Source organism: Paenibacillus naphthalenovorans, assembly GCF_900099895.1.
GTDB lineage: Bacteria > Bacillota > Bacilli > Paenibacillales > NBRC-103111 > Paenibacillus_G > Paenibacillus_G naphthalenovorans.
Window position 1 is genome coordinate 1 of record NZ_FNDY01000017.1, and the last position, 85,877, is coordinate 85,877.

General features: G+C 49.6%; 85 protein-coding genes, 3 tRNA genes, 1 rRNA gene and 1 riboswitch. Of the genes, 10 read left to right on the plus strand and 79 right to left on the minus strand.

Annotated features, from left to right (window positions below):
• Positions 1 to 126 precede the first annotated feature (126 nt).
• Positions 127 to 309 (plus strand): hypothetical protein, encoded by a 183-nt coding sequence (locus BLT35_RS27340; RefSeq protein ID WP_217634719.1) that lies wholly within the window; start codon positions 127 to 129, stop codon positions 307 to 309.
• On the opposite strand, the gene BLT35_RS27925 is transcribed toward BLT35_RS27340, so the two are convergent.
• The gene (locus BLT35_RS27925; RefSeq protein ID WP_083351316.1) at positions 269 to 721 is read right to left on the minus strand and encodes a helix-turn-helix domain-containing protein; all 453 of its coding nucleotides are present in this window, start codon (positions 719 to 721) and stop codon (positions 269 to 271) included. The genes BLT35_RS27340 and BLT35_RS27925 overlap by 41 nt on opposite strands.
• Between BLT35_RS27925 and BLT35_RS16110 the strand changes: the two genes are divergently transcribed.
• Positions 636 to 1,253, plus strand: a complete 618-nt coding sequence (locus BLT35_RS16110) for a LexA family protein (RefSeq protein WP_074728948.1) — start codon at positions 636 to 638, stop codon at positions 1,251 to 1,253. The genes BLT35_RS27925 and BLT35_RS16110 overlap by 86 nt on opposite strands.
• Positions 1,254 to 1,257: 4 nt before the next feature.
• Positions 1,258 to 2,754, plus strand: a complete 1,497-nt coding sequence (locus BLT35_RS16115) for a recombinase family protein (protein ID WP_074728950.1) — start codon at positions 1,258 to 1,260, stop codon at positions 2,752 to 2,754.
• A gap of 19 nt (positions 2,755 to 2,773) precedes the next feature.
• Here BLT35_RS16115 and BLT35_RS16120 read toward each other — a convergent pair whose 3' ends face one another.
• The 21 genes from BLT35_RS16120 to BLT35_RS16220 form a co-directional block, all read right to left on the minus strand.
• A complete protein-coding gene (locus tag BLT35_RS16120) occupies positions 2,774 to 4,012 on the minus strand; it encodes a DEAD/DEAH box helicase family protein (RefSeq protein ID WP_074728952.1) in 1,239 nt (412 codons plus the stop codon).
• A 26-nt stretch (positions 4,013 to 4,038) separates the two neighbouring features.
• The gene (locus BLT35_RS16125; RefSeq protein ID WP_054817677.1) at positions 4,039 to 4,437 is read right to left on the minus strand and encodes a hypothetical protein; all 399 of its coding nucleotides are present in this window, start codon (positions 4,435 to 4,437) and stop codon (positions 4,039 to 4,041) included.
• 92 nt (positions 4,438 to 4,529) lie between these two features.
• Entirely contained in the window at positions 4,530 to 5,252 is a 723-nt protein-coding gene (locus BLT35_RS16130) for a response regulator (protein ID WP_062410145.1), read from the minus strand.
• A gap of 4 nt (positions 5,253 to 5,256) precedes the next feature.
• Positions 5,257 to 6,411 (minus strand): sensor histidine kinase, encoded by a 1,155-nt coding sequence (locus BLT35_RS16135; protein ID WP_054817678.1) that lies wholly within the window; start codon positions 6,409 to 6,411, stop codon positions 5,257 to 5,259.
• Between the two features lie 88 nt (positions 6,412 to 6,499).
• Positions 6,500 to 9,127, minus strand: a complete 2,628-nt coding sequence (locus BLT35_RS16140; RefSeq protein ID WP_074728954.1) for a stalk domain-containing protein — start codon at positions 9,125 to 9,127, stop codon at positions 6,500 to 6,502.
• A 157-nt stretch (positions 9,128 to 9,284) separates the two neighbouring features.
• Positions 9,285 to 10,490 (minus strand): methionine adenosyltransferase, encoded by a 1,206-nt coding sequence (gene metK / locus BLT35_RS16145; protein ID WP_137670886.1) that lies wholly within the window; start codon positions 10,488 to 10,490, stop codon positions 9,285 to 9,287.
• Between the two features lie 184 nt (positions 10,491 to 10,674).
• Complete coding sequence (locus tag BLT35_RS16150) at positions 10,675 to 10,947, minus strand: alpha/beta-type small acid-soluble spore protein (protein ID WP_074728956.1); 273 nt, start codon at positions 10,945 to 10,947, stop codon at positions 10,675 to 10,677.
• Between the two features lie 88 nt (positions 10,948 to 11,035).
• Positions 11,036 to 11,629, minus strand: a complete 594-nt coding sequence (locus BLT35_RS16155) for a hypothetical protein (RefSeq protein WP_235594183.1) — start codon at positions 11,627 to 11,629, stop codon at positions 11,036 to 11,038.
• Between the two features lie 78 nt (positions 11,630 to 11,707).
• Positions 11,708 to 14,947: an S-layer homology domain-containing protein gene (locus tag BLT35_RS16160; RefSeq protein ID WP_074728958.1), complete on the minus strand. Its 3,240-nt coding sequence runs from the start codon at positions 14,945 to 14,947 to the stop codon at positions 11,708 to 11,710.
• Positions 14,948 to 15,397: 450 nt separating this feature from the next.
• The gene (locus BLT35_RS16165) at positions 15,398 to 19,159 is read right to left on the minus strand and encodes an S-layer homology domain-containing protein (RefSeq protein WP_235594370.1); all 3,762 of its coding nucleotides are present in this window, start codon (positions 19,157 to 19,159) and stop codon (positions 15,398 to 15,400) included.
• 248 nt (positions 19,160 to 19,407) lie between these two features.
• Entirely contained in the window at positions 19,408 to 20,526 is a 1,119-nt protein-coding gene (locus tag BLT35_RS16170) for a glycosyltransferase family 4 protein (RefSeq protein ID WP_062410152.1), read from the minus strand.
• A gap of 128 nt (positions 20,527 to 20,654) precedes the next feature.
• Positions 20,655 to 21,398 carry a WecB/TagA/CpsF family glycosyltransferase gene (locus tag BLT35_RS16175; protein ID WP_054817687.1) on the minus strand — a complete coding sequence of 248 codons (744 nt, stop codon included), beginning with the start codon at positions 21,396 to 21,398 and terminating at the stop codon, positions 20,655 to 20,657.
• On the minus strand, positions 21,395 to 22,519 hold the full coding sequence (csaB, locus tag BLT35_RS16180; RefSeq protein ID WP_062410153.1) for a polysaccharide pyruvyl transferase CsaB: 1,125 nt from the start codon (positions 22,517 to 22,519) through the stop codon (positions 21,395 to 21,397). The genes BLT35_RS16175 and csaB overlap by 4 nt, the downstream gene beginning before the upstream one ends.
• Positions 22,495 to 24,534, minus strand: a complete 2,040-nt coding sequence (locus BLT35_RS16185) for a DUF5693 family protein (RefSeq protein ID WP_254777583.1) — start codon at positions 24,532 to 24,534, stop codon at positions 22,495 to 22,497. The genes csaB and BLT35_RS16185 overlap by 25 nt, the downstream gene beginning before the upstream one ends.
• A gap of 33 nt (positions 24,535 to 24,567) precedes the next feature.
• A complete protein-coding gene (locus BLT35_RS16190) occupies positions 24,568 to 26,274 on the minus strand; it encodes a phospho-sugar mutase (protein WP_074728963.1) in 1,707 nt (568 codons plus the stop codon).
• A 54-nt stretch (positions 26,275 to 26,328) separates the two neighbouring features.
• Positions 26,329 to 26,760, minus strand: a complete 432-nt coding sequence (gene fabZ, locus BLT35_RS16195) for a 3-hydroxyacyl-ACP dehydratase FabZ (RefSeq protein WP_062410156.1) — start codon at positions 26,758 to 26,760, stop codon at positions 26,329 to 26,331.
• Between the two features lie 157 nt (positions 26,761 to 26,917).
• A complete protein-coding gene (locus BLT35_RS16200; protein ID WP_074729004.1) occupies positions 26,918 to 27,442 on the minus strand; it encodes a CDP-alcohol phosphatidyltransferase family protein in 525 nt (174 codons plus the stop codon).
• A gap of 129 nt (positions 27,443 to 27,571) precedes the next feature.
• Complete coding sequence (locus BLT35_RS27930) at positions 27,572 to 27,727, minus strand: DNA-directed RNA polymerase subunit beta (protein WP_367888801.1); 156 nt, start codon at positions 27,725 to 27,727, stop codon at positions 27,572 to 27,574.
• A 91-nt stretch (positions 27,728 to 27,818) separates the two neighbouring features.
• A complete protein-coding gene (locus BLT35_RS16210) occupies positions 27,819 to 28,694 on the minus strand; it encodes a flagellar hook-basal body protein (protein ID WP_074728965.1) in 876 nt (291 codons plus the stop codon).
• 10 nt (positions 28,695 to 28,704) lie between these two features.
• Positions 28,705 to 29,604 (minus strand): flagellar hook-basal body protein, encoded by a 900-nt coding sequence (locus tag BLT35_RS16215; protein WP_062410158.1) that lies wholly within the window; start codon positions 29,602 to 29,604, stop codon positions 28,705 to 28,707.
• Positions 29,605 to 29,632: 28 nt separating this feature from the next.
• Entirely contained in the window at positions 29,633 to 30,634 is a 1,002-nt protein-coding gene (locus BLT35_RS16220; protein ID WP_054817689.1) for a rod shape-determining protein, read from the minus strand.
• An 81-nt stretch (positions 30,635 to 30,715) separates the two neighbouring features.
• On the opposite strand from BLT35_RS16220, the gene BLT35_RS16225 reads away from it, so the two are divergent.
• On the plus strand, positions 30,716 to 30,919 hold the full coding sequence (locus tag BLT35_RS16225; RefSeq protein ID WP_074728967.1) for a hypothetical protein: 204 nt from the start codon (positions 30,716 to 30,718) through the stop codon (positions 30,917 to 30,919).
• A 21-nt stretch (positions 30,920 to 30,940) separates the two neighbouring features.
• Here BLT35_RS16225 and spoIIID read toward each other — a convergent pair whose 3' ends face one another.
• The 41 genes from spoIIID to BLT35_RS16430 form a co-directional block, all read right to left on the minus strand.
• Positions 30,941 to 31,228 (minus strand): sporulation transcriptional regulator SpoIIID, encoded by a 288-nt coding sequence (spoIIID, locus tag BLT35_RS16230; protein WP_036682840.1) that lies wholly within the window; start codon positions 31,226 to 31,228, stop codon positions 30,941 to 30,943.
• Between the two features lie 206 nt (positions 31,229 to 31,434).
• Positions 31,435 to 32,166, minus strand: coding sequence for a M23 family metallopeptidase (locus tag BLT35_RS16235; protein ID WP_054817691.1), 732 nt, complete (start codon positions 32,164 to 32,166; stop codon positions 31,435 to 31,437).
• A 15-nt stretch (positions 32,167 to 32,181) separates the two neighbouring features.
• The gene (spoIID, locus tag BLT35_RS16240) at positions 32,182 to 33,294 is read right to left on the minus strand and encodes a stage II sporulation protein D (RefSeq protein ID WP_074728969.1); all 1,113 of its coding nucleotides are present in this window, start codon (positions 33,292 to 33,294) and stop codon (positions 32,182 to 32,184) included.
• Positions 33,295 to 33,448: 154 nt separating this feature from the next.
• Complete coding sequence (gene murA, locus BLT35_RS16245; RefSeq protein WP_062411090.1) at positions 33,449 to 34,774, minus strand: UDP-N-acetylglucosamine 1-carboxyvinyltransferase; 1,326 nt, start codon at positions 34,772 to 34,774, stop codon at positions 33,449 to 33,451.
• Positions 34,775 to 34,920: 146 nt separating this feature from the next.
• Positions 34,921 to 35,172, minus strand: coding sequence for a DUF1146 family protein (locus BLT35_RS16250; RefSeq protein ID WP_054817692.1), 252 nt, complete (start codon positions 35,170 to 35,172; stop codon positions 34,921 to 34,923).
• A gap of 143 nt (positions 35,173 to 35,315) precedes the next feature.
• A complete protein-coding gene (locus BLT35_RS16255) occupies positions 35,316 to 37,829 on the minus strand; it encodes a S8 family serine peptidase (protein ID WP_254777584.1) in 2,514 nt (837 codons plus the stop codon).
• 195 nt (positions 37,830 to 38,024) lie between these two features.
• Positions 38,025 to 39,539: an NADH-quinone oxidoreductase subunit N gene (locus BLT35_RS16260; protein WP_062410161.1), complete on the minus strand. Its 1,515-nt coding sequence runs from the start codon at positions 39,537 to 39,539 to the stop codon at positions 38,025 to 38,027.
• A 4-nt stretch (positions 39,540 to 39,543) separates the two neighbouring features.
• On the minus strand, positions 39,544 to 41,172 hold the full coding sequence (locus BLT35_RS16265; RefSeq protein ID WP_074728972.1) for a complex I subunit 4 family protein: 1,629 nt from the start codon (positions 41,170 to 41,172) through the stop codon (positions 39,544 to 39,546).
• On the minus strand, positions 41,162 to 43,051 hold the full coding sequence (gene nuoL, locus BLT35_RS16270) for an NADH-quinone oxidoreductase subunit L (protein ID WP_074728974.1): 1,890 nt from the start codon (positions 43,049 to 43,051) through the stop codon (positions 41,162 to 41,164). Before nuoL ends, BLT35_RS16265 begins: the two co-directional genes overlap by 11 nt.
• A gap of 80 nt (positions 43,052 to 43,131) precedes the next feature.
• Complete coding sequence (gene nuoK / locus BLT35_RS16275; RefSeq protein WP_054817693.1) at positions 43,132 to 43,449, minus strand: NADH-quinone oxidoreductase subunit NuoK; 318 nt, start codon at positions 43,447 to 43,449, stop codon at positions 43,132 to 43,134.
• 4 nt (positions 43,450 to 43,453) lie between these two features.
• The gene (locus BLT35_RS16280; RefSeq protein ID WP_062410164.1) at positions 43,454 to 43,978 is read right to left on the minus strand and encodes an NADH-quinone oxidoreductase subunit J; all 525 of its coding nucleotides are present in this window, start codon (positions 43,976 to 43,978) and stop codon (positions 43,454 to 43,456) included.
• 1 nt (position 43,979) lies between these two features.
• Positions 43,980 to 44,423 (minus strand): NADH-quinone oxidoreductase subunit NuoI, encoded by a 444-nt coding sequence (nuoI, locus tag BLT35_RS16285; protein WP_074728976.1) that lies wholly within the window; start codon positions 44,421 to 44,423, stop codon positions 43,980 to 43,982.
• Positions 44,424 to 44,467: 44 nt separating this feature from the next.
• Positions 44,468 to 45,475: an NADH-quinone oxidoreductase subunit NuoH gene (gene nuoH, locus BLT35_RS16290; protein WP_074728978.1), complete on the minus strand. Its 1,008-nt coding sequence runs from the start codon at positions 45,473 to 45,475 to the stop codon at positions 44,468 to 44,470.
• Entirely contained in the window at positions 45,475 to 46,578 is a 1,104-nt protein-coding gene (locus BLT35_RS16295) for an NADH-quinone oxidoreductase subunit D (RefSeq protein WP_054817695.1), read from the minus strand. Before BLT35_RS16295 ends, nuoH begins: the two co-directional genes overlap by 1 nt.
• Before the next feature lie 6 nt (positions 46,579 to 46,584).
• A complete protein-coding gene (locus tag BLT35_RS16300; RefSeq protein WP_074728981.1) occupies positions 46,585 to 47,463 on the minus strand; it encodes an NADH-quinone oxidoreductase subunit C in 879 nt (292 codons plus the stop codon).
• Entirely contained in the window at positions 47,460 to 47,978 is a 519-nt protein-coding gene (locus tag BLT35_RS16305) for a NuoB/complex I 20 kDa subunit family protein (protein ID WP_062410168.1), read from the minus strand. Before BLT35_RS16305 ends, BLT35_RS16300 begins: the two co-directional genes overlap by 4 nt.
• Positions 47,963 to 48,328, minus strand: coding sequence for an NADH-quinone oxidoreductase subunit A (locus tag BLT35_RS16310; RefSeq protein WP_054817698.1), 366 nt, complete (start codon positions 48,326 to 48,328; stop codon positions 47,963 to 47,965). The genes BLT35_RS16305 and BLT35_RS16310 overlap by 16 nt, the downstream gene beginning before the upstream one ends.
• 281 nt (positions 48,329 to 48,609) lie before the next feature.
• Positions 48,610 to 49,017, minus strand: a complete 408-nt coding sequence (locus tag BLT35_RS16315) for a F0F1 ATP synthase subunit epsilon (protein WP_054817699.1) — start codon at positions 49,015 to 49,017, stop codon at positions 48,610 to 48,612.
• 101 nt (positions 49,018 to 49,118) lie between these two features.
• Entirely contained in the window at positions 49,119 to 50,525 is a 1,407-nt protein-coding gene (gene atpD, locus BLT35_RS16320; RefSeq protein ID WP_062410169.1) for a F0F1 ATP synthase subunit beta, read from the minus strand.
• 57 nt (positions 50,526 to 50,582) lie between these two features.
• The gene (gene atpG / locus BLT35_RS16325; protein WP_054817700.1) at positions 50,583 to 51,440 is read right to left on the minus strand and encodes an ATP synthase F1 subunit gamma; all 858 of its coding nucleotides are present in this window, start codon (positions 51,438 to 51,440) and stop codon (positions 50,583 to 50,585) included.
• A 118-nt stretch (positions 51,441 to 51,558) separates the two neighbouring features.
• A complete protein-coding gene (gene atpA, locus BLT35_RS16330) occupies positions 51,559 to 53,073 on the minus strand; it encodes a F0F1 ATP synthase subunit alpha (RefSeq protein ID WP_062410170.1) in 1,515 nt (504 codons plus the stop codon).
• Between the two features lie 16 nt (positions 53,074 to 53,089).
• On the minus strand, positions 53,090 to 53,641 hold the full coding sequence (locus tag BLT35_RS16335) for a F0F1 ATP synthase subunit delta (protein WP_054817701.1): 552 nt from the start codon (positions 53,639 to 53,641) through the stop codon (positions 53,090 to 53,092).
• Complete coding sequence (gene atpF, locus BLT35_RS16340) at positions 53,638 to 54,123, minus strand: F0F1 ATP synthase subunit B (protein ID WP_054817702.1); 486 nt, start codon at positions 54,121 to 54,123, stop codon at positions 53,638 to 53,640. Before atpF ends, BLT35_RS16335 begins: the two co-directional genes overlap by 4 nt.
• 113 nt (positions 54,124 to 54,236) lie before the next feature.
• Positions 54,237 to 54,458, minus strand: a complete 222-nt coding sequence (gene atpE, locus BLT35_RS16345) for a F0F1 ATP synthase subunit C (RefSeq protein WP_054817703.1) — start codon at positions 54,456 to 54,458, stop codon at positions 54,237 to 54,239.
• A 97-nt stretch (positions 54,459 to 54,555) separates the two neighbouring features.
• Positions 54,556 to 55,317, minus strand: a complete 762-nt coding sequence (gene atpB / locus BLT35_RS16350; RefSeq protein ID WP_054817704.1) for a F0F1 ATP synthase subunit A — start codon at positions 55,315 to 55,317, stop codon at positions 54,556 to 54,558.
• 39 nt (positions 55,318 to 55,356) lie between these two features.
• On the minus strand, positions 55,357 to 55,728 hold the full coding sequence (locus tag BLT35_RS16355) for an ATP synthase subunit I (protein WP_054817705.1): 372 nt from the start codon (positions 55,726 to 55,728) through the stop codon (positions 55,357 to 55,359).
• Positions 55,721 to 55,957 (minus strand): AtpZ/AtpI family protein, encoded by a 237-nt coding sequence (locus tag BLT35_RS16360; protein ID WP_054817706.1) that lies wholly within the window; start codon positions 55,955 to 55,957, stop codon positions 55,721 to 55,723. Before BLT35_RS16360 ends, BLT35_RS16355 begins: the two co-directional genes overlap by 8 nt.
• Before the next feature lie 173 nt (positions 55,958 to 56,130).
• Positions 56,131 to 57,273 carry a non-hydrolyzing UDP-N-acetylglucosamine 2-epimerase gene (wecB, locus tag BLT35_RS16365; protein ID WP_074728984.1) on the minus strand — a complete coding sequence of 381 codons (1,143 nt, stop codon included), beginning with the start codon at positions 57,271 to 57,273 and terminating at the stop codon, positions 56,131 to 56,133.
• A 38-nt stretch (positions 57,274 to 57,311) separates the two neighbouring features.
• The gene (gene upp, locus BLT35_RS16370; RefSeq protein WP_054817707.1) at positions 57,312 to 57,941 is read right to left on the minus strand and encodes a uracil phosphoribosyltransferase; all 630 of its coding nucleotides are present in this window, start codon (positions 57,939 to 57,941) and stop codon (positions 57,312 to 57,314) included.
• Positions 57,942 to 58,375: 434 nt separating this feature from the next.
• Positions 58,376 to 59,623 carry a serine hydroxymethyltransferase gene (gene glyA / locus BLT35_RS16375; RefSeq protein WP_062410172.1) on the minus strand — a complete coding sequence of 416 codons (1,248 nt, stop codon included), beginning with the start codon at positions 59,621 to 59,623 and terminating at the stop codon, positions 58,376 to 58,378.
• A 59-nt stretch (positions 59,624 to 59,682) separates the two neighbouring features.
• Entirely contained in the window at positions 59,683 to 60,264 is a 582-nt protein-coding gene (locus BLT35_RS16380; RefSeq protein ID WP_054817708.1) for a TIGR01440 family protein, read from the minus strand.
• A 17-nt stretch (positions 60,265 to 60,281) separates the two neighbouring features.
• On the minus strand, positions 60,282 to 60,740 hold the full coding sequence (gene rpiB / locus BLT35_RS16385) for a ribose 5-phosphate isomerase B (protein ID WP_054817709.1): 459 nt from the start codon (positions 60,738 to 60,740) through the stop codon (positions 60,282 to 60,284).
• A gap of 97 nt (positions 60,741 to 60,837) precedes the next feature.
• Positions 60,838 to 60,918, minus strand: a riboswitch (ZMP/ZTP riboswitch).
• Positions 60,919 to 61,004: 86 nt separating this feature from the next.
• Complete coding sequence (locus BLT35_RS16390; RefSeq protein ID WP_062411093.1) at positions 61,005 to 61,589, minus strand: low molecular weight protein arginine phosphatase; 585 nt, start codon at positions 61,587 to 61,589, stop codon at positions 61,005 to 61,007.
• Positions 61,590 to 61,677: 88 nt separating this feature from the next.
• Positions 61,678 to 62,241: a manganese efflux pump MntP gene (locus tag BLT35_RS16395; RefSeq protein ID WP_054817710.1), complete on the minus strand. Its 564-nt coding sequence runs from the start codon at positions 62,239 to 62,241 to the stop codon at positions 61,678 to 61,680.
• Between the two features lie 104 nt (positions 62,242 to 62,345).
• The gene (locus tag BLT35_RS16400) at positions 62,346 to 63,419 is read right to left on the minus strand and encodes an L-threonylcarbamoyladenylate synthase (protein WP_074728986.1); all 1,074 of its coding nucleotides are present in this window, start codon (positions 63,417 to 63,419) and stop codon (positions 62,346 to 62,348) included.
• A gap of 53 nt (positions 63,420 to 63,472) precedes the next feature.
• Positions 63,473 to 64,258: a stage II sporulation protein R gene (gene spoIIR / locus BLT35_RS16405; RefSeq protein ID WP_062410176.1), complete on the minus strand. Its 786-nt coding sequence runs from the start codon at positions 64,256 to 64,258 to the stop codon at positions 63,473 to 63,475.
• Positions 64,259 to 64,342: 84 nt separating this feature from the next.
• Entirely contained in the window at positions 64,343 to 65,227 is an 885-nt protein-coding gene (gene prmC, locus BLT35_RS16410; RefSeq protein ID WP_175472004.1) for a peptide chain release factor N(5)-glutamine methyltransferase, read from the minus strand.
• Between the two features lie 10 nt (positions 65,228 to 65,237).
• On the minus strand, positions 65,238 to 66,317 hold the full coding sequence (prfA, locus tag BLT35_RS16415; RefSeq protein WP_062410178.1) for a peptide chain release factor 1: 1,080 nt from the start codon (positions 66,315 to 66,317) through the stop codon (positions 65,238 to 65,240).
• A gap of 49 nt (positions 66,318 to 66,366) precedes the next feature.
• Positions 66,367 to 67,467, minus strand: a complete 1,101-nt coding sequence (gene ychF, locus BLT35_RS16420) for a redox-regulated ATPase YchF (RefSeq protein ID WP_062410179.1) — start codon at positions 67,465 to 67,467, stop codon at positions 66,367 to 66,369.
• A 159-nt stretch (positions 67,468 to 67,626) separates the two neighbouring features.
• The gene (locus tag BLT35_RS16425) at positions 67,627 to 68,343 is read right to left on the minus strand and encodes a peptidoglycan recognition protein family protein (RefSeq protein WP_062410180.1); all 717 of its coding nucleotides are present in this window, start codon (positions 68,341 to 68,343) and stop codon (positions 67,627 to 67,629) included.
• Positions 68,344 to 68,423: 80 nt separating this feature from the next.
• A complete protein-coding gene (locus tag BLT35_RS16430) occupies positions 68,424 to 69,128 on the minus strand; it encodes a flagellar brake protein (protein WP_054819858.1) in 705 nt (234 codons plus the stop codon).
• Positions 69,129 to 69,524: 396 nt separating this feature from the next.
• Here BLT35_RS16430 and tadA point away from each other — a divergent pair, with 396 nt between their 5' ends.
• Both tadA and BLT35_RS16440 read left to right on the plus strand, forming a co-directional pair.
• Positions 69,525 to 69,992, plus strand: coding sequence for a tRNA adenosine(34) deaminase TadA (tadA, locus tag BLT35_RS16435; RefSeq protein ID WP_283956646.1), 468 nt, complete (start codon positions 69,525 to 69,527; stop codon positions 69,990 to 69,992).
• Positions 69,993 to 70,155: 163 nt separating this feature from the next.
• A tRNA-Pro gene (locus tag BLT35_RS16440) sits at positions 70,156 to 70,229 on the plus strand.
• A 180-nt stretch (positions 70,230 to 70,409) separates the two neighbouring features.
• Here BLT35_RS16440 and BLT35_RS16445 read toward each other — a convergent pair.
• From BLT35_RS16445 to BLT35_RS16460, 4 genes are all read right to left on the minus strand, one after another.
• The gene (locus tag BLT35_RS16445; RefSeq protein ID WP_074728990.1) at positions 70,410 to 70,967 is read right to left on the minus strand and encodes a hypothetical protein; all 558 of its coding nucleotides are present in this window, start codon (positions 70,965 to 70,967) and stop codon (positions 70,410 to 70,412) included.
• 82 nt (positions 70,968 to 71,049) lie between these two features.
• A complete protein-coding gene (locus tag BLT35_RS16450; protein ID WP_074728992.1) occupies positions 71,050 to 72,216 on the minus strand; it encodes a hypothetical protein in 1,167 nt (388 codons plus the stop codon).
• Positions 72,203 to 72,721, minus strand: a complete 519-nt coding sequence (locus tag BLT35_RS16455; protein ID WP_074728994.1) for an anti-sigma factor family protein — start codon at positions 72,719 to 72,721, stop codon at positions 72,203 to 72,205. The genes BLT35_RS16450 and BLT35_RS16455 overlap by 14 nt, the downstream gene beginning before the upstream one ends.
• Positions 72,718 to 73,269, minus strand: coding sequence for an RNA polymerase sigma factor (locus BLT35_RS16460; protein WP_418007126.1), 552 nt, complete (start codon positions 73,267 to 73,269; stop codon positions 72,718 to 72,720). The genes BLT35_RS16455 and BLT35_RS16460 overlap by 4 nt, the downstream gene beginning before the upstream one ends.
• Before the next feature lie 121 nt (positions 73,270 to 73,390).
• Here BLT35_RS16460 and BLT35_RS16465 point away from each other — a divergent pair.
• Positions 73,391 to 73,466 (plus strand) — tRNA-Arg (locus BLT35_RS16465).
• Positions 73,467 to 73,570: 104 nt separating this feature from the next.
• Complete coding sequence (locus BLT35_RS27070) at positions 73,571 to 73,729, plus strand: hypothetical protein (RefSeq protein ID WP_160327400.1); 159 nt, start codon at positions 73,571 to 73,573, stop codon at positions 73,727 to 73,729.
• A 57-nt stretch (positions 73,730 to 73,786) separates the two neighbouring features.
• Here BLT35_RS27070 and map read toward each other — a convergent pair whose 3' ends face one another.
• Complete coding sequence (gene map, locus BLT35_RS16470; RefSeq protein ID WP_062410183.1) at positions 73,787 to 74,539, minus strand: type I methionyl aminopeptidase; 753 nt, start codon at positions 74,537 to 74,539, stop codon at positions 73,787 to 73,789.
• Positions 74,540 to 74,667: 128 nt separating this feature from the next.
• On the opposite strand from map, the gene helD reads away from it, so the two are divergent.
• The gene (gene helD, locus BLT35_RS16475) at positions 74,668 to 77,037 is read left to right on the plus strand and encodes an RNA polymerase recycling motor HelD (protein ID WP_062410184.1); all 2,370 of its coding nucleotides are present in this window, start codon (positions 74,668 to 74,670) and stop codon (positions 77,035 to 77,037) included.
• 71 nt (positions 77,038 to 77,108) lie between these two features.
• Positions 77,109 to 77,297: a hypothetical protein gene (locus BLT35_RS16480; protein WP_054819855.1), complete on the plus strand. Its 189-nt coding sequence runs from the start codon at positions 77,109 to 77,111 to the stop codon at positions 77,295 to 77,297.
• Positions 77,298 to 77,436: 139 nt separating this feature from the next.
• On the opposite strand, the gene BLT35_RS16485 is transcribed toward BLT35_RS16480, so the two are convergent.
• The 11 genes from BLT35_RS16485 to rrf form a co-directional block, all read right to left on the minus strand.
• Positions 77,437 to 78,174, minus strand: a complete 738-nt coding sequence (locus BLT35_RS16485; protein WP_074728998.1) for a stalk domain-containing protein — start codon at positions 78,172 to 78,174, stop codon at positions 77,437 to 77,439.
• Positions 78,175 to 78,639: 465 nt separating this feature from the next.
• Positions 78,640 to 78,783: a small acid-soluble spore protein P gene (locus BLT35_RS16490; RefSeq protein ID WP_054819852.1), complete on the minus strand. Its 144-nt coding sequence runs from the start codon at positions 78,781 to 78,783 to the stop codon at positions 78,640 to 78,642.
• Between the two features lie 25 nt (positions 78,784 to 78,808).
• Entirely contained in the window at positions 78,809 to 78,991 is a 183-nt protein-coding gene (locus BLT35_RS16495) for a hypothetical protein (RefSeq protein WP_054819851.1), read from the minus strand.
• An 18-nt stretch (positions 78,992 to 79,009) separates the two neighbouring features.
• Entirely contained in the window at positions 79,010 to 79,357 is a 348-nt protein-coding gene (locus BLT35_RS16500) for a hypothetical protein (protein ID WP_054819850.1), read from the minus strand.
• Between the two features lie 257 nt (positions 79,358 to 79,614).
• Positions 79,615 to 79,704 (minus strand) — tRNA-Ser (locus BLT35_RS16505).
• A gap of 47 nt (positions 79,705 to 79,751) precedes the next feature.
• The gene (gene serS, locus BLT35_RS16510; protein ID WP_054819849.1) at positions 79,752 to 81,035 is read right to left on the minus strand and encodes a serine--tRNA ligase; all 1,284 of its coding nucleotides are present in this window, start codon (positions 81,033 to 81,035) and stop codon (positions 79,752 to 79,754) included.
• Positions 81,036 to 81,046: 11 nt separating this feature from the next.
• Positions 81,047 to 81,619, minus strand: coding sequence for a pyridoxal 5'-phosphate synthase glutaminase subunit PdxT (gene pdxT / locus BLT35_RS16515; RefSeq protein WP_074729000.1), 573 nt, complete (start codon positions 81,617 to 81,619; stop codon positions 81,047 to 81,049).
• 35 nt (positions 81,620 to 81,654) lie between these two features.
• Complete coding sequence (pdxS, locus tag BLT35_RS16520) at positions 81,655 to 82,536, minus strand: pyridoxal 5'-phosphate synthase lyase subunit PdxS (protein ID WP_062410187.1); 882 nt, start codon at positions 82,534 to 82,536, stop codon at positions 81,655 to 81,657.
• Positions 82,537 to 82,656: 120 nt separating this feature from the next.
• Positions 82,657 to 83,952: a D-alanyl-D-alanine carboxypeptidase family protein gene (locus tag BLT35_RS16525; RefSeq protein WP_254777585.1), complete on the minus strand. Its 1,296-nt coding sequence runs from the start codon at positions 83,950 to 83,952 to the stop codon at positions 82,657 to 82,659.
• Positions 83,953 to 84,082: 130 nt separating this feature from the next.
• Positions 84,083 to 85,540 (minus strand): IMP dehydrogenase, encoded by a 1,458-nt coding sequence (gene guaB, locus BLT35_RS16530; protein WP_062410189.1) that lies wholly within the window; start codon positions 85,538 to 85,540, stop codon positions 84,083 to 84,085.
• Between the two features lie 173 nt (positions 85,541 to 85,713).
• A 5S ribosomal RNA gene (rrf, locus tag BLT35_RS16535) occupies positions 85,714 to 85,830 on the minus strand.
• Positions 85,831 to 85,877 lie beyond the last annotated feature (47 nt).

Consider the following 85,877-nt stretch of genomic DNA (forward strand, 5'->3'; position numbering starts at 1 on the left):
CTGTTCCATTCTCGTCAATATAACCCCTGACCCCATTGATAGTGATTAATTGCATTCCACTTCCTCCTTCCCCATTAATCAGATTCAGTTTTCAAAGAACCGGAAAGAATCATTAGGAACTGTTTTATGCTGATTGCTGTGCCTTTTGATTTAGCTTATCAATGTACTTCGGTAGTATTCTGGCGATTAGTCGATGGAGATTTTTCATTGCTTCAGGTGATGGTTGGTTCATGTTTTGATCTCCTCCTTTCTCCACCTAAAGGACATCTCAGGCAGTCGTTTGTTCCCGTTCGGGAACGTTTTGAGTAAAAAAATTTATTATCTCTACCTCCGGAATGCCCAGCGTATCGAGAATTATTCCGAATTCATTCACGCTAATTTTGATTCTCCCAGTTTCTTTTTTATGGTACGAAGAACGAGAAATATTCAGCGCGGAAGCCACTTTCTCTTGCGAAATTTGCCTCGACATCCTCTCATATCTCAATTTTTGAAGGTTGAACTTCATATGCATCACCTCCTGTCTGTGTAGCCTATAATATCTATTTCGTTCCCGTTTGTCAACAATAAAATGTATTCTCTGTATTTTGTTGCCTATAGGGAACGATTGTGTTACAATTGTTCCCGAGGTGAAAATAATGAGGTCATCAAAAGAGGTAATTAATATAATAAAGAATCTACGAGAGCGTAAGGGTTTATCTGTCGAGGAGTTGGCTCGACGCATAGGGATCGCAAAATCAACGCTCTCGCGGTACGAGAACGGACAGCGAGAATTTCCTATAAATGATTTAGGACAATATGCAAAAACATTAGATACAACTGTCGAATATTTACTGGGAATTGAAAAGAACAATCAAAATTCATTAATTCCACTCATCGGTACTATATGTGCTGGTAATGGACTTCTCGCCGAACAAAATATCGAAGATTATATTCACTATCCTTTCCAACAAAAACGCCAACCAGATTATGCGCTCCGCGTTAAAGGAGATTCCATGATTGGCGCAGGAATCGATGATGGAGATATCGTTTATATGCGGAATGCACAATGGGCTGAATATAATGGGCAGATTGTAGCTGCTATCATCAATGATGCTCAAGACGGCACGTTGAAACGCATAAAATGGTCAGAAGGTTCCCCCTATATACGATTAATTCCCGAAAATGAAGAATATGCTGAAATAGAAGTTTTACCTAGGGAAGTAATGATTTGTGGTATTTACATGGGGCATTTCAAACCAGAAAAGGAGATATAAAATTATGCGAGTTGCCGGTTACATCCGCGTGTCCACCGAAGAACAAGCAAAAGAAGGTTATTCTCTTGATGCACAACGGGACAAGCTAATCAACTTTTGCAAGTCCCAGGATTGGGATCTTGTTGAAATGCATATTGAAGAAGGTAAGTCGGCAAAGGATATGAATCGCCCTGAACTACAACGCATGTTATCAAATGCAAAGGACGGTCGCTATGAAGTTGTACTGGTTTATAGGCTGGACAGGCTTACCCGGTCCGTAATGGACTTATACGAACTTTTACAGACGTTTGAGGAGAACAACATTAAATTTAAGTCGGCAACAGAGATATACGACACGACAACGGCGATGGGCAAACTGTTTATTACCATCGTCGCCGCATTGGCGCAATGGGAGCGCGAGAACCTATCCGAACGTGTGCGGTTTGGTATGGAGGAATTGGTTCGCAGCGGTAAATGGCACGGAGGTCCTGTACCGTTTGGGTATTCATGGGACGGAATAACGATGCACGTTGTTGAAGATGAAGCGAGAATACTTAGAGAGTTGCGTAGATTATATATGAGCGGAGAAGGCTTCGGAAGTACAGCAAAAACATTAAATGCCCGTGGCCTTTTGCGGCGCAGTAACACTTGGTCTGCACAATCTGTCTGGTATGTTTTAGATAATCCGTTTTATGCCGGGAAACTCCGATACGGTGAAAAAAAGAAAAACGGCAAGTATGCATCACGGAAGAAGGAAGAGCGGGTTGAAGTGATTTGGGCAGATACCGGTTTTCCAACCATCTATACTTGGGAAGAATACCTGGAACATCGAGAGCGCATGAAGAGAAAGGAATTTTTCGGGTATTCCAAAAAACGTGAATATTGGTTCACGGGTGTTTTACGCTGCGCTCGGTGTGGAGCTACGTTGATAGGCAGGCCGTACAACAATAAAAAGAAGGACGGAACAAGATCGGAATCCATCGTTAACTATATTTGTTCCAATCGTTCATTGCGAAAAGGATGCAACCTACCACTTCTCAGGCAGTCCGTTGCCGAAAGCTTAATTAAGGAGCATATACGTAAAATAATTTTAAACCACGGCGAGATATCCGCCGCGGCGGAAGTGAGAAACGAAAATGAAATCCAAGATGAGCGCGAGCGACTGAACAAGGAGCTTAAGAGTATCGCAGAACGCCGTAAAAAGTGGCAATACATGTTTGCGGATGATTTGATTAGCGCCGAGGATTTGAGGGATCGAAGGAAAGAAGAGGACGAACGCGAACGGATCGTCAAGGATAGATTAGACGAGATTAGATCGCATGAGACTGGTGCCAGCCGAGAAACATTGAATAAACTTTTTGAGCTTCCCGAATTGTGGGACGTTTTGGACGACGTGGATCGACGTGAAATGATGCAAACGATATTTAAACGACTTGTTATTGAATGTAAGGTTGAGACAGGAGCCGGGGCAAAGAAAGGAAAGGAATTACCGTTTTATATTCAAAATGTGGAATACAATTGATTATTTATGCGCTATTTTTTTATTTACTTTTTGTCACATATGGTAATGCATCCAGTTCATCCACGATCACCAGCTCGAAGGCACGGTGAAACCGCATCAATTGGTGCGTCGTCGCCAACGTCAGCTCCCCCTGCTCCCACCGCTGCTCGCTCCCCCCGTAAAGCGTAACCACCTTGACCGACGGAAAAGCTTTCTCCAGCCGCGGCTTCAGCTCCAGTACCACGTCACGTCTTGGAGTTGCGACCACTACTTTTCCGCCGCATGCCAGCGTATATTGGATCATCGGAAAAATCATTTCCGTCTTCCCCGCTCCCGTAACCGCCCAAATTAAAAATTTTTTTGTCGGTCCTTCATTCTTATTTTTCCTTGAAAGGGGTTTATTTGCTTTCAAAAAATCCAACGCCAAGCCCGATGCTTCCTTCTGAACCTCGCTTAATCCCCAACGACTCAATATAGCCTGCCTATCCGGTTCCTGTGCCCACTCTTCCTTCTCTTGCGATTCATTCAAAGTCTCTGTGCGAATCAAAGGCGTACAGTATCGTACTCGCCCCATCGTCAAGCACGTTTCACAGTATGGGCAAGGGCCTTGGCAATACGGGCAATCCGTCCATACGATCGAAACCGGCACTTCTCCGTCGGCCCTTGGTCCGGGTCCCTTTCTCTTCGGATACCGCCGAGCCCCCTCGCTTCCGCATCGCCTGCACCGCCATTTTGATGAACTATCCAGCAAGAACTTCAGCACCCCGCCGGATTTTCGCTTCTCCACACCGGATTCGAGCACAATTCGTCCCTGAAGCCAAGCGCTCTGCAGCAAGTAACCGACTGCTTCTGCCCATTGCGGTTCGCCCTGGTTCTGCATCAATGCCTTGAACTCCTCCAAAAGCAAAAAACGTCCCTTCAGCAAAAACGACATCGTTGCGAGCACCCGCTCCATCTCGGTATTACCGTCAATAGAAGAACGCTCAAACATGGAAGGCTTCCATTCCCGCAGCCGCCACTCCCGCAGCTTTTTCCTTGCCATTCCGATCTCTCTGCCGCCGCTGCGCAATGTCTCCATCAGCTTTCCCTCTGCCGAACTCAGCGAAATATGATGTACCAGCTCCATAGCTTGTCCAAACGATAAGGCCGGCTCCAGCACACGAAGCTTGAATCGGCTGCCGTACAATCGGAACCAATGGTCTCGGTCGGCCCGAATATCCAAAGAAACGTGCCAAGAACAGCCTTTGGGAGAAAGCAAAACGTAGACCAAAGCCATCATGAATCGTCAATCCCCATTTCCATCCCTTATAAATACCTGTAAGCGTTTCCTAAATGATCATTGTGGTTAAGCCGGACAACAATCATCTGCTCATCCCGATGCTTCAGAACCCATTCATCCCAGTCCATTTCCGCTATCGTCCAGATGTTCAAATGATGCTCCAATCTTAACCGCTCGGCGATAGCCAATGTATCATCAGTCGATCCTTCATCAACAATGGTGACGGCGATGGTTCTGCCTTTGATCCAAGAGAAAAAGTGCAGCGAACGAAGATACCATTCCATCTGAAGCTGATTATTATATGTTCGCAGAACATAATGCGCAACCGGTTCAGTCCCCCGCCGTTTCCAGTGCCAATGCAGCAAATGGACGAGTAAGATCCCCCCAGCATAACAACCCATAATCCAAACCAAGCCTAACATCATAACGGCTTCCCTCCCTTAAGAGCATTATATGCTGCCCAAGAGAAGTTGGTTCCTTGCCCGAACCAAAGGCTATGATGAGCCTGGTGCGACGATTATAACGTAACCCAGCCGTTCTTTATGGCGACGATGACAGCCTGAGTACGATCGTCAACCTCCATTTTTTGCAAAATGCTGCTGACATGGTTTTTTACGGTCTTTTCACTGATGTAGAGGAACTCCCCAATCATCTTGTTGCTCTTGCCTTCAGCCATCAATCGCAGCACTTCGGCTTCCCTGCGCGTCAATGGGCTGTTATCCATATGTACATACTTCACATCGGCTTCTTTGGTTGAACCGGAAGCGGCAACCCCCTGCTCGTCCAGATATGTCATGCGGCGCAGTTGATTAATCAGCTTGCCGGTTACCTTCGGATGAATGTAAGCATGTCCCGCAACGACCGAACGAATGGCGTTAATTAACGATTCAGCCTCCATGTCCTTCAGCAAATAGCCGGATGCTCCTTTGCGCAGTGTTTCAAATACATAGCTCTCATCGTCATGAATGGATAAAATTATCACCTTGATGTCTGGAAAAATATCTTTAAGCTTCTCCGTGGCCATCACGCCGTTCTCGACCGGCATATTGATATCCATCAACACGATATCCGGATGGAGTGTGTTGCACAGTTCAAGCACCTGAATACCGTCACCGCATTCGCCGACGACCTCCAGATCGTTCTCCATGTTCAAAATGCGTTTTACGCCTTCGCGAAATAATTGATGGTCGTCCGCGAGAACGAGCTTTATGGGGCGTTTGCCGCTGGCCATAATGTCCATTTGGTTAATCCTCCTTGGAATCAGACTTGATCGGTATGACCATGGATATTTTCGTTCCCACTCCAACGGTAGAATGGATGTCCAATCTTCCTTCGAGCAGTTCCACGCGTTCCCGCATACCCATCAGTCCGTAATGACTTCCGTCTGTGATTTTCTTTTCGATATTATCTGTAATAAACCCGACCCCGTTATCGGTGATCGTGAGCTTGATCATTTGCTGCTGGAACGTCAGCTCCAGCGAGACGAATGAAGCTGCAGCGTGCTTATGCACATTGGAGAACGCTTCTTGAACCAAACGGTATACCGCAACCTCCATCCCTGAAGGCAGGCGGACTTCTTTGCCGATCAGTTCAAATTTCGTTCGGATTTTCGATTTTTCTTCATAATCTTGGACAAATTTCCTTAATGTCGGTACTAAACCAAGATCGTCGAGCGCCATGGGACGGAGATTGAAGATGATCTTACGGACCTCTTCGATCCCGCTCCTGACACTAACTTTTAAATCGTCTAATTCATTCTTAACGGCATTATAGGCCTGTTTGGCCAGCATTCGTTCGGTAATCTCCGTCCGAAGTACCATATTCGCCAAATTCTGTGCCAGACCGTCATGGATTTCCCGCGCAATACGCTTACGTTCCTCTTCCTGGGCCAAAATGATTTTAAGGCCCAGGAGCTGCCGATTTTTGGCAGACTCCAAGAGCCGCGTAACTTGATTCAAATCCCCGGTCAAATATTCCAGCACGACACCGAATTGGGAAACAAGCGCTTCCGCGCGTTCAAGCTGCTTATCCAAGTTCTTCAGACGTTTCTGCAGATCGTCCCTCCGCAGCTTCAAATGCAGCTCTTTTTCCCTATGGATGGCCAATTGCGCTTGAAGCTGTGTAGCCGCTTCATAGGCCATACGGATGTCTTCTTCATTGAAACGCTTGAAATCCCGGCTCACTTCAGTCAAACGCACACGAGAACGACGGTATTCCACTTCGAAGCGGTCTACCGTATCTATCGTTCTCGCGGTTTCTTCGAATACGATTTGCAGCTCTTTATTCAGCGCTTCGCGTTCTGCCCGGACGCTTTCACAGATCTCGTAAATTTGGTATTTGCTGTTCTCCATGACATCAATGGCATTCTTGATGACACGGTCAAAAACATCGACAGACATCCGGACAAAGCTCCTTCGCCATTTTTCTCAATAGCATTAGCAATATAGTACCATAATTTTGAAATATTGTGAGAGCTATTAGTACTAATTATTGCAGGGTCACTTGTCGGGTCTGCGGATCCCATGTCACTTTCCAGCCCAAATTCTCCGATAAGATGCGCAGCGGCACCATCGTCAAATTGTTCATGATGACCGGCGGCACTTCTGCCGTAACTCTTTGGCCATTCACGATCAGGTCTGGATTATCGATCCACAGATCAATCATTTTGCCGCCGCGAATGACGGTGACCTTGCGCTCCGTATCGTCCCACCGTACGGTTCCGCCAAGAGCGTCCGTCACAAAACGAATTGGGATCAAGGTATTGCCTTTTTCAATGACTGGGGCTTGCTCCAGCATCATTTTTTTCCCGTTAACGGTCACATCTTTTTTATTGATCGTCAGGCTAATCGAATTGAACGATGGTTTCGCCAAACCGCCTCTGTACGTAAACGTGATATCATCAATCCCGATGGCGCTTTTGGCAAGGCGCTCATCCTGACCGATCTCCTCATTGACGACATAAATGCTCTTCACCCGGATAGGGTAGCTTATTGGGTATTCCGACAGATCGGCAGTCACCTGCTTCCATCCCTTCCAGTTGATGCTGCGTGCCAAATCGACCAAATGAACCTTACCTGCATTATCCAGTATCTCCGCACGCAACCAGTTCAGGCTTTCGTCACCGTTGACTTTTACCTTCATATATTGAGGCTGCCCCTCGATCACAATACCGGTATTCATGGCTGCATAAGCCCATTTATTGCCTGTGCCTTGCGTAAAGTCGTAATTCAACTCCAGATACTTGTTTCCCGTTTCACTCAGCTTGATGGATACTCCAGCCTTAACCTCCTGAGGCTTCACTTCAGACGTCGTCATGACTGCAAAATTATCCAGATCATACCAAACTTTATCAACCCCTGCAGGGATGACAGTCATAGTGCTGTAGCCATCATACTTCGCTATGAGCTGGGCACCGGTGCTTCCGGCCAGGCTGTTCACTTTTAATGTTCCGTTGGCCAGCTCCCCTTGTATACCGAGCACTTCCCATTGGATCAGCTGCGGCGGGATTTCTCTGCTTTTTCCAGTTAAGGTTGTCGCAATAACCGGAGGCAGTTTAACGGACTCTCCCTCGGTTAGCGTCATGTTATCGGCCTTAATGCTCATGCTCTTCAATTGGTTTCTTCCTACGACTTCAATATTAGCCGTCGATTGCCCTTTGCCGTTTACGGCCGTCACTTTGGCCACTCCCGGTTTTGTTGCGGTGAATACATTTTCTTTGAATGTACCGCTATTGTCCGCGACACTCCATTGAGCCGGCAGTTTGGAGGTTTCTACAGGATTATAATAGATATCATAGGCCTTATAGCCTAACGCTGCCTGCTCGCCCACGAACATGAAGCTCGGGGCTTGAATGAAGATCTCTTTCACCTCACCTTGCGGAGCGGTAGAGTACACCCCTACGCCGTTGACAACGCGCCGCTGGGCGCCGGTTTCCGTTTTATTCACGAGGACAGGTTCAAATTCCCCTAGCGGGCGTGCAGCCATCTGTGTCGACCCGCCGCCGTCCAGATTTAGTCCTTTCCATACCCCCACCTTAATCATAAACTGCTGCAGCTCCTGCATGCTTAGCCCTTTGCTGTCGCCGTAATTATCGACGGTAATCAGATAGGCCGTTTTCATATCCTGCGAATACCCGATCGCCGTACGCGAACGATTGCAGCAAAGACTTGCGACTTCACGCGAGAAGGCCGCCGGCTTCCCCTCGTCCACCATAATCGTGTGGCCGCCAATCATCATTTTAAACGTACTCACATCATAATTTTTGTTCGGATCCTGTGCCAGCACTTGATAATCGGCTTTCAACGGATCTCCTTCTTTGAGGTGCGTAACGACAAAATCCGCCGCTTTGCCCGAGGCACGCAGAATATAACCATCCTCAGGAGCAATCATCCGGATAATGCCGTTAACGGCGATTTGTTTAATGATGCCATTCTGGACCAAGACCTCCGTCGGTACGGTTACTCCATCATTGGAGCGGTCTATCTGCCCCCATGCATTGGTATACATAAACATGCCGTCGATATGACTATGTTCCTTGCTCGGCTCGAACCAATAGTATGTTTTATTGATGCCCCCGAGCGGATAGGAAGCTCCGTCTTTGGCAATAATCGATCCTTTAAAAGTAAATAGGTCCACAATCGGCTTGTTGTTCTTGTCCAAGGCAAAAGAATAAAATCCCGGCAGGTAAGGCGGAGTAGCCATCAGCTGCCCATTGGAAATCTGAGGGCCCATGGGCACGCCTTCAGCCTGTGTATTATAAAAGTCACCATTGATCCCGGCGACCGCCTTCGTTTCCTTCGTCATTCCCAGTACCGTTTGTTTCTTCGTAAACTGATTTCCCGTACCCGTCATCACATCTAATTTCACGTTCGGATTCGTCAAATCAACTTCTATCACATTTCCATTGACTTGAACTTCTTTATTGTTCCGCATAGATTTCCATACATATTTCTTCAACACAGCACCAGACGTCAAAATTTCCTGGCTCAGCATCGTCACGGTCGGTTCATTCGCCGCATAAGCCGCATTCCCGCCTGTTCCCGGCCAAGACGACAGCAGCAGCGACGCTGCAAGGACAACACACGACAACTTTCGCCATTTCTTTTGCAAACTCACTCTTTTGTTCTCCTCTCTCGTTTCCACTCTCCTTTATCTTAGACTCTATTACTACCTAAAAAGTTACGATATTCTTCTTGAAAAATAGTGATAAAAAATCAAAAAGACGACCCGGGATACGGATCGTCTTGCTTAGACAGATCATGGGTTAAAACATTTAGTTCAGAGCATCCGCCTTAAGCAGCTCCGCTTTGTCCGTACGCTCCCACGGCAAATCCACATCCGTACGTCCAAAATGCCCGTAAGCTGCCGTTTGCTTGTAAATCGGGCGGCGCAGGTCAAGCATTTTAATGATGCCTGCCGGACGCAAGTCAAAGTTTTTGCGAACAATCTCTACCAGCTTCTGCTCGCTTACTTTGCCTGTACCGAATGTATCGACGGAAATCGATACCGGCTTGGCAACGCCAATAGCATAGGCCAGTTGAACTTCACACTTGTCTGCGAGGCCTGCGGCAACAATATTTTTCGCTACATAACGAGCGGCATATGCACCGGAACGGTCAACCTTAGTAGGATCCTTGCCGGAGAATGCACCGCCGCCGTGGCGTGCATAGCCGCCGTAGGTGTCAACGATGATTTTACGTCCTGTCAAACCGGCATCCCCTTGGGGCCCACCGATAACAAAACGGCCTGTCGGATTGATGAAATATTTGGTGTTTGCATCGATCAGATGATCCGGCACGATCGGTTTAATTACATGCTCTTTAATATCGGCCTGGATTTGCTCCAATGTCACATCTTCCCCGTGCTGCGTAGAAACAACAATGGTGTCTACACGAACTGGGGTAGGACCGTCATACTCAACAGTAACTTGTGTTTTTCCGTCAGGACGAAGGTAGGGAAGCTTGCCGTTCTTACGAACTTCTGTCAAACGGCGGGCAAGCTGATGCGAAAGCGAGATCGGCAGCGGCATCAATTCCGGCGTCTCGTTAACCGCAAACCCGAACATCATTCCTTGGTCACCTGCGCCAATGGCTTCAATCTCATCATCGGACATTAGTCCCTCACGTGCTTCAAGCGCTTTATTCACGCCCTGTGCGATGTCTGGAGACTGCTCGTTCAAGGAAACCAATACCGCGCAAGTTTGGGAGTCAAATCCGAATTTGGCGCGCGTATAACCGATATCTTTGATGGTTTGACGCGCAATCGCCTGGATATCGACATACTCCGAGCGGCTGCTGATTTCGCCAATGACAAGCACAAGACCTGTAGCAACCGAAACCTCACATGCTACGCGGGCATTCGGATCATTCGCCAAAAATGCATCCAATACGGAGTCTGAAATTTGATCACAAATTTTATCCGGATGACCTTCTGTAACAGACTCGGATGTAAATAAGCGGCGACCCACTGGATTAGACATAAGAATAACCTCCTAAGGCTAGTATTCATAAATACACGCATAAGTACACATACAAAAAATCAACCTTTTCCGCTTGGAAAAGGTTTCTTTGGCTGTTACCTTCTTTATAGTATGTTACTGGATTTGTCTAAGTGTGTCAATAAATTATGATAATTTCCAACAATAATTAACACAGGTGTCACGATTACAGGTTGAGCATCATTTCCTCGGCTTTTTTAATCAAACGTGCTGTAATCGTGCCTCCAACCGCACCGGCATCCCTCGATGCAATATGTCCCCAGTAATCTTCCTTTATGGAATGCGATGGAAGCGATCCTAATTCCGTAGCAAATTCCACGTTCATATTGGCCGCCTGCTTACCAACCGGGAGTCCAAGCTCCGCAGCGATCTCATATTTTAATACATCCAATGCCTTTCCGCTTTCCGGTACCACTTTTTTGTTGTTATTCTTAGCCACTACGAGTACCTCCTTTTTCGGAATGTAGTCATAGTGTTTCCTCTATGTAGACAAGCAAACGTATGAATGACTGGAGAAATGGGTAAAATTATGGAGTAACCTTGGAACCGTCGGCATTGGTTAACAAATAATTCCCGCGAACCATGACATAGATGTCTTGATTGGATTTCGGATCAGGCTTAATCCCGCGTCCCTCACGAGGAACAATGAGCAAATGGTTAAGTTCAACGCTTGTTCCTGCAGTAATATCTTTACCGGCCGTTACATCGGCAATTCCGTCTGCTGTAGAGCTAAAGGCAACAGCCTTTCCTGTTCGAACGATAATCTCGGCGCCTGCGCCGCCAAAAAGTAATTGGCCTTGCTCCAGCTTAATAACGGTAAGTCCAGAATTGGATACGGCAGGTTGGGTAGAATCACCTGTTCCGGAAGATGGAGCCGATCCGGTTTTGGCTAACTCCGAAGCGATGATCTGTCTGATTTTTTCTTCATTGAAGGTTTGTTTAGCGAGTTCATCAGCAATTTTATTTGCAATATTTTGGTCGAAATAGCTCTTCGTGATAACCGGGTCATCTACCGAACCGGGGACAGTACCGCCTTGGGGCGCATCGGCGTGGGCAAGGAGGATACCATTGATTCCAAAAATCAATACTGAGGCCGCAATCAGCTTTTTAATATTCAACACAAACCAACCCTCTCTCTTTTAAAGTAAAAAAGAAGACCCGAAGGTCTTCTTTCTTAAAGCTGGGTTCAATAATATTAATTATGAACCAGAACGATCAATTTGTACTTCAGTGGAAGCAGACTTACCGCTAGGTGCAGTCAATACCAAGTCAAATTGAGCAACGTTGCTACCAAATGTAACTGTACCATCTTCACTAATTTCTACCTTGTTGGCATTAGCATCAGTTATATTTGAATTTACAAGCGAAATGTTTTGAGCTGTAAAGATCACACCATAGATGTTTTTGTAATTGATCAAATTGAGACCATCAACTTTAACACCATAGTTATCGACAATTTCAAAGTCGCCCAAACCGCCTTTAGGGTTAGCAGTGAACTCATCAACCACTTTTACATTACCGCTGGCGCTAGCTGCAACTTTAACCTTTTTGTTGTTAGCCACTACACTTTCAATGCTAACAGGATCATTCTTAGTAGTTACAGTAGCAGATACAGTCTTAGACTCGCCTTTTAAGTTGGTATAGTTTACAGTAATTGTAGATGTACCTGTTTTGTAACCAAGCACATACCATTTACCTGCAGCGTTTTTACCAACTACAGCAGAGTTCGGATTGGAGGAAGTTACATTCTTAATGAAGTCATCAGGAATAGCAACTTTATCTCCAGCCGCATTCGTTACTGTAAGGTTAATGCGTTTTTTCAGCGGGCTCTTGGATGGGTCACCGACATTTGCTTTGTAAACATCATTAGTAACAGATTCAGCAAGCTTACTATCTTTGGTGTTGTAAATATCACCAAGAGAAACCAAGCTATAAGTCAGATCTTCATTGACTTTAGTACCTTGAATTTGTTTCGTTGTAGTTGTTAATACAACGTCTTTTCCATCTTCATTCTTAACAATTTGAATTTTCAGTGTTGCTTGTTTTCCTTCGGCACCTGGTTTAGCCCAAATTCTCAGACCCTCGTTAAGTTGTTTGAAGGAATTATTAGCCCACTCATCTTTGTTGCCGAAAGTAAAGGATTTAGTAGCATCAACCAATACATTTTCAGGTTTAGTTCCATCTTGATTGGATTGGCTGTCGTCATCCTTTGTTATATAGAAGAAGTTCTCACCTGCAGGTGCTTCAAGAGCTACATATACACTGTAATTTACAGTAGTCCCAACATTTTTGTTTTTATCTGTACCCAAGTTGTAATCCATTTGTTTTCCATACTGATCTTGGATCACGTATTTGAAGCTGCTATATGCATTTGGAATGATAGCTTTCGCAACTGGCGTAACTTCTCTGATTCTGTCAGGTGTACGAACATCAGAAATCGTGTAAGTTTTTGTAGCCGTGCTTTGTGCATTGGCTGTAGCAATATACGCCGTAACGGTAACCGAACCCTTCGAAGTACCATTGATGTTTTTCAGACGAATAGAGCCTTTGTGAGCACCAGTTTCCTCGATTTTTACATTGCCACTGTTTTCAACACCGGAAATATTGAATTTAATTCTCTCACGGTTGGTGTCATCAGTCAGGTCGTCTACGCTCAGTTGATTTCCTTGCTCATCATAAGCGATGATCGGGATATAAACATCATAGTCGCCAGCAGCAATTACATCATTGGAGTCGCCGATTTCTACTTTGGTTGCAACTTTAGCAGATTTAATGGAAACCTTGCCTGTTGCTGTAGCTGCCTGGCTAGTAACTGTGAACGTGTAATCGCCAGACTTATCGATGTTATCGTTCAAGGAAATCTTCAATCTCGGGACATTGCTGCCGTTATCTTCGATATCCTTGTCAACGATAGTGCCACCGCTCTTGTTTTGTCCAACATAATCATTCCAGATTACGTTAACTTCATTTTCCTTGAAGTCAGGGGAATCGTAAGCGATGTTGCTGCCATATTGATCATACAGGTTCAGATCAAATGTTGCATAATCACCTTTGCCAGTGATTGCTTTCGCTTCCTTATTGGAATATGTTGCTTCACCCAACTCTAATTTTTGAAGAATCGGTTGCGTACCCAGCTTAAAGTTTTTGGAAACTGTAATATGCTGATCGTTATTCACAACCGTTACAGGGATAACGGAAACCCCTTGTTGAGCATCACCATTAGACTTAGTATCCAAAGTCAAAGCAAGGATACCATCATCTTGACGGCTGATTTTCTTGTAAGTAGCAAGGGAAGTATATACAGTATAAGAGCCGCCGGAGAAGGAAGCATTCTCGCCGTATTGGTTTTTCGCAGCAAGCTTGATAACTACGCTGGAAGAATAAGCGATCGTATCGCTAGTTGTCAGGAAGTCGATGCTCTTCAGCTGCTCGTCTTCAGCAGTGAATTTGGCAACCGTTTTGTCAACTGCAGCTGCATCCAAGCCGCCCAATGTTACAGTGTACTCGCCAGCACGAACCTTGGAATCAGTCAAAGTCAGAACAGCAGATTGTTTGTCTTCAGCCCACTCAACAGTAACTGGAACGTCAGCAGACCCTCTAGAAAGCTTAAGTGTAGCCTTCTCAGTGTCAACATCTCTGTCCAATTTCACTTCAACTTTCTGAACGCCGATTGCTTTTGCGGAAGCAATAGATGCTTTTTCAGGTTTGTTGAGGTTTTTGAATTGTTCTTGAGCTGCATAAGATGCAAGCACCAACAGATCGCGAGTTGCAGCGGAAGTACCACCGAAAGTACCGTCAGGTCCGCTAGTCAGGATTTGTCTCTCGATTGCAAGCGCAACATATCCTTTAGCCCAGTCGGATACAGTATGGTCGCTTACGCCTGGAGTTGCTTTAGCTTGAGCGTCAAGGCCAAGACCGCGCAGCAAGAAAGCAGCAAGCTCTTGCTTTGTTACTTCGCCAGCAGGGTTATATTGACCAGGCGCATAGCCGTCAGTCAAACCTGCAGCTTTCAAAGCTTCGATGTAAGGAAGAGCGTAGCCGTTAGCCGGATCGTCTGCTTTCACATCGGAGAAACTGGAAGTTGTCAGGGAAGTGTCAACATCCAATTTGAAGATCAAAGCGGCGACTTTCGCAAATTGAGCGCGGTTCATTTTGTCGTTAAGACCAAATACGCCCTCGCTTACGCCATCAAAGATACCAGCAGAAATCAATGCATCAAATTTAGCTCTAGTAGCTTCATCCAGATCTTTCAGATCGCTGAAGCTGGAAGAATCTTTTGCAGCTTCTGCACCCAGCGCTACGGAAGAAAACATCGAGAATGCCATAGCCAGGGATAAAATAGCAGATAAACTTTTCTTCATAACCTTTTTTTCTCCTCCTCGAATATCTTTCGGTTGTTGAGAGTTCTGTGTAGATAAACTATAGCTCGATTCCCTCATTAGCCGATTCACCCCCTTCCCAGAGTTGAGCGAAATGATTTTTATTAGTTATGTCTGCAATGTATAAATTGCAGAAACTAGTAAACAATAATAGAGAGTCGCATGCCATTTAACATTATACACCGACACGCTACCAAGGTAAAGAGTTAATTTTGAGAAAATTATCCAAAGGGTTAACTCTTGGCTTGTTATTGTTTAGTTTCATTGTATTAAACGCACTGTTTTCGAAAAAGTTGCGCTTTCTGAAAAAACTTTTATAAGATTTTTCGCAGCTACACAGTATGTATTCTGAGTATATCAACTTATCTATCAACATGTTGTATCGTACGTTTAACAAGGATAGTATACAACTATATCATACACTTAGTCATTACGAATAATTTTCCATAATTGTCACTCAAAAGCCGCCAACTCATGTTTCTAGATCCATGCTGTTGGCGGCTTCATCACTTATTTAGGAAGCTTCTTCTGCTGTTTCAGCACGCGCTCCAATACAGCTGCCGCCTGCACCCGCGTAAAGTTTTGCCGCGGATCGAAACGGTAGGTTGCTTTCTTTTGTCCTGTAAGAAGCACGTTCTCAATTCCTTGGATCAAACCGGCCTTAGTGACGGCTTCCACCGATGGTGAGGCATAAAAATCAATTTCAGAGCCATCGGTAAATTGTTTTTGCAATGCTGCGATCGACTTTGCCGTATCGGAAGATAGTTTAAGTTCCGCTGCCCTTGCAATCATCACAGCCGCATCCTGACGCGTGATCGCACTTCCGGGGTTAAACAAGCCTCCGGCGTTTCCTCTAACGATTCCGGCTCTGGCTGCGGTCTCGATGTATTTATAATCATACAAAGGATTAGTACTGCCGGTAGCCGGAACATCTCTAAACGTTTGAGTACCGCTATAGTTCAAAGGCAGATCAAAAGCTTTGACCAGCACCGTTGCAAATTCCCCGCGAGTAATGGGCTCGTTAGGGACAAACAAAGCGGGTGATTTGTTATACATGTATCCTTTGGAGTACAGCGTATCTAAAGTATCTCTTCCCCACTCATGGCTGGTAATATCATTGAAGCTGTCGTACATGTACATGACCTGGAAATAGCCGAAGTGATCGATAGGCACCGTAATCGTGTTTTTCTTCGGATCGACGACACCGCCGATATTTTTCCACGCCAACGTGGTCATGCCCCGGTAATCTTCAAAGATATCTAATTGATACACCGTTACATACTTCCAGGAATCTTCGCGAATGCTGTTATCGTATTTCAGTGTCAACTCTCCGCGCTTGGTAGGCACAACCATATCCTTTAAATCGTTTACGGTTCTTTTTTGATAGAAGCGCACATTGCTGGAGCTGCCATCCACATTGTACGGATCTTGTCCGGTACCTGTCAACGCTTCCTTTAGCTTATCCGTATCCATATAATCGTTCTCTTTAATATAACCGGCATTGATCCAATACAGCTGGCTGATCGGTCTAAACTTCCGAGTCGGCTCCTCTAAGAAAAAGCTGGCGCTTGCATCGCTGAGATAGTCTTTGCTAACTCTTCCATCCTTCGTATTGGCTATCCCAAAGAAAATCTTGCGATCGCCCGTCAAATATTGCTGCTGCGCTGTAGGGTCATTGCGCATCAGCTTCGTATCTTTGGGGAACGTAAGCTCCAGATCGCCTTCAAACAGCTTATATTTGTTTTGAAGCGGCATCAGCATTTGGGCGCCCTCGATCGAGGTGTTAACGTTATTCACGACGAAGCTGCCTTTTGTCTGCTCCGTACCGCGAATTACGGTAAAATTGATTGTGTTGTTTCCGGACTTCAAATTTTGATAACGGTAATAAAAATAAGGCTTGTTATCGGCCGGATCAATCTTGCTCCGGACAACATCATTTTTACCGAATATAACGCTGTCCGCATTCTCGGCCTCTAATTTAATATCCACAAAATTCCCATTGACCTTTGCCTGCTGCTGGTTGCCGACTTGGATCAATTGAGGCAGAATGACCCGATACGGAACCGGTTCGCGGGATATCGTAATCGTTCGGATTTCGGTGATACCTGTATTATTCGAGATAAGGAATTCAAAAACCACATCCCCGTTAAACGGCAGCGAAACGGGATTGGTTGTGAACCCGCCAGTAGAGGTATTGATATTTAAATATTGGACCTGTCCGCTGGCGGGAGAAGCGGGATAGCCCCAGCCTGGACCGGAACGAGCATCAAAAGTCAGAACAGGGTTCCCCTGAGTATCCGTCTTGCGCACATTTAATCGGATCGTGTCCGCATTCGTGAACATTCCGGTAAAAGATACTTCGGATGCATTAGTAACATATTTGTCCGGAGTCTGCGCTTTAGTAAACTTCTCCAACGGAGTAGGCAATATATCCCCTGCAAAAGCAGGAGTAGGCAGTGTGAATTTGAAAATTTCATACTGTGCCGTTGTTACGACCGTTCCGTTCAGGCGCAAACTGAATTTGATCGTATTTCTTCCTTCAACAATTAAAGATTCACCTGCCGGCAAAGCCGGAGACCAGGTGCGAGCCGCCCCTAAATCAAGCATCATCGTAGAATCATTGTTAGGGAAATCACCGGCAGTCAAATTGGTCGTTCTGCCATTCACAGCTACCTCTATATTCGGGTATTCAGTAGATGGCAGATTCATAATGCGTGCTTGCAAACAAACGGCACCCGGCGTTCCCCCCACGGTACATGCCGGTGTGTCCAGCGCCACGTTCTTAATCATCATATTGTTATGGAAGTTGATTGGAATGACATAAGGCGTGCTGGTGATCGTGACAGGGAAATCCAACCGTCCGTTGCTATCTCCGTTTGGCACAACGGATAATGTTGTATTGCCATCCCGAATTCCGCTCAATTGAAATTTCCATTTTTCCTCAGTGCCGACCGTACCGACATGCGTTGCAGTGAAATTGGTAGGCGTACCAGCAACATTCGCTACCACCGTGCCTGTTGCGGGATTAACATTCGTCGTATAAACGAAGAATTCCGAAGGAAGCTCATTGATTTCATTTCCGCCGTTCTCATTCAGCGCTACTTCAATAGGCACTCCCAAAGCGTCATTACCTAGATTTTTAGTAACCTTGGTGACATAAGGGGCTGTCGGATCGTAATAATTGAAATGAAAAACTTGCTGCGGCACCTGACCGATCAAACCCGTACCGGTAAAGAATGTGATAATAATCGTTTGCTTCCGGTTTGTCGGCAGAGCAAGCGGAACGGATCCCAAATCAAATATTTTATAGTGTGATGTAGTCTGGAGAACAGGCAGCGCCGATGGTCCTGTAAAATCAACGCGAGTCGTGGGCCCGTTCACTACTTGAATATCAGCGTACACATATTTGGTCACCGTGGTTGATCCCGTTTCAAAATCAACCTTAAGCTTCCCTGTAAGAATGGCCGATGTTTGATCCAGTTGAGGCAATGGGTCGTTCACCAGCTTTTGAGGGGTCGACCCTGGAGCCGCGGATTGGATGGCTCCATCGTACAAAAACGGACCGCCGTCATTAAAAACAAATTTGCGTGTCAGCGTATACGAATTCGTACTGTTGCTCGCAACAATTTTAAAAATATTGTCCCCCGCCTGCATATTGAATTCACCATTGCGGCTTGGGATAAAGGTGAAGTCTCCATTGCTGCTGCGGTATGCGGTGATCGGATTGGATTGCCCTAACAAATACCCTTGTATAGTCGTCGCATTAGGCGATTTCCCCGTAATGGTATAGGCTGTTTGGGTAGGATCCTGCGGATACATAAGATTGTCGTCCAAAGGAACCTGGTTAAATCTTAAATCCGTAATGTTCGTCGTAGGCGTAAATGTAATATAAGCAGGTTGTGAAGCCAGCCGGGTCACATCTCCCGTGAAGAACGTAATTTTATTAGTACCTTCCGTTAATTGGACATTATTAAAAGTAATCTCATAAGCAGAGCTGCGATTCCCTTTGTTTGTTCTGTTTTCTACCGGTGCCCCGGGATTTGTGCTCAAATTCTCAATCTCATAATAAATGCCTGCAATCTCCGAATCGTCAATGTTGTCAACTTCGACGGTTATATCCACATATTCGCTGGTTACCGGCGTTGGGCTGCTTTCATTGATGCTGAAACCCTTAACCTTTAAGGTGGTTGCAGCAAAAGCTGTTGTCAGCGGAACCATCATCGAAACCAGCATAGCCATGATGACAAAGATACTGACGAATCGCTTCTTCATTTGTTTCAATGGTCTTTTCCTCCTTATGTATAAAAAATGCATTATCAACGGGAATGAATGCTATGTTCTCTTGGATTACCTCCTTTTTTTGCAAGATCATGCATGAGTATTAACCATTTCCCAAAAAGCTGCGTGTACATTTGTTATCGGCTGGGAAGAACAAAAATGTTATAGATTGGGTACAAAAAAACGGAAGTCACAAAAAATCCCAGACCTTAAAGGTCTGGGATTCGGTATTGGTATTATTGTTATTTTGACACTCTTGAACGGTCGCTCAACTGCATCGTTTTCATACGGATTTTGTTTAAAAATTTGAGTACAGGCTTCCTCGTCTTGCTGATAATGCCGATCGCCTCTGCCCCGAGAACCAGAATGCACAACAGCACGACCACGAGAATGACCGCTCCCCAAAGCGTTTGCTGCTCCGACATATAGGACAGCAGGACGGCTGAGGAGCCGAACAGCAATGCAATGCCATAAATAATCAATACCGTTGTACGATGGCTGAAACCAAGCTGCAGCAGGCAATGATGCAGATGGCTTTTGTCCGCGACCGAGATTGGCAGATTGTTAACCCAACGTCGCAAGATGGCGAAGAAGGTGTCGGACAGCGGCACCCCGAGAATCATAACCGGCACAAGCAGAGATACCACCGTCGCTTGCTTAAAACCAAGCACAGATAAAGTAGCCAAGCAAAAACCAAGGAACAATGCACCGGAATCGCCCATGAAAATTTTTGCCGGATGGAAGTTGTAGAACAGAAAGCCTGCAATGCTGCCCAGCAAAACCACACATAGCAAAACAACCGTTGTATTGCCCATCATTAAAGCGAGCACAAGTATGGTGGTGGTCGCAATGCCCGAAACCCCGGCAGATAGACCGTCAAGACCATCGATCAGATTGATGGCATTGGTAACGCCCACGATCCAGAAGATCGTCAACGGTACGGAGAGCCATGATAACGAAATCGTTCCGTCTCCGAACGGCACATTGACAAGTTCAATGGCCACTCCTGAATAAACAACGACGCAGGCGGCCAATATTTGACCCAGCAGCTTGATTTTGGGCGATAAATCATAGCGGTCATCGAACGCGCCGATCAGAACAACGATCGCCCCCCCGACCAGAAGCCCGAATACCACATCGTTCTTTAGCGAATCGATAGCCGGGGAAATAACAAAATAAGCTCCAATAAATGCAATAAATATGGCAAGTCCGCCCAACCTCGGCATAATGCGGTTATGTACCTTGCGGTGATTCGGCGCGTCAACGGCCCCGACCCAAAAAGCAAAGCGTTTCACTAGCGGCGTCATAAGCAAAGCGATAAGTAATGCAGTGACAAAGCCGATTCCGTATAACAAATTCATGTGTATGTTCACAGCCCCTTTTTCTATGAAAACCCCAAACACTCCAAATTATACTCTGATGGTTTTGGAAATACCAATACCAATTTTGTGCGGTTTTAGCGGTTTTCAGGTTGTTTTCACAGTTTCAGTCAAGGTTTCTGCACATTTTCTTTTTCACGGATGACTTTCAAAGCGAATTTCGGCAGCACAAGCATTCTTTTATACCGCCAAGGCTCCTGCAACAACCGATAGAACCATTCGAGCCTCAACTTTTGGAACAACACTGGCGCGCGCTTTAACTTCCCCGACAATACGTCAAAGCTGCCCCCGACTCCCATCATTACAGGTACACCCAGCTGATTCTTGTACTTTGCAATCCACGGCTCTTGTTTGTCCGCCGACCGACCGACCAGCAGAATATCAGGTGCTGCGGCACGAATAGCTTCAATAACACCAGCTTCCTCTTTTTCACCAAAAAAACCATCCCTGAAACCGACAAGCTTGATTCCCGGATACAGCTCCTGCAGCCGGGTCGCCGCTGCCTCAATGACATCGGGGGCTGCGCCGACAAGGTATACTTTCCAGCCCTGCCGTTCGCCTGCCTTCATTAATTCTTGAATCAGATCAAACCCCGTTACACGTTCCGCGACGGGATTGCCGACATAGCCGGAAGCCCACACGACACCTGCCCCATCGGGAACAACAAGCTCGGCTTCTTTCATCATTTGCATATAATCCGGATGTTCAAGGGCGGTCATGACCATAATCGGATTGGCCGTAATGACCTGATGCGGCTCACGCCGAGCAATCACTTGGCTTAAATAAGCAACCGTATCTTTCATGCTCATCTTCGAAATCGGTACACCAAAAATGGATACTTTGGGAAAACTCACTGCATCCCCCGTCCTTTAGCAAAAAATGACGCGATACGCTCAGCCGGACGCCCTGCTTCAATCTTCAACTGTTCGATCGCCTGCCTTTTGTCCCGCTTCCATGAAGCACCGTCTGCCAGCATTCCCAATGTCTCTTGAGCCAGATCTTCCGATCGGGGCTGTTTGGTAGTGCCGGCCGATTTCATGCCTAGCCGGTTCAAAAACTGATCAATTTTCGGATCATAAGAGAGCCCGACCATGGGGACGTATTGGCTTGCCGCATAGATTAAGGAGTGTAGGCGCATGCCTAGAAGCACCTGACAGGCTGCCACCTCCGCCAGCATATCCTGAGGATGAGTTACCTCCCGCGCTAATGAAAGCCGCTCTTTGTAGATTTCCCCCATCTGTTCCATCACATACAAAGATGCCTTCTCGTCCGACGGCAGATGGAACGGGAGAAATCGAATAACCGCATCCGATTTTTCCAGAACGACCTGAAGAGATTCAGCCACCGCCCTGAGTTCAGAACGGTCCTCGTTCCAAAAACGGACGGAAACCCCAATTACAGGTTTCGTTTCACCGCTCGGAGTTTGTGTCGGTTGTCCGCGCATAGGCAATCCCATTACCGGGTCCGGCACCACTTCCACCTCTGATGGTGATATCCCCATCTTCCCTAGCAAGGCTTTGGATTCCTCATCCCTTACCGTTATAAATGAACTGCGTTGAAAAGCAGACCGAATCCATCCGAAAAATAACCTGCGATGTACCGGACCGATGCCCTGGGAGTAAATAAATACAGGCTTTCCCATCCACTGCGCCAAACGGATGACAGCAATATAATAAGGGATCGTCTTTGGACTCGTTTCATCCTGCAGCAAGCTTCCGCCGCCGCTGATCAGTCCGTCGGCATTCCGTAAAGCCTGCCATACCTCCATGGGCTTCATTCTGTGGACGGCTTCCACTCCATAAGTCCGTGCCGTTTCCGCCGGGTTCACGGACAGAACGACAGGGACGAATGTTACGCCCTGTCGTTCTCCTTGTTCCTGTAGAGCCAGCAGAATAGATTGAAGAACTGCCTCGTCACCGCTATTGTTAAAACCGTAATAACCTGATATCGCTATGCGTTTAACCGAGGTACCCATCGCCGCCAACTCCTTACTACAATTTCCCATACTGCAATGAAACCAATTCCGATCAAGGTTCCGAAAGCAAGCCCGTAGACGACGCGAATGGATGAAATCATCAGCGGCGTATGCAGGTGAGCGAACGTATCGACCACGGAAGCTTGACCGATTACCCCGGCAAGAATCAATAGCAGCGCACTCCGGTATTTATAGCTAAGGTAAGCCCCAAGTATGAAAATCGGGTGTGAAATCAGGAATTCCTTTGTCCGCGGGCGAACCCCGAGCGTATTTTCCAAGAAGGATCGGAAATATCTCTCCAGCGAGGAGGCCTGTCCTTCATTCCCCGTCCGGGACAAATAATAGAAGCCTGCTGCCGCGATAATCGCGGCAGCAATAACCCACAGCACGCTGATATTGGAAGTAAGGATCTGACGCCCGCGAAGGACACGCTCTTTGTAAGTCATTCTCTCGCTAAACAACAGCCAATATAGGCCTGCCAAAGCGATTGGAGCCAAATGCAGCACGCTGACACCACGGAATTGCTGCAGCACCAGCATATAGGTGATTTGATTCAGCAAACTTACAATAAAGAGAATGCCGATGGCCGACACCAATGTGGTTCGGAGCAGCAGCAGCAGGGCGAATCCGATTCTGGACCCTTCCGCTCGGTCCCATTTTTCCCGGCAGGTACGAATGGCCATCATAATCGCCAGTGTCGGAGCGCAGGTACCCGCGCCCAGCGCCAAAGCTTGCGCGAACAGGCTGGTGTTGAGCACGAGCAATCCCGCAGAGCCCAACATACCGAGCAGAAACAACGCCAAGGCCAGCTCAGGCACGAAATAAGCGATCGTGAGCGCAATCAACGCAACAGCACCGGCCCATACCAGAACCTTTGCGATATTTTGCCAGCTGGAGTATACATACTGGAAGGCTTCCGCCTGTCCCATCGAGTAGCCTGAGGCTTGGATGCGCGGAATTGCGCCATCCGGACCATCCAAAGCGGCATAAATCGCATCAAGCGGATGCAGAATTTGCCCTTTATCGAGGTTTTTGACTGCTCGGGCATTCAGGAACACCATCCGAATGTTGCGGTCTTTCACCGCCAGAACAAAACGGTCCGATACGCCCTGTATACGTCCCTTCAGCTCCTCTTCAGACAAATTCTCCGTCAGCTTCTGGGCATCGGTCTCCGTAAAGGAATGGAGCCTTACCACATTATGATGGATTCGTTTGGCCAAGCCGGCAAAGCCCTTTTGCTCCGTCTTTTGCAGCTCGATAACCGCAAGGCCTATACGATGCTTGCGCATCAGCTCGCCCATTTTGTCCAGATTGGTCGTATCCTTCTCGCTAACGAATCCAGGCACGGTTTCCCCATCCACGATGAATCTCTTGACGCCGAGCTTTCTCAGCTGTGCAAGCAATGCGTCCATCTGGTTCGTATTAAACGGGCGGCGGTTCGACATGCGGACGACAATCGAGAAACCCTCATCCTTCAACATTTGAAGCGTGATAGGATCGGGATCCATCGTTTTGAGCATCGCCTCGTCCATCGCCATTTCAATGATCATGCCAGGCTGATGATTAAAGCTCCAAGATCTGGTTCTAACACCCAAATCATGGAATGTCTGCTCGATGAGCGGCTGAAGTTGAGGCTGCGAATCGGTCTCCGTGAACAAAACATACGTGAAGTTCTCGCCCGGGGAGAACGGAACTTGCATAAGCACAGACGCGTCGCGGGACGAAAACACCTCGATACGGCGGCTGAGCTTCAGCTCATTTAATGTCGCCTCGTATACAGCCATACTTCCCACGCCATGCTGCTTCAGCTTGACAAGCTGGTCACTCACGAATTTACGCGGATTCGTCTGCATATCCGAAATTTCGAGCAAATCGCGATAATCCATGACAAACTCGACCTTACGCCCGGACTGCTGCTCAGTTTGGTAACGTTCATACGCTATGGGAATGGAGGCCAGCACTCCGAGAATGACCAGCCACCACAATCCTTTGCGCGCTAATTGATTCCACTTCATGTACCTTGCCTTCAATGCTGTCAGCTCCCAATGTTAGTGATGGTCAACGCGGGACATGACAGTCTGAACAAGCTTGTCGATCGCATCCGATGCGGCCTGTGCAGAGCTGCCGCGAACAGCGAAGTAAACCTTGATCTTAGGCTCCGTGCCCGAAGGGCGCAAGCAGAACCACGAGTCGTCCTCCAAGGTGAATTTGAGTACATTCTCTACCGGAAGTCCATATAAACCCTGTAAGAAATCCTCCACCTTAGTCACTTGAAGCCCATTTAATTCAACAGGCGGCTGTCTCCGCCAATCTTCCATGATCCCCTGAATCTTCTCGACGCCGTCCTTGCCCTTGAGCGTACGCGATTCCAGCCTTTCCAAAAAATAACCATGCCGCTCGTACAATTCCTGAAGCACATCGTAGAGCGTCTTGCCTTTGCTCTTGTAATATGCCGCAGCTTCACAGATTAGCATAGATGCGACAACGGCGTCCTTATCGCGAGCGTAGGTGCCTGCCAAATAGCCGTAGCTCTCCTCATAGCCAAACAAAAACTCGGCCTCTCCGCTTTGTTCGAACTGCGTTATTTTTTCCCCGATATATTTAAAGCCGGTCAGCGTATTAAGCACCTTCGCTCCGTAATGCTCCGCAATGACTGCGCCCATCTCGCTTGTAACAATGGTTTTGACAACCACGCCATTGGCCGGCAGCTCACCCCGCTCCTGCAAACGGCCCAACAAGTAATCAATCATAATCGCACCCGATTGGTTACCGCTAAGAACGAAATATTCTCCATTCGCATCCTTCACCACTGCACCCATCCGATCGCAGTCCGGGTCTGTCCCGATCAGAATGTCAGCGTCAATCTTCTTTCCTTCGGCGATCGCCAGTGCGAAGGCCTCCCGTTCCTCCGGGTTCGGCGACTTCACAGTAGAAAAATTCGCGTCCGGCTTTTCTTGCTCCGCCACCACATGGACTTGTTCGAATCCTATCGCACCAAGTGCGGCGCGTACAGCCAAATTCCCGGCACCATGCAGCGGTGTATAGACGATACGGAAATCATCGCTCATCTCACGCACCAGCTCGGAATTAAGACTCACAGCGGTAACGGCACGAATGTATTCTTCATCCACCGCTTCCCCAATCCATTCCAGCAGCCCGGCTTTCTCCGCATCCGCCCGCGAGCTTCTCTTGACATTGGCAAACGACTCTACACTGCGAATTTCGGCTATGACCTGTTTCGCCTGATCCGGAACAAGCTGCCCTCCATCGCTTCCATACACTTTATATCCGTTATATTCAGGCGGATTATGACTGGCCGTAATGACTACCCCCGCATCGGCATTCAAATAACGTACGGCAAACGAGAGCTCCGGCGTAGTACGAAGTGACTCGAACAGGTAGGCCTTGATTCCGTTCCCGGCAAGCACCTTAGCCGTTTCAAGCGCGAATTCGGGAGATTGATTCCGTGAATCGTAGGCAATGACGACGGATGGCGTTTTTTTACCGGATTTCAGCAGAAACTGGGCCAGCCCTTGTGTGGCCCTTGCCACCGTATAAACGTTCATACGGTTGGTTCCGGCTCCGATTACCCCCCGCAGTCCGCCGGTACCGAATTCCAGGTCACGGTAAAACCGGTCTTCCACTTCTTTAGGGTCTCCCGAAATCGAACGAAGTTCTTCTTTCGTCGCTGCGTCGATAGCTTCATCATTTAACCAAAGTTCATATTGCTCTTGCACTCGCGTTTGAGAATTCATTATTCCGTCTCCTCCACCCTAATTTTTATGTATGAATGTGAAATATGATCGGTCTTATTCTCTATCCTTCAGAGCAAACATCAATTCTCCTTCAGCCACCACCTTATCCCCGACTTTGGCTGTTGCCTGTCCCTTGCCGATGCTTCCTTTCAAGCGGGTAATTTCCACTTCCAAGGTTAACGTATCGCCGGGAACCACCTGACCGCGGAACCGGAAATTATCAATTCCCGCAAAAAAGCCAAGCTTTCCGCGATTGGACTCCACCATTAGCATGGCGACGCAGCCAACCTGAGCCAAGGCCTCCACAATCAACACTCCCGGCATAACGGGATACCCTGGAAAATGTCCCTGAAAAAAGGGTTCGTTCATCGTTACGTTTTTGATACCCGTGGCTTTTACGCCGGCTTCCACTTCCAAAATTCGGTCCACCAGGAAGAACGGGTACCGGTGAGGAATGATTTCTTGAATTTGTACAGCATCTAACAAGGTTGTTGCTCCTTTCACATGGTATAAGTTCGATCTTATTAACTGAAACTAAGAATGTCCCTTCATGATCTGCAGTAATGAAGGTTGATATAAGGGAGCTTATGTACAGGATTGCCGCAGACGGCAGGCCTTGACATAAGCTCTTTTTTTAAAAAAGTTAATCGGCATTCAGACTTCGTTGATTCAGCACATAAAACTGTAGAATATAAATAACCGTTGTCACGAAAGAAACGATAATTACAAACCATAGGTAAGCATGGGCGTAGGGGAGCTGGAAAACGATAAATAAAATGGCTACGTAATATAACACAGTGGTCAGCTTGCCCAAAACATTGGCAGGGACCGTCTTTTTTCCCCGAAAATGGAAGAATGCCGAACCAATAATCATCCCCGCATCTCTTAAAAACATGGCCATCGCGGCCTGCCATGAAATCATTTGGGAAAACACCAATGACAAAAAGACGGTGATTAGCATCAATTTATCCGCAAGCGGGTCCAACATGCTGCCCAACGGCGTAACAAGCTTGCGCTTACGCGCAATATAACCATCCAGCACGTCGGTCAGTCCGGCAAGCAAAAGTACAAAAAAGGCTAACTTTATGTAACCAGCCCCAAACACAATCAAGTAAACCGGAATCAGTACAAACCGGCATAGCGTTAGGATATTGGGCAAGTTCCACAACAACTGGTTTTCCCCCTCCAGATCGTCAGGCCAGGCCGGCACTGTTCGTTATCCATTCTTTCTACATCCGTTCCCATCCTTACATTATACCGTTATGAGAATAAAAATAAAACTCCCTCTTAGGGGAGTTCAGGAATCAGAATATATAAGATCGAATATGTGACGCCAAGTATGGACGTCGAACATTTCATAGAAGCTCTGCTTGCCGACATATACATATCCAATCGTAAGGCCTATAAAAAGCGCTGCCGCGCATGCAAGAGGGAACCACGTCCACCTGATCATCCGACGGAACGCTTTATTCCGCTGTTTCGATCCTTCAGACGCCTCTTTTCGGGGTTTGCTCAAGTTACCAACCTCACTTTACACATTGCCGCTAGCCACGCAAACTGTTAGCCAAATTCATCATTTGATCGGATGAGCTGATTGCCCGGGAATTCAATTGAAACGCTCTCTGTATCGAGATCAGTTCCGTCATCTCATCGGATAAATTGACGTTGGATTGTTCCAGGAAGCCTTGGCGAACCGTAATCGGATCAACCTCATTATTCGCAGCGGTAACGGTTTGAAGAATCTCCTCTTGCTGAGCCGGCGTTATATTCCCCGGCAGACTGTAAAGATTATCTCCCAGCTGCTGCAATAGTTGGGGACGAACGGCACGCACCAATTTGATCTGTCCAACCTCGATCGGAGCTGCTCCTGGTTCCGTCTCGTTATAAGCCATGATCACTCCGTCAGGACTGATTTGGATTCGATGGTTGATCGGTATGCGTATCGGATTATCATCGGTTCCCATCACATAATGGCCGTCTTTCGTAGTCAAGAGCATGTTATCCGGGTCCAGCGGATCCGCCGAAGGAGACAACTGAAAGGATCCATTGCGGGTCCACCTTGTGGCTTGCACCGGATTATTATCGGCATCCAAAACAACGGTGGATATCTCGAACAATCCGCTGCCTTCAATAGCCATATCCAATGGACTATCCGTAGCCTGGAGTGAGCCCTGAGCAAGGTTCAGTTGTGCCGCAACCAGCTTGGCGCCCCAGCCTTGATTGTATCCAAGCGGTGTAAGCCGCCCTTCCCTTTGGAAGCCTTGCGGCTGCTGCTTTACGCTGGTAAGCACGTCTTGAAAGGAGGCTTCACGCCGTTTGTATCCGGTCGTATTCACGTTAGCGATATTGTTGGCTGCCAAATCAAGCTTCTGCTGCAGCGCGTGCATCGATACCGACGATGTAATCATGGAGTTGTTCATGTCCTACCTCCTAAACTCGTCCAACTTCGTTGACGGCCTTTTCCATGCTTTTATCGTAAAACTGAATCATCTTCTGATTCGCTTCATAGGCCCGCAGAGCAGCCATCATATCGACCATGGATTGGCCTGCATCGACATTGGAGCGCTCGATGTAGCCTTGACGCACTTCCACCTGATCATCTGCATTAATCGGACGAAAGGCCCCCTGATCCAATGCATTCAAACGGTATAAACCGTTCCCTTCGCGAATCAGCTGATTCGGGTCCTCCACCCGGGTAATCATCAGAGCCATCGGCTCGCCGTTTGCGCCAAGCAATGGCTGACCCTCCGCATTGATAAACTGTCCGGTCCGCGTAATGCGGAAATTCGTAATCGGAGCTCCCGTTCCCGGTTCTACCAGAACGATAGGTTGTCCATCACGCCCCAGCACTTGATGGCCGTCGCCATCGATCAATTGGCCATTCGCATCCAAAGAAAACTTGCCGTTCAAAGTATAGCGTTCCTCGCCTGCAGCATTCAAAATAGTAAAAAACGCCTGCGGCTGAATGACACGCTGGCCGTTCGCGTCCACATATTTGCCTGAGCTGTCAAAAACGGCGCCGGGCACCTGAATGTTCGAAACTAAAGCAAAGTCAAAAGGATTGTTCGTTTCTTGAAGGTCGCCTTGTGCGTGAAGAGACACATTCTCCTCCGCGAGAACGCCGGTATTTAGCCGCCCCAAGGAAACCGAACCGGGCTCGTCCTTGCCATTTCGCACCCGTGAGATCAAAATTTCAGGAAATGAACGGTTAATCCCGTTGCCTCCCTTGAAGCCCGGCGTATTGATATTGGCGATGTTATTAGTAACAATATCGTGTTTACGCTGCTGGGCAATCATGCCGGATGCGGCGGTGTACAAGCCTCTTAACATGGATCCTTTGCCTCCTGTATGATCTGAATTACTTAAATTTTCTTTTAGATACCTTATCCAGGTTGTCCAACATAATGCCGGTACCCTTAACCACGCAATGCATCGGATCTTCAGCAATCAAGACAGGCACTTTAAGCTCCTCGGCCAGTAGTTGATCGATTCCGTGCAGCATCGCGCCGCCGCCCGTCAGAATGACGCCGCGATCGATAATATCCGCCGAAAGTTCCGGAGGCGTTCGTTCCAGCACGCTCTTGGCCGCCGCTACAATGGAAGATACCGGCTCCCAAAGCGCTTCTTGAATTTCTTGCGAGTTGATCGTAATCGTCTGCGGCAATCCGCTCACCATATCTCTGCCGCGGATATCCATCGTTTCTTTCTGTCCGTCGGGATGTACCGTTCCAATACGGATCTTGATGTCCTCGCTTGTCCGTTCACCGATTAAAAGCTTATATTTGCTCTTGATATACTTCATAATGGAGGAGTCAAACTTGTCCCCGGCAATTTTAATGGAAGAGGAGGTGACGACGTCACCCATCGACAAAACAGCTACGTCTGTCGTCCCTCCGCCGATATCCACCACCATGTTTCCGCTCGGCTGAAATATATCCATACCGGCACCGATCGCCGCTGCCTTGGGTTCCTCTTCCAAGAACACTTCCCGCGCTCCGCTTCTTTCGGCTGCTTCCCGAATTGCCTTTTGCTCCACGGAGGTAATGTTGGTCGGAGCACAAATCAGGATGCGGGGATGACTGTACCATTTCCTGCCTCCAACTTTATTAATGAAATATTTGAGCATCATTTCAGTAATTTCAAAGTCGGCGATAACGCCTTCTCTAAGCGGGCGAATGGCAATGATATTGCCGGGTGTCCTTCCTACCATGCGGCGTGCTTCCTCACCCACGGCCAGCACCCGCTTCGTTTCGCTTTCGATGGCAACGACGGACGGCTCATCCAGGACTACGCCCCGCCCTTTCACATGAATCAGGACGTTCGCAGTCCCTAGATCTATGCCGATATCCTTGCTTAACATCCAATAATCCTCCCTAGCCAACCGTCCATCTCATTGAAGAAGCGGCACTCCTATAATATACGTTACTTAGGTAATTTCGCCATGAATTTGAAAATTCCTCTTTTTGTCCGTGATTTTTCGACAATAATCGCTTCATTTTTATCGGTTCGGGAGCGGGATCGTACCGTCAGTGCACAGGGGCATCCGGATTGGGCAAAAAGTCAGCTCATCCGCCGCTCCATGCCGCTCACGGTACGGCCGGGAAAGCGTCTGCATACGCCTATGGCTTTGGCTAAAGTGCTTTGAGGCTGTAAGCCGTACATCGCTTCATTTTACGGTGACCAGCTTCTCTTGCGCCTTCGGGCTGCGGGTTTTGCGGTACTTGATCTTGGTCGCTTCCCCACCGCGCAGGTGACGAATCGATTTGTGGTACTCCAATATGTGCTTCACCTGGTTGGCCAGCTCTGGATTGATCTCCGGCAAGCGCTCCGTTAAGTCCTTGTGCACCGTACTCTTGGAAACGCCGAATTCTTTAGCAATGGTGCGAACCGTATGCTTGGTTTCTACAAGGCAGCGGCCAATCTTTATGGTTCGCTCTTTGATGTAATCGTGCACTCCCCTCGCCTCCCTACTCGAGTTAGTTTGGTACATTATATGAGGGGTGTGCACTTATATTCTTTGTTTCACAGGCCTGACAAGCCCGGAGAACACATTTATTTTCAAGGACAAGTCCTTGTTTTAAAATGGACAAGCGGCAGTTGAGCCGCAAAAAAAGGCAGGAGAGATCATTTCCCCTGCCTTAGAGCGACTTAAGCGAACTCTTATTGCTCTGTAATATAGTTTTCCGGATTAACGGCCGGGCCTCCCTGGCCTTGGCGCAATTCAAAATGAAGGTGTACGCCTTGTTCTTTCTCCAGCTCATTGCGGCCCGCTTTAGCGATCACATCGCCCTTTTTCACTTCCGCGTCCTTGGCCACATTCACTTCGGACAAGCTTTGGTAGACGGAAACGAGACCGTTGCTGTGCGAGATTTCAATGAGATGGCCTACAATTGGATCCTTCTGTACGGTGGTAACCTTGCCGCTCATAACAGCCATAACGTCAAACGTTTGATTGTCCGGTCTGGCAAAATCCATTCCGATGTGCGGCGTGAACGTATCGCCATACTCTACCATGGCCGCTTGCCTTACATCGTTCGCAGCCTTGTTGTCAAAGAAATGGAGGACGACGTCCAACTCGTTCTTGTCTTTAAACGGCCATTGCATCGTTTCCTGATTGGCATTGGTGGCTACGGCGTCCTGGCCTGTAACGCTGTCTGTGACGGTACCGGACTGGGTAGTGTCGGGGCCGGTTTTGTCAGACGTCAACGTCCCCGCTCCTTGGTACACCCACATGACGGTTAGAATGATTGCCGCTGCTGCCATGTACATTGCCGGAAATACCCACTTTTTGGCGAGCAATCTTTTCCAGGATGAAGATGTGCTTTTTTGCGCTCCTTCGATAGATTTAGGAGCATCTTCTTGTTTTGGCAAATCTCTTTTATGTTCACTCATATGTATATCACCTCGCTAACCATTCTTGCCAGATTCGCGAGATTTATACGCAGGAAAACCTATTTTATTAGAAACTTTTCCTTTCAGTAGATTCGAAGCTTTCCCAAGCTCTATGCCCGTATAATAATACTTAACGATTTCCTCCGCTTTCCGTGATTCCTTGGCCATGCCGTTGGCCCCCCACTGACTCATCCCGACTCCGTGCCCATAACCGAAAGTGGTAATCTCCCACTTGCCGTTCGTATATTTCCATTGGAATTGGCTGGAATTCAACCCGAGCTTCTCCCGGACCTCCCGGCCCGTAAACAGCTTTCCATTGATAGAGAGCTTCTTGATCCGGTTCCCGGCGCTTCGCTCGATCACCTTTATCGAGGATGTATTGCCCGACGTAACCGGTATAGCCGAAGAAAGTCCCAGCATGCGCTGAAGTTCTTTTCCCGTTAGGGTAATCGTCTCTTTATACCTGGGGGACAGCTTGGCATCCCACGGACTGGCTACGCTTCGCAAATAAGGAAGCGCTACGTTCCAATAGTCTTCCGAATTTTCCGTATATCCGTTGCTGGTAGAGAAAAAACTGGCTTCAATCGGTTGTCCCTGATAAGTTAAAATGATATCTTTTGTTTCCGTTACGGCACGATTCAGCTTTTCCATATAAGAGACATAGTTTTCCTCGCCCCATCGCTGCTTTAGTTCCTGATCCGTCACATAAACCTGGTGTGCGGTCGTATCCGTGACCATAGCTTCGGGAACCGGTACGCTGCTCTGATCGCCGTCCAGGAGTCGACGCAGGATATAGGTACGCGCCGCCATGGCCTGAGCCTTGAGCGCCTCGAGCTCAAACTCCATCGGCATTTCGGCGGCGACCACGCCCCGTACATATTGCTCCAGGCTCACCAGCTCTGTTCTTTTTTCCTTGGCTAAGTAAACGGGGATCCAGGGCGGTTCTCCCTGACGGGAGACCTCCATACTGTCTTTTATATTCACTGCATCCGGCACCGGCCCGCTTCCGGGAACGGTTCTAACGAGCAGCGCAGGCATCAGCACAACGACTGCCGTGAAGCTCGCCAACCATACGGCGAACCAGCGAATCCACGATTTCTGTGGCCGATTAGGCTGCTTGTACTTCATGCTGCTCCTCCATCTTTCTGTCCTCCGCATCCGAATCTCGCTAATTGCGGCTGCAGGTAACATCATCTTATGAAAACAAAAGATAGAATAGAACAAAAAGAAAGAGAACCGATTTTCCTTCACGATTCCGGAAGAGTCGGTTCTCTTACATTCCTTATGCCATGCTTGGTTGTACAGCGAAGAGTGGAATAGATTCCCCCACAGCTTCGGTTTCTACGACCTCGATGGGCACCCGCTTGATATCGGCCCCAAGACGGCTGAGCTTCTCGGCAATGTCCACATAGCCTCGATCGATATGGTGAAGACCGGTTATTTCGGTCTCTCCCTCTGCGACTAATGCAGTCAAGATCAGCGCGGCACCCGCACGGAGATCCGTTGCGCATACCTTCGCCCCTTTAAGGCGGGCGCCTCCGCTGATCACAGCGGTTCGTCCTTCTACCTTGATTTGCGCATTCATGCGCACCATTTCTTCTACATGCATGAACCGGTTCTCAAATATGGTTTCGGTCACCAAACTGGTTCCGTCCGCCGTCAGCAGCAGCGCCATCATTTGAGACTGCATGTCGGTAGGGAAGCCCGGGTACGGCAAGGTTTTGACGTCAACCGCACGGAGCGGACGGTCGGTATACACCCGGATGCCGTTCTCGTCCTCCATGATTTGTACACCCATCTCCTGCATTTTGGAAATGACCGGACGCAAATGGTCGCCGATCGCTCCCTCAATATACAGGTCACTATTGGTGATCGCTGCGGCAATCATATATGTACCTGCTTCAATGCGGTCCGGAATCACGGTATGAACGGCTCCCTTCAGCCGATCCACACCGTCGACGCGAATGATTCCAGTCCCTGCGCCGCGAATTTTCGCGCCCATCGCGTTCAAATAGTTGGCTAAATCCACAATCTCCGGTTCCTTGGCGGCATTCTCTATCAGCGTCGTGCCATCGGCAAGCGTGGCAGCCATCATAATATTCTCCGTAGCGCCTACGCTAGCTACGTCCAAATACACCTTCGCGCCCTTCAGCCTGCCGCTCACCCGAGCTTCAATGTAGCCTTGGCCCAGCTCGATTTCGGCTCCCATAGCTTCAAAGCCTTTTAAATGCTGATCGATCGGCCTTGTACCGATCGCGCAGCCGCCCGGAAGCGATATACGGGCCTGCCCCATCCGGGTCAGCAAAGGTCCCATGACGAGAAAAGATGCCCGCATTTTGCGGACCAGTTCGTAGGAGGCTTCACATGTATTAATGCGGCTGGCATTGACGCGAATCGTTTCATTTGTATACTCAACTTCAATTCCCAGACTTTCAAGAACTTTGTTGATGACATGGACGTCGTCCAAGGGAGGCGCGTCGTGAATAACGCTCTCTCCTTCCGAACCCAGTATAGAGGCTGCGATAATCGGCAGTACGGCATTTTTGGCGCCGTGTAGTTTAACTCTGCCAGATAGCCTCTTGCCGCCGCGGACGATAATTTTATTCATCATGATCCCCCTCCGCGTGTTTCTCTTTGTTCATTGTCTTTGATTCCGCCAATCAAAATAGTATTCGTGGCGTTGTTCGAATTTACAGCGGTTGTACTATCCATTGTTGACAAGATTCTCCTTGGTTATTCGGAAAAAAAGTGATTTCAGAACATCCCCGAAAACCAAGTCGACCATTCCAAGTAGTCGATAATGAACCGGGCAATTTGATATCCAAGAGCGACAGAGAGCAGGATTTGCAGCAGTTTGGCCTGCGGGGTTTTCGGCCGTTTAAAGATGCTCTCCAGCTTCAATTCCTGCAACGCCCACCAGGAAACCGCGATGAATACCAGGACTACCACGATATTCAGCAAGCCCTTCAACCCCATAGTAGTGTTCATTTGATTTAAATAGTCCATAACTGAAGCTGCTCCTTATTTCCGGCGAAGCTTTCATGTGCTTGAACCGTTAAAGATTCGGCACAGGAGGCCCGTCATGCATTTTTACCCACGTTTTTGCATCGTTAATCGATCTTTTTATCCAAAACTGACTTAGCTTGGTGTTATCTATTCAATACATCGTATAAAAGCTGAATAAACTCGGCTCGCGTCGCCTGCTGATCCGGCCTGAAAGTCCCGTCAGCATACCCGCTGATCAATCCTTCCGCTTTCATCTGTTTAAGAATCCCGTTGCCCCAATAGCGCTCATCCACATCAACAAACGGCGACAACCCCCTAAACTTCCCGATCATATTCATACTGCGGGCCAGCATAGCCGTCATTTCCATCCGGGTCACGGGCTGGTCAGGTGCAAAAGTTCGGTCCGGATACCCGTCGATCATCCCTGCCTCATACGCTTTTGCAATATACGAGTAGGCCCAGTGCGTCGCCGGCAAATCAGAGAACACACTCGTTCCCTCCCTGGCTAATTGGAAAGCGCGCGCCAGTACGGCCGTTACTTCCGCCCTGGTAATCGCACGATTGGGCTGGAACGTATAATCGCCATAACCGTCAACGACCTGCTTTGCAGTTAAGCCTGTGATCGCGTTTTGCGCCCAATGGCCCCGAATATCCACATAACCGCCGGTAAGCGGTTTGGCATTCACCTGAAGCTGGTACATCTGATTCGTAAACGTCTTGTTGGATTTGAGCTTCAGGTAATACGATCCGGGTACAAAGCGTCCTGAGAGCTCCTGTATTGGCGTTGAAGCGTTATTCATGGAGCCCGCCATCATTTTCATCGATCCGTCATACAATTCCATATATATGGTCACAGATGCAGGAATGTCACTAAGCCTGATCTGCACCAAGCTTTCTTCCGCAATGCGGAATTGGAACCAATCGATGTCATCGGGCTTGTCGAGCAGGCCGGTATATGGCGTTTCCAGCGATACCGTCGTCGCTTGGTAAGAACGATTGTTCGGCTCGTTAGGATCGTTCAGTTTCGCATCGTATTCGATGGAAAGAGTGTACTCCCCTACTACAGGGTTGACGTATTCTTTTACATTGGATATCCGGATGTAATAGCTGCCGGGAAACACTTCGGGCAGATAGTAAACTTCCGTCCCGCCGTCATCCGCCTTATCGATCGTGATCGATTTCTCTCCCTGCTTCTGAACTAACAGCACGGGGTCCATTCGGGCCGTATCTGTTGACAATTGGATGCGCAGCGAGCCGGAATGCGGAACAGGAAATTCAAACCAATCGACATCTTCGTTTTGATGAAACGTTCCTTTGATCGTTAAACTGCGCGAAGGCAGTACGTAAGCTTTATACTGAAGATCGTTGTCCTCATAAGGATCACGGTAAATATCAAACGAAGTCGTCAATTGATAAGGGATCTCCTCTGTAAGGTTACGATCGCTCAACTGCAGTCGGTAAAATCCCCGTCCTTTTGAAACCGGGAAGGAAACCGTCTGGCCTCCTCGCACCGATTTGCTGGCGAGCACTCCGGTAACGTCCGTATGCTGCACATTCACCCCGTACCTGCTGTCCATGTCAAAGGTCAGATTCACGGTTCCGTCATAAGGCGCCTCGATATAGAACCAGTCGGAATCCGTCCCGCCGGTGAAGGAAGCCGACACTTTCTTGCTGATCGATAATGCCGCCGCTTGGTCCTTCCGGTCATTGGGCTCGTACATATCGCTCCTATAAGGTTCGGTCAGTAGCCGGTCCACTCGAAGCAGTCCGTATCCCGCAGCCGGATCCCACCCCTTCGGCCCCAAATCCTGGGCGGTTTGCCGAATCCACTGGCGGATCTGATAAGGCTTCATCTCCGGATGCTGCGACCAGACCAGTGCCGCCGCCGCGGCCACCTGCGGCGCAGCCATGGAGGTGCCGTCTTTCGGTTCATATGTACCCCCAAGTCCCGTCGTAAATACGTCCCAAGGCGCTACTACATCGACCTCGGGGCCGGTGTTGGATTTCCGGTCAACTTCTCCATTAGGCGAAACGCCGCCTACAGCAAGAACCGTCGGGTAGGCAGCCGGATATTTAACCCGGTTTCCTTCGTTGCCTGTAGCTGCAACCAGCAGCACATTCCGCTCTTCGGCATAACGAACGATATCGCTCATGTAAGCCGAATATTTATTCAATCCAAGCGAAAGCACCACGATTTTGGCTCCGTGATCAACGGCATAACGTATCCCTTCGCCGAGCTTTGTCTCGCCGCCGGACCCGTCCGCTTCCAGCGCCTTGATGGGCATAATGCGGGCATTCCAAAGCATCCCTGCAATCCCGCGGTCATTGTTGCCGACAGCAGCAATAATTCCGGCAACATTCGTACCGTGTCCGTTGTCATCCATCGGAGGCTCCTTCGGGTTGATCAGATTAATCCCGGGAACCAGATTCGGTTTTAAATCGGGATGCTCCAAGTCAACTCCCGTATCCACAATCGCTATGGTCAGGCTGCTGTTCCCCTTCGCCGCTTCCCACGCTTGATTCATTCCGATTTGCTGCAAGTACGTCTGCCGTACATAAAACGGATCATCCACTTGCGCAGCATATGTAGTCCCCGAGCATGCCAGAACAAAAGCAAGGCTGAGGCATGTTACAAAAAATATATGTTTATAAGTCATATGATTCATCCGCATTTAAAATCCTTCTTTTGATTTCGTATGCCGTACTCCATTATTTCATTCTAAGCTTTAAGCGCATTCCCTGCAACTGAAATTCAAATCCTGTTTGGAACATTCACGAATCAGACATAACCACAAAAAGCTCGGTCCTCCCATAAAGGAAGAACCGAGCTTTGACGAAGAACAAAACTTCAATTAATAAAACATAAACAGATCCTGTGTTAGCGAGAAAATGCGTTCAATATAGCCTATAACCCATTGAGGGAACAGACCGATCAGAACGCTTACCCCGGCACACAGCCACATCGTGATGCCCAGCGGCAGCGACACATGAACTTCCCGGGCTTCATAATCGCTGCGCATGAACATCTGCCGGATGAATCCGAAATAGAAGTAATACGCTACGATGCTCGTTCCGATCATCACCGCAGCCAGCCAATAATGCTGCGTCCAAATGGTTGCAAGCAGAATATACAGCTTCCCGAAGAAACCCCCGGTCACGGGTAAGCCCGCCAAGGACAGTACCAGAAGCACCGCGGCAACCGCCGTACCCGGAGCCCTGTAGTATAATCCCGCGAGACCTTTCAGGGCTTCATCGCCCGTAGAGCGCTCGATGATCATCAGCACCGCGAAAATACCGATGTTCATGAACAAGTACGCAATCAAGTAATACGTAAACTGGGCAAAGTTCGAATACTGCATCATCGAGAACTGAATCGCAATGGGAACCAGCAAATAACCCGCATTGGCAATTCCGGAGTAAGCCATGAGCCGTTTCATATGCGTCTGCCTCAAAGCGACGAAGTTACCGACAACCATCGCCGTCGCAGCAACCGCCATCAAAGTTGTCATGATATCCTGATGAATCGGCAAACTCATCAAGTCCCCGACCATATAGATGTTGTACATCAAACGAAACAGGATGGCAAATGCCGCCGCTTTGGACACGACCGCAAGAAACGCGGTAACTGGTGTAGATGCGCCTTGATATACATCCGGCGACCACATATGAAACGGAGCCGCCGCTACCTTGAAGCCAAAGCCCGCCACAAGAAGGAAGAAGCTCAAGTAAATCAGGGGGAGCATTCCCTGTGTGCTCTGTCCCAGGGCAGCGTTGATTTCACTTACTGTCGTGGATCCCGACATCCCGTAAAGAAACGACATCCCGTACAGGATGACGGCCGAAGAGATGCTTCCGAGCACAAGGTACTTAAAAGCTCCTTCGTTGGACTGCACATTCTTTTTGTTCATGGCCACCAAAATGTAGGAGGTAATGCTAAGCAGCTCCAGACCGACGAATAGCGTAATCAGATCGCCGGAAGAGGCCATAATCATCCCGCCGAGCGTGGCAGGCAGCAGCAGGTAATAAAACTCCCCGATGTGAGGAATGTTTTCTTCCTTCACCGAGCCGATGCTCATGAAGGTGATGAGCCCCGCGCCCGTTAGCAGCACCAGCTTGATGATATTTGCAAAATCGTCGATCCGGTAGCTGAACTGCAGCAGCTGCTTTGGCTCTGCCGGGTTCAGGTAAGAAACGACAAAGACAGCGGATATCACGATGCTGGCAAGCGACAGCCAACCGAGCCACGTGCGGCTCGCTTTGTTCGGAAGAAACAAATCGATAAGCGACAGTACGACAGCAGCGATGACTAGCGTGAGCTCCGGGGCCAGCAGGATCAAATCGCTGGCTTGAAGACGTATCTGTTCCACCGGTCTAACCCCCCATCTTCGCTACGCTGTGAATGAATTGATTGAAACTGCTGACGGTTTGATGCAGCGGATCGCTTAATATGCTTGGATAGATCCCGAGCACTACGATGAAGGCAACCAGCGTAATCATCGGTATCGCCTCAATCAGCCGCGCATCCCGCATCTGAGGCAGTTCGCTTCCAAACGGTCCGTAAGTGATGGCAAGCACCCCTCGCAGTACATAGACTGCCGTCAGAATAATGCCAAGAGCTCCTATCGCCGTCATGATTTTTTGCGTTTCGAACAGCCCCAAGAACGCCAGAAACTCGCTGATAAATCCGGACAAGCCTGGCAATCCCAAAGACGCCATCCCGGCTACAAGCAGTATGCCCGAAATGAATGGCACGGATTTGGCCAAGCCCCCAAGCTCATCAAGCCGGGTGGTGTGTGTCCGCTCGTAAATGCTGCCCACGATCAGGAACATCAGTGCGGAAATCAAACCGTGGGAGATGAGTTGGAAAACCGCGCCCTGCAGGCCGATCGTATTGAACGCCGCAATCCCCAAAAGTACAATTCCCATGTGGCTTATACTGGAATAGGCGAGAACCAATCTGAACTCCCGCTGTACAAAAGCAAGAACCGCCCCGTACAAAATGTTGATGACACCCAACATGGCAAGCACGGTGGCCCACTGCATCGCTTGCTGGGGAAACAGCAGAACGCCAAAGCGGATCAAGCCGTATGCGCCCATTTTCAACAGGATGCCGGAGTGGATCATAACCACGGCGGGCGGCGCTTCGGTGTGCACCTTAAGCATCCAAGTATGGAACGGGAATACAGGCAGCTTAATGCCGAAGGCAACAAGCAGCATGAGGAACAGCGACCATTTCATCGTTTCGCTCAAGAAGAACGGATTGCCTTCCAGATCCCCTTGGTTCACGTACGCATCCGCGTTCTGGAACAAGTTCTCCATAATGACGTTCAAACTGCCGGAGTAATGGATCGATACACCGTTATCGTGAACGGTCTGACTGAAGCCTGCCGTGCTGACCAGGATCAAGAAAGAAATCAGCATAATCGCCGAGCCGATTCCGTTATAAATCAGGAATTTGTTCGCCGCGCGCTCCCGATCCTTGAACCCCCAGATGCCCACCAGAAAGAACATCGGAATCAGCGTCAGCTCAAAGAATACAAAGAACAAAAACAGATCTTGGGACATAAACACGCCCAGCATACCGGTTTCCAGCAATAAGAACAAGATGAAATACGATTTCCACCGTTTCTTAATGTTGACCGAAGCGAGTGCAGCCATGGTGGCTACCAGCGCCGTTAGGAACACCAGTGGGAGCGAAATGCCATCCACCGCCATCGCATAGTTGAACTCGAAGAAGAACGAGGTCAATTGGCTGAGCCCCTGCGTTTCCTTATTCAAGGGCACATGAATCCAGGGGAGCTCTTCTTTAAACTGCATGCCCTCCAGACCCGGATTAAATTGAGAGTACAGCCAACCGGACAGCAGCAGCGGAATGAGTGTAACCACAATCGCTGTCGTCTTGATCCATCCGCCCTGCGTTTTGGGCAGGAACATCAGAATCAGCACACCGATAAGCGGTGAAAAAGCTATGAATGATAGGATCGGAAAGTTATCCGGCATCGAGGAACCTCCTTCCGGCTATGGCCAGCATGATGATGATCAACCCGATCAGCGTAACCAAACCGTAGGACTGTACCTGTCCGTTCTGCATACGGGAACCGAGACGTCCGAGCCCGTTCACTGCATGGCTGGACAAACGAACCGCACCGTCAACCACATAAATGTCGAACAAATGCAACAGTTGACCGAGGCCTTGCAAAGGACGAACGACAACGGCTTGATACAGCTCGTCGATGTAGAACTTCCGGTTCAAAAGAGCGTACAGCCAAGGAGCCCTGGATGAAACCGCATCTGCCGGGATGGTGCGTTTCATGTAAACCAGATATCCAAGACCGATGCCGAGCAGCCCAACCACATTCGACATGAGGATGACGAACACGGAAACATGCTCTTCCGGCCCATGTCCCGTCAACCAGCCGCCGAGCCATGGATTGAACGGTGTAAACACAAACCCGGCCGCCACAGCAAGCACTGCCAACACCCATAAGGGGAACGTCATGGATGCAGGTGATTCATGCACGCCGTGCTGGTCCTGACGAGGCTTGCCCATGAACACCAGGAAGAATAAACGCGACATATAAAATGCGGTGAAAAACGCCGCGATCAGCCCCACCGTAAGCAGACCGTAATGCCCGGTAAGATAGGCTTCCGTGAGAATGGCATCCTTCGACCAGAAGCCGGAGAGCGGGGCGATTCCGCTTAAGGCCAAGGCGCCGATAGCAAATGTCCACGCGGTGACTTTCATTTTGCGGCCGACGCCGCCCATTTCATGAATATTTTGCGTATGGACCGCATGGATGACGCTGCCGGCTCCAAGGAACAGCAAAGCCTTGAAGAACGCATGGGTAAACAAATGAAAAATCCCTGCCGTATAAGCCGCGGCCGTACCGATGCCGAGCGCCATCATCATATAACCGAGCTGGCTTACCGTCGAGTAGGCCAGAATACGCTTGATATCGTTTTGTGCCGTACCGATCGTGGCGGCAAAGATTGCCGTAAAGGCTCCAACGGCTGCAACCACGGTTAACGCCGTTGCCGAAGCCGTAAAAATATCAAATGTCCGCGCCACAAGATAAACACCGGCGGCTACCATCGTAGCGGCATGAATCAAAGCACTGATCGGCGTCGGGCCTTCCATGGCATCCGGAAGCCATGTGTGCAGCGGAAATTGACCGGATTTCCCAATCGCCCCGATGAAGATCAAAATCGCTACCCATGTTGCGATATGATCCGGAATTTGGCCGCTCTCAAAAGCGTTGCTAATGGAAGTGAAATCGAGCGCGTTGTTCGGCATGAACCAAAACAGCAGAAGGATCCCGATAAACAGTCCCACATCGCCGATCCGGGTAACGATAAACGCCTTCTTCGCGGCAGCTCTCGCTTCCGGTTTGAAGTACCAGAAACCGACGAGCAGGAATGAACAGACGCCGACCAGCTCCCAAAAGATGTAGAGCTGCACCAAATTCTCAGAAATGACCAGTCCGAGCATGGAGAAAGTAAACAGCGCTATGTATGCAAAAAACACATTGATCCGTTCGTCGTCATGCATATAGCCTTTGGAGTAAATGTTGACGAGCAGGCTCACCAATGTGACGATCACCAGCATCAGGGCATTCAGGTTGGTCACCTCAAAGCCCATCTTCAGCGACACGTCGCCGAGTTTGACCCACTCCCAATTGTTCCACGTGAAATTTTCTACCTGTCCGCCGATGCGCTCCCAAAAAACGAGAACCGCTAAAACAAACGATGCGAACCCGGCTACAATACTGATATAAGCGCCTGCATCCCGCAAGGAGCGTCCTGCCGCCGTTAAAATCAGAAACGACAGCAAGGGAAACAACGGGATCAGCCAGGCGTATTGCGAGTATGCCGATACCATGAGCTTAAGTCCTCCTCTAAGCGTTCGCTTCGGCCGCGAGGCTGCCGCAAGTACGGCAAACAACTGCGGCTCAAGCCATCTTATCGCTTCATCGAATCCATCTCGCCGACATCCGTTGTCCCTTTGTTACGATACCACGCAATAAGAATCGCAATACCGACAGCCACTTCCGCTGCAGCAACCGTGATGTTGAACAGAGAGAATATTTGCCCCGTCAAGCCGGGCTTCACACCGAGCTTTGAAAAAGCAACAAGATTCAAATTGACCGCATTAAGCATCAGTTCTACGGAAAGCAGCACAATGACCGCATTCTTTTTCGACAGCGCGCCATATAGCCCGATACAGAACAAAATCGCTGCTAACGTCAAATAAGGCGTTGCCAAACCGCTTGCTCCCATGCCATCAATCCTCCTCTCTCTTAGCAATAATGATGGCGCCGATGAAAGCGACGGTGAGCAGCACCGACATCAGCTCGAACGGGATCACATGCGATGTAAACAATAGCTTCCCGATCTCCATCGTATTGTCTTGTACGGAAGAAAACTCGCCGATGGGAATCTGCGACTGCTGTATCGCATAAAATATGATGCCGAACAGCCCGGCCGCACCCACCAGAAGCAGCCCATTGTGCCACGGCCGCTTCGGTTCTTCCTCGTCTTCCCTATGCTTGGTCATCATGATGCCAAAGATCATCAGTATCGAAATGGCACCGGCATAAATCAAGATTTGCACCACACCGACAAACTCCGCTTCGAGTACGAAATAAAGTCCCGCGAGGCTGAGGAAGGTCAGCGCCATCGACAACACCATATGCACCACTTTAGTGAAGCTGAGCATGAAGATGGCGCCGCCGATGGCAAACAGTGCGCATATAAAGAACGCAATGTTCTCTCCGCTGGATAAAAAATTCGCTATGTTTCCGAACATTTTACTTCGCCCCGCCTTTCGGAAGCGCCGAATTGTTCTCTTTACGCACGTTAGTGTTATTTTCGTTCAGCCACTCCAAATTTTTGAACAAATCGTCCCGGCTGTAGGTACTCAGCTCGAAGTTGTTCGTCATCACGATCGCTTCTGTCGGGCATACCTCGGTACACAAATCGCACAAGATACAAATTTCAAAATTGATGTCGTACGTATCAATGACCTTTCCCTTTTTCTCAGGGTCCGGGTTCGGCTTGCCTACCAAATTAATACATTCGGTGGGACAAATGCGTGCGCATTGATTGCATACGATACACTTCTCAGGGTCAAAATGCTGGATTCCTCTAAACCGGTCCGGCATTTCCAGCGGAACGTCGGGGTAAGCATAAGTTACTTTTTTGGAGGTCAAACCTTTTAACGTCACGCCGAGCCCTTTTATGATGCCCTTCATCTCGATTCACCCTTTCGTATTCAGCATCCGGCAGCAGGCAGCAATTACATGGCGACGGCCATATAAATGGCCGTTACAAAAATGTTCACTAACGCGAGCGGCAGCAGCACCTTCCAGCCAAGGCCCATCAATTGATCTACACGAACCCGCGGCAGCGTAGCCCGGAGCCAAAACAGCACGAAAACGATAAACGAAAACTTAAGCAGGAACCAAACGATACCCGGGATAAAATCCAAAAACGGGAGCGGAGCTTGCCATCCTCCCAGAAAAAGCGCTGTCGTCAGCCCGGCAATGGCAAATACATATACATATTCGGCAAGCATGAAGAACGCAAACCGAAAGCCGCTGTATTCCACGTGATACCCTGCAACCAGCTCGGATTCCGCCTCAGGCAAGTCGAAAGGCGTCCGGTTGAGCTCGGAGATCGCCGCGACGACAAATACGGCAAACCCTATGATTTGGGGCAGGAAGTTCCACTGCCAGAACCCGCCTGCTTGGCCCTCGACGATCCGGTTCAGATTCATGCTGCCGGTCATCATGACGACGCCTACAATAGAGATGACCAGCGGAATTTCGTAGCTGATCATTTGCGCCGCAGAGCGCATGCCTCCAAGCAGCGCATATTTATTGTTCGATGCCCAGCCTCCCAGCACGATGCCGATGGTGGAAATTCCCGATAAAGCGACATAAAAAAGCACGCCTACATTTATATCCGTACTGATCCATCGTTCGGTAAACGGTATAACCGCAACAACCATAAACGCAGGAATAAACGTGATGACCGGAGCGAGAATAAAGAGTTCGCGCTCGGCTTTTTTAGGAATGGTATCCTCTTTCAGGAGCAGCTTCAGCACGTCGGCTACACTCTGCAGCAAGCCAAGAGGGCCTGTGCGGTTCGGGCCGATCCGCAGCTGCATCCAGCCGATAACCTTCCGTTCAAAATATATCGCATAAGTGACAAACCCCAGGACGACCATTAGGATGACGACGGCCCAAGCGAACATGATCGCTGCATTCGTCCAAGTCAACTGCTGCTGTAATAATTCGGGCATCAGCAGTCCACCTCCCCGACAACGATATCGATGCCTCCAAGAATCGTAATCAAGTTCGTCATGGTTTCGCCAACCAACAGCTTAGGCAAAATTTGCAGATTGACAAACGATGGCCTGCGGAATTTCAACCGGTAAGGCTTATCCTTGCCTTTGGATATAATATGGCACCCGATTTCGCCGCGCGGCGATTCGATAGCGGCATAAATCTCACCTTCTGGAGGACGTATGACCCGCGGCACCTTACCCATAATTTCTCCTTCGGCCGGAAACTGTTCTACGGCCTGCTCCAGAATACGCAAAGATTGACGAACTTCTTCCAACCGCAGCAAGTACCGGTCGTAGCAATCCCCGTTATGGCTCACCGGAACGTCAAATTCAAAACGGTTGTACAAGCTGTAAGGCTGAGCCTTCCTCAGATCCCAGTCAACCCCTGTACAACGCAGGTTTGCTCCGCTCAAACCGTAAGCGATAGCTGTTTCGGCATCATACTTTCCGATACCTTTGATCCTGGCCAGAAAGATTTCATTACCGCTGACCAGCTCATGATATTCATCAAGCTTTCCTCTCATATAGGGAACAAAATCGCGAACCTTCTCGATCCAGCCCTCGGGTGCGTCCCACTTCACACCGCCGACCCGCATGTAATTGTAGGTCAGGCGCGCTCCGCACAGCTCGTTGAACAGATTGATAATGATTTCACGGTCGCGAAACGCATACAAAAACGGACTCATGGCTCCAATATCAAGTAAATACGTGCCCCACCACACCATATGGCTGGCAATCCTTTGAAGCTCCATGACGATCAAACGCAAAAATTCGGCGCGTTCCGGAATTTCCAGCTGCATCAGCTGCTCTACGGCATGGACAAGCACATAATTGTTCGTCATCGCCGATACATAGTCCATTCGGTCCGTGTACGGAATGATCTGAGTATACGTCAGGTTCTCAGCCAGCTTCTCCGTACCCCGGTGAAGGTATCCCATGACCGGTATGGCCTCCGTAATGATTTCTCCGTCCAACTTGACGATAATCCGAAATACTCCATGTGTACTCGGGTGCTGCGGTCCTACATTCAATAGCAGCTCTTCCGTTCTAATGGCCAAGCTTCATCACACCTCCGGGTCGAGCGGTTCATAATCTTTGCGAAGCGGATGGCCTACCCAATCGTCAGCCATCATAATTCTGCGCAGGTCGGGATGTCCCGGAAAATCGATGCCGAATAAGTCGTATATTTCTCTTTCATTCCAGTTCGCCGTAGGCCATACCGATGTGACCGAAGGAATGGACGGAGCCTCCCGGTCGGTCTTGATTTTGACGCAATATTCCCGTTTGGTCTCAAGAGAGATCAGATGGTACGCCACTTCCAGGTGCGTTTCCATATCGATACCGGACACATTGCGCAAATAATTCAGCTTGAGCTCCGGATGAGTTTTCAACTGCTCTGCAACGGCCGGCCATTCGTCACCTTTGATGATAAGATAAGGGATGTGTCCGCCCTTTTCATTAATATACGCTTCCTGCACCAGATCTTCCCCGAACCCTTTCAGGATGGCGACGATCCGGTCCAACTGCGGCTGATTCGGCGACGGCTCCTTCGGTGCTTCGGTCCCCGCCTCTTCCTTCTTCGCGGCACGCGCATTAGCCCGGGCTGCTCTTGCCTCAGCGGCGGCCTTTGCCTTTGCCTCTTTCTCAGCATCGCTGGGAGCAGCTTTCTCCGCCGCCGGAGCGTCTCCCGGCTCCCCCTTAGCGGTCTGAGGCTCCACAGGCTCAGATGCAGCGGCGGATGCTTTCGGTTCCTTCGGCTTCGGCGCATCGGCGGAGGCATAACCGCCTGGGGGTTCTCCGGCGCCCCCCGTTTTTGTGACTTCGGCGCCGTCAACAGCGGCAGGCTCGCCGCTCATCGGCGCGGACGCTTCACCTTCTGCCTTAGGCTTTTGCATGTCAGCTTCAGGGCTGCCCGATTGATCTCGCTTTTGCTCCTCGCTCATCGATTGGTCACCTGCTTACCCGTTTTGGCTTCGTAGCGGATTTTTTCCTGCAGCTTGTTAATTCCGTATATTAAAGCGGCCGGATTCGGCGGACAGCCAGGGATATATACATCCACCGGCACGATCTGATCGACGCCCTTCACTACCGCATACGATTTTACATAAGGGCCGCCCGCCGTAGCACAGGAGCCCATGGCGATCACCCATTTGGGTTCCGGCATTTGGTCATACAAGCGCCGCAGCAGCGGAGCCATTTTCTTCGTTACCGTCCCGGCAACGATCATCACATCGGACTGCCTTGGAGAAGTCCGGAAAATCACCCCGAAACGGTCCAAGTCATAGTGCGATGCACCTGTTCCCATCATCTCTATAGCACAGCAAGCAAGTCCAAATGTCAGCGGCCACAAAGAATTGCTTCGTGCCCAAGCTTTAATCTGCTCCAATGTCGTCATGAATACATTACGTTCGAGTTCCTGCCGTTCCTCCGGTGTAATATTTGCTAAATTGAAGTCCATTGCAGCACCTTCTTCTTCCAGGCGTAAAGCAAGCCAATGATCAACAATCCAACAAAAATACACATTTCCACAAGCGCAAACAAGCCCAATTGCTTGTAGGCAACGGCCCATGGGTACAAGAACACGGTTTCAACATCAAAAATAACAAACATCAACGCAAATAGGTAGTACCGGATATTGAAGCGAATTTGCCCCTCGCCTATAGGTACGTTACCGCTTTCATAAGTCGTATACTTCGCTTCGACAGGCTTATTTGGCCGGAGCAAACGCCCGATACCAAGCGCAGCGATAGGGAGTAACACGCCCAACAAGAGAAAAAACGTTACGACCACATAGTTGTTCATATACATCGTGAACGAACCGCCTCCCTGTATATCTTTTCGTGTCCGGCACGCAACTTGCTGCGAACCGTCTACTACTTTAGTCCTACAAACGATTTGAAAACACAACCTAACATAAGGGTACCTTACGCAGCCCCATTGTTCAAGTTTTCTTATCGCTTGTATAACTACTGTTAATATATGCCTTCCCAATTATAACAAATGCCTTTTGGGGTGTCTAACATTTTCAGACAATTCTAATGTAAAAAAGCGAAGGAAGCATATTCCCTCGCTTTTGTCAATCATTACTATTATTTTTTACCGTATACCTCGATTCTATTCATCGCCCGCTGTAAAGCAAGCTCGGCACGCTTGAAATCGATTTGGTCCTGCTTGGCTGCGGACAAACGCTGCTGCGCGCGTTCTTTGGCCGCCTGCGCCCGCTCGAGATTGATTTGATCCGGCAGCTCGGCGCTTTCCGCCAGAATAACCACTTTATCCTTTCGCACTTCCATAAAACCGCCGTTTACCGCGATGTATTCGTCCTTAGCGCCTTGCTTTTTCACGGTAACCGGCGCAACTTTTAAAGGAGTGACCAGCGGAATGTGATTAGGCAGAATTCCAAGCTCCCCTTCAACACCCTTCACAACGATCATGTTCGCCTCTTCGGCATACACTTTACGCTCCGGGGTTACAATTTCCAACAGGAATGTGCTCACTTGGATTCCCCTCCTAAGAGTTTGCTCTTGAGCAAACCGCATCGTAAGCATTGACTAAGTTTGTCCAAGGACAAACGGCTTCGTAAGCTTATGCTGCGTTTTTACAGCGTCTTCGCTTTTTCGATAGCGTCTTCGATCGTTCCCACGTTGTGGAACGCCGGTTCCGGAAGATCGTCATGTTTGCCTTCAAGAATTTCCTTGAAGCTGCGTACGGTTTCTTTAACCGGTACGTAAACGCCAGGAATACCGTTGAACGGTTCGGCAACGTGCAGCGGTTGGGACAGGAACAACTCAATACGGCGTGCACGGTGCACGACCAGCTTATCCTCATCGGACAACTCATCCATGCCCAAGATGGCGATAATATCGAGAAGCTCTTTGTAGCGCTGAAGAATTTTCTTCACGCCTTGAGCCACCTGGTAGTGCTCTTCACCGAGAATTTCCGGCGTCAGAATCCGGGAAGACGAAGCCAATGGGTCAACAGCCGGGAAAATACCTTTGGAGGCGATGCTGCGCTCCAAGTTCGTCGTTGCATCCAAGTGCGCGAACGCCGTTGCCGGAGCAGGGTCCGTATAGTCATCCGCAGGAACATAGATCGCCTGAATGGACGTAACGGAACCTTTCTTTGTCGAAGTAATCCGCTCTTGCAGCTGACCCATCTCCGTAGCCAGCGTCGGCTGATAACCAACCGCAGAAGGCATACGGCCGAGAAGCGCGGATACCTCGGAACCCGCTTGGGTAAAGCGGAAGATATTGTCGATAAATAACAGAACGTCGCGGCCCTCTTCGTCACGGAAATATTCCGCCATCGTCAGACCCGTCAAAGCGACACGAAGACGCGCGCCCGGCGGCTCGTTCATCTGGCCGAACACCATTGCCGTTTTCGAAATAACGCCCGAATCTTTCATCTCATGGTACAAATCGTTACCTTCACGCGTTCTCTCGCCTACACCAGCGAATACGGAAATACCGCCGTGTTCTTGCGCGATATTATGGATAAGCTCCTGCATGGTAACGGTTTTACCTACGCCTGCGCCTCCGAACAGACCAATCTTACCGCCTTTGGCGTATGGCGCCATCAAGTCGATAACTTTAATACCTGTTTCGAGAATTTCAGCTTGTGTAGACAAGTTCTCAAAAGCCGGTGCGGCTTTATGAATCGGGCTAGTCAGTGTGCGGTCCACGTTCGGATTGTTGTCAATCGGCTCCCCAAGAACGTTAAACACGCGGCCGAGTGTGGCTGCGCCTACCGGAACGGAAATCGCTGCGCCGGTATCGACGGCTTCCATACCGCGAACCAAACCGTCAGTGGTAGACATCGCAATACAACGTACCATGTTGTCGCCAAGATGAACAGCCGCTTCAACCGTCAGGCTGATATCGCGTTCGCTGTCATTTTGCGCTTTTCTTTCAATCTTGATCGCATTCAAAATCTCAGGGAGGTGTCCACGTTCGAACTCAATGTCAACGACCGGCCCTGTTATATTCACAACGCGCCCCTTGTTCATGTTTTCCCTCCTATGTGTTTCCGTATCTTAAACGAAATTGCCTTCGCCGTCCATTCCTTAACTTTGTGCGTTCGCTCCGGCGACGATCTCCGATATTTCCTGGGTAATCGAAGCCTGACGGGCACGGTTGTACTGAAGGGTCAGCGTAGCGATCATCTTCGTCGCATTCTTCGTAGCGTTGTTCATCGCCGTCATCCGGGCTCCGAACTCGCTCGCTTTACCGTCAAGAACCGCGCTGTAAATGAGCGTTTCCGCATATTTCGGCAGGAGTACTTCCAACACACCCTCGGCAGACGGCTCATATTCGTAGTTCGCCACCGAATCGCTGTTGACTTCCTCAAGCGGCAACAGACGCTTCACCTGCGGGATTTGGGTAATGGCATTCTTAAATTCATTGTATACCAGGTACAATTCATCGTAGGCGCCATTCTCAAAATTCGCCACAGCGGAAGCCGCAACCGACTTAATGTCCGAGAATTGGGGTGAATCCGGCAGCCCCGTCACTTCCTCGACAATTGGGATGTTGCGTCTCTGGAAGAAATCCCGGCCTTTTCGTCCAATGACGAAAATGGCATACTCGCTTGTAGATTTATGCTTTTCTTTAATGACAGCCATCACTTTACGAAGCACGTTGGCATTGTAACCGCCGGCCAGACCGCGGTCGGAGGTGATGACAAGATAACCGGTCCTCTTGATCTCGCGGGTTTGCAGCATCGGATGCGTCACACCCTTCGTACCTGCGGCAATACTCGCGATCACTTCCTTCATCTTATCAGCGTACGGACGTGCTGACTCGGCAGCCTCCTGAGCACGTCTCAGCTTTGCCGCCGCGACCATCTCCATCGCCCTCGTGATTTGCTTCGTACTTTGTTTTGACTTGATAGAGCGCTTAATTTCGCGCATACCTTTTGCCATGCCTGCTCACCTCTCTCTCGAAGCCCTCCGGAAGGAGCGCCATCTTTGGATAAGCCCATTATCGTTGCTTAAAAAGGAATACCGAGCTTCTCTTGCGAGAAGCTCAGTTACCGTTCATTTATGCGGAAGGAGCGAATCCTTTTTTGAATTGCCCAATGGCTTCCGTCAGAGCCTTCTCATTATCCGATGTCAAATCTTTCGTATCGCGGATATTTTGAAGAATTTCCGGACGGTTGGAGTCCAGGTACGCCAGGAACTCAGCTTCGAAGCGGCGTACATCCTGTACCGGCAGCTCATCGATATGGCCTTTCGTTACCACATAGATGGCAACGACTTGCTTCTCAACCGGCATCGGCTGGTTTACCCCTTGCTTCAGCAGCTCGAGGGTACGAATACCGCGATTCAAACGAGTCTGCGTAGCACGGTCAAGGTCGGAACCGAACTGTGCAAAAGCAGCCAATTCACGGTATTGCGCAAGATCCAGACGGAGGGTACCGGCAACCTTCTTCATCGCTTTGATTTGCGCGGAGCCCCCTACACGGGATACGGAAATACCGACGTTAACCGCCGGACGCTGGCCGGAGTAGAATAGGTCGGACTCAAGGAAGATCTGTCCGTCTGTGATCGAAATAACGTTTGTTGGAATATAAGCCGATACGTCACCTGCTTGGGTCTCAATGAACGGAAGAGCCGTTAACGACCCGCCGCCCAGCTCGTCGCTAAGCTTCGCAGCGCGTTCGAGCAAGCGGGAGTGCAGATAGAAAACGTCACCCGGATAAGCTTCACGGCCCGGTGGACGGCGAAGCAGCAGGGACAGCTCACGGTATGCGGCAGCTTGCTTGGACAAGTCATCATAGATAATGAGCACGTGCTCGCCTTTGTACATAAAGTACTCGCCCATTGCGCAGCCGGCGTAAGGAGCCAACCAAAGCATAGGGGCCGGCTCGGAAGCCGAAGCCGTGACAACGATCGTGTAATCCAGAGCGCCGTTACGGCGGAGCGTTTCCACCACATTAACGACGGTGGATTGCTTTTGACCGATGGCAACATAGATACATTTCACACCGTTGCCCTTTTGGTTAATGATGGTATCGATCGCAATGGATGTTTTACCGGTTTGACGGTCACCGATAATGAGCTCACGCTGTCCGCGGCCGATCGGGATCATTGCGTCAATGGCTTTAATCCCGGTTTGCATCGGCTCATGAACCGATTTACGGTCCATGACGCCAGGTGCCGGAGATTCAACCGGACGGAAGTGCGTTGTGTTGATCGGACCTTTGCCGTCAACCGGTTGACCGAGCGCATTAACGACGCGGCCGAGAAGCTCTTCGCCAACCGGAACCTCCATGATCCGGCCGGTGCGTTTCACCTGATCGCCCTCGCGGATGTCGGTGTAAGGTCCCAAAATAACGATACCTACGTTGCTTTCCTCAAGGTTGAACGCATAGCCCAAAACCCCGTTGGGAAACTCGAGCAGCTCGCCTGCCATAACGTTTTCCAAGCCGTGCACACGGGCAATACCGTCACCGACCTGAATGACCGTACCTACGTCAACGACTTGAATTTCCGAATTATATTTCTCAATCTGTTGTTTGATTAATGTGCTGATTTCTTCAGGTTTGATACTCAACGAACCTCACCCCTATCTACAGTGCTTGAGATTGATTCAATGTTCTTTCCAGACGCTTCAGCTTGCCGGACAGGCTGCCGTCGTACAAACGGTCGCCGATGCGGACTTGAATACCGCCGAGCAAGCTTTTATCTATAACCGATTCCACGCGGATTTGTTTACCGGTCAATTTGCCGAACGTGGCGGCAATATCGTTTAACTCTGCTTCGGACAGCTTCACTGGCGTATATACCGTAGCGTTCGCTTGTCCGAGCGCATCGTTTGCGATCTTTACATAAGCTTTTACAAAGGCTTCCAGCGCCTCTTCGCGTCTTCTCTCAATCAGCAGCTGCAGCGTATTCAATACAGCCTCGGATACGGAGGATTCGAAGATTTGCTTGATCAGCCCAATTTTTACAGCAGCCTCGATGCCCGGGTGTTTAATCAGCTTCGATAAATCCGCATTTTCTTTCAATACCGAAGCGACCGATACAAGCTCTTGCTCTATTTGAGCTACTTGACCTTTTTCCCGTGCGACTTCAAACAAGGCTTTTGCATATCTTTTGGCTGCGATCATGTCCTGGCTCATTGGTTGCCCCCTACTTCTTTCAGGTAGTGCTCAACCAGCTGTTCCTGAGACTTCTCATCGATTTGCTTCTCGATGATTTTGGAAGCGATCATTACGGACATCGCGCTGACTTGGCTGCGGAGAGCCGCAACGGCCAGGTTTTTCTCGGTTTCGATATCGCGAAGCGCTTCTTCTTTAATTCTTGCCGCCTCTTCTTTCGCTTGGCGGATGATATCTTCAGCCTGTTTCCCGCTGGTTACACGGGCCTGCTCGATAATGGCTTTCGCTTCGCTGCGAACTTGCTCAAGAGCGGCCTTCTGTTCGGCGAGGAGCGCATCGGCTTGTTTGCGGTCCTGCTCTGCGCTTTGCAATTGATCAAGAACGAGCTTTCTACGTTGTTCCATCACGCCCATTAACGGTCCGAAAGCATATTTGCTGATCAGCAGCATCAGGATCCCGAACGAAATGATGGCGATGATAAAAGAACTGAATGTGAAATGCATCTATACGTCACTCCCTTCAGAGGGGTAATGGCTGAATCATAATCCGAATGAGTACATTCGGACAAAAGGAAGGCGTGGAGGCTATAGGCTTCCCCGCCCAAGGTTCAAGCATCTTAACCTGCGAATACGAACGTGAAGAGCAATGCAAATACGACCGCGATGATCGGAATCGCCTCGACAAGACCTACACCGATAAACATGACCGTTTGAAGCGTACCTTTAAGCTCTGGTTGACGAGCGATACCGTCAACTGTTTTGCTGACGATCAAACCGTTACCGATACCTGCGCCAAGCGCACCCAAACCGATTGCAATAGCAGCTGCAAGAAATTCCATTGTAAAATATCCTCCTTAAAATTGTTCAATTTTGGTTTTGTTATGTTTAATAAAGCGGATAAGGATCTGAATGCCAGCATAAATACCCGTCCGCATATTACTCTTTGTGTTCAATGGCTTGAGACAAGTAAACCATGGTCAGCGTCGTAAAGACGAACGCCTGAATGGCGCCTACGAACACACTGAAGCCCTGCCAGATGATCAGCGGGAGTATCCCTCCGATACCAGCCATGAGAATAACGGCGATTAAGACTTCACCGGCGTAGATGTTACCAAATAGACGCATGCCGAGCGTCAAGAGTTTGGAGATCTCCTTGACGATATTCAACGGAAACATCACCGCGAACGGTTCGACATAGTGGTGCAAGTAGTGCTTGGTGTTACGTGTAAGTCCCAGATAATGAGTCATGACAATGACCATGAGGGCCAGTCCCATCGTAACAGACAAGTCAGCTGTCGGTGATTTCCACCAACCGATCCCGATGTGTTTGCCGGCTTGATGCGCCGCATCGATCTCCGCTTGCGTTATGCCGAGCCATGGAATCGGCTGCGTTACTTCGGTCACGATGACAAGCGGCAGGCCAAGCATATTGCCGACAAAGATGAACATGATCAGTGTAATCCCAAGCATAATGAAAGCTTTACCCTTCTTCATGTCCATAGTGCCTGCAATGATATTGTGAACAAACTCGACTAACCACTCCAAGAAATTTTGCATTTTGCCGGGATTGTGTACGGAAAGATTGCGGGTTCCGGCAATCGCAATGAGCAGTACGATCAAACATGTAACTGCTATGGTAATGATGGTGGAAAGGTCCCAATCGATTCCTAACCAATTCACTATCGGTAACTCATGCATTCTACTAGTTTCACCCCTTTCCAAGGCATGATGGAATAATTATTTTTTAATTGAAATAATACCCAATAGGAGTGTTGCCAACTGTACGAAAATTAATCCTATGATGGTAGTCCATACAGCAATATGTTCCGGTACTTCGTAAGCCCCCCACACGGCAAGCAAGGAAATCGCGGCTCTTGTGCCGAAGCCGATACCGCCTCTGCGCCTTCTTCCTTCAAGCACCGAATCCGTGAGTTGCCTGATTTTCCACGCCAGATAATGGGCATTGACAAGACTGACGATTGTTCCCAGAATCAATCCGGCAAAGTGCGGGCGATATCCAGGCAACAGCGCCCAAGCCATGAAACAGAAAGACAAAAAAAATATGATAATACGCTGAACCGTTTTCAGGCGGGTCGAAAGTTCATTCATTGCCGTCCCCCCGCATGTAGCTTCGGATGATCAGAAAAGCGCCGGCGGCTCCCGCAAAGAAACCCGCCAACATTCCACCCACAATCCAGAACGGTTCCCCGCCCTGACGTTCGCTCATCCAATTGCCCAGCCAATAACCGGCCAACATGCAAACGCCCAAATCAATGCCAATGCTGCCCAATAGAGCAACGGCTCGCCACGGATTATCATTGGAATTTTGTCGTTTCATAAGCCTTCCTTATCAATCCTAGTTTATTTTAGCGGAGTAAAGTCACATTTGTCAATTACGAAGTCTGGTAACCCTTCTGTGATAAAAACGAAAAAAACCTTGATATATCAACCTTTTTTTGCATTCCAAACCAAACAGTAGAGATGTATGGTGTAACGTTTGTCATCAGATTGTCACGGTTGGAACGGCTCGGGTCTATCCGACCTATGGTTGAAATGGAAAAGGATAGCTTGCACGATCCGTTCGGACGCCTTGCCGTCGCCGTAAGGATTGGCCGACCGGCTCATTCTTTCGTACATAGCCGTGTCGCTCAGCAGTGCTTTAGCCCGCTCATATACCCTCTGTTCGTCGGTGCCGACCAGCTCCAACGTTCCCGCGTCGATTCCTTCCGGCCGCTCGGTCGTCTCCCTCAGCACCAGCACCGGTACGCCGAATGACGGCGCTTCTTCCTGAAGCCCTCCGGAGTCGGTCAGAATGAGATGCGCATGGGGATAAAAATTGTGGAACTCAAACACATCGAGCGGATCGATAAGTTTGATCCGGTCATGGCCGCTAAGCAGTTCATAAGCCGGTTCCTTTACAGCCGGGCTCGGATGCACCGGATATACGATCGCGATATCTTCGAATTCATCGGCCAGACGGCGTACCGCACGGAAAATTTGGCGGTGCGGCTCCCCCTGCGACTCCCGGCGATGTGCGGTCATCAATACCAGGCGTTTGCCTTGTGCCCATTCAAGCACCGGGTGGGAGAACGACGGGCGAACCGTGTATTGAAACACGTCGGTCACGGTATTCCCCGTAACGAAGATGGAATCTTCCCGCTTGTTTTCTTTGCGCAGGTTTCCTGCAGACCAGTTCGTCGGAGCAAAGTGGAGATCGGACAGAACTCCGGTCAACTGGCGGTTCATTTCCTCAGGATAAGGAGACAGCTTGTTCCACGTCCGAAGACCCGCTTCCACATGACCCACTTGGATTTGCTGCATAAACGCGGCGTAGCTCGCCAGAAATGTCGTTAACGTGTCCCCGTGAACAAGAATCAGATCCGGTTTTTCTTCTTTGAATACCGGATCCAGTCCTTGAAGTACACGGATCGATATTTCATTCAAGGTCTGACGTTCTTTCATGACGTCCAAATCGTAGTCCGGCTTGATGGAGAATATATCCAGTACCTGATCGAGCATTTGGCGATGCTGTGCCGTAACGCAAACAAGCGACTCGATTTGCTCGGGATACTTTTCCAGCTCCTTCACCAACGGAGCCATTTTGATGGCTTCCGGTCTGGTGCCGAAGATGGTGATTACTTTCGTTTTTTTCATCGCTCTCGGCTTCCCTTCCCTCTTCCGAATTCAGCAGCTTACTTTGTTCCGAACAGCCGATCGCCCGCATCGCCGAGCCCCGGCACTATGTATCCGTGGTCGTTCAAATGGTCGTCGATAGCCGCTACATAAAGATCAACGTCAGGATGCGCCTTTTGCACAGCCTGCACACCTTCCGGCGCAGCAATCAGGCACATCAGCTTAATCTGCGTGCAGCCCCTTTTCTTCAGCGCTTCGATCGCCGCATTAGCCGAACCGCCTGTGGCGAGCATCGGATCAATTACGATCAGCTCCCGTTCCTGCACATCCGTCGGAAGCTTGGCATAGTATTCCACCGGCTCCAGCGTATCCGGGTCCCGGTACAACCCGATATGCCCCACTTTGGCCGCAGGGACCAGCTTCAGAATCCCGTCTACCATACCGAGGCCGGCGCGCAGAATCGGAATAAGACCCAGCATACGGCCGGAGATCACTCTGCACTCGGCGGTCGTAACAGGTGTGCGCACCTGCACCTTTTCGAGCGGAATGTCTCTTGTTATTTCGTAAGCCATCAATGTGGCCACTTCATCCACCAGCTCGCGGAAATCTTTCGTGGTGGTATTCTCATCCCGAATGTAGGTCAGCTTATGCTGAATCAACGGATGGTCGCAAACAAACACTTTACCCATGCAAGGTCCTCCTATAACGCTATAAAGCCCAAAATCTTGTCTATTATACCACAACTACCGATACTTATCCCAATCGGGAAAAAAACGCCAACCAACGCAAATGAATCCAAATCAACGTTACGCATTCTACAAACCGCGTTCCCTGGCTGAGGAGCGGTCTATTGCTATTTGGACACGCCAAGCCTGCCAAAAACGAACTCGCCTGCCGAGATCATAAAAGAAAGCGTCTGGAAAATTCCATGGACGCCAAAAAAATGATAGTTTATTTCACTTCACTGGCTATCAGCCGTTCATCCCTTGTCTTATAAACCGAATGTACTGCCCCATTTATTATAGCACAATGTCACCCGTTCTTCTTCTGCAATGATCCACGTGAAACATAAATATGCCGGCTCCTCATATAAAGAGCCGGCCTTTGTTGGTTTTAGCGATCATTAATACTGAAGTCCGGGATACAGCGGGAATTGTGCCGTCAAATCTTTCACCATACCGCGCACCTTCTCATGCACAGCCTGATCGGACGGATTCTTAAGCGTAAGCGAAATAATCTTGGCGATGGTTTTCATAGCTTCCTGATTCATACCTCGGGCTGTGGCCGCAGGAGTACCGATCCGAATACCGCTGGTCACGAACGGGCTGGTCGGATCGAACGGAATGGCGTTCTTGTTTACCGTCACGCCCACTTCATCGAGCAGATGCTCCGCTTCTTTACCCGTCAGGTTCAAGCTGCGAAGATCGATCAGCATCAGGTGGTTGTCCGTTCCCCCGGAAACGAGGTTGATTCCTTCCGCCATCAAACCATCTGCCAATGTTTTCGCATTGTTTACAACATTCTGAGCGTATGATTTGAACTCCGGCTGCAGCGCCTCTCCCAAGGCCACCGCTTTGGCCGCGATGATATGCATCAGCGGACCGCCTTGCGAGCCTGGGAACACCGCTTTGTCAATCGCGGCAGCCCATGGTTTGCGGCACAGGATCATACCGCCGCGAGGCCCGCGAAGCGTCTTATGCGTTGTCGTTGTTACAAAATGAGCGTGCGGCACAGGATTTGGATGCAGGCCTGCAGCCACAAGACCGGCAATATGAGCCATGTCCACCATAAACAGCGCGCCGACGTCATTTGCAATTTGCGCCAAGGCTTCGAAGTCGATGATGCGCGGGTATGCGCTGGCACCGGCTACAATCAAGCGCGGCTTGTGCTTGAACGCCGCTTTGCGGACTTCGTCATAATCGATGCGGGAATCTTTCTCACTTACGCCATAGGCTGCGAAGTTATACAAAATTCCGGATGCATTGACCGGACTGCCGTGCGTCAGATGACCGCCGTGCGCCAGGTTCATCCCCAGGATCGTCTCCCCCGGTTGTACCGCAGCAAGGTAAACGGCCATGTTCGCCTGGGCGCCGGAGTGCGGCTGAACGTTCGCATGCTCAGCGCCAAACAATTCTTTCGCGCGGTCGCGTGCGATATCCTCGACGATGTCGACGTATTCGCAGCCGCCATAGTAACGCTTATTCGGGTAACCTTCCGCATATTTGTTGGTCAATACGGTACCCATCGCCTCAAGCACCGCTTGGCTGACGAAATTTTCGGACGCGATCAGCTCGATTTTGTCGCGTTGACGACCGAGTTCAAGATTCATTGCTTCCACGATTTTCGGGTCTTGTTTGCGAAGAAATTCCATGTAAGTTATCCTCCTTGAATATTACGAGATCTATTTGAATACGAATAGGCGAGTCCATCTCAATCACAAGTTCTGTCGGACGCCTGTGTATCGATCGTATAGACTGCCCGAGCACCCCCGATCAGCTTCGGCCGGGTATAAGCCATCTGCACGTGCGCCCCGCCGATCTGCCGGATCGACGGCCGCAGCGGCACCGCTACACGCTTCAAATGCATACCGATGAGCGTTCCCCCGATATCCAGTCCCGCATGCGCCTGAACGGTCTCCACAACAACAGCCTCCTTCAGATGCCTGAAGGCATAGGAAGCCATTGAGCCACCGGCTTTGGGCACCGGTATGACGCTCACTTGTTCCAGTCCATACCGCAGCATCGCTTCCTTCTCCACAACGAGCGCCCGGTTCAAATGTTCACAGCACTGGTAAACGGGAAAAAAGCCGATCTTCTCCCGCACCGCTTCTACTCCGGCATAAATTTCCCGGGCCGCCTCTTCGCTTCCCGCTGTGCCGATATGTTTACCGAGCACCTCACTGGTGCTTGTCCCTATGACCAGAAGCTGTCCCGCTTCTACCCCGCCTGCCTTGACCAGCTCACGGACGATGATTTCTACTTGAGAACGTATCGTAGCCAGGTTTATGTTCATGACTGCTTTACCTCGAATTAAGGATGCAGCGCATATTTGTCTTCCAACGCTTTCACTTTGGCAACGCGGTTTTTGTGCCGCTCCCCGTTTGAAAATTCGGTCTCCAGCCAAATTTTGACGATTTCCTGAGCTACACCGGGTCCGATGACGCGCTCGCCCATCGCCAGCACATTGGAATCGTTATGCTCGCGGGTCGCCTTGGCCGAGAACAAATCGTGTACCAGCGCACAGCGGATGCCCGGCACTTTATTGGCCGCAATCGTCATCCCGATCCCCGTTCCGCAAATCAGGATTCCCCTGTCCACTTCCCCGGCAACGATTTTCTCGCACACGGCGAGCGCATAGTCCGAGTAATCCACGGAATCGGAGCAGTCACAGCCGCAATTCAGCACTTGATGCCCCATCGACTCAAGAAACGGAATTAATTCATCCTTTAACCGATATCCTGCATGATCCGCACCCATTGCTATTTTCATCACGTTTGCCTCCTCACTTAGTCATTTCATTATAACCTAAACAAGCGGTAAACACGAAAAAAGAGCATGACACATGCGCTCTCCGCGCATCGTGTTGCTCTTTCGCCCAGGCGACCGGCCGTATGTCCCGATGCTCCACTGTGGTTTATTCCACTCGTCGCCAGTTACACCGGGCACTGATGATTGATAAGTTTATCATATCCCATTAAGCGTTTGCTGTAAAGCCCAACTTCCCGTATCGGGACCCTCCGTCGGCTCCTGATGTTAACGGTCTTTTTTCAGCTTCGCCGCCAGCTTGATCAAGCACTCCTCGATCTCCCAGGCGCATTTTTCATACTCCCTGTAGGATCCTCCGAACGGATCTGCGATGTCCGGCAGCGGCAATTCTTTTTGCAGGGTGAGTACACGCTCTCTCTCTTCCTCAGTAATTTGCCCGGACAGCGCTTGTTTCAGCTCCAGCTCGGTGATCAGACTTTCCATCTCCGATATTTTATCCGCTAACTGCGGGTCATCCTGCACATATTCCTTCAGTGTATACACCTTGTCCACAGCCTCGGGATACAGTTGAATCGTATGCCTCTTATGACTGGAAGTCATCGTCAGCACCAAATCCGCCCAATCGATCAGGATCTGTGACAGAAATGTTGAAGCCGACGGTCCGACACAGCCTTTGTTCTTCAACACGGAAGCCGCGTGGTCAGATAACTGCGTTCCCTCGTACGCCGCTACGCCGGCCGAACGCACCTCAATGTCCGTTAGTCCTTCTTCAGAAAGAATTTTACGCATTATTCCTTCCGCCATCGGACTGCGGCAAGTATTGCCCGTACAAACGAACAAGATTCGGTTCATCGCGTTCTCCCCGCCTTTCCGTAGTTCATATTTTGATTTCTCATAATCATATTGTACCCCAAAAGCAAGCAAATATGGAACTTCACCTTTAAAGCAAAAACTTGATGCCGAAAGCCAGCAGGATCACTCCCCCGAGCGCTTCGCCATATTCTCCGATCCATTGTCCGACTCGCCGTCCAAGCAGCAGACCGATGACCGACATCAAGCCTCCCGCCACGCCAAACATCAGCACCGTAAGCAGGACATCGCCTGCAAACATCCCCAGTGAAACGCCCACAGAGAAAGAATCGATGCTTACACTCAGAGAGAACAGCGTCAAGCCCAAAAAGGAACGATAATCGTAAGACTTGGACTCCTCTGTCCGCAGAGAGCTATATACCATATGCAATCCCAGCAGAAGTAGAAGAATACCGCCGCACATCGTAGCCACTTTACCGAGCAGCATGCTGATATATCCGCCCATCCGCATGCCGGCCAACGGCATAATCATATGAAATAAGGCGGTGGTTACGCTAATTTTTAAAATATCGAGCTTACGGATACCCTTCATTCCGATCCCCAGCCCCAGTGACAGCGCATCCAGACCGAGGGCAACCGCCATGAGTCCGATGGATATGATTTGGGCCCACACCAGCGGTGACGCCAAGTCCATTTCTACCCTACCCCCTGTCCTATTCTAAATCAACATATGCGGACAAGGGCAGAAAGATGACTTGAGGCGGATGTGCTGCTGCAGGGATGGACAGGGAAAGCTCGCTAGAGCGTCACGATTCGCCCGCCGGCGGCTTTGCGCAGGCGGTTCATGATCGCGGCCCCGATCCCCTCTTCGGGGCACGCTTGGGCTGTGATGAAGCCGACACCGGCTTCATCGAATTCGCGGAGCGCGGCGTAGAGTCCTTGGGCGACCGTTTCGAGGTCGTCCAGACGGCCGCACGCGACGACGCAGTCCGCGCGGAAAGCGCCGGCGTACTCGCCGTAGGTGAGGACGCCAGTGCGCTCGCCGCGCGCGCGGGCCTCATCGAGCTCGCGCTGTATGCGAGCGAGAATCTGTTCGGGCGCCGTGCCCTGGCGGCCTTGAACAAGCAGCAGCGCGCCGCGGGGCGCATAATGGGCATATTTCATGCCCGGGGCGCGCGGAGCGGACGGCTCCTGGTGCTCGGGGCTTGCCTCGAGCACTGGGATATGAGGCGGCAGCGCCTGGCGCAGCTGCTCAAGCGTAATCCCCCCGGGACGCAGGATGTGTAGCGCGCCTCCGGCGTACTCCACAACCGTCGACTCGACGCCGACGCCGGTCTCCCCGCCGTCAACGATGCCGCCAATGCGTCCCTCCAAATCTTCCAGCACGTGCGCTGCCTGCGTCGGGCTCGGGCGTCCCGATCGGTTCGCGCTGGGCGCCGCGACCGGGCATCCCGCCGCGGCAATCAGTTGCAGCGCAACAGGGTGGTCCGGCATGCGCAGCCCGACCGTGGACAACCCTGCGGTCACAAGCGGGGATAATACCCCGGGACGAACGGGCAACACAACGGTCAGCGGCCCCGGCCAAAACGCATCCAGCAAACGCGAAACGGCCTCATCCGGCGGAGCCGCCAGCTCCTCCAGTTGAGACCTGTCTGCAATATGCACAATCAGAGGGTTATCCGACGGCCGGCCTTTGGCCGAGAAGATGCCGGCCACCGCTTCTGAACTGCAGGCATCGGCCCCAAGACCATACACCGTCTCCGTCGGAAACGCCACTGTCCGTCCTTGCCGGAGAAGCTGCGCCGCCTCCTGCAGCTTCGCCGGATCGGGATGCTGCCCGTCTACCTCCCATACCATCGTCTCTATCGTCATCGGGATTACCTCTTCCTTTCCCTGCATCCAATGGCTTCATATGGCTAAAGCGCTCAAACGAACCAGGAACCGATTTTTTTGAGCATATCCCAGAGGAAAAACCGAACCTCCGGCTGGGCGGCCGCAGCAGCATTCTTTTCGGAATCGGTGTTTTCCTTGGATGTCTTTATTTCCTTAGCCTGTGTTTTGTCTTTCGGTACGTTGTCCCGGTCTTCCTTGGCCGCCCCGGTTTCTTTATCCTCTTTACTTGCCTCCCCGGCCGGCTCGGATTCCTTCGGCTCAGCAGCATACGCTGTGTTCCTTTTGACCACCATCTCCGAATCTACAAAACAGAGCGGCGGAAACAGCACGCACCACCAATTTTGTCCTTCCGCCGCCCCGATGGAAACACGCAGCGCCTCATAATCACCGGCAGGATACACTTGATTCCCGTACATTTTCGTCGGAAACGGAACGACGCCCAGTTCTACATTATAGCTATAGTCAAAACCGTTCTTCCGCAGCGTCTCACCCACCAGCTCGTTCAACTCCGGCAAATGCTCCCGGACCACTTCGCGGGCTTCTTGGATGCCTTGCGGAGCCGTAACCCAACCGTTCATTTGTTCCACAATGGCGTCGCGCACCTCGCGCTTGAGCCATTGATCAAGGGCCGCATCGGAATGAGCCAGGATGCGCAGACGAATCGATTCCTGCGGTATGACGGCGCTTTGCACTTCCCCGCTCCCGGCGGGCGATGCAAACAAGACGGCATTCGATCGCTGGGATTCCCAGCAAGCAAGCAGCACCATAAAAGCAAAAGCCAAATACGCATACCGTTTCCACGCAAACCGTTTGACCATTCCGGACAGCCCCTCTCCAATCTCGAACTCTAGCTCTTCTAGTTGCTAGTATGTCCGGATTAAGAGAGTTTAAACGCAGGCGGATCAAAACAACGAATGCTGCCTTCTCCGTAAAGCGATCACGTGCCGGTCAATGCCGGCCAAATCGGGAATGGTTCGAATCTCGTCCCAATCCGCCGAGCGTTCCAGCAGCTGCCTGACCTCTTGAGCTTGCCCCATCCCGACCTCAAAGCCGACCAAAGCCGGCATTGCAGGCAGCTCGGCAAGCTGCGCCGTTAACCGGCGGTACGGCACCAGCCCGTCCGCGCCGCCATACAGTGCCGTCCGCGGCTCGAACAGCCTCACCTCCGGCTGAAGCCCCTCCTCATCCGCCTCCGGAATGTACGGCGGATTCGATATGACCAGATCGAGCCGCTCGCCGCGCTCGATCCACGGAGCCAGCAGGTCTCCTTCGAAGAAGGCGATTCGCTTGGCTACCCCGTGGCGCACCGCATTGGCTTTGGCCACCTCCAGCGCGTCCGGCGAGATGTCCGAGGCCATCACCCGCCACCGCGGGCACTGTACGGCAAGGCTCACCGCGATGGCCCCGCTGCCGGTGCCGATGTCCGCCACTGCCGGGCTCTCGCCATCTTTCCACAATTGCCGTCCGATTAGCACGGCCTGCTCAACCAGCAGCTCCGTCTCCGGCCGCGGGATGAGCACCGCCGGCGTTACCGTATAGGAAAGCCCGTAGAACTCCTGCTCTCCTATGATATACTGCACCGGTTCACCACTCGCCTTGCGGGCAAGCAGCCGCTTCCAGTCCGCCTCCCGCTCCGGCGGGAAGGGCTCGGGCCAGCGGAGGAGCAGTCCGCTGCGGCTCTCGCCCAGCAGATACTCGAGCAGCCGTCCGGCATTCGCCTCCGGCTCCCGCACACCGCTGCGCCGCAAAAAAGAAGAAGCCTCTGCATAGGCTTCACGTATCGTCATCGGCCGATCTTCACGCACCGGCGTATTCTCCTTTTTCGATCTGCTCGGTTTGCGAAGCAATGGTCAGCGCGGAGATGATTTCATCCATCTCGCCATTGAGCACGGCGTCAAGGCGATGCAGCGTCAGGCCGATCCGGTGGTCCGTCACCCGGCTTTGCGGGAAGTTATAGGTACGGATCCGCTCCGAACGGTCTCCCGTCCCGATCTTGCTCTTGCGCTCGGCGCCATACTTCTCCATCTCTTCCTGCTGCATTTTATCGTAGATCCGGGCCCGCAGCACCTGCAGCGCCTTCTCTTTGTTCGAGTTTTGCGATTTGCCGTCCTGGCAGGTGGCTACGATTCCGGTCGGGATGTGTGTTACGCGTACCGCCGACTTTGTCGTATTGACCGATTGCCCGCCCGCTCCACTGGAACAGAACGTATCGACACGGATATCCGAATCCAGGATTTCGATATCGAATTCTTCCATCTCCGGCATCACGGATACCGTCGAAGTGGACGTATGAATACGTCCCCCCGATTCGGTCGCCGGGATACGCTGTACGCGATGTGCGCCGCTCTCAAACTTCAGCTTGCTGTAAGCCCCTTTGCCGCTCACCAAAAAAATAATCTCTTTAAATCCGCCGAGATCATTCATATTCACATCCAGCACTTCCGTCCGCCAGCCCTGTGAATCGGCATACTTCGTATACATCCGGTACAGGTCGGCGGCAAACAATGCCGCTTCGTCCCCGCCAGCGGCACCGCGGATTTCCACAATCACGTTCTTATCGTCATTCGGATCCTTCGGCATCATCAGCACCTTGATGCGCTCTTCCAGCTTGGCTTTACGCTCCGACAGTTCTTCGAGCTCCAGCTTCACCAATTCCTTCATTTCGTCATCCAGCTTTTCATTCTGCATGACCCGCGCCGCTTCGTACTGCTCCGACACGCTCTTGTATTCCATATACGCGTCGTAGGCCTCCTGAAGATCGGATTGCTCCTTGGAATATTCCCGCAGCTTTTTGGAATCACTCGTCACGTTCGGGTCACAGAGCAGTTCGCTTAATTTCTCATATCGGTCAGCCAATGCTTGCAACCGATCCAGCATCTGATTTCACCCTTTCTTTTTTTGAGTATATGCATCAAGCCAAAATTCCTTATACATTGAAACGGAAATGCATGACGTCTCCGTCTTTGACGACATATTCCTTGCCCTCGAGGCGCAGCAGCCCTTTTTCCTTGGCTCCGTTCATTGAACCCGATGCGATCAGATCGTCGTACCCAACGACCTCCGCCCGAATAAAGCCGCGCTCAAAATCGGTGTGGATGACTCCGGCCGCTTGAGGCGCCTTCGTACCCTTGCGGATCGTCCAAGCGCGGACCTCCTGCACTCCCGCCGTAAAATACGTATACAGCCCAAGCAAGCGGTACGCCGCTTGAATCAACCGGTTCAAGCCGGAATCCTGAAGCCCCAGCTCCTCGAGAAACATCTGCTTGTCCTCGCCTTCGAGCTCGGCGATTTCCGATTCCACCTTTGCGCTGATCGGCACCACTTCCGCGCCTTCCTTAGCAGCATACTCACGTACCTTTTGGACGTAAGGGTTATCTTCCGCGTTGGCCACCTCCGCCTCGCTGACATTTGCCGCATACAGCACCGGCTTCATCGTAAGCAAGTGCAAGTCGCGAATCAGCAGCTTTTCCTCGTCGCTAAGCTCCACACTGCGGGCCGGCTTATCGTTATACAGCGCTTCTTTCACCCGTTCGAGGCATTCGACCTCCTGCGCGTATTTTTTGTCCCCGCTCTTCATATTTTTACGCGACCGCTCAATTCGTTTATCTACCGAGTCCACATCCGCTAGAATCAGCTCGAGATTAATGGTCTCGATATCGCTGATCGGATCCACAACTCCTGATACATGGGTAATATTCTCGTCCTGGAAGCAGCGAACCACGTGTACGATCGCATCCACCTCGCGGATATGAGCCAGAAACTTATTGCCAAGCCCTTCGCCTTTGCTTGCGCCTTTCACAAGGCCCGCAATATCGACGAATTCAAATGCTGTCGGCACAATACGGTTCGGGTTCACGATCTCGGCCAGCCGGAGCAAACGCTCATCCGGAACCTCTACTACACCAACGTTAGGATCTATGGTACAAAAAGGGTAGTTCGCCGACTCCGCCCCGGCTTGCGTAATTGCATTAAACAACGTTGACTTGCCGACGTTCGGCAGTCCGACGATCCCTGCTTTCAATGCCATGTCAAGGACAACTCCTTAAAAGTTCAACTAGTAAATTCCTAACATAAGATTATACTACAAATACAGCCCCCATGTCATCTGACCGGTTGAGGAAAATCCTGCTCCGCCTGAAAACAAAAAACCGGCCCGCTTCCCGCCAGACCGGTTTGGATCCTTCCTTTATTGTGCCGGCTGCCCCGAAATCCTGCGCAGCTCATTGGCCAGACGATGAAACTCCGCTTGAGCCGATGCATCATTTACAGCAAAGTAGGATGCCGACAAAAAGCGGATCATCTTGTTTGCATCCTCCGCAGAGATGAGTATCTGCGGCTCCGGTATGACGCTTGCCCGGTACTCTTCTTCTACATCCCTCACGAAATCGGAAAACGTTTTGCCGAGCTGCCGAAGCGGCTGCTGCGGGTCGCTGCGGCGCGCCGGATCCAGCATATAATGGCCTGCAATATCGGTAGATGGATTTAGACCGTAACGGTAGCAGGCATAAGCCATCACCCATACATAACGCTTATACGATTCCGTCAGACGGATACGCCCTCCGTGGCACAGCTCCACCGCCCCCGCCGCATCGTTCGCATCGGCTCCATATCTGGCATTGTCCGTTGTAACATTATAAACGACATGATATGCTTTCTCCGCAGGCCCGGTCAAAAAGGGAATGCACTCCAGGATTTCGTTATCATCAACAAAAATATGAGCCGAGGATGACATATCGTTGCTCGTTCGTTGAAAATACGAGACGTTAGCTGAGGCCGTCGCCCCCGGATTGCCCGTGTCATGCGCAACCATAAAACGGCACCGAGCAAGCGGCAGCATCGGCCGCCGTTTGCTTGGGCCAGGCAAATAGCGCGGAATAATCTCATACTTCATTTGAAACGGCACGTTTGCTCACCACCTTTAAGCATGATTGCTTGAATCAACTTATGCTAAAAGGCGCGCTTGATCCGCGGCACTTGCCCGAGTTATTTGAAATTACGATTCTGCATCTCTTCTTTTTTCAGCGTATAGTGTGATTCTACTTGCATTTTTAATATAAATGCCCGCAGGGAATTCGCTTTGTCCGGCGTCAGATCCACGTATCTCGCCCCGTAATAATAGCCTTCAGGGGTCGTTTCCGATCTTATGATTTCTGCAGCACACTGCAAGGTAAAGCCTAAATCGAGAGCCACGTTAACCGTCGAATTCGTGTCCAGACCGATGTTTTCCAGCACCGTAAAGCCTAATCCGCTGATACTTAAATTATGAACCGTGAGTTCAACTTTATTTTGCAGCAGCCGCTCGATCCCCTTCGTTTCCTTGATGGAAACGATCACTCCGCTTTGATTTACCTTCACCCGGGGATGCTCGCGTTTTTCCGCGAAACGGCTCTGATTACTGGGAGGATTGATGACCATGAGCGCACCATGATCCTTGGCGACAACCGTAGACTCAAACACATATACACCACCCGGAGAATAAACCGTCAGCTTGACCTTATCCCCGAGTTCGAATGCCTTATATTCCGAGATTTCGATCTCGATAATATCTCCTTCCGCATAAGTAAGGATACCCGTGGAGACAAAATCCTTTTTCTCTACCATAATCCGGCTTTGCAGCAAAATACCGTTTTGGCTTCTATTCTTGATCCTTTCTACCTCGAACGATTTGCCTTGCGAAGGCGAACTCATTGAAAGCAAACCACCTTTCACACCAAATGAAACCCGCTTATTTTTTAGCGGATCGTGACTACCACGCTGAAAACTAAGACCTTATAACTATATTCCAACTCGAATATTAGGTAAATTTACCCATTTCATATGTTACTTCATTATATCGCTTGCTTGAAAGCCGTTCAACTGATTTTTCATCTTTATCTCTTCTCACTGCTCACTCAATATCGATTATTCACATATTCGATATCCTGTGAATAACTGGATTGCCGGGAAATGAACTTGCTCTGAAGGCACGATTTTTCTACAATGGAATAGACAAACCAAATGACTTATCCACAATGTTATCCACAGTGTGTTAACAACGAATGTTTGTTCGAACTTGTGGTCACAAAGCTAAATGAGGTGTACGTATTGTCTTTATGGGAGGAACATCTGCCTTATATGAGAGCCGCCATCGATGAAGCCCGCAAAGCGGAGTCGATTTTAGAGGTCCCCATCGGCGCAGTCATCGTACGCGGTAATGAAATTATCGGCCGCGGCCACAATGTCCGCGAAACGACACGGGATCCGCTCGCCCATGCCGAATTGATCGCGATCAAACAGGCCAGCCGGCATTTGGATGCCTGGCGTCTATTGGATTGCAGACTTTATGTTACACTCGAGCCATGTCCTATGTGTGCCGGTGCCATCGTACAATCCCGCATCTCTCAGGTTATTTATGGCACTCCCGATCCGAAAGCCGGATGTGCCGGAACACTGATGAACCTGCTTCAAGAGGATCGGTTTAATCATCGTGTGGACGTTATCAGCGGTGTGCTTCAAGAAGAGTGCGCGGTCATGCTGACCCAATTCTTTCGCAAATTACGGGGAAAGGCGTAGTGTGAAAACCGCTTGAATATGAAATCGCTTATGCCGGACGCGGCCGAATACGATTCACGCAGAACATTCTCAGCGCTGCGTACCGGCAGAGCATACGACTCTCTTTACTTTTTTACTTGCCCATGATAAAATAATAGAGCCTTTAAGTGCTTTGCAAAAACATCGAGACGTGGCTCAGCTTGGTAGAGCGCTTGGTTCGGGACCAAGAGGTCGCAGGTTCAAATCCTGTCGTCTCGATTTTCTCTTTTAAGAAGAAAAAGCCTTGATTTTCAAGGCTTTTTTTGATGATAAGCAAAACAGGCTGATGCAGGTTAACCCAACCGGCATCAGCTTGTTCCAGGTATATTTGACTTCATAACCCTGCAGGAAGATCCTGCAGGGATTTTTTGCTGTTGTCACATCTTCACCGGCTGGTGGTTATCCCTGTTCCCGCAGTTCTGCCGGTATATCCTGAGGCAGCACTACTGTTACATTCATGTAAGGATAGTAAGAGTCAAAGCCTTGACGAATCGGCGGCTGCTTAACCTGAACATACATCGTATCCCCGATGGTACGAACGGTATACACGTTCTTTTCGGAAACCTCCGGGAATTGGTCCTCCTGTGTTCGTTCCCTGTAACTGCCGAACAAATGGACAGCCCGCTCCGCGGTTTGATCGACTTTGACCTGTGGACCGTTTGTCTGCACAATAATCCGCTTCACCCTCTCATCTACCGCTTCCCGCATCTCCGGAAGGTCTACGGTCCGTTCAATTGTACCCACCATCCGCCTGACCTCCCCGAGAACGCCGATGCTGGTCAAAAAGGTTAGTCCAAAAGAGCTGATAAACAGCAGACCCACGAAAAACACACTCATCAAATCATATCGAACCATGCTGTTTTCCTTCCGCATCCATATCAGATAGACAAGGATTTCAAGCCCCAGCAGCACGAACAGGATCGGCCACCAGGCAAAGAACGTATCGAAAGCGTTCAAGCCTGCAGTTGAGATAAAAACAAGGTCACACCCAGGAAAATAAGCGACAAGCCCATGGATAAGGTTCCTACACGCCACGTTCTCACGAGGTCTTTTCCCCCTTTTCCCGCTTGCTGCCGAACAAGAGCCGAAGCCCGCCGCCGATCAGCAGTACGCATACAATGAACGTATGGAAGTATTGGTGGTACCAATACATAATTTCTCTGCTCAATTGCTCGTCGACCCATCGTTCCAATCCGTTCATCATGACGTTATCGACCAAATAATACAAGCCCAAAGCGAGCAATCCGATGCCGACCCACCTCTGATGGTTGATCAGCCAATCCACGACAGGCACATCTCTGATCTCCTCTCGCCCGTACCTTGAAATATACTGCAGTGCATCGAAGAAGCTGAAAAACCATAGAATCGGAATCAGAAACAGGAACAGCGACAGCCGAAGCACGTCTATGATGTAGATGCTGAACAGGAAAGCCGCCATGAGCTGCAAACCGCGCTTTTGCAGACCGAGATACATATGTCCCGCTCCAGGGAAGATGGAAAGCAGCATGCCAAGCGTTTTGTTCTTTTTTCCGGCTTCCCTCATTTCCTGATAATCTTCGAATATGGAACGGTCGATCAGTTCCTCTCCCCGCTGTTTGCGGTTTAGGTGCTGTACACAGTCAAACATGCAGTAGAGCCAGATGATCGGCAGCACGCCCAGAAAGACCATAAACTCCCCTCTATTCGTCAGCGCCGTTACGAAGATAATCATGATCGTAAGCCCGAAGAACGTCAGCAGGAACGCCAACCCCCGCTGCATCAACCCAAGCTGAAAGTGGCCGAGTCCGGGAACGAACGACAACAGCATGGTAACAAAACGGTCGTCTGCCTGCGAAGCTGATGCTGGTGACGGTCCCCACACGGAGGAGGTATTCCCTGTCTGCATACTGCTATGCGGGTCTGATCCTCCCCCTCCCCAGCTTTCCGGCAGCGGCGGCTGCGGCCTGCTCAGCAGCGTACGAATCATATCAATCATATTGACCGCCCAAATGACAAACGCCACAAACAGCATAAAAAAGTACGGAATTTCATTGTACCCGAACAGACGGTGAATACGTACCGCAACCATCACGACCAACAGCAGCAGCGAGCCGAAAAATCCGCCGCCATACAGCAGCGCTTTAATCAGCCGGCCCAAGTACAAGTGGCCGAGTCCAGGAATGAACGACAGTATAAAAGCAACCATCGGGTTTTTATTTGGATTCATGGGTATCCCCTCTTTCATATCTCGGTTGAATGGAATCGAGCATGCCGATTGTTTTGTTCATGAGCTTCTCGGAAACGGAAACGTGCAGAATCCGTGTTTCCGCTGTTCTCTTCTCTGAGGCTGTGTCAAACCGGGAAATGTGCTGCGTAAGGGTCTGGAAGACACCGGTGCTCATAAGAATCATCGTAATGGCTGCAGCTACCGTATAATGAAAGAATGGATGTTGAATCCACGGTATGCGTAATTTACGTTTGGTTTGCTCCGGCACCATCTCTAGCGGCCTCGTGTAAGGCATTTCTTGTTCCAGACGCATCATCACCGCAGCGGAGAAAGCTTCCTGGTCCTCAAGCTGCGGCAGAACATCGCCAGCCTGTTCCAAACACTGCATATACAGCTCAAAACATGCATCGCAGCTGTCCAGATGCGATTCACAGATTGCCCTCTCTTCATTCGTCAGCTCATCTTTCACATATTGAAGCCAGGTTTCCATTCTCCTATGATTCATTCCCATTCCTCCTCCTTCCATACCTTTCGCATGTACTGTTTGGCCCGGTACAGCTTTGATTCTACTGTTTTCAGCGCCATCTGCTGCTCTTCGGCGATTTGTTGATAGCTCTTCTCTTCAATGTAGAATGCAACTACGACGTCACGGTAACTTTCGGGAAGCTGGTCGAGATAATGGCGAATCTGATCGCTGCGTTCCCGGTTGATTACCGTATCCTCTACCGGACGTTCCCTCAGCATGGGCCGCGCGCCCAGTCCCTCCCACTCATCCGTCAGCTCTTCTTTCTTTCGGTCTTTAGCCCGTTTGAAATCAATCGCTTTGTGGACGGCTATACGTGTCATCCAGGTTTTCAAACCTTGAAACCGGTATTGGGGGAGAGACGCGTATATCTTCAGCAGCGCTTCCTGAGTCACATCCTCGGCGTCCTTTGTCGACCGGAGCACAGAATATACCGCCTTGAACAAATGGTTCCCGTACTGATCCACCAGCTCACGAAACGCTTCCCGGTCGCCATCTATGATTCGTGCAATCCATGCTTCTTCCGTAATCGTCTCCCCCTCCTCTCTGGATAATAGACGCCGATGGCCGACGACATCACTGCATCTTTTTCAAATATTTTTACGGACTTTCTTCCCGGCCCTTCGTATGATATAATAACTATGGTTTTATGTCCCCGTAGCTCAACAGGATAGAGCAGTCCTCTCCTAAAGGACAGATAGTGGTTCGAGTCCTCTCGGGGACGCCATACATACCCTTTGAAAGCACACAAGGCCTGATTCACAGGTCTTTCATTATTTTCGCGCATAAAATATCACCCCTGCCGCCACAATAGCGAAGAGGTGATTTTTTATGGAAAAACATATTGATCCAACCGAAGAAATATATATTTATAACAACGAAGACATCAATGACGTGAAGGAAGACGCCACCGGCGAGGAAGGCTTGTCCGCCGGGAAGGCCGGGGAGCCCATACCGAGTCCCTCTGCCAGGAACGGAGACCGACCTTAAATAAGGCAACCGTCCGTAGTCGTACGGACGGTGCTTTTTCTTTTTGAAGACCGCTGATCAAAAAATGCCATCGGTGATCACCAGCGGTCCGTCTTTGGTGATGGCAACGGTATGCTCAAACTGAGCCGACAGGCTGCCGTCGTAAGTTCGGGCGGTCCAGCCGTCCAATTCGATAAACATTTCGTGCTTGCCCGCATTGATCATCGGCTCAATGGTAAAAACCATACCTTCCTGAAGACGAACGCCGCGGCCCGGCTTGCCTACATGAGGAAATGTCGGCTCCTCGTGCATGCTTCGCCCGATTCCGTGCCCGACCAGATCGCGTACCACAGAGAAGCCGGCTCCTTCTGCATGTTTCTGCACGACATGCATGACATCGCCCATCCGGTTTCCCGCTACGGCCTTCTCGATGCCCAGCAACAGGCACTCCTTGGTCACTTGGATCAGACGCTCCGCCTCTGGAGAGATCGTTCCGACAGGATATGTACGGCAGGAATCCGCACACCACCCATTGTACCGGCATACAATGTCTACTTTGACGATATCTCCATTTTGCAGCGGTTCTTCGTTCGGAAATCCATGGGCGATCACGTCGTTAACAGAAGTACAAGTAGCAAACGGGTAACCTTTAAACCCTTTGACTACTTGTTCAGCCCCCTGCTCTTGAATAAACCGTTCAGCAAAATCATTGATAACCATTGTGGTAAGCCCCGGCTTGATCATCTTGGCAATTTCCTGATGACACTTGGCGAGAATCTCACCGGCTTTGCGCATCAGTTGAATTTCTTCCGGTGTTTTGATGATAATCATAACGAACCTCCTGAATTTCCAAATATCATATCACTTAGATCTATTGTACGCAATTGCTCGTAAAAGTTCCCCTGTGGTAAGATGTCCGAACAAGATTTCATATTATAGAAGAAGGAGGCTGACCTTCCTTGACACAGGATGCCGCTTGGTGGGAAGAGCAGCATAGGCTGAAGCTTGTGCTGAATGAAGTGCGAAAGCTGATCGAGCGCTCGGAGGAATTATCCGAACAGCGAAAATCGACGGTAACCGAAGCACGCAAAGATTTCTGGGACGACATTACGGTCAATCTGGCGAATCCCGACGACATCATGGAAACTTACACCAGCATTACGCAGCAGTCCATGATGCTCGCCGGTCAAGAACGAAGCCTGCAGCATGCCGAAAATACGCGATACCGATTGCTGAGAATGTACAACTCACCGTATTTTGGCAGGATCGATTTTACGGAAAAAGGCTCTTCCGGTACTGAGAAAATATACATCGGAATCGCTTCAGTTCTGGATGAGCAGACACAGACATACTGGGTTTACGATTGGCGTGCGCCCGTTTCGAGCTTGTTTTACGATTATTCGCCGGGCCCGGCCAATTACGAGACGCCTATGGGGACGATTTCCGGCACCTTGGATTTAAAACGCCAATTCATGATTCGCGGCGGCGAAATCAAAGCGATGTTCAATACAGGAATAACCATCGGCGACGAAGTGCTTCAGCACATTCTCGGGCAGCGTACCGATGACCATATGAAATCCATTGTGGCCACGATACAGAAAGAGCAGAATCAGATCATCCGGGATGACCGCCACAGGGTACTGATCGTTCAAGGAGCGGCAGGCAGCGGGAAAACATCCGTCGCTTTGCAACGGGTCGCCTATCTCCTCTACAAGCATCGCCAAACGCTTAACAGCGATAATATGGTGCTGTTCAGTCCTAACGCCCTGTTTAACAGCTATATCTCAAGCGTCCTTCCTGAGCTTGGCGAAGCCAATATGCAGCAAACGACCTATCAGGACTATCTGCAGCTGCGCCTTGGCTCGCAATTTCAAGTGGAAGATGCGTACGAGCAAATGGAAGCGATGCTTCATACCTATGGTGATCCTGGAGATGAAATACGCAGGAGCAGCATCCGCTTTAAATCATCCAAAGCCTTTGTCGACATCATAGAGAAATATGCCCGGGGGTTGGAGTCCCAAGGCATGCGGTTTAATGACCTGGTCTTTCGAGGAAGGGTACTGATCGGCAAGCAGCAAATGGCAAACTATTTTTATAGCCTGGACGGGTCTATAAAGCTGAGCATCAAAATACACTTAGTGAAGGAATGGCTTCTGAAAGAGCTTAAACGGCTGGCCAAAGAGGAAAGAATGAAGCCGTGGGTGAAAGAGGAAATCGAGCTGCTGGATAAGGAAGTCTATCAGCAAGCTTACAACGCGCTTCGGAAGCAAAAAGGCGACCGGGAGACAGCATTTGATGACGCGAAGCAGGAAGCGCTGCTGCTCAGTAAATACGTTGTACACGAAAAATTTAAGCCGCTCCGGGAGAAGATCAAACAGCTGCGATTTATTTCGGCTGCGGCACTATACAGACAGCTGATATCCGATGTCTCCCGGTTTGCCCTAACCGCCGGGGACAAAGAACTTGAGCTCCCTCCGGAATGGGAGGAAATCGGTCGGCTGACCCTTGAGCAAATGGACCGCGGCCGGCTGACTTACGAAGATGCGACTCCGTTTCTGTACTTGACCGGATTAATCGAGGGCTTTCCATCGTATAATACGGTCCGTCATGTCATTATCGATGAGGCACAGGACTACTCGCCCTTTCAACTGGTATTCCTGAACCGCTTGTTCCCCTGGGCCAAAATGACGCTGCTGGGTGATTTCAATCAGGCCATTTCTGCGCATCATACAGCAGAAGCCGATCATGGCATGGCCGGCTACGAAGTAATTTACGATTTATATGGTCCGGAACAAGTGGAGTTCATACGACTGGTTCGAAGCTACCGGTCAACCAAAGAAATCGCCGAATTCACCAAGGCGATTTTGCCTTTCGGGGAGCCTGTAGAGCCGTTCAGCCGCAGCGGGGAGCCTCCCAAACTGATAGCCGTGTCTGATCATGCCATGCTGACGGACGTCTTGCTTGGGGAAGTGAAGAGGCTCCAAACGTCTGGAATCGGCACGATCGCCATCATATGCAAAACAGCCCGGGAAACCCGCGATGCGTACGATAAGCTCTCAAGCCAATTGCCTCAGCTTCAATGGATTACTAAAGAGACCCGATTGTTTCACGCCGGCGTAGTACTCATTCCCGTTTATTTGGCCAAAGGACTCGAATTTGACGCTGTGCTTATTTATAACGCCTCAGCCGAACATTACTATCGGGAAGTTGAGCGAAAGCTGCTGTATACCGCCTGCACCCGGGCTATGCACAAGCTTACGATTTTCCATACGGGGCAGCCTAGTCCCTTTCTGTCTCACCATCATGAAAAATCAAAGAGAACCCTCTAAACTCGGTTCTCATTTCGATGGGATCATGGTAAAATGAGGAATCAATTTCATAATCGAGGTGGAAAAGAATCATGTCCGCAGATCACTTGTTTTACATCATTTATGACGAGTTTTCCATTTCCATCTGTACTCAATTTGATGAAGTGATTGATGCGGTAACCGGCGGTGCTTTCATATACGGATATACCGATGATGAAGCCATGGCTTACGAAATGATGAAAGATTGCTTCAACAAAGTAGAGCTGGAGAATAATAATTAGGGTTTCGATTGTGAACAAAGGGATCCCTTGATTTTTAATCTGGACCGATAAACAAACCGGATTTGCTTTCCGACGCAAAACAGGGACTGCCGATCGTGCCGGCAGCCCCATGCTAATCGGGATTCCTTGATATTTCAGCTTATTTCAAGGTAAGCGTCGGGTTAAATACCCCAAACCCATTACCTACGTCCCGTAGATGTTCTTTCTTTGTTAGTTTTAACGTGAGTTTATTCACACCTTTTACGCTAACGGACACGTCCTGCGGGAATTCCCCAGGGCCAAAATCATGGGAATAAAGCTCTTTTCCGTCACCTTCTATAACGAAAGTGACAATGTTCGGCGAGTCTTGATTCTCCTTCAATATACCCGCTTTGGCTTTGAAAGAAGTATACTGGCCATTTAACGGATATTCTTGATACATGGACTCCCCTGTATCCAATGTCCAATCGGCATAAAAAGCAACGTAGTTCTCATACTCATTCGATAAATTATCCTGAATCTTTTTGCCGTGATTAATTAACGAGATACCATTCCAGTTACTAATTTTTTGCGTATTCATTGGTTGGACTCGTTCTCCAAGAAATTCTTCATTCGGTTCGTTTGTTTCTCCAATGAACACCGTTCCGGTTTCACCATCCCACCCTACTTTTTGTCCGAGATTTTCGGCAACAAATCGAAGCGGGACATAGGTGGATCCATTGTAAATAAACGGCTTATCCTCGGCAGGCATTTTAGAAACATTATTAATTTTAATATCTTTCACCTCGTAAAAAACTTCAAGCATAGTGCTCCCGCTTGCTGCGTATGCAGCTGTTCCCGCAAATAGCGCACTTACAATGATTCCCGCGGTAAAACCCTTTAATTTGTCCTTTAACATATACCGATACCTCCACGGTATTACTTGATTATGTAGTTCAGTAGTAAATTTCAACGAAAAATTTACATCGTTTTGATTCCTCCCCCATTCGCTAACGTTCGTACTCCGTTTTGATAATTGTACTAAAATTGCTCCTGTAAATAATTTATCGGAGGTTTGCGTTTCATCTATTAGACTATATTTTAAAATACCCGGCCGCTTTCCAAGATCATCTATAACTTAATTATTGCAACGAATTAGTAAAATCAGCTTACTCAACTATTAAACTTCGATATTCACACAGAGGAGATTACTGGGGCGACGTCTCCATGGAATTGTTCTTCGATCACATGAAACAGTGGACATTAAAAAAGATGACCCCCGACGAATTCAGAGGTCATTACTGGCTAGCTAAATCGATGGCTATTTGATATAAACTGTCCACAAACCGGGTCTTAGTTCAAGGTAAGAGGCTGTTGATTATTGTTAACCCTCGCCGTTATTATGGCGGCTGTGATTTTGATTTTTCACTTTCTTCGAGCCGGATAACGGTTCATTCGGGTGGCGGTGCTCGTCTTGGTTTTGACGGCCGCTCGGCGGGTTTACCGGTTGAGGAATATTTTTAGGCATGTGATTCCCGTCTCCCTTCGCTGGGTTACTCTTTATCCATCAGCATCGATGTATGAGGTGTTTCATCATGATTTAACGCATCCTGATGCCGGTGATCGTTGGTTTGCTGCTGCACCTGCTGTGCCTGATGGCCGGTAACCACCGTTTTGTCCAAATCTTTAACGACATTTTGCAGATTTTTATCTACGCTGCTTTTATTTTTTGTCATGTTGGCCGCTGCCTCCGTTTAGCTGTGCGTAAAAGAATGAAGCTGTTGTGCACACTCATGGATATGCCTTACATAATCATCAACTAACGTCTGAATGACGTCCGTTCGCTCATCGACATTGTCCCCGTCTCGTTCCACATCAACAAGGTCGACCTTCACTTCTCTGGAATCGACATAAGTACATTTGAAATCAAAGCCGTAGTTATTCCGACCCGCCGTAGCAATATGAACGCGCAGCACATTCGCTTCCGCCTCATCAGCCTGGACTTCTGCTCTGTCCGAGGTATTCAGCACGGTAGGCAGCGTTCTCGCCCATGCCTCGGCCAGTTGCTGTTGGTCCACTTGCAGGCTATCCTTTTTGCTCATGAGTAACACCTCCACATTACTAACATGCGGAGATGCCATCCTCCTTATACCAAGCGCACCTAAGTAAAAAAAGCCATAGGTTCCGTTACACAATAAGAAAAACCTCGCCTCCGGCGAGGTCCTTTATCGTGCAAACCCATGTTGGATAAGGAAGGAAGGGGTGTGGGGTTCCACCCGCTGCTTTCTTATCTGTCAAAAAAAAACGACCCTTATCAGGTCGCTGTTTTTTTGTTTTATGGACCATTTATTATTATAAATGGCGGAGAGGGTGGGATTCGAACCCACGGTGGCCTCACGACCACGGCGGTTTTCAAGACCGCTGCCTTAAACCACTCGACCACCTCTCCGGGTGACAACAAGCATTGTATCACAAAAACTAAAGCATGATCAAGCTCTAATTTTTACTGATTTTCGTTACATTCCCCATATACGGCTGAAGCACTTCCGGAATCAAAACGCTGCCGTCTTCCTGCTGGTAGTTCTCCAGAATGGCGGCGACGGTTCGGCCAATAGCCAACCCTGATCCGTTGAGCGTATGCACGAATTCGGGTTTCGCCTTGGTATCGCGGCGGAAACGAATGTTAGCTCGGCGTGCTTGGAAATCCTCAAAGTTACTGCAAGACGAAATCTCGCGGTACGTATTGCTGCTTGGAAGCCATACCTCAAGATCGTACGTTTTCGCCGACGAGAAGCCCAAATCGCCCGTACAAAGCGACAGCACACGGTAAGGCAGCTTGAGCAGCTGCAGCACCTTCTCCGCATCCATCGTCAGTTTCTCGAGCTCCTCATTGGATTGCTCCGGTGCGGTCAGTTTCACCAGTTCAATTTTGTTAAATTGATGCTGTCTGATCAGACCCCGGGTATCACGTCCGGCAGAACCGGCTTCCGAACGGAAGCAAGCGCTGAACGCCACAAAATACTTAGGCAAATCCTCCAAGGATAAAATGTCATCCCGATGATAGTTGGTCACCGGAACCTCAGCCGTAGGAATCAAGAAATAATCTGTTTCATCGATTTTAAAAACATCTTCTGCAAATTTCGGCAGCTGTCCCGTTCCCGTCAAACTATCCCGGTTTACGATATACGGCGGAAGTATCTCCTGATACCCGTGCTGGTCCGCATGCAAATCCATCATAAAATTCATTAAAGCCCGCTCCAGGCGAGCACCAAGCCCTTTATAAAACACAAAGCGCGAGCCAGTCACCTTCGCCGCAGACTCAAAATCCAATATATTCAGCTGCTGCGCCACTTCCCAATGCGGCTTCGGCTCGAACGAAAAGCTCGGTACTTCGCCCACACGGCGAATTTCCACATTGTCTTCCTCGGATGCACCTACCGGCACCCCGTCTTGAGGAATATTGGGAATAGCCAGCACGATAGCATCGAGGTCAGACTCCAGAACACGAATTTCTTCATCCAATGTTTTAATGCGGTCTCCGACAACCTTCATTTCTTCAATCAGATGATTCGCATCTTCCTTAGCCTTCTTCAGCCGAGCCACTTCCTGTGAAACCACGTTACGGCGGTTTTTCAGCTGCTCCACTTCTTGTAAAAGCTCTCTGCGTTTAAGATCCAGGCTAGTAAAACGATCCAGCTCCTCGAGGTTATTTCCTCCCCGATTTTTCATGGCCTGTTTTACTTTATCCATATCGCTGCGCAGTAATTTTACATCCAACAAGGAGATCCCTCCTACCTCGTCTCACGTACCATGTCTATAAAATAAGCGTGCATCCGCTCATCATCGGTCAATTCCGGATGAAACGAGGCTGCCAACAAATGCCCTTGTCTAGCGGCCACGATCTGGTCACGATAGGTAGACAGCACGTTCACATTGTCGCCCACCTTGACAATCAAAGGAGCGCGAATAAACACAGCTCGAACATTGTTATCGATGCCTTTGATATCCAAGTCGGTTTCAAAGCTTTCACGCTGCCGCCCAAAAGCGTTTCGCTCCACTTCGATATCCATCAGCTCCAGATGCGCCTCTTCCTGCCCGACAATGCTTTTTGCAAGAACAATTAAGCCTGCACAGGTGCCGAAAATCGGCTTGCCCTGCCGTGAAAATTCACGTAGGGCATCCACAAAATGATAAGTCCTCATCAGTTTCCCGATCGTTGTGCTTTCGCCTCCGGGAATAATGATTCCGTCGATTTCTTGCAGCTGCTCCACTTTTTTTACGACAACGCCCTGCGCCCCGGCCTTTTCTATCATTTTAATATGTTCAGCCACGGCACCCTGCAGCGCTAAAACTCCGATTTTCATCTCACACTACCTTCTTCCCGAACGAAAAAAATGGATTACCAACCGCGCTCTTGCATCCGCTCGGAGACATGCAGTTTGGAAATTTCAATTCCCTTCATTGGCGTACCGAGGTTTTTCGAAATATTTGCAATCAGCTCGTAATCTGTATAGTGGGTAGTCGCCTCAACAATCGCTTTAGCAAATTTTTCAGGGTTGTCCGATTTGAAAATACCGGACCCGACAAATACGCCGTCCGAACCCAAATGCATCATCAGCGCTGCATCTGCCGGTGTAGCCACACCGCCTGCAGCAAAGTTTACAACAGGAAGACGTCCTGTTTCATGTACTTGAAGCAGCAGCTCATAAGGAGCCCCCAAATTTTTCGCTTCAGCCATCAGCTCGTCCTTGGACAAGGACTGGATCTTCCGGATTTGTCCGGTAATCATCCGCATATGACGAACCGCTTCAACGATATTTCCCGTTCCCGGCTCACCCTTTGTACGAATCATCGATGCGCCTTCCCCGATTCTGCGGAGCGCTTCGCCAAGATCTCTTGCACCGCAAACGAACGGTACGGTGAATTCATGTTTATTAATATGGAACACTTCATCCGCCGGAGTGAGCACTTCGCTTTCATCGATATAGTCTACGCCCATCGATTCCAGCACTTTCGCCTCAACATAATGGCCGATCCGTGCTTTAGCCATAACAGGAATGGATACAGCTTTCATAACCTCTTCTACAATCGTAGGGTCGGCCATACGAGCTACTCCTCCGGCCGCACGAATATCGGAAGGCACTCTTTCAAGCGCCATAACGGCGGAGGCGCCTGCCGCTTCAGCGATGCGGGCCTGCTCTGCACTCATGACGTCCATAATGACGCCGCCTTTTTGCATTTCTGCCATACCTTTTTTAACGCGCGATGTACCAGTTTCCATTTCCGATTCCTCCCACAACATATCGATATATTTCGACGATCGGCCTTAATAGGACAAACTAACTAAACAAATATTTTACATCAATAGGAGCAAATAAACAACCCGTTTTATCGGATTTCATCAGCTTGTGACACCTTTGACCGTATCTACAAAAAAGTCCTTGATCGCTCTGAAGAACAGCCGGATCCAGCTTCCTTGCTCTACATCCTCGGCTGCCACCAAATTAGCTGTTTGTTCATTTCCGTTATAGGAAACCTTGACCGTCCCAAGCACCTGACCCTGTGTAATCGGGGCGATAAGCTTGCTTTCATCTGCCGGTGCCGCTGTAATCGTAAATTGATCGGCCGCGGCGCCTTTTTTGGCAACGATGGAAACTGCAGTTTCCGTGACGACCGGCACTTGTGTTTTCACACCTTTTTTAATATTCACTGTTTTCATGGAATCTATTTCAGCTTTCGCACCCAGGACCTGTTTCAGTTCAAAGTTCGTGAAACCGTAGTCAAGCACTTTGCGGGTCTCTTCAAACCGGCTTGGCTCCGTTAACGTTCCCATCACGACACTGATCAGCCTCATTCCATTACGTTCCGCTGTTCCGGTAAAGCAATAGCCGGCTTCATTCGTGCTTCCTGTTTTTAAACCGTCGAGGCCTTCATAAGCATATCGCTTAAAATTGGTCGTGTTCCGGTTGTCCCAAAGCATCCAGTTCCAGTTAATCATTGGTGTCGTGTCTCTCTCACGGAATTTCTTGGCCGGGATTTTCGTATATTCCAGTACTTCCTTATGATCCTTTAAGATATTATAGGCGATGATAGCTGCATCTCTTGCAGAAAGGAGCGTTTCCCCCTGCAAATTCTGGGGAGCATACTTACCAAGGTCGGCCCGTCCCAATCCCGTCGCATTAATAAAATGAGCTTGTTCCGACAATCCGAATTCTTTTGCTTTATCATTCATCATTTTGGCGAAATTTTCTTCTGTCCCGCCTATATGTTCAGCTAGCGCTACTGCAGCATCGTTTGCCGAGTAAATCGACAATGCGGAGAACATATCATCTACCGTAGCTTGCTCTCCCTCAGCTAACAGAATTTGCGAACCTATCACTTCCGACGCGTATTTACTGGTGGTAACCATCGTTGTTTTATCGATTTTGCCAGACTTAATTGCCTCCATTACTAAATATTCCGTCATCATCTTAGCCATACTTGCGGGAGGTAGTGCCTCATCTGCGTTATATTCATATAAAATCTGGCCTGTGCTCGCTTCCATCAATATAGCGGATTTGGCATTCAGTTTTAAATCCACAGGGGTATCCGCAGCTTGAACCGGTGTTGGCTGAACCAGGGTAAGTGACGCGTTTAATAAGAGGGTGACAGCTACGACAGAACAAATTTTTTTAACATAACGAAACAACCATCTCACTCCCAGTATTAGAATTTCATCTTATGGCATAGACAAGCCTGTTTTATTGTACCACATGCCTGGGAAGCTGTACAAAAACAAGGAACGGAAGCCATAGCTTCCGTTCTGCATTTTAGGTTTTGATTTCTTTTTATAAGGAGTAATTCGGCGCTTCTTTTGTAATCTGAATGTCGTGCGGATGACTTTCCCGTAGACCTGCACCGGTGATCCGAATGAATGTTGTTTCATTGATCAGCGCATCAATGTTTTTCGCTCCGCAGTAACCCATACCCGAACGAAGTCCGCCGACCAACTGATAAAGCGTGTCCGCCAGAGGTCCTTTGTACGGTACCCGTCCTTCAATGCCCTCCGGAACCAGCTTGCTTTCGTTCTCCTGGAAATAGCGATCCTTACTGCCATCCTTCATCGCTCCAAGAGAGCCCATACCACGATACACTTTAAAACGGCGACCTTGGAAAATTTCCGATTCGCCGGGGCTTTCCTCGGTGCCTGCAAAAAGACTGCCGATCATTACCGCGCTGGCCCCTGCCGCTATAGCTTTGACAACGTCTCCTGAGTATTTAATACCGCCGTCTGCAATAATCGGCACTTGATATTGTCTCGCTACTGAAGCACAATCGTAAATGGCTGTAATCTGCGGTACACCGATTCCTGCGATGACCCTCGTTGTACAAATGGATCCAGGTCCGATCCCCACTTTAACAATGCTCGCCCCGGCTTCAATCAAGTCTCTTGTGCCTTCTCCTGTAGCGACGTTACCTGCGCAAATCGGCAAATCCGGATATTGTTCACGAATTTTTTTCACGGTATTGAGAATATTGATGTGATGCCCATGAGCGGAATCTACAACAATCAAATCGATACCGGCTTCGACCAAAGCGGCCGTACGTTCCATTACATCTTTGGATACGCCGACAGCTGCACCTACAAGCAGCCTGCCTTGCTTATCTTTAGCCGAATTCGGGAATTGAATCGCTTTTTCAATATCCTTAATGGTGATAAGGCCTTTTAAAATCATGTTTTCATCCACTAAAGGCAGCTTCTCGATTTTGTGTTTCTGGAGAAGGACTTCAGCCTCCTGAAGCGTAGTTCCTACAGGAGCAGTTACGAGTTTTTCTCTCGTCATCACTTCTTTAATTTTGATCGAGTAATCATGGACAAAACGAAGATCACGATTCGTCAAAATGCCGACCAATTTGTTATTTTCATCACAAATCGGTACTCCGGAGATCCGGTATTTGGCCATTAATTCTTCCGCATCATAAACATGGTGCTCCGGCGTAAGGGAGAACGGATTCGTAATAACGCCACTCTCGGAGCGCTTCACCCGGTCAACTTCCTCCGCTTGTTGGGCAATCGTCATGTTTTTATGAATGATACCAATACCGCCTTCCCGGGCTATAGCAATCGCCAAAGCAGATTCCGTAACGGTATCCATTGCTGAGCTGAGAAACGGAATGTTAAGCTTGATTTGGTTGGTCAATTGGGTTGAAACATCAATTTCTTTACCGAAAACGTCCGATTTACGCGGAACAAGCAATACATCGTCAAATGTCAGTCCTTCTTTTGCAAACTTAGTTTCCCACACAAAAAGATCCTCCCTTATTTACATCCCGAAAGATATTATTGCAATCTTATCAAAAGCCCAATTTTGGTGTCAAGCACAAAGTCATGACGATTTTCAACGTTTTTCATAAATAGTATGCCAAATTAGATAAAAAAGAGCCCCTTCGGATTGTAATCCGAAAAGGCTCTTTCATTGCTTGGCGACGTTCTACTCTCCCAGGACCCTGCGGTCCAAGTACCATCGACGCTGGAAGGCTTAACGGCCGTGTTCGGTATGGGTACGCGTGGTTCCCTTCCGCCATCATCACCAAACGTATTCATTTCTCAAGGCTTGCGCCCTGAAAACTGGATCGAAACCA

What these genes read in the sequence shown, in the direction of transcription:
- prfA (WP_062410178.1), bottom strand. Translation starts at nt 66,317, where the DNA reads ATGCTGGATCGGTTGCAAGCATTGGCTGACCGATATGAGAAATTAAGC.
- BLT35_RS16190 (WP_074728963.1), bottom strand. Translation starts at nt 26,274, where the DNA reads ATGAATTCTCAAACGCGAGTGCAAGAGCAATATGAACTTTGGTTAAAT.
- BLT35_RS16455 (WP_074728994.1), bottom strand. Translation starts at nt 72,721, where the DNA reads ATGAATCATAGGAGAATGGAAACCTGGCTTCAATATGTGAAAGATGAG.
- BLT35_RS16255 (WP_254777584.1), bottom strand. Translation starts at nt 37,829, where the DNA reads ATGACTTATAAACATATATTTTTTGTAACATGCCTCAGCCTTGCTTTT.
- BLT35_RS16495 (WP_054819851.1), bottom strand. Translation starts at nt 78,991, where the DNA reads ATGACAAAAAATAAAAGCAGCGTAGATAAAAATCTGCAAAATGTCGTT.
- BLT35_RS16115 (WP_074728950.1), top strand. Translation starts at nt 1,258, where the DNA reads ATGCGAGTTGCCGGTTACATCCGCGTGTCCACCGAAGAACAAGCAAAA.
- glyA (WP_062410172.1), bottom strand. Translation starts at nt 59,623, where the DNA reads ATGGAATTTCTTCGCAAACAAGACCCGAAAATCGTGGAAGCAATGAAT.
- prmC (WP_175472004.1), bottom strand. Translation starts at nt 65,227, where the DNA reads ATGACGATACGTGAAGCCTATGCAGAGGCTTCTTCTTTTTTGCGGCGC.
- wecB (WP_074728984.1), bottom strand. Translation starts at nt 57,273, where the DNA reads ATGAAAAAAACGAAAGTAATCACCATCTTCGGCACCAGACCGGAAGCC.
- spoIIR (WP_062410176.1), bottom strand. Translation starts at nt 64,258, where the DNA reads ATGGTCAAACGGTTTGCGTGGAAACGGTATGCGTATTTGGCTTTTGCT.
- metK (WP_137670886.1), bottom strand. Translation starts at nt 10,490, where the DNA reads ATGTCTAATCCAGTGGGTCGCCGCTTATTTACATCCGAGTCTGTTACA.
- BLT35_RS27930 (WP_367888801.1), bottom strand. Translation starts at nt 27,727, where the DNA reads ATGATCAGGTGGACGTGGTTCCCTCTTGCATGCGCGGCAGCGCTTTTT.
- spoIID (WP_074728969.1), bottom strand. Translation starts at nt 33,294, where the DNA reads ATGAAGTACAAGCAGCCTAATCGGCCACAGAAATCGTGGATTCGCTGG.
- BLT35_RS16265 (WP_074728972.1), bottom strand. Translation starts at nt 41,172, where the DNA reads ATGCCGGATAACTTTCCGATCCTATCATTCATAGCTTTTTCACCGCTT.
- BLT35_RS16235 (WP_054817691.1), bottom strand. Translation starts at nt 32,166, where the DNA reads ATGAGTGAACATAAAAGAGATTTGCCAAAACAAGAAGATGCTCCTAAA.
- ychF (WP_062410179.1), bottom strand. Translation starts at nt 67,467, where the DNA reads ATGGCATTGAAAGCAGGGATCGTCGGACTGCCGAACGTCGGCAAGTCA.
- map (WP_062410183.1), bottom strand. Translation starts at nt 74,539, where the DNA reads ATGATTATCATCAAAACACCGGAAGAAATTCAACTGATGCGCAAAGCC.
- BLT35_RS27070 (WP_160327400.1), top strand. Translation starts at nt 73,571, where the DNA reads ATGGAAAAACATATTGATCCAACCGAAGAAATATATATTTATAACAAC.
- BLT35_RS27340 (WP_217634719.1), top strand. Translation starts at nt 127, where the DNA reads ATGCTGATTGCTGTGCCTTTTGATTTAGCTTATCAATGTACTTCGGTA.
- BLT35_RS16160 (WP_074728958.1), bottom strand. Translation starts at nt 14,947, where the DNA reads ATGAGGGAATCGAGCTATAGTTTATCTACACAGAACTCTCAACAACCG.
- BLT35_RS16335 (WP_054817701.1), bottom strand. Translation starts at nt 53,641, where the DNA reads ATGAGCCAGGACATGATCGCAGCCAAAAGATATGCAAAAGCCTTGTTT.
- BLT35_RS16165 (WP_235594370.1), bottom strand. Translation starts at nt 19,159, where the DNA reads ATGAAGAAGCGATTCGTCAGTATCTTTGTCATCATGGCTATGCTGGTT.
- nuoL (WP_074728974.1), bottom strand. Translation starts at nt 43,051, where the DNA reads ATGGTATCGGCATACTCGCAATACGCCTGGCTGATCCCGTTGTTTCCC.
- BLT35_RS16135 (WP_054817678.1), bottom strand. Translation starts at nt 6,411, where the DNA reads ATGTCTGTCGATGTTTTTGACCGTGTCATCAAGAATGCCATTGATGTC.
- BLT35_RS16400 (WP_074728986.1), bottom strand. Translation starts at nt 63,419, where the DNA reads ATGACGATAGAGACGATGGTATGGGAGGTAGACGGGCAGCATCCCGAT.
- BLT35_RS16395 (WP_054817710.1), bottom strand. Translation starts at nt 62,241, where the DNA reads ATGGACTTGGCGTCACCGCTGGTGTGGGCCCAAATCATATCCATCGGA.
- BLT35_RS16485 (WP_074728998.1), bottom strand. Translation starts at nt 78,174, where the DNA reads ATGTTAAAGGACAAATTAAAGGGTTTTACCGCGGGAATCATTGTAAGT.
- murA (WP_062411090.1), bottom strand. Translation starts at nt 34,774, where the DNA reads ATGAATAAAATTATCGTCCGCGGCGGCAAGAGGCTATCTGGCAGAGTT.
- BLT35_RS16360 (WP_054817706.1), bottom strand. Translation starts at nt 55,957, where the DNA reads ATGAAACGACAAAATTCCAATGATAATCCGTGGCGAGCCGTTGCTCTA.
- nuoI (WP_074728976.1), bottom strand. Translation starts at nt 44,423, where the DNA reads ATGAAGGGCATCATAAAAGGGCTCGGCGTGACGTTAAAAGGTTTGACC.
- upp (WP_054817707.1), bottom strand. Translation starts at nt 57,941, where the DNA reads ATGGGTAAAGTGTTTGTTTGCGACCATCCGTTGATTCAGCATAAGCTG.
- atpB (WP_054817704.1), bottom strand. Translation starts at nt 55,317, where the DNA reads ATGCATGAGTTACCGATAGTGAATTGGTTAGGAATCGATTGGGACCTT.
- BLT35_RS16480 (WP_054819855.1), top strand. Translation starts at nt 77,109, where the DNA reads ATGTCCGCAGATCACTTGTTTTACATCATTTATGACGAGTTTTCCATT.
- BLT35_RS16120 (WP_074728952.1), bottom strand. Translation starts at nt 4,012, where the DNA reads ATGATGGCTTTGGTCTACGTTTTGCTTTCTCCCAAAGGCTGTTCTTGG.
- BLT35_RS16210 (WP_074728965.1), bottom strand. Translation starts at nt 28,694, where the DNA reads ATGAACAACTCCATGATTACATCGTCGGTATCGATGCACGCGCTGCAG.
- nuoH (WP_074728978.1), bottom strand. Translation starts at nt 45,475, where the DNA reads ATGCCCGAATTATTACAGCAGCAGTTGACTTGGACGAATGCAGCGATC.
- BLT35_RS16125 (WP_054817677.1), bottom strand. Translation starts at nt 4,437, where the DNA reads ATGATGTTAGGCTTGGTTTGGATTATGGGTTGTTATGCTGGGGGGATC.
- pdxS (WP_062410187.1), bottom strand. Translation starts at nt 82,536, where the DNA reads ATGGAAACTGGTACATCGCGCGTTAAAAAAGGTATGGCAGAAATGCAA.
- atpF (WP_054817702.1), bottom strand. Translation starts at nt 54,123, where the DNA reads ATGCATTTCACATTCAGTTCTTTTATCATCGCCATCATTTCGTTCGGG.
- BLT35_RS16305 (WP_062410168.1), bottom strand. Translation starts at nt 47,978, where the DNA reads ATGGACTTCAATTTAGCAAATATTACACCGGAGGAACGGCAGGAACTC.
- BLT35_RS16310 (WP_054817698.1), bottom strand. Translation starts at nt 48,328, where the DNA reads ATGTATATGAACAACTATGTGGTCGTAACGTTTTTTCTCTTGTTGGGC.
- BLT35_RS16280 (WP_062410164.1), bottom strand. Translation starts at nt 43,978, where the DNA reads ATGTTCGGAAACATAGCGAATTTTTTATCCAGCGGAGAGAACATTGCG.
- BLT35_RS16130 (WP_062410145.1), bottom strand. Translation starts at nt 5,252, where the DNA reads ATGGACATTATGGCCAGCGGCAAACGCCCCATAAAGCTCGTTCTCGCG.
- atpD (WP_062410169.1), bottom strand. Translation starts at nt 50,525, where the DNA reads ATGAACAAGGGGCGCGTTGTGAATATAACAGGGCCGGTCGTTGACATT.
- csaB (WP_062410153.1), bottom strand. Translation starts at nt 22,519, where the DNA reads ATGGGTACCTCGGTTAAACGCATAGCGATATCAGGTTATTACGGTTTT.
- BLT35_RS16250 (WP_054817692.1), bottom strand. Translation starts at nt 35,172, where the DNA reads ATGGACTATTTAAATCAAATGAACACTACTATGGGGTTGAAGGGCTTG.
- BLT35_RS16390 (WP_062411093.1), bottom strand. Translation starts at nt 61,589, where the DNA reads ATGAACCGAATCTTGTTCGTTTGTACGGGCAATACTTGCCGCAGTCCG.
- atpE (WP_054817703.1), bottom strand. Translation starts at nt 54,458, where the DNA reads ATGGAATTTCTTGCAGCTGCTATTGCAATCGGTTTGGGTGCGCTTGGC.
- BLT35_RS16380 (WP_054817708.1), bottom strand. Translation starts at nt 60,264, where the DNA reads ATGAACATAAACCTGGCTACGATACGTTCTCAAGTAGAAATCATCGTC.
- BLT35_RS16225 (WP_074728967.1), top strand. Translation starts at nt 30,716, where the DNA reads ATGAATTTGAAAATTCCTCTTTTTGTCCGTGATTTTTCGACAATAATC.
- BLT35_RS16355 (WP_054817705.1), bottom strand. Translation starts at nt 55,728, where the DNA reads ATGAATGAACTTTCGACCCGCCTGAAAACGGTTCAGCGTATTATCATA.
- BLT35_RS16300 (WP_074728981.1), bottom strand. Translation starts at nt 47,463, where the DNA reads ATGAGCGAGGAGCAAAAGCGAGATCAATCGGGCAGCCCTGAAGCTGAC.
- BLT35_RS16185 (WP_254777583.1), bottom strand. Translation starts at nt 24,534, where the DNA reads ATGAAGTGGAATCAATTAGCGCGCAAAGGATTGTGGTGGCTGGTCATT.
- atpG (WP_054817700.1), bottom strand. Translation starts at nt 51,440, where the DNA reads ATGGCAAAAGGTATGCGCGAAATTAAGCGCTCTATCAAGTCAAAACAA.
- BLT35_RS16215 (WP_062410158.1), bottom strand. Translation starts at nt 29,604, where the DNA reads ATGTTAAGAGGCTTGTACACCGCCGCATCCGGCATGATTGCCCAGCAG.
- BLT35_RS16490 (WP_054819852.1), bottom strand. Translation starts at nt 78,783, where the DNA reads ATGCCTAAAAATATTCCTCAACCGGTAAACCCGCCGAGCGGCCGTCAA.
- BLT35_RS16450 (WP_074728992.1), bottom strand. Translation starts at nt 72,216, where the DNA reads ATGAATCCAAATAAAAACCCGATGGTTGCTTTTATACTGTCGTTCATT.
- BLT35_RS16500 (WP_054819850.1), bottom strand. Translation starts at nt 79,357, where the DNA reads ATGAGCAAAAAGGATAGCCTGCAAGTGGACCAACAGCAACTGGCCGAG.
- BLT35_RS16220 (WP_054817689.1), bottom strand. Translation starts at nt 30,634, where the DNA reads ATGTTAAGCAAGGATATCGGCATAGATCTAGGGACTGCGAACGTCCTG.
- BLT35_RS16170 (WP_062410152.1), bottom strand. Translation starts at nt 20,526, where the DNA reads ATGAATTTGTTATACGGAATCGGCTTTGTCACTGCATTACTTATCGCT.
- pdxT (WP_074729000.1), bottom strand. Translation starts at nt 81,619, where the DNA reads ATGAAAATCGGAGTTTTAGCGCTGCAGGGTGCCGTGGCTGAACATATT.
- BLT35_RS16430 (WP_054819858.1), bottom strand. Translation starts at nt 69,128, where the DNA reads ATGAGTTCGCCTTCGCAAGGCAAATCGTTCGAGGTAGAAAGGATCAAG.
- rpiB (WP_054817709.1), bottom strand. Translation starts at nt 60,740, where the DNA reads ATGAAAATAGCAATGGGTGCGGATCATGCAGGATATCGGTTAAAGGAT.
- BLT35_RS16110 (WP_074728948.1), top strand. Translation starts at nt 636, where the DNA reads ATGAGGTCATCAAAAGAGGTAATTAATATAATAAAGAATCTACGAGAG.
- BLT35_RS27925 (WP_083351316.1), bottom strand. Translation starts at nt 721, where the DNA reads ATGCGTCGAGCCAACTCCTCGACAGATAAACCCTTACGCTCTCGTAGA.
- nuoK (WP_054817693.1), bottom strand. Translation starts at nt 43,449, where the DNA reads ATGGGAGCAAGCGGTTTGGCAACGCCTTATTTGACGTTAGCAGCGATT.